Below are 100,064 nucleotides of genomic sequence, written 5' to 3' on the forward strand. Positions count from 1 at the left end.
GCACGCCGGCCAAGGACGTGAGGTCGAGGGTCACCGTGGAGGTCAGGGCGCCGGGCACCTCGGCGGCGATCCACCGGGCGGTCTGGCTCAGCGCGTCGAGATCGCGGGCGGCCAGGATCACGTGCGCGCTCGCCGCGGCCAGCGCGCGGGCCGACTCGCGGCCCAGCCCGGACGACGCACCCGTAATCACGCACACCCGGCCGGACAGGTCGATGCCTTCGACAACCTGCAGAGCGGTCGGATGTTCGGTCATGCCGGTACACGCTGCCACACCGCCGCCCGCTCCATCAGCCGCGGCGCCACGGCGCGGTGCAGCGGGCCGACGACGGCCCAGACCGCTCGGGCGGCGACCCGGCGGCGGCAGCGCACGCGGGTGGTGAGGCCGGCGTCGCGGCGATCGCCCGCGTCGGCCCCGGCCGTGCTACGGAGCTTTGGCGAAGGCCCGTAGCGAGTCCAGCTGGCCGGGATCCAGCGACGGGCGCACGGTTGCCCGCGCCCCCGCGAGGTCGGCCGCGGTCACGTCGGTGGCGTCGATGGACCGCCGCATCGCCGAGAGCGCGGCCTCCCGCAGCACGGCCACGCAGTCGGCCGCGCTGTAGCCGTCGAGCCCCGCGGCGATCTCGTCGAGGTCGACGTCGGCGCTCAAGGGAATGGATTTTGCTGCGGTGCGCAGGATTTCGCGGCGGGCCTCGGTGTCGGGGGGTTCGATGAACACCAGCCGCTCCAGCCGTCCGGGGCGCAGCAGGGCGGGGTCGATCAGGTCCGGCCGGTTGGTGGCGCCGAGCACCACGACGTCGCGCAGCGGGTTGACGCCGTCGAGCTCGGTCAGCAGGGCGGCCACCACCCGGTCGGTCACGCCCGAGTCGAAGCTCTGCCCCCGGCGCGGCGCCAGCGCGTCCACCTCGTCGAGGAAGATCAGCGACGGGGCGGAATCGCGGGCCCGGGTGAACAGCTCGCGGACCGCCTTCTCGGAGGCGCCGACCCACTTGTCCATCAGCTCGGAGCCCTTGACCGCGTGCACGGACAGCTGGCCCGTGCTGGCCAGAGCGCGCACCACGAACGTCTTGCCGCAGCCGGGCGGCCCGTAGAGCAGCACCCCGCGCGGCGGGTCGACGCCCAGCCGGGCGAAGGTGTCGGGATGCCGCAGCGGCCACAGCACCGCCTCGGTCAGCGCCTGCTTGGCCTCGGCCATGTCGCCGACGTCGTCGAGCGTGACCCCCCCAACCTGCCAGCCGACCGTCAACTCCTGGCTGCCGGAGCGCGACAGCGGCCGGATGACTGACAGCGCGCCGACGAGGTCATCCTGGCTCAGCTGCGGCGGCCGCCCGTCGGTGCTGGCCCGAGACGCCGCCCGCAGGGTCGCCTCGCGCAGCAGCGCGGCCAGGTCGGCGACCACGAAACCCGGTGTTCGGCCGGCGATTTCGTCGAGGTCGAGATCGCCGGCGGGCACGGGTTTGAGCAGCGCCTCCAGCAGCGCCTTGCGGGTGACGGTGTCGGGCAGCGGCAGGCTCAGCTCCCGGTCGCACAGGTCGGGTGCGCGCAGCCGGGCGTCGAGCTGGTCGGGTCGCGCGGAGGTGGCGATCAGGGCGACGCCGGCGGTGGCGACCGCGGCACGCAGCTCGGCCAGTATGAGGGAGGCCACCGGTTCGGGGTCCGCCGGCAACAGCGCGTCGACGTCGGCGATCAGCAGCACCCCGCCGCCGTCGCGGACCCGCTGCGCCGCGGAGATCACGGCCTTGAGCCGCTCGTCGGCGTTCAGCGCGCCGACCTCGGGGCCGTCCAGCTCGACCAGGCGGCGTCCGTCGCACACCGCCCGCACCAGCGTCACCTTGCCCACCCCGGGCGGGCCCGACACCAGCACCCCGAGGTTGGTGGCCGCGCCCAGCGTCTGCAGCAGGTGCGGCTCGTCGAGCGCCAGCTTGAGCCATTCGGCGAGCTTGGTGGCCTGCGGCTGCGAGCCCTTGAGCTCCTCGACCAGGATCTCCGGCGTCCCGGTGCTCAGCTGTTCGTGCCGTGACGTCGCGGTGCCGGCCGGGACCCCGGTGCCCCAGGTGACCAGGGAGTTGGGCTGCACGCTGACCGGACCCTCGGGGTCGACGTAGGTGACGGTCAACAGCTCCGAGGTCCAGCTGATGCCGACCGAGGCGGCCAGCGCCCGGGTGGCCGCGGAGGTGGACGTGCCGGGCCCCAGGTCGCGGGGGAGCAGCGACACCGCGTCACCGACGGTCATCACCTTGCCCAGCAGGGCCTGACGCAACGTGACCGGCGAGATCGACTGGGTGGCCAGGGTCGAGCCGCTCAGCGTCACCGACCGCGCGCCGTAGACGGTCACGGTGCCCACGATCACCGCGGTGTCCTCCCGCAGCCCGGCGTTGGACAGCGTGACGTCGTCGAGCAGCACGGTGCCGACGGGGGTGCCCGGGTCGGCCAGCGCCGCCACGGCCGCCGTGGTGCGCGACCCGGTCAGTGACACCGCATCCCACTCGCGAATGCCAAGGGCGGCAACGGCGCTGGGGTGCAGGCGGACGACACCGCGGCGGGAGTCCGCGGCGGAGGTGTTCAGCCGGGCGGTGAGGGTGAGCTGACGGTCGCCCGCCGCGCGGCGCGACGCTGCCTGGGCGCGTCGTTCCACGCCTCGGGATGGGCGGCGAGCCAGCGCTGGTTGCGCACCGCGAAGGGGACGTGGCACAGGTAGGCGACGATGATCACCCAGATCAACAGGTAGGGGGCCAGCACTGCGGCCGCCGCGCAGATCGCCAGCAGCGCCAGCAGCGGGGCCGCCCAGTTCGGGGGCACCGCAGCGGCGTGCATCTTTCGCATCGGGATCTTGCTGATCATCAGCATCGATGTCCCGGTGATCCAAATACACAGGAACGTACTCGACGTCCACCAGCCCGCACCGAACTGCAGTTTGAGCCCGATCAGCCCGATCATCGACACGGCGCCCGCCGGTGCGGGCATGCCGACGAAGAACTCGTGGGCGTAGGAGGGTTGCGTCCCGTCGTCCTGGAGCGCGTTGTACCGCGCCAGCCGCAAGACGACGCACACCGCGTAGAGCAGCACCGCCACCCAGCCCGCCGGCGAATTCGGCAGCAGGGTCATGTAGAGCACGATCGCGGGCGTCACGCCGAAGTTGACCGCGTCGGCCAGGGAGTCGATCTCTTCGCCCATGCGCGACTGCGCGTCCAGGATGCGCGCCACCCGGCCGTCCAGGCCGTCCAGGATGGCGGCCGCCGCGATGAGCGCCATCGCGGCCTTGGGCTGGTGTTCGAGCGCGAACTTGATCGCGGTCATGCCGGCGCAGATGGACAGCACGGTCATCGCGCTGGGCAGGATCTGCAGGTTGACCGCCCGCATCCCGTGCGGCCTGCCGATCATGACAGGGTGGCCAGCACGGTCTCGCCGGCGATCGCCCGCTGGCCGACCCGCACCACCGGCTCGGCACCCGCCGGCAGGTAGGTGTCCAGCCGGGAGCCGAACCGGATCAGGCCGTAGGTGTCGCCGATCGACAGCTTGTCGCCGACCCGCGCATCGCAGATGATGCGGCGCGCCAGCAGCCCCGCGATCTGCACGACCACCACCTCGGCGCCGGTGTCGGTCCGCAACCGCAGGCTGGTGCGTTCGTTGTCGGTGCTGGCCGCGGCGAGATCGGCCGACCCGAACCGGCCGGGGCGGTGCTGCACCGCGACCACCTCGCCGCCCACCGGGGCGCGCTGAACGTGGGCGTCCAGCAGCGACAGGAAGATGCTGACCCGCGGCAGGGGCGTGTCGCCCATGCCGAGCTCGGCGGGCGGGGCGGCGGCGTCGATCACGCAGACCTCCCCGTCGGCGGGGGCGACCACGACCCCGGGCCGCACCGGCGGCACGCGCGGCGGGTGGCGGAAGAACCCCGCGCAGCCGGCCGCGGCGAGCAGCCCGGCCCGGCGCACCCACCGGTGCCGGCGTCCGGCCAGTGCCAGCCCCAGGCCGGCGGCGACGAAGGGGCGACCCGCGGGATGCACCGGTGGAACCGCGGAGCGCACCAGCTCGAGCATGTGCAGCGGGCTGAAAGCGGGGTCCTCGGCGGTGGGACCGACCGTGCGGGGGCGTCGTGCCACGCGGCCATCTTACGGAGCGATTGCCTAACTGAGGTCCCACACCGCAAGCTCGGTCCCGGCGGGCATCTCGACGACGTCCTCGGGGATCTCCAGTAGTCCGTTGGCCGAGGCCAGCCAGCGCAAATGGTGCGACGCCGGCGGGCCGTAGCTAACGACCGTGCCGGCCTCGTGGTCGAGGATCGCGCGGCGGAACTGCCGCTTGCCGCGCGGCGAGGTCAGCGACTCGGCCAGCACGGCGGGCCGGTGCGGCCGCTCGGGATCGGGCAGGCCCATGGCCCTGCGCAGGGCGGGCCGCAGGAACACCTCGAAGGACACCAGCGCGCTGACCGGGTTGCCGGGCAGGGTCACGATCGTCGTGCCGGCCACCCGCCCGAGGCCCTGCGGCATCCCGGGTTGCATGGCCACCTTCACGAATTCCACGCCCTGGCCGCCGTCGCGGCCGAAGGCGTCCTTGACCACTTCGTAGGCGCCGGCGCTCACCCCGCCACTGGTGATGATGAGGTCGGCGTCCCCCGCGTAGCGGTCGAGCAGCGAGGTGAACTGCGCGACATCGTCTTCGGCGGTGGCGACCGCCACCACCTCGGCCCCGGCCTCGCGGACCGCGGCGGCCAGCATGACCGAGTTGGACTCGTAGATCTGGCCCGGCCGCAGTGCATCGCCCGGCGCCACCAGCTCCGAGCCGGTGGACAGCACCAGCACGCGCTGGCGGGGGATCACCGTCAGCCCGGTGATGCCCAGCGCCGACGCCAGGCCCAGCACCGCCGGCGTCACCACCTGGCCGTCGCGCAGGACGGTGGTGCCCGCGGCGACGTCCTCGCCCGCCCGGCGGATGTGCCGGCCGGGCGCCGGGGCCTGCCGGATCGCCACCGACTCCCCGCCGCCGTCGGTGTCCTCGACCGGCACCACGGCCGTCGCCCCGGCCGGCATCGGCGCGCCGGTCATGATGCGGTGGGCGGTGCCCGGTTGCAGCGTCAACTCGTCGGTGCGCCCGGCCGGTATGTCCTCGGCGACCGGTAGCACCACCGGGCGCTCGGGCGTCGCGGGCGCCGCGTCCTCGGCCCGCACCGCGTAGCCGTCCATCGCGGAGTTGTCGAAAACCGGCAGCGCCAGCCCCGCGACCACGTCACCGGCCAGGGCGAGGCCGAGGGCGTCGGGCAGCCCGACCGTCACGGCCGGGCGCGCGCGGATCATCGCCGCGACGGCACGCTGGTGTTCGGCTACGGAGCGCACCCAACCATTATCGGTGCCGGGCGGACCGACGTAGAGTCCACAACGTGATTACCGGGCTGGCACACACCGGTGTGTGCGTCCCCGACTGCGAGGCCGCGGTGGCGTTCTACCGGGACGTGCTGGGTCTGCGGGTGCTCTCGGAGCCCTACGTCATGACCGGTGACGCCATCCGCGACGACATGGGCGAGCTGGTCTCGGACCCCAGCATGAAGGCGGCCATCGTCGGGTTCGGCGACGACGGCGACGGGGTGCTCGAGGTGATCGAGTATCTGGGCGCGGACGCGACCGGCCGGCCGGCGGGGCGGGCGCTGACCGATCACGGGCTGTCGCACGTCGGCCTCGTCTGTGAGGATCTCGACGCCACCCGCGCGGACCTGGAGAGCAAAGGAGTGCGCTTCCTGGTCAGCGGCATCGCCGACGTCGCGCGGGTGCGCACCACCTGGTTCGCCGACCCCTGGGGTGTGGTGTTCATCCTCGTCGAAAAGAGCCGGCCCGAGCGGCCCTACTTCGCGCAGTGGGGCTGAATGGGTAGGCGGCCCACCGTCGGCATCATCGGCGCCGGGGCCGGGGGCATCGCGATGGCCATCCAACTCGCCGACGCCGCTTACGATTTCACGATCTTCGACCGGGCCGACGGGTTCGGCGGCACCTGGCGCCACAACACCTTCCCGGGCGCGGCCTGCGACGTGCCCTCACATCTGTACTCGTATTCGTTCGCGCCGAATCCGCGGTGGAGCAAGACCTACGCCAACCAGCCCGAGATCCTGGCCTATCTCGAGCGGGTGGCCGCCGAGCACGGGCTGGGCGCCCACCTGGTGCCCCACACCGCGATCACCACCGCACGCTGGTCCGACCATGACCGGCGCTGGACGCTGACCGGCGACGACGGCCGCGAGCACCACTTCGACTTTCTGGTCAGCGCGGTCGGGATGCTCGACGTGCCCCACGTCCCCGACATTCCCGGAGCGGCTCGCTTCAAGGGACGCCAATTCCATTCCGCGCGTTGGGATCACAGCAAGTCGACCGAGGGCGAGCGGGTCGCGTCCATCGGCACGGGCGCCAGCGCGATCCAGTACGTGCCGGCGATAGCGTCAAAGACCGCGCACCTGACGGTGTTTCAGCGCACGCCGATCTGGATCGCGCCGCGATTCGACTTCCCGTTCACGCCCGAACAGCAGGAACTGTTCGAACGCGACCCGGCCACGGCGCGGCAGCTGCGGGACGAGGCCTTCGACGCCTACGAGTCGGCCAGCTTCGGCGTCGACGACGCGCAGACCCGCGAGGCCACCGAGCTGGCCCGCGGCTACCTCCTGCGCAAGGTGTCCGACCCCGAACTGCGGGCCAAGCTGATGCCGGACTACCCCGCCGGCTGCAAGCGCCCGCTGATGTCCCGCGACTGGTACCCCACCTTCGCCCTGCCCCACGTCAGCCTGGAGACCACCGCGATCACCGAGATCACCGAACGCGGACTGCGCACCGCCGACGGCGTCGAGCACCCGGTCGACACCATCATCTACGGCACCGGCTTCACGGCTTCCGACTATCTGGCCAGCATCGACGTCTACGGCACCGGCGGCCGGCGCCTCCGCGACGACTGGAGCGACGGCGCGGAGGCCTACCTGGGCACCCTTGTCACCGGATATCCGAACTTCTTCACGCTCTACGGCCCGAACACCAACGGGGTCAACTCGATCATCTACATCCACGAGGTGCAGGCCGGCTTCGTCCGCCGCATCCTCGACGCGCTGGGCGGCCGCGGGGCGCGCACGGTCGAGGTCACGCCACAGGCCCAGCGCCGCTACAACGACGAGATTCAGGCCGCGATGGTCGGCAAGGTGTGGCTGGCGTGCGACAACTACTTCCGCCATGCCAGCGGCAAGGTCGTCACCCAGCTGCCCTACAGCGGCCGGACGTTCTACGAACGAACCCGCGAACTGGCTGACGGCGACTACCGCTTCGCGCGGTGACGCGCCGCGCCGCGATGCGCGTGGGCGACGGCGTGCGGAAGCGCGGCGACCTCGCCCGCCTCATCCGCGCGATGCGCTCGGCGGCCCGAACCGGGGTGCTGATCTCCCTCTCGGCCCTCATCCGCGCCGCGGTCGCGGCACGCTTGGACGGCCTCTTCGCCTGCATCAGCCAGACCCTACGCACGCGTAGGCGGCCGGCGGGTTACTGAACCCAGAAATTGTCGTGGCGAATGAACCACTCCCGGCGCTCGCCGTCGGTCATGTCGGCCAGCGCGCCGAATGACGCCGGCGGCCTCGTAGTCCGGCGGTTCACCCTTCAGTGTGACCCGTCAGTCGAACCGGTAGACCACCCCGGTGAGCTGCTCCGAGACCTCCCATAGCCGCCGCTGCAACTCGGCGTCATGCGACTTCCGGCTGGACGCGACGAGCTTCGGGTAGCCGCGGGTTTCGGCGAACCCGTCGGGGCCGTAGTACTGGCCGCCGAGCACCCCCGGGTCGGTGGCGGCGCGCAGCGTCGGGAGCGCGCCCATGGCCGCGTCCTGCGCGATCACCGAGAAGAACACGTTGACGAGCGGCCGCAACGCCGCGGGCGTGTAGCGGCCCAGTTCCGTGTTCGACCCGCCGGGGTGGGCGGCGGCGGCGATCGTCGTGCCGTGCGGGGCGAGCCGGCGCTGCAGCTCGTAGGTGAACAGCAGGTTGGCCAGCTTGGCCTGTCCGTAGGCCGCGACCCGGTTGTAGGAGCGCTCCCACTGCAGGTCGTCGAAGTGGATGTCGGCGAGGATGCGGTGGCCCATGCTGCTCACCGTCACGACCCGCGACCCGGGGACCGGCAGCAGCCGCTCCAGCAGCAGGCCGGTGAGTGCGAAGTGGCCCAGGTGGTTGGTGCCGAACTGCATCTCAAAGCCGTCTTTGGTGGTCTCCTTCGGGGTGTACATCACGCCCGCGTTGTTGATCAGCAGGTCGATGTGGTCGTAGTCGGACTTCAGCTGATCGGCCGCGGCGCGCACGGAGTCCAGGGACGTCAGGTCAAGCTCCTGCAGCACCACGTCGGAGCCGGGGCTCGTGGCGGCAATCCGCGCGGCGGCGTCCTTGCCCTTGTCGAGATTGCGCACCGCCAGCACGACGCGTGCGCCCTTGTCGGCGAGTGCGGCGGCGGTCTCGTAGCCGAGGCCGGTGTTGGCCCCCGTGACGACGGCGACGCGGCCGGTCTGATCCGGGATGTCGGCGGCGGTCCATGCGGCCATGACGGGCTCCTCAACTTGTAGACTAAACGGGGCGATCGCTCCGGTTCATGCCACTATATGGAACGCACGCCCCGCTTTGTCAACCGATGGGTGGTGAACAGATGGGTCAGCCCGCGCGGGCCCTGCGCGCCGACGCGGCGCGCAACCGTGCGCGCGTCCTTGACGTCGCGTACGCGACCTTCGCGGCCGACGGGCTTTCGGTGCCGATCGACGAGATCGCCCGGCGCGCCGGAGTGGGCGCCGGAACGGTCTACCGCCACTTCCCGACCAAGGAGGCGCTGTTCACGGCGGTCATCGAAAATCGCATGCAGCGCCTCGTCGACGACGGCAGGGCCCTGCTGGCCTCCGAGGGGCCCGGGGCGGCGCTGTTCGCCTTCCTGCGCTCGATGGTCCTGCAGTGGGGGGCCGCCGACCGCGGCCTGGTCGACGCCCTGGCCGGCTACGGCATCGACATCGCCTGTGCCGCTCCCGACGCCGAGGACGCCTTCAAGGCCATGCTCGGCGAGTTGCTGCGCGCCGCGCAGGGGGCCGGCACCGCGCGGCCGGACGTCGAGATGCGGGACCTGAAGGCGATCCTCGTCGGATGCCAGGCGATGCAGGCCTACGACTCGGCGCTGGCCGAGCGGGCCACCGACGTCGTGATCGACGGCCTTCGCGCTGGGCGATAACGCCGGAGTCTTCTTGCACTCGGCATAGGCGAGTGCTAAGAATGACGTTGGCACTCGCGACCAGCGAGTGCTAGGTCGGGACGGTGAGGCCAGGGCCGCGACAAGCGGAAGACAACCCTGCCGTCCGTCGCGGGCACTGCACCCGGCCAGAACGTGTCATCCCCAATCCGGAGGAATCACTTCGCAATGGCCAAGACAATTGCGTACGACGAAGAGGCCCGTCGCGGCCTCGAGCGCGGGCTCAACGCCCTCGCCGACGCGGTAAAGGTGACGCTGGGCCCCAAGGGCCGCAACGTCGTCCTGGAGAAGAAGTGGGGTGCCCCCACGATCACCAACGATGGCGTGTCCATCGCCAAGGAGATCGAGCTGGAGGACCCGTACGAGAAGATCGGCGCCGAGCTGGTCAAGGAAGTTGCCAAGAAGACCGACGACGTGGCCGGTGACGGCACGACGACGGCGACCGTGCTGGCCCAGGCGCTCGTCAAGGAGGGTCTGCGGAACGTCGCGGCCGGCGCCAACCCGCTGGCGCTCAAGCGTGGCATCGAGAAGGCCGTCGAGAAGGTCACCGAGACCCTGCTGAAGTCGGCCAAGGACGTCGAGACCAAGGAGCAGATCGCCGCCACCGCCGCGATCTCCGCGGGCGACCAGTCGATCGGCGACCTGATCGCCGAGGCGATGGACAAGGTCGGCAACGAGGGCGTCATCACCGTCGAGGAGTCCAACACCTTCGGCCTGCAGCTCGAGCTCACCGAGGGCATGCGGTTCGACAAGGGCTACATCTCGGGCTACTTCGTCACCGACGCCGAGCGTCAGGAAGCGGTCCTGGAGGACCCGTTCATCCTGCTGGTCAGCTCCAAGGTGTCGACCGTCAAGGATCTGCTGCCGCTGCTGGAGAAGGTCATCCAGGCCGGCAAGCCGCTGCTGATCATCGCCGAGGACGTCGAGGGCGAGGCGTTGAGCACCCTGGTCGTCAACAAGATCCGCGGCACGTTCAAGTCGGTGGCGGTCAAGGCCCCCGGCTTCGGCGACCGCCGCAAGGCGATGCTGCAGGACATGGCGATCCTCACCGGTGGTCAGGTGATCAGCGAGGAGGTCGGCTTGTCGCTGGAGAGCGCCGACGTCGCCCTGCTCGGCAAGGCCCGCAAGGTCGTCGTCACCAAGGACGAGACCACGATCGTCGAGGGTGCCGGTGACACCGACGCCATCGCCGGACGGGTGGCCCAGATCCGCCAGGAGATCGAGAACAGCGACTCCGACTACGACCGCGAGAAGCTGCAGGAGCGCCTGGCCAAGCTGGCCGGCGGTGTTGCGGTGATCAAGGCCGGGGCGGCCACCGAGGTGGAGCTCAAGGAGCGCAAGCACCGCATCGAGGACGCGGTGCGCAACGCCAAGGCCGCCGTCGAGGAGGGCATCGTCGCCGGTGGCGGCGTGGCCCTGCTGCAAGCGGCCCCGACGCTGGACGAGCTGAAGCTCACCGGCGACGAGGCCACCGGCGCCAACATCGTCAAGGTGGCGCTGGAGGCTCCGCTGAAGCAGATCGCCTTCAACTCCGGGCTGGAGCCCGGCGTGGTGGCCGAGAAGGTCCGCAATGCGAAAGCCGGCACCGGCCTGAACGCCGCCACCGGTGAGTACGAGGACCTGCTCAAGGCCGGCGTCGCCGACCCGGTGAAGGTGACCCGTTCGGCGCTGCAGAACGCGGCGTCCATCGCGGCGCTGTTCCTGACGACGGAGGCCGTCGTCGCCGACAAGCCGGAGAAGGCGACCGCTCCCGCGGGCGACCCGACCGGTGGCATGGGCGGCATGGACTTCTAAGTCCGCAGCAGTCCCAACTACGAAAAGCCCGGTCCCCTGGTGGGGCCGGGCTTTTCGCTGTCGCGGAGTGCGCGCACACTCGGCGGGGTAGGTTCGACCGCGTGGCCCTACCGACTCCCTCACCCACCAGCACCGCCGTCGTTACCGGGGCGTCGTCGGGCATCGGCGCCGACATCGCCCGCGAGCTGGCCGATCGCGGCCACGGCGTCACGCTTGTCGCCCGCCGCGAAGACCGGCTTCGCGAACTCGCCGAGGAGCTCGGCCGCCGCGTCCGCACCGAGGTGATCGCCTGCGACGTCGCGGATCCCGGGGCCCGCGCGGGTCTCCTCGACGAGGTCGGTCGTCGCGGACTGACGGCCGACATCCTGGTCAACAACGCCGGCATCGGGACCATCGGCTCGGTGACGAAAACGGCCGTCGCCGACGAGATCGCCCAGGTGCGGGTCAACGTCGAGGCCGTCATCGACCTGACCACCCGAGCGGTCCAGCAGATGGTGCCGCGCGGACGCGGCGCGATCCTCAACGTGGGATCCACCGCGGGCTTCCACCCAATCCCGGGCCAGTCCGGCTATTCCGCCACCAAGGCGTTCGTGAACACCTACACCGAAGGAGTGCGCTCCGAGCTCGCCGGCACCGGCGTCACGGTCGCGCTGCTGTGCCCGGGGCCGGTGCGCACCGAGTTCCTGCAGAACGCAGGCATGGACGAGCGGGACTTCGCCAGCGCGTTTCCGAAGTTCATGTGGATGCCGTCGCGGGACGTGGCGCGCGTGGGCGTCGACGCGCTCGAGCACGACCGCGGAACGGTGATCGCCGGGCTGCCGAGCCGGGTGAGCACCCGGGTTTTCCAGTTCATGCCGCGGCGGCTGCTCTTGCCGCTGCTCAAGAGCCAGCACCCCGGCCTCAAACGAGACGCGGACAGGTCACCGGCCTGAGGGCCACGGCCGCATCCAGCCCTCCACCGGGAGCGCCAGCGCGTTGCACAGCGTGCAGATCGTCCGGTACCACCCGACCGCGGTAAGCAATTCGATGCGTTGCTCGTCGTCGAGGTCGCGCCCCAGCGCGCTCCAGGTCGCCTCCGACCACGAGCCGGTGCGCTCCAGTTCGTCCACCGCCTCGATCAGGGTCCGCTCGCTCGCGCTCCACCGCGGGTCGGAGGCTCCGCCGGTCACCAGCGCGTCGCACTCGTCGTCGCTGACGCCCGCGATCGGGCCCCAGAACGCCGCCTGGCCGCCCCACTCGTACTCGCAGCCCACCAGCGCGCAGGTGCGAAGAATCGCGATCGTCCGCGTCCGCGGCGGCAAAAGCGCTGCGATGTAAAGGGATTCGCCGAGCTTGCGCAGCCGGTTGGCCAGCGCCGGGTGGCGCTGCAGGCAGCGCACGAGGAGCAACGGCTCGTAGGTGCGATCCGGGTGGCCCCAGCTGTTGATGCCCTCGGCGTCCTCCGCGCTCCACGGCGGGGCCAGCGGCGCGACGCGGCTCACGCCGGCTCGCTGAATACGACGCAGTCGTGCAGGCAGCCTTTGGCTGCGCTGGGGGAGTCGGCCTCGCGGTGCAGCAGCGCCCGCGTCGGCGCCACGCCCAATCGGACGGTGTCCTCGCCGGCCTCGGTGAGTTGGGCGACCCCGTCCACGATCAGCGAGTAGCCGCCCGGCTCGCGTGGGGGCCACAGCAGGGTGACCTCGCCGCGGCGGGCCAGGTTTTGCCGGGTCCGCCCCCCGATGGCACCGACATCGACGACGGCGCGGGGGCCGTCGGGACCCTCCGGCAGCGCGCGCAGCGTCGGCTCGACCGTCACCGTGTGCGGGCGGTACCCGTCGTCGACGGTGATCAGATAGGCGAACGGGAAGTCCGGCAGAGCCGCGGCGAGCCGCTTGAGGTCCACCTTCTTCTTGGCGCGCATGGCATCGAGGATAGGCGCCCGCGCAGGCTAGACCTGCAGCGCCGGCTCCCCGGTCCCCGGGGGGGAGTCGATGAGGCTGCGCGGGCCCTTGGGGAAGAACCCGGAGTTGGGGATGCCCGGCTCGCGGACGGGCGCACGCACGCCCGTGGCCGCGCTGGCCGCGCCGGCCGCGCTCATGCTCGCGCCGCTGGCTTCGAGCCTGCCTGCGACCATGCCCGCGTCGGCGGAGTTGCCGAACTCCATGGCGCCGGTGGTTGCGGGGCTGAGCAGCGTGGTGCTCGCCACGCCGGGGTTGAGGCCGCCGGTGGTGGCGGCGGCCGAGTTCAGCAGGCCCGAGCTGAGGTTGGCCGCGCCGAGGCCGCCCGTGAGGTAGCGGCCGGAGCTCAGGGGATCGGCGCTGGCCTGTCCTGTCAGCAGGTTGTCCTGGAAGATGCCGGCGTTGGCGGTGCCGGTATTGAAGAAGCCCGCGTTGACCGACCCCGAGTTCAACAGGCCGGCGTTCGACAAACCTGCGTTCCCGATGCCGAGGTTTCCGCTGCCGGAGTTGAAAAAGCCGATGTTGTTGCTGCCCGAGTTGAACAACCCGATGTTTCCGGTGCCGGAATTGAAGCCGCCGAAGCCTATCTGATTGTTGCCGCTAAGACCGATCCCGAAGTCGTTGTTACCACTGTTGCCAAAGCCAAAGTTGTTATTGCCGAAGTTGCCAAAACCGAAGTTGTTGTTACCGGAGTTTCCCGATCCGACATTGAGGCTGCCGCTGTTTCCATACCCGACATTTGAATTGCTCACCGACGTCAGACCGAGGGGACCGAAACTGATCTGGCCGCCGTTGAAGTTGAAGCCGAGCTTCTGCATGACCTGCTGCCACGGCGCCAACTGCGAGACGGCCGTCGACGCGTCGGCGTGGTAGCCGAACATAGCCGCCACGTCGGCGGCCCACATCGCCTCGTAGGCGGCCTCGGTGTCCATGATCGCCGGGGCGTTGAGCCCGAACCAATTCGTCGACGCCAGCGCCTGCACCAGGGCGCGATTGGCCGCGACCACCGCCGGCTGCACCGTGGCCACCACCGCGGACTCGAACGCCGCCGCGATGGACGCGGCCTGGGTGGATGCGGCCTCGGCCTGAGCCGCGGCGGCACCCAGCCAGCTCACGTATCGCGTCGCGACGGTCATCATGGTCATGGCCGACGCGCCCTGCCATGAGCCGTTGACCAGATCGGACGTCACCGAGAAGAACGACGAAGCCGCGGACGTCAGATTCTCGGCCAGCCCGTCCCACGCTTCGGCCGCAGCAAGCAGCGGTGCCGCACCAGGACCGGCGTAAATTAGAGCCGAGTTGATTTCTGGCGGCAACCACGCAAAATGCGGGCTCGTCACTGACCCAACTTAACCGGGATGGGCCGCCCTTCGTGGCGTTATTGGCCAGGTAGGGGCCCAGAACGGCGACCTCGAACCAACCTGCCGGGACGGGCGTCAGTGGGCGCACCATTTTCTGCGATTATTTGTCCGGAAACGACCGTTGTCACGTATCCTTCGGCGGTTTGGTCTAAGCGTCGCCCGCCGGCGGGCAGGTCGTAACGGATCACCGGCTTGTGGACGCGCAGGGCCGCGTGGTCGATGACATTCAGGTCGGCCTTGTATCCGACGGCGATGCGGCCGCGGTCGCCCAGCCCGGCGACCCGGGCCGGAACGGAGGTCAGTTCGCGGACCGCCTCGGACACCGTGAACCGGCCTGACTTCCGGTCGCGCGCCCAGTGTGCCAGAAAGTACGTCGTGTAGCTGGCGTCGCAGATCATCCCGTAGTGCGCGCCGCCGTCACCGAGGCCGAGCACCACGTCGTCGCGGTGGAGCAGGTCGCCGACCGTGCTCAGCGAGTTGTTCGCCAGGTTGCTGGTCGCGACCAGCAGCATCGCGTGGCCGTCGTCGTCGAGCAGGCGGTCGTAGGCCTCCTCCATCGGGCTCACCCCCCGCGCGCGGGCCCGGGCCGCGATCGACGTCGACGGGTCGGGCTCGTAGTCCGGGGTATCGCCCAGCGGGAAGATCCAGTCCCACATCTGCGCGACGTACAGGATCGGGTGCCCATGGCCGGGCTTGTCGGCCAGAATGCGCGCGCGGACGTCCGGCTTGCGCATCTCGGCGACCCGCTCGGCCAGCGGCAGATGCGCGATCTCGCGGTAGCTGGGGTACAGCACGAACGGGTTGGCGGACAGTTCCAGCCCGATGATCAGCCCGATCGGGCGCGGCAGCAGCTGCGCGGTGATGTCGCCCCCGGCAGCGTTGGCCTTCTCGATCATCGTGATGGCGTCCTCCCAGGTCGGATCGCCAGAATTGGCGACGATCAGGGTGAACGTGACCGGCAGGTGCAGGTCCTCGGCGACGTCGAACACCGTCTGCAGCACCGGCTGGTAGCCGCCGGCGGGAATGTCGGGCACGAACTGCAGCAGCCCGCCGCCGCCGTCGACCACGCCCTGTGCGATCGCCTCGATCTCCTCGCGCGCGGCGTCGTAACTCGGGATGGGCGAGCCGCTCTCGGTCTTGTGGATGGTGAACCGCGACGTCGCGAAGCCCAGCGCCCCGGCCTCGATCGCCTCGGTGGCCAACGCGCGCATTGTCGCCAGGTCGTCGGCGGTAGCGGGTTCCCGGTCCGCGCCGCGCCGGCCCATCACGTACACCCGCAGCGGCGAGTGCGGCAGATACGCGGCCACGTCGATGTCACGCCGCCGCGAGTCCAGGGCGTCGAGGTATTCGGGGAAGGTCTCCCAGGTCCACGGCAGCCCGTCGGTCATCACGACGCCGGGAATGTCCTCGACGCCGGCCATCACGTCCACGAGGACGGCGTGGTCTTCCTGCCGGCACGGCGCGAAGCCGACCCCGCAGTTGCCCATGACGACGGTGGTGACGCCGTTCGCCGACGACGGCGTCAGGCGATCCGACCAGATGGCCTGACCGTCGTAATGGGTGTGCAGGTCGACGAATCCCGGGGTCACCAGCAGCCCCGTCGCGTCGATCTCGCGCACCGCCGAGGAGCCGTTGACCGACCCCACCGCCGCGATGACGCCGTCGGCTACCGCCACGTCGCCGACGTACGGCTCGCCCCCCAGCCCGTCGACGATCGTGCCATTGCGGATGAGCAGGTCGTAGGTCATCTAAATAATCTCCTACTATAACTGTCTTACCAGGTCAAACACATTCGACGTGTCCGAGACTTCTGCGAAAGTGTCATAAGTGAACTGCGGAAATGGGTTTATACGTGTCCAATGGACACAGCACCCGTGTCCATCATCGGCGCTCACCATCAAAGCCTAACCCCGCGCACGTACCACCAGTCCTCAACCGTGGAACGCAACCCCGCAGGAAACCACTCGGTAAGTGGCTCAGTGTCCAGCGGCGCACTTGGCAAGCGCTCAGCGAGGAGCGGCGGCGGCGACTCCAGCAGCTGCCAGGCTGGACTCTAGACGCCCGTGGCCGATGGCGGGAGGAAGGCTTCAATCACCTTCAGCGGTATGTGGAGGCAAACGGGAACGCGAGGTTCCTCAGAGCGGCGTGGTCGACGGGTTCGTTCAACCTCGGCTTGTAGGTGGCTAAGGATGACCAAGTCGGAGAACCGCACAAATTAGCGCGGTTACCGTGAACGGTAGCGCCTGGGTGCAATATGTAATTTGGAGTAATATTCCGGGCTCAAGGTCTGTTCTCTACCGTTGCCAGGCCGAGGCCTTGAGCGGCCCGGCGCCGCACGAGTGTCAATCCGTTGTGCTGACGCCGTCGAATCGGCTGGGTTGTAAGCGTGGTCCTAGTTCGGCCAGCTGCTGTTGAGAATGATCCCGACGAAGTCGTCACGGACGAACGATTCGTCGAAGTGTTGCAGCACATCGGCATTGACTGTCCCGAATGTGCTGCGGGGTCGATGCTTCATGCCATCGGTGAACGCCCGCAGGATCTGATTCTTGAAATCGGGCCGAGGATGTGCAGCCGTGACCGCCCGAAATGCTGCTGCGGATAGATCGTCACGGCCTATGCCCAACACGTCAATCTCGACACCCGCTGTGACAAGAGCTATTTCGGGTTCCAGGAACTCGGGCACGCCCGGCGTCGTATGCAGCGCAATGGAAAGCCATACGGTACGCGCGGCGGCTTCATCAACGCCGCGCTCCAGCAGGAATTTCCGCGCCGCGTCGGCGCCGTCGACCTCGAACCGACGCATCGACGTCCGGTAGCTTTCGGTGAGACCAATGTCGTGAAACATCGCGCCGGCATAAAGCAATTCGGGGTCTGCCCGCAGACCACGCCGCTGCCCTTGTAGGGCACCGAAGAAGAACACTCGGCGGGAGTGGTTGAACAACAGCTCGTCTTCGGTGTCGCGGATGTACTCGGTGATGTCACGCACGAGCGGGGTGTCGGGGACGGCGATGCCAGCGACCTGTTGGGCGGATGCGGCGGTCATGGTGGATCCTTTCGTTTTGCCTACGGTCAATGCAACACCGTCGGTCAATTGCTGGGTGTCTGCTATGCCATCTTTCCCACAGAAATGCCATGATCACGGCACGCCCGCCGCCGGCGCGATGCGCCGCGTTGTCGTGATCCTCGTGTTCGAAGGCGTGAAGTTGTTGGACGCGGCCGGACCGGCGGAGGCGTTCTCGGAGGCCACCGAACTGAACACCACCCCCGGCTCTCTTTGTCGAACCTTGTTGTGCCCTTAGATATTCGGCGCTGTTCAGCGTTGTTTCAGAAGACGTCGAACTTGATGAGCCAATACCGCAGCGCACGGCGCTCTTCCGTCGGCGGAAACGCTACATGCGCAGCCGCTGGCGTAGGTGCTTCATCGCGGCCGGTTAGTCGGCGCCGGCAGTCCCGGCAGTGATGCAGCGAGGCCTTCGCGGAGCCCTCGGTCTATTGCCTGCCGAGCCGGGCCTTCGGTCGGTGCCGGTTGGCAGTCACAATGCAGGCCACTGAACGGGCTGGTGTCCGTCGTGTTTGCATCGGCGATCGCCGGTGCTGCTCCCATAACCCACGAGCCGAGAACGATAGCTCCGCTGATTAGCGTTTTGGTGATCAGATTCGTGATTGACATTATGACTCTCCTTTTATTTCCTGGTGAATCTTCTGAGAAGGGTTGAGCACTGCCCATCTGGGCAAAGGCGACCCACACTGTGATTCATGCTTGTGATGGTTTGCCGTCCCGCGCACGGCCTGGCACAGCCAGCGTGTGTCAGAGGTGTTGTCGTGCAACACCCACCCCGAGTAGAGCGGGCCGAGGTTGCCACCGTCTCAGGCTTTAGCGCTTTCCGACTTCACCATCCACGCCTGCTTCTCCAAATCGGCAATGATCGAGTGGAGTAGATCGGCGGTCGACGGGTCGGCGGCGTCGACGTCATCGTGGACCGCCCGCACAGTGTCCACTGTGGCGTAGAGCAGCGTAGTGATCGCATCGACGACTTCGATGGTGCTAAGCAGACCCGGTGCGATGGTAGGGACGGACGTGGTCGCTGCCACCGTGTCGGAGCGTCCATCGGGAATCGCGTCAAGGGCCCGCATGCGTTCAGCGATCGTGTCTGCGGCTTCGCGCGCGATGTCGACGATTTCGTCGAGCTGTAGGTGCAGGTCTCGGAAGTTGGTCCCCACCAGGTTCCAGTGCGCTTGCTTGCCCTGCAGGTGCAATTCGATCAAGTCAACGAGTACTTTCTGCAGGCTCCGCGCCAAGCGGTCCGATGCTCGGAAAGTCTGCACCTCGTCGGCGTCACGACGGTGGTTCGGCAGCAAGGTTGTCATGGCTGCTTCCTTTCGGTGATGTAACCCGGTGCGCGTCTCGCGCGTCCCGGGATTAGTTGCTTGCGTGAGCAAGTTTATAGTTGCTTGCGCGCTCAAGCAATGTGAAAGAAGACACAAACCGTATAGTTGCTCGCGCGAACATGCACTGCGTATCTTTGGCTCATGGCGGCTAGCAAGGCGGGGAAGAAGCCGTCGTCCACGATGGCGGACGGGGGCACCCCGATTAACGTGGGCGAGTTCAAGGTGATTCGCGCGCTTCACCCTGCGTTTGTGGCCATGATGAGGCGGATCGATACCGACCTGCAACGCGAGCATCACATGTCGCACGCGGAATATATCGCGCTGATGTTCTTATCCGAGGCGCCCAACCGCACCTTGGGGCTAAGCGAATTGGCGCGCCGCTGCCAGCAATCGTTGAGCGCGATCAGTCGCACAGTCGGTCGGATGGAGGCTCAAGGTTTGGTCCGGCGCGAGCAGTCAGACCAAGACGCGCGGGCTTACAACGCCACCCTCACCGATGCCGGGCTCACCCGGCTGCAGCAAGCCACTCCCGGCCACGTCGCCAGCCTGCGCCGCCATCTATTCGACCACCTCGACGGCGTTGACCTCGACGCGCTTGCTGATGCATTCGAACGCATCGCGGTCGCTGCCAGCGGCGACGCTCATGTGGTGCCCGGTCGCCCATCCTCAGACACGCCGATAGGGAAGCTCATCAGCAATTGAGGACACCAGCAAGTTGCGCGAATAATCGTCACGACGCAGCTTCATCTGGGAAACGCTTGCTGGGTTTGGGTGCAATGGACGCCATGACCAGGGACGATACCGCGGTTCCCGTGTCCAGTGATGCGTCCAGTTCTCCTGCACCGCTGGTCAGACGGCATCGAAGTACTCCTAAACGATCTACGACCGCGCCGGTGGCCATGCCAGGCCCCCGCGCCCCCCGTAGTGTCGGATTTATGCCCAACCCCGACGACAGCGTCCGGGAACTGCTCCGGGACGCCTTCACCCGCTTGATCGAACACGTCGACGACCTCACCGACGGGCTGACCGAGGAGGTGTCCCGCTACCGGCCGACCCCGGACGCCAACAGCATCGCGTGGTTGCTGTGGCACAGCGCGCGGGTGCAGGACATCCAGCTCGCCGACGTGGCCGGCGTCGAACAGGTGTGGTCCCGCGACGGGTGGGTCGACCGGTTCGGCCTGGACCTGCCGCGCAACGACACCGGCTACGGGCACGGGCCCGGCGAGGTCGCCAAGGTGTACGCGCCCGCCGAACTGCTCTCCGGCTACTACCACGCCGTGCACAAGCTCACCCTCGAGTACGTCGCCGGGGTCACCGCCGACGAGCTGGCCCGCGTCGTCGACACCAACTGGGACCCGCCGGTGACAGCGAGCGCGCGGCTGGTCAGCATCATCGACGACTGCGCCCAGCACCTCGGGCAGGCCGCTTACCTGCGGGGGATTCAGTAGAGTCGGCGCCCGTGCGATTCGCGCTCACGGTGCTGCTGTGGCTGGCCACCACGGTCGCCGTGGCGGTGGCGGTCCCGGGGGTGTGGATCCAGCTGCACGTCGTCGACGCCGACGGCTACGTCGCGCTGGCCCGCTCGGCGGCCGGCGACCCGGCCGTGCAATCCGCGATGGCTTCGGAGCTCACCACCCGGGCGATGGCGCTCATCGCCGCGCGCGGCGGAGGCCGCTACGCGGTCGACGGAGCCCAGGTGCACGAGGCGGCCGCCGCGTTCACCGCCGGCCCGGAGTTCCCGCCGCTGTTCGCCCGGGTCAACCAGGCGGCGCATGGCTGGCTGTTCGACCCCCCGGGGCGCGACGGCGGGCAGTGGGCCGTCGACGTGGCCCCGATGCTGCGGAACGGCGCCATCGCGGCCCTGCTCAGCCGCCACAACGTCACGGTGCCCGCCACGCTCACGGTCCCGATCACCGAGTCGATGCCCCGGTCGTTGCGGCAGGGGCAGCTGAGCCGGCTCACGACGTGGGGACCCGGGGCGGCCTTCGGTGCGGCGGCCCTGGGCATCTGTTGTGCCGTGCTGACGCTGGCCGCCGCGCGCCGCCGCGGGAAAGCGCTGAGCGCGCTGGGCATCTCGGCGCTGCTCGTCGGCGCGCTCGGATACGGCGGGATCGAGATGGGCCGCCAGCACCTCAACGAGGCGCTGAACCGCACCACCGGCCCCGTCCGGGACATCGCCGACGCGCTGGTCGTCCGCGCCGAATCCGGGCTGCACCAGTGGCTTAACCTGACGCTGCTCGCCGGGGCCGCCCTGGCCGGGCTCGGCGTCCTCGTCGCGATAACGGGCGCGCTGCTGAAGAAGGGCTAGCCGAATGGCGGCGACCCGCCGCGCCCGGCTTCGCCGCGCTTGCGATCGCCGCTAGCCGAACGTGAACGAGAACACCTGCAAACCCGGAGTCACCTGCAGGTCGAGTTGATCGCTGCCCGCGGCGGGGTCGGCGACGATCTGGTGCAGGGTGGGCGGACCGCCGATCGGCAGCGTGGTGGTCCGCCCACCGCGGGTCACCGTGACGGTCCCGGTGCCGCCGACGAGGACGTAGACGTCCTTGGCCGTGTAGTTGAGCCGGAGGCCGGCGTCGGCGCCGTCGGCGGTGGCCCCCTGGTCGTCCAGCGTCCAGTGGCCGCGCAACGCGAATCTGTCCCCGGCCAGGGTAGGCGGGTAGCTGAAGGTGGTTGCGCCCGAACGGTATTCGCCGCCACCACCGTAGTAGCTGGCCTTGCCGGCGCCCAGGTACATCTCGGGGCTGAGCCGGGTGTGTGGCGTGGTGTCGGGCGACTGCGCCGCTGCGGGCAGCCGGGCATCGGGCGCCCGCGCGGCCAGCAATTGGCGGATCAGCCCCTCGGTGCCGTCGTAGTCGCCCTCGCCGAACTTGGTGTGCCGGACCGTCCCGTTGGCGTCGATGAGGTATTCGGCCGGCCAGTAAAGGTTTTGGTAGCTGTTCCACGTCGCGTAGTCGTTGTCGAGCGCGATCGGATACGTGATGTGCAGCGCGGCGGCACCGCTGGCGACGTTGCCCGGGACGCGCTCGAACGCGTATTCCGGGGTATGCACGCCGATCACGACGAAGCCGTGATCGCGGTAACGGTTGTACCACTCGACGACGTGCGGGATCGCACGCTGGCAGTTGATGCACGAATACGCCCAGAAGTCGATCAGCACCACCTTGCCCCGCAGGGATGCCAGGTCGATCGGCGCGCCGCCAGGGGTGTTGAGCCACTGGGTAATTCCGGTGATGGCGGGGGCGGGGCCGCACTGCTGTAGCTGGTCGGCGCCGTCGGTGCAGTCGGCCAGCTGACCCTTGGGCCCGGGGCTGAGCTGCTGACGGAGCTTGTTGGCGCCGATCCGCGCCTGCATGGCGCTGGTGTAGTCGGGAACCGCGCGCTGCAGCACCGCCGGCAGGTTGAACACCAGCGCCACGGCCAGCACGATCATCGCCACCCCGCCGGCGATTTGGATCGCGCGTTGCCGGCGGCGGAACGCCGCGACGCGCTCGGTGATGCGCCGCCCGGCCAGCGCGAAGGCCAGCAGGGGGATGGCGGTGCCGACCGCGAACGTCGCGGTCAGGACGAGGATCGGCACACCGATCGACGCGGTCCCGCCCGCGACCACGATGGCGGCCAATACGGGTCCCGCGCACGGCACGTACAGCGCGCCCAGGGTCAGGCCGAGACCGAAACCGCTTCTGCCGGAATCGGTCTCACGCATCGGGATGCGGGCGAAGGGTCGTTCGATCAGGTGCTGCAGCGGCGGGAAGATCAACCCCAGCCCGATCAGCGTGAGCACCACCAGCGCCGCCCACCGGATCGCGTCCTGCGGCAGGTGCAGCGCCGACAGCAGGGCGGAGCCGCCCAGCGTCACCAGGCTGAAGCTGCACACCAGGCCGGCGATCACCAGGTAGGGGCGGGCGGCGGAAGTGGTGTCCCGGTCGCTGCCCAGACCGGAGACGAAGATGACCGGGAGCACCGGCAGGATGCACGGCGAGATCCCGGTGATCAGGCCCCCGAGGAAGCCGATCAGGGCGATGGTCTGCATCCGGGCTAGTCGCTGTAGACGAGCGAACGGTCTGCCGGCGCAGGTTCGACCGTCGGAGCCGGAACCCGCGGCGGCCGCGACCGCACCCGCAGCGGCCACCAGAACCAGCGCCCCAGCAGCGCGGCGATGGCCGGGGTCATGAACGCGCGCACGATCAGCGTGTCGAACATCAGGCCCAGCCCGATCGTGGTGCCCACCTGCCCGACCATCCGCACATCGCTGACGACCATGGCGGCCATGGTGAAAGCGAAGATAAGCCCCGCGTTGGTGACGACCTTGCCGGTGCCGCCCATCGACCGGATGATGCCGGTGTTGAGGCCGGCATGGATTTCCTGCTTGAACCGCGAGACCAGCAGCAGGTTGTAGTCCGAGCCCACGGCCAGCAGCACGATGACCGACATCGCCAGCACCAGCCAGTGCAGCGGGATGCCCAGGATGTGTTGCCAGAACAGCACCGACAGCCCGAACGAGGCACCCAGGGACAGCGCCACCGTGCCCACGATGACTGCTGCGGCCCCGAAGGCCCGGGTGATGATCAGCATGATGATGAAGATCAGGCACAGCGAGGAGATGCCCGCGATCACCAGGTCCCACTTGGCGCCGTCGGAGATGTCCTTGAACACCGCTCCCGTGCCGGCCAGGTAGATCTTCGCGTCCTCTAGTGGCGTGCCCTTGAGCGCTTCCTCGGCGGCCGTCTGGAGCTTGTCGATGCTGGCGATCCCGGCCGCCGACGCCGGATCCCCGCGGTGCAAGATGATGAACCGCGCCGCGTGCCCGTCGGCGGACAGGAAGCTTTTCATGGCGCGCTTGAAGTCGGCGTTTTTGAACACCTGGGGCGGCAGGTAGAACGAGTCGTCGTTCTTGGCGGCGTCAAACGCGTGCCCCATGGCCATCGCGTCGTCGCTCATCTCGTCCATCTGGTCGAAGATCCCCGACATGGTGCTGTGCATGCTCAGGATCATCGTGCGCATGTTGACCATGGTGTCGATCATGATCGGGAACTGCGCGACCATCTGCGGCATCAGCCGGTCGAGCTCCTTGATGTCACCGACCAGGGTGTCCAGCTTGTCGTCGATCTGGTCGACGCCGTCGAGCGCGTCGAAGATCGAGCGCAGCGACCAGCACATCGGGATGTCGAAACAGTGTTTCTCCCAATAGAAGTAGCTGCGGATCGGCCGGAAGAAGTCATCGAAGTTGGCGATCTGGTCACGCAGCTGGTTGGTGATCTGCTGCATCTCTTCGGTGTCGCCGACCATCTTGTGGGTGACCCCGACCAGCCGGTTCATCAGGTCATACATCCGCTGCATCGTCGCGATGGTCGTGGTCATCTCATCGGCCTGTTTGAGCAGGTTGTTCATCTGGTTGCGCTGGTATTTCATCGCCTGCATCTGGCCCGCGTTCTGGATGCTCATCTGGAACGGGATCGAGGTGTGGTCCATCGGCGTGCCGTCGGGCCGGGTGATCGCCTGCACCCGCGAGATCCCCGGCACCCGGAACAGCCCCTTGGCCAGCTTGTCGAGCACCAGGAAGTCCGTCGGGTTGCGCATGTCGTGATCGGACTCGATCATCAAGATCTCCGGCTTCATCCGGGCCTGGGAGAAGTGCCGGTCCGCCGCGGCGAACCCCTCGTTGGCGGGGATGAACGCCGGCAGGTACTGCCGGTCGTTGTAGTTGGCCTTGTAGCCGGGCAGGGTCAGCAGACCCACGAGGGCCACGGCCAGCGTGACGGCCAGGATCGGCAGCGGCCAGCGGACCACGGCGGTGCCGACGCGGCGCCAGCCGCGCACCTTCAGCATGCGCTTGGGATCGAACAGCCCGAACCGGCTGCCCACGGTCAGCACCGCGGGCCCCAGCGTCAGCGCGACCGCCACCGCGGCCAGCATCCCCACCGCACACGGGACGCCGAGGGTCTGGAAGTACGTCATCCGAGCGAAGCTCAGGCAGAAGGTGGCCCCGGCGATCGTCAGGCCCGAGCCCAGGATGACGTGCGCCGTCCCCCGGTACATGGTGTAGAAGGCCGTTTCCCTGTCCTCGCCGGCCTGACGGGCCTCCTGGTAACGGCCGATGATGAATATCCCGTAATCGGTGCCCGCCGCGATCGCCAGGGACGTGAGCAGGCTGACCGCGAAGGTGGTCAGCCCGATCAGCCCCGTGTGGCCGAGCACCGCGACGGCGCCGCGAGCGGCAGTCACCTCGAAACCGACCGTGATCAGCAGCACGACGACGGTGCGGATCGATCGGTAGACGAAGAGCAGCATCACCAGGATGACCACGACCGTGGTGCCGGTGATCTTGACCATGGACTTGTCACCGCTGCGGTGCAGGTCGGCCTGGAGTGCCGAGGCCCCGGTGACATACGCCTTGACCCCCGGCGGCGCCGGCGTGCCGTCCACGATCTTGCGGACGGCCTGCACCGACTCCGTTGCCAGCGGCTCGCCCTGGTTGCCCGCAAGGTTCACCTGGACCGTCACGGCCTTGCCGTCGTTGCTCTGCGCGCCGGCCGCCGTGAGCGGATCACCCCAGAAGTCCTGGACGCTCAGGACGTGCTTTTTGTCCGCGCGCAACTGCCGGATCATGCTGTCGTAGTAGCGGTGCGCATCGTCGCCGAGCCGCTGGTTGCCCTCCAGCACGATCATCGCTGAACTGTCGGTGTTGCCCTCGTCGAAGGCTTGGCCGATGCGCTTCATCGCGATGTAGGACGGCGCGTCGGCCGGGCTCAGCGACACCGAGTGTGCCTGCCCAACGTCTTCCAGCGAGGGGACGAACACGCTCAGGAGGGCGGCGACGGCGAGCCAGAAGAAGATGATGGGCCATGCCCATTTGTGGATCAGGCGCGCGATGAGTGGCCGCTCGGGGTGTGCGGGGGCATCGGTGACAAGCTGCCCGCTCATGCGGATTTCACCACGCAGAAGGTGAACGCGTCGACCCCGTTGGAGATCCGCTCGGCCTTGACCACGTCGTCCACCGTGATCCGGCACCCGATGCTGTCGCCGTTGCCCTGTGCGAGAAGGTTTCCCATCATCGCCGCCTTGTCGGTCGTGACACGCAGCGACCAGGGCAACTGCGCCCCGTCCACCCGCTTCGGGTCGGCGTTGACGTCGAAATAGCTGATGTCGGCGACGGTCCCGGGTGGCCCGAACACCTCATAGGTGATCCGCTTGGGGTTGAACGGCTTGGGGTTCTGCAGGTTGCTGTCGGCATACGATTCGCGCTTGCCGGAGCCGAAGTAGCCGTGCACCCGGTCCACGATGAACCCCCCGACGGCCACCACCGCCAGGATCATCAGCGGAATCCAGTACCGCGACAGAAACTTGAAAATCTCCCAGCCCTTCCACCGTCGGCGTTTCGGCCGGCGGACAGTCCACCTCGACGCGGCACTATCCGAATAAGGATAACGAAGCCTAACCTAAGTCGGTCATGGCCGACTGCGGCCCCGTCCTAGCGTTGGCTCCTTCCCCTCGAAGGGAAAAGTGTAACGCATATCACGTGCGTAACGGCGCTTTCGGTAGGCGGATTACCGACCGGTTCCGGGCGGACGGACAGCACTATTGACCGACGGCGGCTGCGAGGTCAATCCCCGAGTTCAGGGGTGGTTGACGCAGAACGCCACGCAGATCGCCGAGACGGGAATGGGCACCCACTGCAGCTGCCCACCCGCGTTGCGCTGGCAGTAGATCGGGCCGGGGTCCCCCCACAGCTTCGCGCCCTCTTGTGAACACGGCGCCCCGAGATCGCCATCGGCGTGTGCCGGGCCGGCGCCCAGAACGACCGCGACCGGTGCGGCCAGCGTCAGCATCGCCGCCGCGACGAATCTCCGTGCGCCCATGACCCCCACCCGAAAAGTCCTATGCCCAGTTCCAGACCGACATGTCGCCGGCCGGGTATTGGTTGCACACGTCGGTGGCCTTGGCGACGACGCCCTTGTTGTTGAAGAAGATCTTCATGTGATTGACCCAGGCGAAGGTCAACGGGTCGCCGTTGTAGAAGTTCTCGGAGTAGTCCCGGCGCTCGGCCGGTGACAGCGAGAAGAACCAGTGCGCCTTGTTGATCACGGCCGGCTGAAGGTTCGCGTGGTTGTTGAAGTCGATCATGTACCGCTGGTAGTACACGGGGCTGGTATCCCGCACCGCCGCCATGTACTGCTCGGCGTCGCAGGTGGTCGCAATCATCCTGCGCGGGATCGGGAAGTCTTCCGTGGAATCCGCCGCGGCGGTCTTGGGAAAGCCCGCGGCGGCGACGCCGAGGGCGAGGAGGACGGCGCCTGCACGCAGGCTGCTACTCAGCCGAGACATAGTCGTTACCGTAACACTTTCTGGGGCCGCGGGTAGAGCCTTGAGTCAACTTCGTAGTCTAGCTCACTATCCATCCTGATCAGGCCGGATGACGTGGGTGGGGTCGGGCCGTAGCTCCGGTGGGGCCTGGCTGTAGTCGCCGAACGGACCGTCGCGGCGCTCGACGGCCGCGCGCACGCCCTCGGTCTCGGCGATCCGGATGAATTCCAGCGCGTCGGGGGTGTTGCGCATCAGCCCGTCCAGGATCCCGCCGAGCATCTGCGTGGAGGCCAGGCCCATGTTCTCGTAGGCCTGGTTCACGATCAGCTTCTGGGCGCGCAACTGCGACAACGGGATTCGGGCCAGCTCGGCGGCAACCTCGGCGACGCGGGCCTCGAGGCGCTCGAACGGCACCGCCTCGTTGATCAGCTCGACCTCGGCCGCCTGCACCCCGGTCAGTGGCCGGCCGGTCAGCGAGTGCCACTTGACCTTGGCCAGGCTCAGCCGATAGAGCCACATGCCGGTCAGGTAGGCGCCCCACATCCTGCTGTAGGGCGTGCCGATCACCGCGTCCTCGCTCGCGATCACCAGGTCCGCGCACAGCGCGTAGTCGCTGGCGCCCCCGACGCACCAGCCGTGCACCTGGGCGATCACCGGCTTGGACGCCCGCCAGATCGCCATGAACTTCTGCGTGGGTCCGGTCTCGCGCGCGGTGACCATCGCGAAGTCCTTGCCGGGATCCCAGCGGCCGTCGGACATCATGCCCTCGCTCCAGTGCTGAAAGCCGCCGCCGAAGTCGTAGCCGCCGGAGAACGCCCGCCCGGCGCCGCGCAGCACGATGACCTTGACGGCCGGGTCGCGCTCGGCCAGGCCCACGGCGGCCTCGATCTCATCGGGCATCGGCGGGACGATCGTGTTCAGCTGCTCGGGCCGGTTGAGGGTGATGGTGGCCACCGGGCCGGCCGCCGCGTACAGCAGGGTCTCGAACTTCTGAGTGGGCATACCCCAACTTAAGGATCGGGGCCCCGACTCAGGGATCGGGCAGGCGATTCTCCGGGGATGCCGCGTAGATGCGCCCCCCGATCTTGAGGTAGGGCGTGGTGAGGTACGCGGACAGCACGATGATGCCGGTGAAGATCAGCGCCGAAACCACGCCATTGGGCCAGATCTTGCCCACGCCGATGATGAAGCAGACGATGCCGATGGCCGAGGTGGCCCAGTAGTAGCGCCGGCCCGCGCGCCGGTCCTTGATGTAGCGGAAGCGCGCCTGGGTGGCTCCGGCCGCGATGAGGATCAACCCGGTGGCCAACATGGTGACCTCAATGCGCTCGATCGCCGACACGCCAAGGATCCTAGGCGTGACCGGGGTTCGGCGCGTCGGGGTCCACCACCTGCACCACCCCCGCGGTGACGCCGGCGACGAACAATCGCCCGGTGCGGGGGTCCACGCCCACGGTGTAGGGGTCCTGCACGGTGGGGATGCGGCGGATTTCCCGCGGCGCCGGCTGGCTCATGTCGTAGCCGACCAGCTCGTTGCCGCCGGAGGAGGCCACCCACAGCTGGTCGCGCGCGGGATCGTAGGCGATGCCGTAGGGCCCGCCGGGTTGCGCGACGGTCGCGACCTGTTTCGGCGTGGGCAGCGGGTCGAACACCCGGATGGTGTCGCCGCGGGTGTCGGCGGCGATCAGGCGGCCGTGCTTGTCGGCGACCAGGTGGGTGGGGCCGGCCCCGGCCGGTGCGGAACCGGGGACGGCCAGGTTGGTCGCGTCGTAGACCGTCAGCGTGTTCGCCCGCGCGTCCAGCATGCCGACGGCGTTTCCGGCGGCCGCGAGGCCGGCGGGTTGCACGCTGCCGGTGAACACCTTGACGATCGCGCCGTCGCGCAGGGCGCTCACCGTGCCGCCGTGTTCGTTGCCGACGAAGATAGTGCCGTTGGCGGCCGCCGCCGCGTCGTGGGGCGAGGTGCCGGTGACGATGGGTGGCCCCGCGGGCCCGCGCGGGAGTTGCACCGTCACAAGGGCATTCGCGCTTTCGACGGGCACCAGCACCGGGCCGCCCGGCGCCGCCAGTTCGAGGTGGCGGGCGGAGCCGGGCAGCGGGATCCGCGCGGTGACGGCGAGCGAGTCGGCGTCGAGCAGCACCAGTTGGTCGGGGTCGCGGGTGGCGACCGCGACGACGCGGGTCACGGCGTCGACGGCGACACCTTCCGGGCCCTGGCCGACCGGGACGATGCGCCCGGGCGGCCGTCGGCGGGCGGCCCGCCGTGGTGGGCGCATCCCAGCAACACCGCGCCGACGAGTGCGACCGCCGCGCGGCGGTTCATGCCGGGCTGGTCAGCATTCGCCACAGGAACGAGTACGTCAGTGCCGACTTGAACGCGACTTGTTCGTTGTCGGCGGCGCCGGCGTGGCCACCCTCGATGTTCTCGTAGTAGAACACCCGGTGGCCGGCGGCCTCCAGCGCCGCCGCCATCTTGCGAGCGTGGCCGGGATGCACCCGGTCGTCACGGGTGGAGGTGGTGAACAGCACCGGCGGGTAGCGGCGCGACGCCGAAATATTGTGGTAGGGCGAGTATTCGGATATGAACGCCCAGTCGTCGGGATTGTCCGGATCGCCGTACTCGGCCATCCACGAGGCGCCGGCCAGCAGCAGGTGGTAGCGCTTCATGTCCAGCAGCGGAACGCTGCACACCAGCGCTCCGAACTTCTCCGGGTACTGGGTCAGCATGATGCCCATCAGCAGACCGCCGTTGCTGCCGCCCTGCGCGCCGAGCTGCGCGACGTCTGTAATGCCGCGTTCCACCAGATCGGTTGCGACGGCGGCGAAGTCCTCGGCCACCTTGTGCCGGCCCGCGCGCATCGCCTGGGTGTGCCAGCCGGGCCCGTACTCGCCGCCGCCACGGATGTTGGCCAGCGCGTAGGTGCCCCCGCGGGCCAGCCACAGCCGGCCCAGCACGCCGCCGTAGGCCGGAGTGTTCGCCGTCTCGAACCCGCCGTAGCCGTACAGCATGGTGGGGCCCGGGCCGGTCGCGTCCGCCGGCCGCACCAGGAAGTAGGGGACGGCGGTGCCGTCGTCGGAGGTGGCGAAATGCTGTGCCACGGTGATGTTTTCGGCATCGAAGAATGCGGGCGCGGACTTGACCGGCTCAAGGGGGCCGTCACCGGTGCCGCGCATCAGCCGGGACGGTGTGAGGAAGCTACTGGAGTCCAGGAAGAACTCGTCGCCCGTTTCGTCGGCGGTGATGATGAGGGTGTTGGTTGCGGCCGGGATGCCCGGCACGGGCCGGCGCTCCCAGTCGCCCCGTGACGATCGCAAGCGCGGCGAAGCCGGGCGCAGCGGGTCGTCACGCGACGGCGGGGTGACGATCTCCACCCGGCTGGCCACGTCGGCGAGCGTGACCATCAGCAGCCGGTCGCGGGTCCAGGCGTAGTGGTTCAGCGCCGTGTGCTCGTCGGGCTCGAAGACTACCGCCAATTGTGCCGTGCCGGCGAGGAATTCGTCGTAGTTCGCGGCCAGCAGCGAGCCGGCGGTATAGGTGGCGGAGCCCAGGTGCCAGTCGGTGCGCAACTCGATCAGCAGCCATTCGCGGTGTATCGACAGGCTGGCGTCGGTGGGTGCGTCGATCCGGATCAGTTCCTGGTTTTCCGGGGAACCGCGCAGCTCGTACACCTCGTCGTTCCAGAAGTCGAGCGCCCGTCCCAGGATGGTGCGCTCGAAGCCGGGTGTTCGGTCCACCGACACCGACACGCGAACGTCGGAACGTGCGCCCTCGAACACGGTTTCGGCCTCGGCCAGCGGGGTGCCCCGGCGCCACCGCTTGATGACGCGGGGGTATCCGGATTCGGTGAGCGACTCGGCGCCGAAGTCGGTGCCCACCAGGACGGTGTCGGGGTCGGCCCAGGTGATCTGCGACTTGGCCTCGGCCAGCTCGAACCCGTCGGCAACGAATTCCCTGGTCTGCATGTCGAATTCGCGCGCGATGGCGGCGTCCGAGCCGCCGCGGGACAGGCCGACCAGCGCCCGCGTGTACTCGGGGTAGATGACGCCGGCGCCGGCCCAGACCCACTTCTCGTCGTCGGCGCGGCCCAACTCGTCGACGTCGATCAGCACGTCCCACTCGGGGGAGTCGGTGCGATAGCTGTCCAGGGTGGTGCGCCGCCACAGGCCGCGCGGGTTCGCCGCGTCGCGCCAGAAGTTGTACAGGTACTCGCCCCGACGGACGACATACGGGATGCGGGCGTCGGTGTCGAGTACCTCGAGCGCCTCGGCGCGCATCCGCTCGAATTCCGCCCCGCCGAATTCCGCCAGCGTCGGTTCGTTGTGCGCCCGCACCCACGCCAGGGCTTCGTCACCGGCGATGTCCTCGAGCAATAGGTAGGGGTCGTCGCTCATGACGCCATTCTGACGGCCGGGCCGGGGGCCGCCACCTCGCCCTGGTGACAACCCCGGAGCCGATGCAGGTCGGGCGGGGCGGCCGCGGCGTAGTGTGAGCCTTGTCACGCGAAAGAGCAAGGAGCCGAGCAGATGACTGTTTTCGCACGTCCCGGCGCCGACGGTGCACTGATGTCGTACGAGTCGCGGTACGGGAACTTCATCGGTGGCGAATGGGTCGCGCCGGCGAGCGGCCGCTACTTCGAGAACCCGACGCCGGTCACCGGCCAGCCGTTCTGCGAGATCCCGCGGTCCGACGAGGCCGACATCGACAAGGCGCTCGACGCCGCCCACGCCGCCGCGCCCGCGTGGGGCAAGATGGCCCCGGCCCAGCGGGCGGCGATCCTGAACAAGGTCGCCGACCGGATCGAGGAGAACAAGGCGCCCCTGGCCGTGGCCGAGGTCTGGGACAACGGCAAACCGGTCCGCGAGGCGCTGGCCGCCGACATCCCCCTGGCCGCCGACCACTTCCGCTACTTCGCCGCGGCGCTGCGCGCGCAGGAGGGCTCGCTGTCACAGATCGACGACAACACCGTCGCCTACCACTTCCACGAGCCGCTGGGCGTGGTGGGGCAGATCATCCCGTGGAACTTCCCGATCCTGATGGCCGCCTGGAAGCTGGCGCCGGCGCTGGCGGCCGGCAACGCGGTGGTGCTCAAGCCCGCCGAGCAGACCCCGGCGTCGGTGCTCTACCTGATGTCGCTGATCGGCGACCTGCTGCCGCCCGGCGTGGTCAATGTCGTCAACGGGTTCGGCGCCGAGGCCGGCAAGCCGCTGGCCTCGAGCAACCGGATCGCCAAGGTCGCGTTCACCGGGGAGACCACGACCGGGCGCCTGATCATGCAGTACGCCTCGCAGAACCTGATCCCGGTCACCCTCGAACTCGGCGGCAAGAGCCCCAACATCTTCTTCAACGACGTGCTGGCCGCCCACGACGACTTCCAGGACAAGGCGCTGGAGGGGTTCACCCTGTTCGCCCTCAACCAGGGCGAGGTGTGCACCTGCCCGTCGCGCAGCCTGGTGCAGGCCGAAATCCACGACGAATTCCTCGAGCTGGCCGCGATCAGGACGAAGGCGGTCCGGCAGGGCGACCCGCTGGACAGCGAGACGATGCTGGGGTCGCAGGCCTCCAACGACCAGCTGGAAAAGATCCTGTCCTACATCGCGATCGGCAAGGAGGAGGGCGCCAAGCTGATCACCGGCGGCGAGCGCGCCGAGCTCGGCGGCGACCTGTCCGGCGGCTACTACATGCAGCCGACGATCTTCTCCGGCCACAACAAGATGCGGATCTTCCAAGAGGAGATCTTCGGCCCGGTGGTGGCGGTCACGTCGTTTCGCGACTACGACGACGCGATCTCGATGGCCAACGACACCCTCTACGGCCTGGGCGCAGGGGTGTGGAGCCGCGACGGCAACACCGCCTACCGGGCCGGCCGTGACATCCAGGCGGGCCGGGTGTGGGTGAACTGCTACCACGTCTACCCACCGCACGCGGCGTTCGGCGGCTACAAGCTGTCCGGCTTCGGTCGCGAATGCCACAAAATGGCGCTCGAGCACTATCAGCAGACCAAGAACATGCTGGTGTCGTACTCGGACAAGGCGCTCGGCCTCTTCTGATGGTGTCCGGTGCCGTCATCACCGTCGCAGCCGCCGAGTTGCTCGTGCGGCTGCAGGAGCGGCACGGCCCGGTGATGTTCCATCAGTCCGGCGGCTGCTGCGACGGGTCGTCGCCGATGTGCTACCCGCGCGGCGACTTCATCGTGGGCGACCGCGACGTGCTGCTGGGCGTCTTGGACGTGGGCCCCGAGGGCGTGCCGGTGTGGATCTCGGGTCCGCAATACCAGGTGTGGAAACACACCCAGCTGGTCATCGACGTGGTGCCCGGCCGCGGCGGCGGGTTCAGCCTGGAGGCCCCGGAGGGGATGCGTTTCCTCAGCCGGGGAAGGGTTTTCAGCGACGAGGAGCAGGCCCGGCTGTGCGCCGAACCGGTCATCACCGGCGCCGGCTACGAGCGCGGCGAGCGCCCGGCGGAGCGCGGTCGGGTGGTGTCAGACGCGGGAACCCGGCCGGGAATGTGCAGCCTCGACCCGCGGTAGCGGCAGTACAGTCGTCACCGTGATCCCCCTTCCGCGACCGTGGATTCTCGCCGGGGCGATGCTGATCGGCGCCGCGGTCGGGCTGCTGGCGGGGGTGGGTTGCACCGCGGTGCACGTCAGGGTTCGCCCGGAGCTGGCCATCGCGCTGGTGGCGGGGATTCCGACCGTCACCGGGTTGGTCGCCATCCTGTTCTCCGGGCGGCGCTGGGTGACGATGGTGGGCGCGTTCGTCCTGGCGTTGGCGCCCGGCTGGTTCGGCGTGCTCATCGCCGCGCGGGTGGCCTCCGGTGGCTGACGACCGCGACCCCGAGTCCAACCCCGGGACCGCGCCGTTCGTCCCGGATTTCTCCGACGACGAGGACACCGGGACCCAGTCGTGGGTGCCCGACTTCTCGGATTCCGACGACTCCGGCCCGCTGCCCGCCATCGAGGAGCCGACGCCCGCCGCCGAGGAGGAGGCCGCCGAGGGACACGCGGCGACCGAGTCGGCCGGCGTGCCCGTGCCGGTCGCCGTCCCGGGCCGCTATGTCTTCGTGAAGTGGTGGAAGCTGCTGCTGGTGATCCTCGGCGTGTGGTTCGTGGCGACCGAGATCGGGCTGGGCCTGCTCTATTGGTGGTATCACTCCGCCGACGCGCGGGCGCCGCTGTTCGTGGTCCTCGCCTACGTCGTCGCCTGCGTCGTCGCCGCCATCATGCTGGCGATGGCGCAGGGTAGGCCGCTCGTGTCGGCGCTGTCGATCGCGGTGATGTCGGCGCCGTTCGCCTCCGTCGCCGCCGCGGCGCCGCTCTACGGCTACTACCACTGCGCCCGGGTGGGCCACTGCCTGCTAGGGGTCATTCCGTATTGACGCCTGCCATTAGGGTAGGGGCCGTGACTCATTACGACGTCGTCGTCCTCGGGGCCGGTCCCGGCGGATACGTCGCGGCCATCCGCGCCGCCCAGCTGGGACTGAACACCGCCATCGTCGAACCGAAGTACTGGGGTGGGGTCTGCCTCAACGTCGGCTGCATCCCGTCGAAGGCGTTGCTGCGCAACGCCGAGCTCGTCCACACCTTCACCAAGGACGCCAAGACCTTCGGCATCAGCGGGGAGGCGACGTTCGATTACGGCGCCGCCTTCGATCGCAGCCGCAAAGTCGCCGACGGCCGCGTCGCCGGCGTGCATTTCCTGATGAAGAAGAACAAGATCACCGAGGTCCACGGCTACGGCCGGTTCACCGACGCCCACACGTTGTCGGTCGAGCTCAACGACGGTGGCACCGAAGAGATCACGTTCGACAGCGCGATCATCGCCACCGGCAGCAGCACCCGCCTGGTGCCCGGCACGTCGCTGTCGGCCAACGTCGTGACCTACGAGGAGCAGATCCTGTCCCGGGAGCTGCCCGGGTCGGTCATCATCGCCGGCGCCGGGGCCATCGGCATGGAGTTCGGCTATGTCATGAAGAACTACGGCGTCGACGTGACCATCGTGGAGTTCCTGCCGCGCGCGCTGCCCAACGAGGACGCCGAGGTGTCCAAGGAGATCGAGAAGCAGTTCAAGAAGCTGGGCGTCAAGATCCTGACCGCAACCAAGGTCGAGTCCATCTCCGATGACGGCTCGCAGGTCACCGTGGTGGTCAGCAAGGACGGCAACTCCGAGGAACTCAAGGCCGATAAAGTGTTGCAGGCCATCGGGTTCGCGCCCAACGTCGAGGGCTACGGCCTGGAGAAGGCCGGCGTCGCGCTCACCGACCGCAAGGCGATCGGCATCAACGACTACATGGTCACCTCCGTCCCGCACATCTACGCCATCGGCGACGTCACGGGCAAGCTGATGCTGGCCCATGTCGCCGAGGCCATGGGCGTGGTTGCGGCCGAAACCATCGCGGGCGCAGAGACTTTGGCGCTCGGCGACTACCGCATGCTGCCGCGGGCGACGTTCTGCCAGCCGCAGGTCGCCAGCTTCGGGCTGACCGAGCAGCAGGCCCGCGACGAAGGCTACGACGTCGTGGTGGCCAAGTTCCCGTTCACCGCCAACGGCAAGGCGCACGGCCTGGGCGACCCCACCGGCTTCGTCAAGCTGATCGCCGACGCCAAGCACCTCGAGTTACTGGGCGGCCACCTGATCGGTCCCGACGTGTCGGAGCTGCTGCCCGAGCTGACGCTGGCCCAGAAGTGGGACCTGACGGCCACCGAGCTGGCCCGCAACGTGCACACCCACCCGACGCTGTCCGAGGCGCTGCAGGAGTGCTTCCACGGCCTGACCGGCCACATGATCAATTTCTGAGCATGATTCGCACCGACACGGTCGTGGGGGTCATCGCGGGGGCCGCCGCGGGTTATGTCCTGTGGCTGGCCGCCTTTTCGATCGCCGACGACAACGCCGCCGTGGGGCGCTGGGCCCCGACGGTGCTGCTCGTGTCGGTGGCGCTGGCGCTCGCCGCCGTGCTGTGGGGCTCGGTGCTGCGCAGGCGCAGGAACTATCTGTGGTCGGGCTTCGGGTTCGGCCTGCCGATCCTGCCGCTGGCGCTCACGCTGGCCGTGCTGGCCGACGTCTACCTGTAGCTAACGCGGATTGTCCAGCGGGATGTCCAGTGCCGACATCGTCGCGGCGAGCCCGTCGTATTGCGTTGTCAGCAAGCAGAATTCGATGAGCTCTCGGCGGTCGAGGTGGCCGGCGAGCTCGCGCCAGGTGCCGGTGGTGACGGTGCGGTCCTTGACGAGTTCGTCCGTCGCGCGCAGCAGCGCGACCTGGCGGGCGCTCAGCATCCCCGAGAGCCCGTTCGAGGAGTCGGGCCAGGAGAAGATGGCGGCCTGCTTCTGCGCGTCCAGCCCCTGCCTGCGGGCCATCCGGCGGTGGTGCTGCAGCTCGTATTCGCACGCCCGCAGGTGCCCGACCCGCAGGATCACCAGCTCGCTGTCGGTCGCGGGCAGCCGGCCGCGCAGCAGCCGGCCGCTGTAGACGCTCCACGCCAGGAACAACAGCCGGTGCTGACCCAGCGTGGTGAACAGGTGCATCTCGGGCGCGCCGACCGTGCGCGCGGCCATCTTGGCCATCACCCAGTTGACCGGCCCCAGCTCGCGAAAGCGCCCGGAGGGGATGCGGCCGACGGTGCTCACGGTTGCTTCACCAGATACGGCGACACGGTGCTGCGGTGCTCGTCGAGGTCCAGCGCGCGGCCCAGCGCCGGGAACGCCCGCTGGGGGCAGTTGTCGCGTTCGCAGACCCGGCAGCCCGCGCCGATCGGTGTGGCCACTGTTCCTGATTCCCCCGAGACGTCGAGTCCTTCCGAGTACACGAGCCGGTGGGCGTGGCGAAGTTCGCAGCCCAGGCCGATCGCGAAGGTCTTACCGGGCTGACCATACCGGGCGGCGCGGCGCTCCACGGTGCGTGCCACCCACATGTAGTTGCGGCCGTCGGGCATCTGGGCGATCTGCACCAGGATCTTGCCCGGGTTGGCGAACGTCTCGTAGACGTTCCACAGCGGGCAGGTGCCGCCACTGGAGGAGAAGTGAAAGCCCGTGGCGGACTGGCGTTTTGACATGTTTCCGGCCCGGTCCACCCGGATGAACGAAAACGGCACACCGCGCATCGAGGGCCGCTGCAGCGTGGAGAGCCGGTGCGCGATCGTCTCGTAGCTCACCGAGTAGAAGGACGACAACCGCTCGACGTCGTAGCGGAAGTTCTCGGCCACGTCGTGGAATTGGCGGTAGGGCAACACCGCCGCGGCGGCGAAGTAGTTGGCCAGGCCCAGCCGCGCGAGTGTGTGCGACTCGTCGCTGGTGAACTTTCCCTCCTCGACCAACGTGTCGATCAGGTCGCCGTACTCGAGGTAGGCCAGCTCGGCGGCCAGCTTGAAGACCTGCTGACCCGACGACAGGTGATTGCTGATCTCGAGCGTCTTGGTGCGCGGGTCGTAGCGGTGCAGCACGGTGTCACCGAGGTCGATCCGCCGGGTGATGTGCACCCCGTGCACCTCGGTGAGCCGGCGGGTCAGCTCGCGGGCCAGGTCCCCGTGGTGCAGGCGCATCTTGATGGTGAGCTCCTCGGCGGCGGTGTCGAGCTCGTGCAGGTAGTTCTGCCGCTGGTAGAAGTAGTCGCGCACCTCCTCGTGGGGCATGGTGATCGACCCGGTGCCGCTGCCGTCGGAAAAGCGCTCCTCGGTGGCGGCGGCCAGCTGCGCGGTGGTGATGCGGTAGCGGCGGTGCAGGTTGACGACGGCGCGGGCGAAGTCGGGGTGGGCGCCGACCACCTCGGCGACCTCCGTCGCGTCGACGTCCATGTCGAGGTCGCGGTCCATGGTGACCTCGCGCAGCTCGGCGACCAGCCGGGTGTCGTCCTGGGAGGCGAAGAAGGTCGCGTCCACCCCGAAGACCTCGGTGATGCGCAGCAACACGGCCACCGTCAGGGGGCGCACGTCGTGCTCGATCTGGTTGAGGTAGCTCGGGGAGATGTCGAGCATCTGGGCCAGGGCGGCCTGGCTGAACCCGCGCTCGCTGCGGAGTTGGCGCACACGGGCGCCGACGAAGGTCTTGGCCATGACCGCCCCAGCGTACCGGCCGCTGCAAAGTTGTGCTTAGCAGAGTTCACAGCGGCCTGGGTCGAGTCGCAATTGGTATTTGACTGGCGTGGTTGGCATGATTCGCATCGGGGCTCCGCGAGACGACTGGGGGCCGCGGGTGGAATGTGAACTGGAGCGATGCCGTGAGCCTGGACAAAACACTGATGCCGGTGCCCGACGGCCACCCGGACGTGTTCGGACGCGAATGGCCGCTCCGCGTCGGCGACATCGACCGCGCCGGCCGGCTGCGGCTGGACGCGGCGGCCCGGCACATCCAGGACATCGGCCAGGACCAGCTGCGCGAGATGGGCTTCGAGGAGACCCACCCGCTGTGGATCGTGCGTCGCACCATGGTCGACCTGATCCGGCCGATCGAGTTCCAGGACATGCTCCGCCTGCGCAGGTGGTGTTCGGGGACCTCCAACCGGTGGTGTGAGATGCGCGTTCGGATCGACGGCCGCAAGGGCGGCCTGATCGAGTCCGAGGCCTTCTGGATCAACATCAACCGGGACACCCAGATGCCGTCGCGCATCGCCGACGACTTCCTGGCGGGCCTGCACAAGACCACGGACGTCACCCGCCTGCGCTGGAAGGGGTACCTCAAGCCGGGCGGGCGCGACGACGCGGCCGAGATCCACGAATTCCCCGTGCGGGTGACCGACATCGACCTGTTCGACCACATGAACAACTCGGTCTACTGGAGCGTCATCGAGGACTACCTGGCGTCGCATCCCGAGCTGATGAGCTGGCCGCTGCGCACCACCATCGAGCACGAGGCGCCGGTCGCGCTGGGCGACAAGCTGGAGATCATCTCCCACGTCCACCCGGCCGGCTCCACCGAGCAATTCGGCCCCGGCCTGGCCGATCGCACTGTTACAACGCTCACATACGCGGTCGGCGACGAGACGAAAGCCGTCGCGGCGCTGTTCGCCCTCTGATTGCCGCCGCCCGGCGCCGATTGCCCGAATGACCTGCGGATTTAGGTTACCGGCCGGTAGCTTCTGAAACGGTTAAGTCCTTGGCCGCCTTCGCAAGGTTTGCAAACCGGGGCCGCGGTGTGGCTGAAATTCGCAACTGAAACGGGTGGACCTGCGACGATGCGCTGTGCCATGGTCGAGTTAGCACACCAGTGAAGTTGAGCCGCCAGCTACCGCCGGTGAGGCCTCAGCTAAGCCAAACAGTGAAGATCGTTAAGGAGCAATGCCACATGTCTGTCGTTGGCCAACCGAAGAGCGCCGAGCAGATCCAGCAGGACTGGGACACCAACCCGCGCTGGAAGGACATCACCCGCACCTACACCGCCGAGGACGTCGTCGCGCTCCAGGGCAGCGTGGTCGAGGAGTACACCCTGGCCCGCCGCGGCGCCGAGGTGCTGTGGGACGAACTGCACGACCTGGAGTGGGTCAACGCGCTGGGCGCGCTGACCGGCAACCAGGCCGTCCAGCAGGTCCGCGCCGGCCTCAAGGCCATCTACCTGTCGGGCTGGCAGGTCGCCGGTGACGCGAACCTGTCCGGCCACACCTACCCCGACCAGAGCCTGTACCCGGCCAACTCGGTGCCGCAGGTGGTGCGCCGCATCAACAACGCGCTGTTGCGCGCCGACCAGATCGCCACGCTCGAGGGCGACACCTCGGTGGAGAACTGGCTGGCCCCGATCGTCGCCGACGGCGAGGCCGGTTTCGGTGGCGCGCTCAACGTGTTCGAGCTGCAGAAGGCCATGATCGCCGCCGGTGTCGCGGGGACCCACTGGGAGGACCAGCTGGCGTCGGAGAAGAAGTGCGGCCACCTGGGTGGCAAGGTGCTGATCCCGACCCAGCAGCACATCCGCACCCTGACCTCGGCCCGGCTGGCCGCCGACGTGTGCGACGTCCCGACCCTGGTGATCGCCCGCACAGACGCCGAGGCGGCCACGCTGATCACCTCGGACGTCGACGAGGCCGACCGGCCGTTCATCACCGGCGAGCGGACCCGCGAGGGTTTCTACCGGACCCGCAACGGCGTCGACCCCTGCATCGCGCGGGCCAAGGCCTACGCCCCGTACGCCGACCTGATCTGGATGGAGACCGGCACCCCGGACCTCGAGCTGGCGCGCACGTTCGCCGAGGCGGTCAAGGCGGAATACCCCGACCAGATGCTGGCCTACAACTGCTCGCCGTCGTTCAACTGGCGCAAGCACCTGGACGACAGCACCATCGCGAAGTTCCAGAAGGAGCTTGCCGCAATGGGATTCAAGTTCCAGTTCATCACGCTGGCCGGCTTCCACGCGCTGAACTACTCGATGTTCGACCTGGCCTACGGCTACGCCCGCAACCAGATGAGCGCGTACGTCGAGCTGCAGGAGCGCGAGTTCGCCGCCGAGGAGCGGGGCTACACCGCGACCAAGCACCAGCGCGAGGTCGGCGCGGGGTACTTCGACCGCATCGCCACCACGGTCGACCCCAACTCCTCGACCACGGCGCTGACCGGCTCCACCGAGGAGGGCCAGTTCCACTGAGTTAGTCTGCCGACCAGACGCAGAATCGCACTCCTGGACCCCAGGAGATGCGATTCTGCGTCTGCTCGCGGGTTTGAGAGGAGTGGTGCATGGCGATCGACCGCGTAGGCGTCGTGGGGGCCGGGCAGATGGGATCCGGCATCGCCGAGGTCTCGATCCGCGCCGGCGTCGCGGTGACGGTGTTCGAGCCCACCGAGGCGCTGATCACCGCCGGCCGCAACCGCGTGACCAAGTCGCTGGAGCGCGGCGTGAGCGCCGGCAAGGTGACCGAGCGGGAGCGCGACCGCGCGCTGGACCTGCTCAGCTTCACCACCGACATCGCTGACCTGGCCGACCGCCAGCTGGTCATCGAGGCGATCGTCGAGGACGAGGCCGTCAAGGCGGAGATCTTCGCCGAACTGGACCGGGTCGTCACGGACCCCGACGCCGTGCTGGCGTCGAACACGTCGAGCATCCCGATCATGAAGATCGCCGCGGCGACCAAGAACCCGCAGCGCGTGCTGGGGCTGCACTTCTTCAACCCGGTCCCGGTGCTGCCGCTGGTCGAATTGGTCTGCACGCTGGTGACCGACGAAGCCGCCGCCGCCCGCACCGAGGAGTTCGCGGGCGCGGTCCTGGGCAAACAGGTGGTGCGGTGCTCCGACAGGTCCGGCTTCGTGGTGAACGCCCTGCTGGTGCCCTACCTGCTCTCGGCGATCCGGATGGTCGAGGCGGGTATCGCCACCGTTGAGGACGTCGACAAGGCCGTCGTCGCGGGCCTCTCGCACCCCATGGGCCCGCTGCGGCTGTCCGACCTCGTCGGCCTCGACACCCTCAAACTGATCGCGGACAAGATGTTCGAGGAATTCAAGGAGCCGCACTACGGCCCGCCGCCGTTGCTGCTGCGCATGGTGGAGGCGGGCCGGCTGGGCAAAAAGTCGGGTCAGGGCTTTTACAAGTACTGACACGCGCCGACGGCGGCCCTGCGGGACTGCGAATTAGTGTGATCTAGTCGAGCGGACTTTTCCGCGCATAACTGCGCGGCGCCCGGTTACTATACTCGCGTCAAACAGACGAAGGGTATTTGCCGAGCATGGCCACAATGAGGCCGTTTTATGAAGAGTCACAATCCATTTACGACGTTTCCGACGAGTTTTTCGCTCTATTTTTAGATTCGACGATGGGTTACACCTGCGCCTACTTCGAGCGCGACGACATGACGCTCGAGGAAGCGCAGAATGCGAAGTTCGACCTGGCGTTGGGCAGGCTGAATCTCGAGCCGGGAATGACCGTGCTCGACATCGGTTGCGGCTGGGGCGGCGCGCTGAAGCGGGCGGTCGAAGTCCACGATGTGAACGTCATCGGAATCACGTTGAGCCGCAACCAATTCGAATACAGCAAGGCCCTGTTGGCGGCGACCCCGACCCGGCGCCACGTCGAGGTGCGCCTGCAGGGCTGGGAAGAGTTCGAGGACCGAGTCGACCGGATCGTCACCATCGGCGCCTTCGAGGCGTTCAAGCAAGAGCGCTACGCCGCCTTCTTCGAGCGCGCCCACGACGTGCTTCCCGAAGGCGGACGCATGCTGCTGCACACGATTCTGGGCTATCCGCAAAAGCAGATGCGTGACCGCGGCGTCTCATTGACCATGAATGACATTCGCTTCATCAAGTTCATTTACACCGAGATTTTCCCGGGCGGGCAGCTGCCCGCGATAGAAAACATTCTGGATTTGGCGGGCAAGGCCCGGTTCTCGGTGGAGAACGTCCAATTGCTCGGGCCGCACTACGAACGAACGCTCAACATGTGGGCGGCCAACCTCGCGGCGAACCGGGACAAGGCCGTAGCCATCCAGTCACAAGAGGTCTATGACCGCTACATGCACTATCTGACCGGGTGCGAAAACTTCTTCCGCAAAGGCATCAGCAATGTGGGGCAATTCACGTTGTTCAAGTAGCCGGCCGCGGGTGCCGAGGGCGCGGGCCGCCGCTCACTTCTCGCAGGTGAACTGGCAGACGTCGGTGTAGCCCTGGCGGAACAGCTTCGCGCAGCCGGTCAGGTACTTCATGTAGCGGTCGTAGACAACTTGTGACTGGATGGCGATGGCCTGCTCTTTGTTCGCCTCCAGCGCGGCGGCCCAGATTTCCAGCGTCCGGGCGTAGTGCAGCTGCAGCGACTGGGTCCGGGTCACGGTGAAGCCGGCGGTTTCGGCGTGCTCTTCGACCGACGGAATCGTCGGCAGCCAGCCACCCGGGAAGATCTCGGCCAGGATGAACTGGGTGAAGTGAACGATCTCGTGGGTCAGCGTATTGCCCTGCGCCCTGGCGTCTTTGAACGTGGGACGGCAGATCGTGTGCAGCAGCATGACCCCGTCGGCCGGCAGCACCCGGTGGGCCATGTCGAAGAAGTGGCCCCAGCGCTGGCGACCGAAGTGCTCGAAGGCGCCGATCGAGACGATGCGGTCGACGGGCTCGTCGAACTTCTCCCAGCCCTCCAACAGCACCCGGCGGGAGCGGGGGGTGTCCATCTCGGTGAACATGGTCTGGACGTGCTTGGCCTGGTTCTCGGACAGCGTCAGCCCGACGACGTTGACGTCGTATTTCTCGATCGCGCGCCGCACGGTGGCGCCCCAACCGCAGCCCACGTCCAGCAGCGTCATGCCCGGCTCGAGGTGCAATTTGCCCAGTGCCAGGTCGATCTTGGCGATCTGCGCCTCTTCCAGGGTCATGTCGTCCCGCTCGAAGTACGCGCAGCTGTAGGTCTGCGTGGGGTCGAGGAACAACCGGAAGAAGTCGTCGGACAGATCGTAGTGGGCCTGCACATTCCCGAAATGCGGCGTGAGTTGCACGGACATAACCAAGTGGGCCTTTCTGTATGCGGACGTGGTGAAGGGGTGCGCCGCCGGCACAACCCGCCTACCCCCGATGCATCCCCTGCATGCTAGCGGTTCGGGCGGCCGAAGTCGCATCCACAAAGCCGGACATGCGTCACATTTCGGCGACGGGCGTCAACCCATTCCCGCCCGTCAGGGGCTTATCCGGGCCTGTTCGAGGCCTATTCCGGTTCGTGCTCTCGCGGCGGCACGATCGGGGACGGGTGCGGCTGCTCGCGGAACTTCTCCAGCGACCCGCCCGCCTCGACGATCCCGCACAGCGCGCTCCAGCTCAGCATGGTCAGGTAGTCGATCAGCTCGTCGGCGGTCATCCGGGGATCGGAAATCCAGGAGTGGGTCGCCAGCTGCACGCCGCCGACGATCATGTAGGCCCACGGCTCCACGCCGCCGGTGTCCATCCCCGCCTGCTGCATGCGGCGGCGCAACAGCATCGAGAGCATCCGGGCGATGATGCGCTCGGAGTCGGCGATCACCTTGCTCTTGGTGGGTGAGCTGTTGGCCATCACGAACCGATACGGCTCGGGTTCGTCGGCCACGGTTTCCACGTAGACGCGGATGACCTCGCGGGTCAGGTCGAAACCGTCGAGGCTCGACGTCAGGGCACCCGCCATGTTGGGGATCAGGGTCGACTGCGCGAACCGCATCAGCACGGCGGTCGTGAGGTCGTTCTTGTCGACGAAGTAGCGGTACAGCACGGTCTTGGAGACGCCGATCGCGGCGGCTATCTCGTCCATGCTCAGGAAGCGGCCGTGCTCCCGGATGGCGACGATCGTGCCGTCAACCAACTCATTGCGGCGCTCCACCTTGTGCTGATGCCAGCGCCGTTTGCGACCATCCATCTTCACGGTCACGCCGAGATTTGCTCTGCCACTGTCGCCGATTCCATTCACTAGACGACCTTGATAGTACGGCTTGTCGGGCCTTGCCCACCGCATGGCCGCGCGCGTGCAGTGGCCCGCTCAGCGGTGTCTTCACATCAAATCGTCGCGGCGATACATGATGGACACGTGGCACACAGAGCCCTGGACGGCTTCTCACCCGCGGCCGAACCGTCGCCCCCACGGGCGCACGCGTCCCTCGCGGAGTCCTTTGCCGGCGCCGACCCCCAGGCCGACGCGCAGCGCCGGACGGCGCTGCGGCGGATGAAGGTCGTGGCGCTGGGCTTCCTGATCGGTGCCACCGGTGTGTTCCTGGCCTGCCGGTGGGCGCAGGCCCAGGGCGGCGCCGACGCCTGGGTCGGCTATGTGGGAGCGGCCGCGGAGGCGGGGATGGTGGGCGCCCTCGCGGACTGGTTCGCGGTCACCGCGCTGTTCAAACACCCGCTGGGCATCCCGATCCCGCACACCGCGATCATCAAACGCAAGAAAGACCAGCTCGGAGAGGGCCTGGGCACCTTCGTCCGGGAGAACTTCCTCCCCCCGCCGGTGGTCGAGACCAAGTTGCGCGACGCCGAGGTGCCCGGGCGGCTCGGCAAGTGGCTGTCGGACACCGCGCACGCCCAACGGGTGGCGGCGGAGGCCGCGACGGTGCTGCGGGTGCTGGTGGAACTGCTGCGGGACGACGACGTCCAGCACGTGATCGATCGGATGATCGTGCGGCGCATCGCCGAGCCGCAGTGGGGCCCCCCGGTCGGGCGGGTGCTGGCGACCCTGCTGGCCGAGAACCGGCAGGAGGCCCTGATCCAATTGCTGGCCGACCGGGCGTTCCAATGGTCGCTGAACGCGGGGGAGATCATCCAGCGCGTCGTCGAGCGTGACTCGCCCAGCTGGTCGCCGCGGTTCGTCGACCACCTCGTCGGCGACCGCATCCACCGCGAGTTGATGGACTTCACCGACAAGGTCCGGCGCAACCCCGACCACGAACTGCGGCGCTCGGCCACCCGCTTCCTGTTCGAGTTCGCCGACGACCTGCAGCACGACACGGCGACGATCGCGCGCGCCGACGAGATCAAAGATCAGCTGATGGCCCGCGACGAGATCGCCAACGCCGCCGCGACGGCGTGGAAGACCCTCAAGAGGCTGGTGCTCGAAGGGGTCGACGACCCGTCCAGCGCGCTGCGCAGCCGGATCACGGACACGGTCGTCCAAATCGGCGAATCGCTGCGCGACGACGCCGAACTGCGCGACAAGGTCGACAACTGGCTGGTGCGCGCGGCCCAGCACCTGGTCTCCCAGTACGGGGTCGAGATCACCGCCATCATCACCGACACGATCGAGCGCTGGGACGCCGGCGAAGCCAGCCGGCGCATCGAGCTGCACGTCGGACGCGACCTGCAGTTCATCCGGATCAATGGCACCGTGGTGGGGTCGCTGGCGGGCCTGGTCATCTACACCGTCGGGCAGCTGCTCTTCTAGGGGTGCTAACAAGTGCTTGCAAAAGCAAGCACTTGTGATTAGTCTGACGAGGTCTTGATCACCCGTCCGGCCCAGGAGTACGCAATGGCACCCGAGGAGAAGCTCTCGGCGAAGGTGTCCACGGCCGCCTCCGACATGGCGTCCGACCTGGGCAGCTTCATCCGCGATCTGCGTGAGAACGCCCAGGTTTCGGTGCGGCAACTCGCTGAGCGATCCGGGGTCAGCAACCCGTATCTGAGCCAGGTCGAGCGCGGGCTGCGCAAACCGTCCGCGGACGTCCTCAACCAGATCGCCAAGGCCCTGCGCATTTCCGCCGAGGTGCTCTACGTACGCGCCGGGATCCTCGAGCCGAGCGAGAAGAGTCAGGTGCGTGACGCCATCGTCACCGACCTCGCGATCACGGAGCGCCAAAAGCAGGTCCTGCTCGACATTTACGCCTCGTTCGTGCAGCAAAACGAGTCCGCCGACGCGGTGGATCCCACGGGCGACGACGACGACGAGCACGACGCGCGGTCGGTGTAGGTCAGCGGCCGCCCCGGTGACCGGAAAGGAAGAGATCAAGTCCCCTAGCTTCCACAACAGACAAGTAGTAACGCTGATAACAGAACAAACCGTGAAAGGGAAAAACCATGGCTGACAACGCAAACATCGAGGACCTGAAGGCCCCCCTACTGGCGGCGCTGGGCGCGGCCGACCTGGCGCTGGCCACCGTCAACGAGTTGATCGCGAACCTTCGTGACCGCGCCGAAGAGACCCGCACCGACACCCGCAGCCGGGTCGAGGAAAGCCGCGCGCGGCTGTCCAAGCTGCAGGAGGAGCTGCCCGAGCAGTTCACCGAGCTGCGGGAGAAGTTCACCAGCGAGGAGCTGCGCAAGGCCGCCGAGGGCTACCTCGAGGCGGCGACCAGCCGGTACAACGAGCTGGTCGAGCGCGGCGAGGCCGCGCTGGAGCGGCTGCGCAGCCAGCGCGCCATCGAGGACGCGTCGGCCCGCGCCGAAGGTTATGTGGACCAGGCCGTGGAGCTGACTCAGGAAGCGCTCGGCACCGTCGCGTCGCAGACCCGCGCCGTCGGTGAGCGTGCGGCCAAGCTGGTCGGCATCGAGCTGCCCAAGAAGGCCGAGGCCCCCAAGAAGGTCGTGGCCAAGAAGGCGCCGGAGAAGAAGCCCGTCGCCAAGAAGGCTCCCGCCAAGAAGGCGACCGCCAAGAAGGTCACCCAGAAGTAAGGCAGAAGCCGCCCGGGCCTGCCCGGACAAACAACACCGACTCGGAGTCGCCGCCACGGCGACTCCGAGTCGACGTTTTGGACGGCGGCCGCATACCCTTGATGTGTGCCTCACCTCGTGGATAACGTCATGTTCGTTCTGCTCGTCGCCGTCTTGGTGACGACGGTGTACGCATTTGTCCACGCCGCGCTGCAACGAGGCGATGCCTACACGGCGGCCGATAAGCTGACCAAGCCGGTCTGGCTGGTGATCCTTGGCGTGGCCGTCGCCATGACGTCCCTCCTCTATCCCGTTTTCGGCGTGCTGGGAATGGTGATCGCCGCCTGCGCCGCCGGCGTGTACTTGGTCGACGTGCGACCCAAACTCCTCGAGATACAAGGGAAGTCACGCTAGCGGGAATGAAAGCCCTGCTGACGGCGCCGCTCGCGGCGCTGGTGGCCCTGCCGGGCGTCGTCCCGCCGGCCGCCGGGGCCGACCCCGGGGCGGGCGACGGCACCCCGAGTGCGGCCGCCGCGCCCCCCTACGTCGACCACGTCCAGTGGGCCCAGTGGCGTGGCCTGCCCAGCCTGCGCGTATATCCGACTCCGTCCGGCCGGGCGGCCGCCCGGCAGCCGGCGGCTGAGGCGTCGGCGAACGAAGCCTGGGCCGAGGTGCTCGCGCTGTCGCCCGACGCCGATACCCCCGGCATGCGCGCGCAGTTCCTCTGCCACTGGCAGTTCGCCGAATTCGCGCAGCCGGGCAAAGCCAGCTGGAACCTCGAGCCGTGGCGGCCGGTGGTCGACGACGCACAGATGGCGGCCTCCGGGTGCAATCCCGGCGGCCCGGAGGAGGCGTTCTAGTGGCGGGCCGACCGACGCGGGAGCAGGTGGCGGCGCTCGTCGACCACACGCTGCTCAAGCCCGAGGCCACCGGCGCCGACGTGGCCGCGCTCGTCGCCGAAGCGGCCGACCTCGGCGTCTACGCGGTCTGCGTCTCGCCGTCGATGGTCCCGGTCGCCGTGCACGCCGGCTGTGGCGGCGTGCGGGTGGCCGCCGTGGCCGGGTTTCCCTCGGGCAAGCACGTGTCGTCGGTCAAGGCGCGCGAGGCGGGGATCGCCGTGGAATCCGGGGCGAGCGAGATCGACATGGTCATCGACGTCGGCGCCGCGCTGGCCGGACAACTCGCGGCGGTGCGGTCCGACATCGAGACGGTGCGCGCTGCGTGCCCGGCGGCCGTGCTCAAGGTGATCGTGGAGTCGGCGGTGTTATTGGACCGGGCCGGTGAGGCCGCGCTGGCGGCCGCGTGCGTCGCCGCCGAGGATGCCGGCGCCGATTTCGTCAAGACCTCCACCGGTTTTCATCCCGCGGGCGGCGCGTCGGTGCGCGCCGTCTCGGTGATGGCGCGCGCCGTCGGCGGGCGGCTTGGGGTCAAGGCCAGCGGCGGCATCCGCACCGCCGACGACGCGTTGGCGATGCTGGATGCCGGCGCCACCAGGCTGGGCTTGTCGGGTACCCGGGCCGTGCTCGACGGGCTGGGTTAGGCGCGACCGCCACCGAAGCCGTCAGATGTTGGCGAAGCAGGGGTCGGTGGTGTTGCTCGTCGGGATCGTCGCGTTCTGGGTGGAGAAGTGGGCGACCACTCCGCCGGAGGTCACCTGCACGCTGTCCGCGTGAATCCCCAACGGGAAGTTCTTCGTCAGGTTGGAGGTGAAGTCGTCCAGCGTCGACTGCACGGACTCCTTCGGCATCGTGAAGCCGAGCGCGTTGAACGTCTCGATCTGCAGCTCGATGCCGTTGCCGGACACCACGGGCTTGGCCGTGATGTTGTCCAGCATCCCCTTCAACTCGATGGTGCCGTCGGCGGGATGGGTCGTGACGCTGTTGGTGACGAAGGGACCGAGAACCGGGATCGCGTTTTGCACCGACTCCTTGATCCCGTCGCTGGTCCAGTTGATGGTCGCATCCAGCGAGCCGATGGTGCCCTTGGAGTTGGACGTGCTCTTCAACTGGACGTCGCGGATGTTGAGGTCGAGCTTCATGCCCTTGGCGTCGCGGAGCTGGTTGCCGGCCGTCTGCACGGAGATGTTGGTGTAGTGCTTGGTGGCCTGCTGCCAGAGCATCAGCGGGGTGACGCCGAAGGACGCGGTGGCCTGGTCCTTGACCTCGCAGGCGACCGCCTGGGCGACCTTGCTGTCGGCCACGTGGCGGGCGTACAGCTCGAGCCCGACGAGCCCGGCGATGACCAGCGCGACCACGATGATGCACACCAGCAGGATGGACAGCGGGTCGCGAAGGAAGCGTCGTTTCTTCTTGCCCGCTGCCGGCCCTTCCTCGGGAGTGGGCAACTTCTCCGTCGGCGGAGCGGGGGGCGTGGGCGGCGGCGGATAGGCGGGCGCGTTGGCGTTCGGGTGCGGCGCGGCGATCCGTTCGGTCTGCCCGGGCATCTGAACGGGCGCGGGCGGCGGTGACTGGGCCGGGCCGCCCGTGTTGATGCGCTCAGTGGGGCGCTCGGTGGGAGGCTGGCCGAACGGGCCTTGGGCGCCGGGACGGGTCGGCGGGCCCTGGTTCGGAGGTCCTTGTGGGTTCGTCACCCAGTCGATTGTGCCCTATCGATCTGAGCAAACTCTGAGTGGTTTCGCAGCACCGCGATGCTCTCGCGGGCCTTCCGCACCTGATCGACGTCGATGTCGGCGACCACCAGTTGCGGGCTCGGGCCGGCGGATGCGAGCACTTCGCCGAACGGCGAGGCGATCAGGCTGCCTCCCACGCCCGTCGGCGCTCCCGAGCCGGTCAGGGCTTCGCCGGGGTTGGCCTGACCGACCGCCGCGACGTAGCTCATGGAGTCCAGCGCGCGGGCCCGGGCCAGCAACGTCCACTGCTCGAGTTTGCCGGGTCCGGCCCCCCAGGAGGCGCACACCACCATCACCTGGGCCCCGCGCCGCGCGAGCTCGGTGTAGAGGCCGGGGAATCGGACGTCATAGCAAATCGACAGGCCGACCCCGATGCCGTCGACCGTCAGCACCACCGGCTCGCGGCCGGGGGCGACGGTGCGCGACTCGGTGAACCCGAACGCGTCGTAGAGGTGAATCTTGTCGTAGTGCCCGTCCGGCTGGTCGATCCCGGCCGCGATCAGCGTGTTGGTGACCCGACCGTCGTCGGCGGGGGCGAACATGCCGGCGATCACGGCGATGCCCGCGTCCGCGGCGATGCGGCGCACCCCGTTGGCCCACGGCCCGTCGACAGGCTCGGCGATCGGGCGCAACGGGACGCCGAACCGGCACATGGCCGCCTCCGGGAACACCACGAGTTGCGCGCCCGCGTCGGCCGCCCGGTTGGTGTACTCGCGGACCACCTGCAGATTCGCCGCGGGATCGGTGCCGCTGAGGATCTGGGCCAGGGCGATTCGCATGTGCGCCAGCCTAGGCGGGCGATTAGGGCTAGGCCCGGCGTCAGCCGTTGTTCGCGATCCAGGCGGTGGTGAACTCTTGTTCCCTGCTCACCAATTGCGCCAGGTGGGTGCCGATCAGCCGCTCCACCTTGCCGCCGATGAGCGGCACCCGCACGTGAACGTCGACCTGGAACGCGAGCCGGGCGCCGCCGGACTCCGCGATCGGCGCCAGCTCTGCCGTGCCCGACACCTGGACCGGGGTGTCGACGATCGAACCCGCGATCGACGCGGTCGCGACGCCGTCGACGACCGGTCCCCAGGTTTCGGCGCGCCGGACGCACAGGTCGCCGCGGTGCAGCTGCTTGACGATGGCGTGCAGGTTGTGGCTGCGCACCATTTGCAGCGTGACGACCTCGACGCTGCCTTTAACGCCATCGAACCCGTCGTCGGACTCGCCGACGCGCATCAACTCCAGCCGCGCCTCGTCGACGGGGATGTCGGCCAGCCTCTCCTGCCAGTACCGCTCCTCGAGGAAGGCCCGGTGCACCGTTTCGACGCTTTGCTCGTATTCGGCCGTCAACTCGAATGAACGCGGCATAGCTGGCCAGGCTACCGTTACGGCCCATGAAATCGAGCGGTGCCGGTTCGCTCTTCGCCGGTGCGCGCGTCGCCGAGCGGGTGCCGCTGGCGCCGCTGACGACGCTGCGGATCGGGCCGGTGGCGCGGCGCCTGATCACCTGCCTCACCACCGAGCAGGTGATCGCCGTGGTGCGGCAGCTTGACTGCGATGCCGCCCCTGGCGCTGCGAATCACCCCGTGCTCCTCTTCGCCGGCGGCTCCAACCTGGTGATCGCCGAGGCCCTCGCCGACGTGACCGCCGTGCGGCTGGCCAACCACGGCATCACCGTCGACGGCGACCTGCTGCGCGCGGAGGCGGGCGCCGTGTGGGACGACGTGGTGGTGGCCGCGATCGACCACGGTCTGGGCGGACTGGAATGCCTGTCCGGCATCCCCGGATCCGCCGGCGCCACGCCCGTACAGAACGTCGGCGCCTACGGAACCGAGGTGTCCGACACGATCACCCGGGTCAGGGTCCTCGAACGCGGCAGCGGTGAGGTGCGCTGGGTGCCGGGCGCCGAGCTCGGCTTCGGGTATCGCACCAGTGCCTTGAAGCGAGCGAACCCAACCGGTCTCGAAATCCCTTGGGTGGTACTGGAAGTCGAGTTCGCGCTGGACGCGTCGGGCCGCAGCGCACCGCTGCGTTACGGCGAGTTGGCCGCCGAGCTCGATGTCGGCCCCGGCGAGCGCGCGGACCCGAACGCCGTCCGCCAGGCGGTGTTGCGGCTGCGGGCCCGCAAGGGGATGGTGCTCGACCCGGCCGACCACGACACCTGGAGCGTGGGCTCCTTCTTCACCAACCCCGTCGTCGCACCGGACGTCTACGAGCGGGTGGCCCGGGGGGCGGCCGGCCCGGTTCCGCACTACCCGGCCCCGGACGGGGTCAAAATGGCCGCCGGCTGGCTGGTGGAACACGCCGGCTTCGGCAAGGGCTACCCCGACGAGGCGACGGCGCGCTGCCGGCTGTCCACCAAGCACGCGCTCGCCCTGACCAACAGGGGGGGCGCCACCGCCGAGGACGTGATCGCCCTGGCGCGCATCGTCCGCGACGGCGTCCGCGATGTGTTTGGTATCACACTGCAACCCGAGCCGGTCCTGCTCGGGTGCGGACTCTAGCTCCCATTTCCAGAGGCTTCGCGCCCCGACCTCGAATTGTCGTGGCGGGCGGGACCCGTTTGTGCCGGTATCTTTGGTGGATGTGAGCCCGCCCCGCACCCCCCTGCCGGTCAACCGCCGCATGGCGTTGGCGGCCCTGGGACTTGGTGTGCTGGCTCCCGGCACGCTGGCCGCGTGCGCCGGAACGGCGGCCAAGCAGGCGGAGAAGAAGGAGCCGCCCGCGGCGACGCTGAAGTTCCAGCCCGCCGACGCGACCGAGAACGTGGTGCCGATCGCCCCGATCAGCGTCGAGGTCCACGACGGCTGGTTCCAGCGCGTCGCGTTGACGAACTCGGCGGGCAAGGCGGTCGCGGGCGTGTTCAACCAGGACCGGACCGTCTTCACCACCACCGAGCCGCTGGGCTACGACTCCGTCTACACCTGGAGCGGCTCGGCGGTCGGGCACAACGGCAAGGCCGTTCCCATCGCCGGCAAGTTCACCACCGTCAGCCCGACCAAGAAGGTCGGCGGGGCGTTCCAGCTGGCCGACGGCCAGACCGTGGGCATCGCGGCGCCGATCATCATCCAGTTCGACGCCCCGATCAGCGACAAGGCCGCCGTCGAGCGGGCGCTGACCGTCACCACCAACCCGCCCGTGGAGGGCAGTTGGGCCTGGCTGCCCGACGAGCGCCAGGGCGCCCGGGTGCACTACCGCACCCGCGAGTACTACCCCGCGGGCACCACCGTGAACGTCGACGCCAAGCTCTACGGGGTGCCGTACGGCGACGGCGCCTACGGCGCCGACGACATCTCGCTGAACATCAGCATCGGGCGCCGGCAGGTGGTCAAGGCCGAGGTGACCTCGCACCGCATCCAGGTCGTCACCGACGCGGGCGTGATCATGGACTTCCCGTGCAGCTACGGCGAGGCGGACAAGGCGCGCAACGTCACCCGCAACGGCATCCACGTCGTCACCGAGAAGTACTCGGACTTCTACATGTCCAACCCCGCCGCCGGCTACACCAACGCCCACGAACGCTGGGCGGTGCGCATCTCCAACAACGGCGAGTTCATCCACGCCAACCCGTCGAGCGCGGGCGCGCAGGGCAACAGCAACGTCACCAACGGCTGCATCAACCTCTCGACCGGCGACGCCGAGCAGTACTACCAGACAGCGATCTACGGCGACCCCGTCGAGGTGACCGGCAGCTCGATCCAGCTGTCCTACTCCGACGGCGACATCTGGGACTGGGCCGTGGACTGGGACACCTGGGTGTCGATGTCGGCCCTGCCGCCCCCGTCGGCGCATCCGCCGTCGACGCAGATCCCGGTGACCGCGCCGGTCACGCCGTCTACCGCGCCCAGCTTGTCGGGCACGCCCACGACGACAACGACGACGACTTCGACGACGACGACTTCGACTACTCCGACTACGACGACGTCGAGCCCGGGTCCCGGCGGTTGAACCGCGTGGCGCTCGCCTGGTCGCGGGGCTTCATGACGATCAGGTCCAGGTCGACGTGCGAGGGCCGGGAGGCGACGAACCCGATCACCTCGGCGACGTCGGCCGCCACCAACGGTGTGATGCCGGTATAGACCGAGTCCGCCCGCTGCTGGTCGCCGCCGAAACGCAGCACAGAGAACTCGGTTTCGACCGCTCCGGGCGCAATCTCTGTGAGCCGCACCGGTTTTCCCAACAGCTCGCCGCGCAGGGTGCGGTGTAGCGCCCCCTGCGCGTGCTTGGCCGCCGTGTAGCCGGAGCCGCCGTCGTAAACCTCAAGCGCCGCAACCGAAGTGACGGTGACGATCAGGCCGTCACCGGACTCTATCAGCTTGGGCAGCAGGGCGCGGGTGACGCGCAGCGTGCCCAGCACGTTGGTTTCCCACATCCACCGCCAGTGCTCGAGGTCGGCGTCGGCGACCGGCTCCAGGCCACGGGCGCCGCCGGCGTTGTTGACCAGGACGTCGACCCGCGTCAATTTGTCGGCCAGCGCGGTGACGGCGGCGTCGTCGGTGACGTCCGCCGCAATCGCGGTGCCGCCGATCTCACGGGCCAGGGCCTCGATCCGGTCGGCCCGGCGGGCCACCGCGACGACGTGGAACCCCTGAGCAGCGAGGTTGCGGGCGGTCGCCTCGCCGATGCCGGAGCTGGCGCCGGTCACGACCGCGACGCGTTCATTCCTGATATTTCCAGCCATCGAAACAACCTTAGTCAACGTGCTAAATTTGCCGGGTGCACCTCAGCGCCCTGTCCAGCACCACCACCGCGTGTCTTTGCGCGGCGGGTGCGTGTTGTTGCCGCGCACTTCGCCGCTCCTGACTTTCAGGTGTGGCCAAGCCGGCCATCGAAACTCGGACAAAAGGACGCTCGTGCGCACGAATACCCTCACCCACAGCTTTCCCACCCATTATCGGCGGTCGCACCGCCAAATCCTGCCGCCGGCGCTGCACATCGCCGACTCCGCGGCGGCATCGGTCTTCCGCGCGGTCCGGTTGCGCGGCCCGGTGGGCCGTGACGTCATCGCCGGGGTGACCTCGCTGAGCATCGCGACGGTCAACCGCCAGGTGATCGCGCTGCTCGATGCAGGCCTGCTCCGCGAGCGCGCCGACCTGGCCGTTTCCGGCGCCATCGGGCGCCCGCGGGTGCCCGTCGAGATCAACCACGAGCCGTTCGTGACCCTGGGCATCCACATCGGCGCGCGCACCACCAGCATCGTGGCCACCGACCTGTTCGGCCGCACGCTGGACACCGTCGAGACCCCGACGCCCCGCAGTCCCGCGGGGGCGGCGCTGGCGTCGCTGGCCGAAAGCGCCGGCCGATACCTGCGGCGCTGGCACCGGCGCCGCCCGCTGTGGGTCGGGGTGGCGACGGGCGGCACGGTCGACGGCGCCACCGGTCACGTCGACCACCCGCGGCTGGGGTGGCGTCAGGCGCCGGTCGGGCCGGTGCTGGCCGACGCCCTGCGGCTGCCGGTCTCGGTGGCCTCCCACGTGGACGCCATGGCCGGCGCCGAGCTGTTGCTGGGAATGCGGCGATTCGCGCCGAGCTCACCGACGAGCCTGTACGTCTACGCCCGCGAGACCGTGGGGTACGCGTTGGTGATCGGCGGGCGGGTGCACTGCCCGGCCAGCGGTCCGGGCACCATCGCCGGGCTGCCCGCGCACTCCGAGTTGCTCGGCGGCACCGGTCAATTGGAGTCCACGGTCAGCGACGAAGCCGTCCTGGCCGCGGCGCGCCGGCTCAAGGTCGTCCCGCCCGCCCCCGCCGGCGGGGGCAACGGGTCGGCATCGGCCATCACCGACCTGCTCAGGTTCGCCCGCGCCGGGAACCCCCAGGCCAAGGATTTGCTGGACGAGCGCGCCCGGGTGCTCGGCGAGGCGGTCGCGCTGATGCGCGACATGCTCAACCCGGACGATCTGGTGGTCGGCGGCCAAGCCTTCACCGAATACCCCGAGGGGATGGAGCACGTGGTGGCGGCGTTCGCCGCCCGCTCGATCCTGCCGCCGCGGGACATCCGCGTCACGGTGTTCGGCAACCGGGTGCAGGAGGCCGGGGCCGGCACGGTGTCGCTGGCCGGGTTGTATGCCGACCCGCTCGGCGCGATGCGGCGCGCCGGGGTCATCAACTCCCCGCTGGCCCAGGTCGCCGTCGACGAAGCGCCCGCCTGAGGCGGGACGGGTTCAGCCGCGGCTGCGCGCCTGAACCCGTGCGGCCACCGTGCTGTAAAGATGAGAGTGTGCGGCACGACGACGTCCTCCGGCGCGACGACCCGCGCCGCGTAGCGGTGCTGGCGGTGCACACCTCTCCTTTGGCCCAACCCGGCACCGGCGACGCCGGCGGAATGAACGTCTATGTGCTGCAAACCGCGCTGCATCTGGCCCGCCGGGGCGTCGAGGTGGAGATCTTCACCCGGGCGACCGCGTCCACCGCCCCGCCGGTGGAGCGAGTGGCGCCCGGGGTGCTGGTGCGCAACGTGGTGGCGGGCCCGTTCGAGGGCCTGGACAAGTACGACCTGCCCACCCAGTTGTGTGCCTTCGCGGCCGGGGTGTTGCGCGCCGAGGCGTCCCACGAGCCCGGGTATTACGACATCGTGCACTCGCATTACTGGCTGTCCGGGCAGGTCGGGTGGCTGGCCCGCGACCGCTGGGCCGTCCCGCTGGTGCATACCGCGCACACGCTGGCCGCGGTCAAGAACGCCGCGCTGGCCGACGGCGATGCCCCCGAGCCGCCGCTGCGCACCGTCGGGGAGCAGCAGGTCGTCGACGAGGCCGACCGGCTGATCGTCAACACCGAGGACGAGGCGAAACAGCTGATCACGATCCATCGCGCCGATCCGGCGCGGATCGACGTCGTCCATCCCGGAGTGGACCTGCAGGTGTTCCGCCCCGGCGACCGGCGCGCCGCGCGCGCCGCGCTCGATCGGCTGTTGCGGCTGGGCGCGCCGCAGGCCGAGGCGATGCGTCACGCGGCCGCCGCGCACGCGGCGACGTTCTCCTGGGACAACACCACCGACGCCCTGCTCGCCAGCTATCGCCGCGCGATCGGGGACTTTCCCGCCGAGCGCCAGCGCCGGGTCCGCCACCGGGCGGCCATGCGCAGGCCCCGCCACTGGGCGCCGCGTCGCGGCGTCGGCGCATGAGCGTGCAGCGCGTCATCGAGGACGCGCTGCGGGCCAGCGGGCTGACCTACTCCGAATTCGCCGGTGCCCATGGCGGATCGCCCGGCCTGGTCGTGGAGTTGCCCGGCGAGCGCAAGCTCAAGACGAACACCATCCTGGGCATCGGCGAGCACTCGGTGCGCGTCGAGGCGTTCGTGTGCCGCAGACCCGACGAGAACCACGAGGGCGTCTACCGGTTTCTGCTCAGGCGCAATCGGCGGCTCTACGGGGTGGCCTACACACTGGACAACGTCGGCGACATCTACCTGGTGGGCCGCATGTCGCTGGCCTCGGTGGACGCCGACGAGATCGACCGGGTGCTCGGGCAGGTGCTCGAAGCCGTGGATTCCGACTTCAACACGTTGCTGGAGCTGGGTTTTCGCTCGTCCATCCAGAAGGAGTGGGAGTGGCGGGTGTCGCGCGGCGAGTCGCTGAAGAACCTGCAGGCGTTCGCGCACCTGATCGAGGACGAAGACGACGATGCGGAGCGCGACGGCGAACTCCGTCCGTGAAATGCTAGGCCGATGCAACGCAACGACACCGCCACGCTGGTGCTGCTGCGCCACGGCGAAAGCGACTGGAACGCCCTCAACCTGTTCACCGGCTGGGTGGACGTCGGGCTGACGGAAAAGGGCCGCGTCGAGGCGGTGCGCAGCGGCGAGCTGATGGCCGAACAGGGTCTCTTGCCGGACGTCCTGTACACGTCGTTGCTGCGGCGCGCGATCACCACGGCACACCTGGCCCTCGACCGCGCCGATCGGCTGTGGATCCCGGTGCGGCGCAGCTGGCGGCTCAACGAACGCCACTACGGGGCGCTGCAGGGCCTGAACAAGTCGGAGACCAAAGAGCGCTACGGCGAAGAGCAGTTCATGACGTGGCGGCGCAGCTATGACACGCCGCCGCCGCCCATCGAGCGGGGCAGCGAATTCAGCCAGGACGCCGATCCGCGGTACGCCGACATCGGCGGCGGCCCGCTGACCGAGTGCCTCGCCGACGTGGTGGCCCGGTTCCTGCCGTATTTCACCGACGTGATCGTCCCGGACCTGCGGTCGGGCAAGACCGTCCTGGTCGTCGCGCACGGCAACTCCCTGCGCGCCCTGGTCAAGTACCTGGACGGGATGTCCGACGAGGAGGTCGTCGGGCTCAACATCCCAACCGGTATCCCGCTGCGCTACGACCTCGACGCAGACCTTCGTCCGGTGCTCGCCGGTGGCACGTATCTGGACCCGGAGGCGGCCGCCGCGGGCGCCGCGGCGGTTGCCGGCCAGGGTCGCGGCTGAGTTGCCCGTTGCCACCGACCGGGCGTCCAAAAGGCCTGGTTGCCAAACATCGTGTAAACGGAAGCCGAACACCTGTGGCGCAAGATGTGACTTGTCCGATTTTGGCCGCGCTCCGCTAGGGTGTTGTTTCCGAAGATTTGTAGGATTTGCTATGTGACTGTGTTCTCGGCGCTGTTGCTGGCCGGGGTTTTGTCCTTGCTGGCGCTGGCCGCGGGTGGCGCGGTAGGGGTCCGCTTGTCCGCACGGTCGCGGGAACGCAGCCGGCCGGCGACCAGGGCGCCCAGCCAGTGGTCCGGAATCACAGTCGCGCAGATGCTGCAACGCATCGGCGCGCTGATGCCGCTGGGGGTCGCGGTGGTGGATGCCCACCGCGACGTTGTCTACCTCAACGACCGGGCCAAGGAGCTGGGCCTGGTGCGCGACCGCCAGCTCGAAGACCAGGCGTGGCACGCCGCCCAGCAGGCGCTCGACGGCACCGACGTCGAATTCGATCTGAGGCCCGCCAAACGTCCGGCCGGGCGCTCCGGGGTCTCGGTGCACTGTCACGCCCGGCTGCTGAGCGAGGAAGACCGGCGGTTCGCCGTGGTGTTCGCCCACGACCAGTCCGACTACGCACGCATGGAGGCGACGCGGCGCGACTTCGTGGCCAATGTGAGCCACGAGCTCAAGACCCCGGTGGGTGCGATGGCGCTGCTCGCCGAGGCGCTGCTGGCATCGGCGGATGACTCCGAAACCGTTCGCCGGTTCGCCGAGAAGGTGCTCGTCGAGGCCAACCGGCTGGGGGACATGGTCGCCGAGCTGATCGAGCTGTCCCGGCTCCAAGGCGCCGAGCGGCTGCCGAATGTCACCGAGGTCGAAGTCGATACCGTTGTGTCCGAGGCGATTTCGCGTCACAAGGTGGCCGCCGACAACGCCGACATCGAGGTGCGCACCGACGCGCCGAGCGGATTGAAGGTGCTGGGTGACGAGACGCTGCTGGTGACCGCGCTGGCGAACCTGGTCTCCAACGCCATCGCCTATTCGCCGCGGGGTTCGCTGGTGTCGATCAGCCGCCGCCGCCGCGGGGACAACGTGGAAATCGCGGTCACCGACCGGGGCATCGGCATCGCCCTGGAAGACCAGGAGCGTGTCTTCGAGCGATTCTTCCGGGGGGACAAGGCGCGGTCCCGCGCCACGGGGGGGAGCGGGCTGGGCCTGGCCATCGTCAAGCATGTCGCGGCCAATCACAACGGCAGCATCGGCGTGTGGAGCAAGCCGGGCACCGGGTCGACCTTCACGCTTTCGATTCCCGCTTATCAGGACACTGATGAGCAGCCCGAGCAACTGCGGGCCCGCGACGTGCGGTCCGGCAGGTCTGAAAGAGAGGAAGAGCTAAGTCGATGACCAGTGTGTTGATCGTGGAGGACGAGGAGTCCCTGGCCGATCCGCTGGCCTTTCTCCTGCGCAAGGAGGGCTTCGAGGCCACCGTGGTGACCGACGGGCCGGCCGCCCTGGCCGAGTTCGACCGCACCGGCGCGGACATCGTGCTGCTGGACCTGATGCTTCCGGGGATGTCGGGCACCGACGTGTGCAAGCAGCTGCGTGCCCGTTCGGGCGTCCCGGTGATCATGGTGACCGCCCGCGACAGCGAGATCGACAAGGTCGTCGGCCTGGAGCTGGGCGCCGACGACTATGTGACCAAGCCGTATTCGGCGCGGGAGTTGATCGCCCGCATCCGCGCGGTGCTGCGCCGCGGCGGTGACGACGACTCCGAGATCAGTGATGGTGTGCTGGAGTCCGGGCCGGTGCGGATGGACGTCGAGCGCCACGTCGTGTCCGTCAACGGTGACCCGATCACGTTGCCGCTCAAGGAGTTCGACCTGCTCGAATACCTGATGCGCAACAGCGGACGGGTGCTGACCCGCGGTCAGCTGATCGATCGGGTGTGGGGCGCGGATTACGTCGGCGACACCAAGACACTCGACGTGCACGTCAAGCGCCTGCGCTCGAAGATCGAAGCCGACCCGGCCAACCCGGTGCACCTGGTGACCGTGCGAGGGCTGGGGTACAAGCTGGAAGGCTAACGGGCGGGGTCGGTAGGCGGAAAACCGTTGGTGTCAAACACGGTTCGGTCGCCGTCGCCGACGCTCAATTCGATGCGCCGGCGCATGTTCTCGGTCATCGGCGGCAGCGCGTCGAGGTCGAACCACGCGGCGGCGGTGCTCTCGTCATCGGCCGGGAACGGTTCGCCGGAGATCCACCGCATCCGGAACACGTGATCGAGGTACTGGGCGTGGTCGCCGTTGGCGTGCACCGTCGGCCGGGTCACGTGCACCCATGCGAGTCTGGTGGCCCGGGCGATGACGCCGGTCTCTTCGCACACCTCGCGGGCGGCGCAGTCCGCCGGATTTTCCCCGGGCTCGACGATGCCGGTTACCGCCGTCCAGGCGCCGTTGTCGGAACGCTTGACCAGCAACACTTTTCGATCGTGGATGGTGACGGCCGTAGCGGCGGGCAGCCACAGCGGCGCGGTGCCGATAGCGCGCCGAAGCTCGACGATGAAGTCCGGGGTCGGCATCACCGTTTCTAACACACCGGCGGCCGCGCCACAGGGAGTGAACAGGGGGCGGGCCGCGCCGGCGTGTCGTCGCCCTGGCTTCACCCGGAATGCCCCGGGTGCGCACTCGATCAGCGGGCGGCCACCACTTCGTCGGCCACACCCAGCGCCAGGGCCATGATCGACACCTGTGGGTTCACCTCGGGGCAGCTGGGCAGGATCGACGCGTCGGCCACCCACACCCCCTGTGCCCCGCGCAGCCGGCCGGTCTCGTCCACCGGGCAGCGCTGCGCGTCGACCCCCGCGGCCGCCGTCCCGGTCGGGTGAAAGGCGGCCAGGTGAAGGGTTTTCGGGTCGCATCGACCCAGCGCGTCCTGCAGGGCGGGCATCGACGTCACGGTCGTGGCCCCCGGAAATCCGGTGAGCACCTCCACCGCGCCGGCGGCGAACAGCAGCCGGCCCATGGCCTCGATCGCCACCACCAGCTTGGCGGCGTCCTCGCGGGCGATGTTGTAGCGGATCACCGTCTCGCCGCGCACCGAGGACACCGAGCCGGCGCCGCGATCGGCCACCATGGCGCCGAACGTGGCGACGTGAGTCGCCCGGTCGAGCCAGCCCAGCAGCTCGGCGCCGTAGCCGGGATAGACCATCGACCCCATCCCCGGCGGCGTGGAGGTGGCCTCGATCAGCACCCCGTGCGACGCGTGCAGCTCGTCGACGGCGGCGCTTTGCAGCACGCCGTGCCAGGCGATGACGTCCTCGTCGAAGCGCCCGGCGAGCATCGTCGCCGGGTGCAGCGCGAGGTTGCGGCCCAGGCGCGGGTGTGCCCCAAATCCGCTGCGCCGCAACAGCCCCGGGGTCTCGGTGGCGCCGGCGGCCACGATCACCGTGTCGGCCAGGACGTCGAGCGCGGTGCCGTCGGGCGCGGAACGGGCGCCACAGCGGCCCGAGTCCGGGCACGTTGTTGTACAGGCCGAACGACCCGCCGAAGAACACACCCAGGGTGGCGGCCTCGGCGACGTCGCGGCGGTCCGACGGCAGGCGGCGCTCGATCAGCACACCGGCGGCGAACAGCAGCGGGGGGTCGAGGAGAAAGCTCATGCCGTTGTCCTCTCGTTGGGCTCGGGCGCCGCGCCGCCGCGCAGGCCGACCTCGGCGTGCCCGGTGCCCAGCACCGACCAGTGCCGGTCGTCGACGTCGATGTGAACGTCAGCCTGCTCGGTGTTCGTGCACACCGCGGTGCCGCCGTCGGGATCGGTGTATTGCAGGCTGACGCACTTCTCCGCGGGCTGGTCGACGCGGATCAGCACCTTGTGACCGCCGATGCGCCCCTCCAGCTGCCAATGCCGCAGGCCGAGCGTGGTGCGTAGCCGCAGCGACGGCAAAGGGCTTGCGGGCCAATCCCTCCCGCCGATGCGGAAGCGGACGAAGGCCATCGGCGCCAGCCGCCGCAGGCCCGGCTTGTGGGAGACGGCGGTGACGGCCTCCACCACGTCGCCGCCGCCGAGGTCGGCGTGGATCCAGCCCCAGCGTTTGGCGTTGCCGTGCCCGTAGATGTGGGCGAGGCCGCCGCGCCAGCCGTCGACGCGCCGCACCTCGTCGCCGACGGTCAGGGTACCGGCGAAGTCGGCGGTGGGGGCGAGCACCACCTGGGCGCCCGGCAGCAACTCGCGCTCCCAGGCGGCGCGCGGGAAGGTCCACAGTGGTGGGCCGCCGTCCTTCCAGGACAGGTCCCAGGCGAGCGGCCCCACCCGCCCGGTCAACCGCTCCGGGCCGACAAGGGCCCCCGCGGAGTCGAACCACGCGGCGCCGTTCGCGGGTTCGACGGGTTGGGGGCCGAACCGTTCGGTGCGGGGCGGGCCGTCCGCGGCGAACCGGGTCGCCCAGCCGTGCGCGTAGGGCTCCCCCTGCAGCGGCGCCACGGTCTCGCAGTGGATCCACAGCCCGGCGCGGGTGACGGGGTCGGACAGGGTGGCGTACCAGACCTCCAGGCGACCGGCCGTGCCCCGCCAGCGGGGGACTGCCGCCGACCGCAGCTCCTCGTCCATGTGCTCACCTCCGGGTGCCCGTCCACTATATTGGTTGAGCCAATGAACCAGTCAAGCCCGCTGCAGCCGCCCGACCGCCAGCGCGTCGACGAACAGATCGCCGCGTCGATCGCCGACGCCATCCTCGACGGCGTCTTCCCGCCGGGCTCGGCCCTGCCGCCCGAGCGTGAGCTGGCCGAACAGCTCGAGGTCAACCGGACGTCGCTGCGACAGGGGCTGGCGCGACTGCAGCAGATGGGCCTGATCGAGACGCGGCACGGCAGCGGCAACGTGGTGCGCGACCCGCAGGGCCTCACCCATCCCGCGGTGGTCGAGGCGCTGGTTCGCAAGCTGGGCCCGGAGTTTTTGGTCGAGTTGCTGGAAGTCCGGGCGGGGCTGGGGCCGCTGATCGGCCGCCTGGCCGCACAGCGGGCCGGGCCCGCGGACGTCGACGCGCTGCGCACCGCGCTGGCCGCCGTAGGGGACGCCGACGGGGCCGCCGCCCGCCAGGCCGCCGACCTCGCCTACTTCCGGGTGCTCATCCACGCCGGACGCAACCGCGCGCTGGGGCTGCTGTACCGCTGGGTGGAGCAGGCCTTCGGCGGCCGGGAGCACGAACTGACCGCGGCCTACGATGACGCCGCCCCCGTGGTCGCCGACCTGCGGGCGATCACCGAGGCGGTGTCCGCCCACGACGCCGACGCGGCCGCCGCGGCGGTCGAGGCCTACCTGCTCGCCAGCGCGCAGCGAATGGTGTTGTGCTACTTGGCGATCGGCGAGAACTAGCCGGGGCTACTCGGCGATCCGGGTCGCCGGGTGCACCGCGACGAGCCCTAAGCCGCTGCGACGCTTGCACATTGCCGCCAGCTCCGCGTACGCCTTGGCCCCGAGCAACTCGGTGAGCTCGTCGGCGAGGCTCTCCCACACCTGCTTGGCGCCGACGTGGGCGCCGGGATCGCCGGTGCAGTACCAATACAGGTCGGCCCCGCCCGAGCCCCAGCCGCGCCGGTCGTATTCGGTGACCGTGGTCTTGAGGATCTCGGAGCCGTCGGGCCGCGTCACCCACTCCTGGCTGCGCCTGATCGGCAACTGCCAGCACACGTCGGGCTTCATCGTCAGCGGCGCCACGCCGAGCTTGAGGGCCTTGCTGTGCAGGGCGCATCCGGGGCCGGCGGGGAACCCGGGCCGGTTGAGGAAGATGCACGCGTCCTTGTGCTTGCGGGTGCGATACATGTCCTGGCCGTCGTGCTCGTCGAGTTCGAGGTAGCCCTTGCGGCCCAGGCCCTTCTCGCGGAACTGCCAGTCGTCGTCGGTCAGCTGCGCCACCGCGTCGTCCAGGCGGGCGCGGTCGTCGTCGTCGGACAGGAACGCGCCGTGCGAGCAACACCCGTCGTCCGGGCGGCCTGCGACCGTGCCATGGCAGGCCGGCGTGCCGAAAACGCAGGTCCAGCGCGACAGCAGCCAGGTGAAGTCGGCCGCGATCAGGTGTTCGGGGTTGTCCGGGTCGTAGAACTCCACCCACTCCCGGGCAAAGTCCAGCTCGACCTCCCGTCCCGGCTCCGACTGCGAATTCGCCACGCTCTCAACGTTAGACCACGATTCCGGCGCATCGCCCCGCTGACACCCGACCCCGCCACGGCGGGCCGCACCCCGGGCCGCATCCTCACACGACTAGGTTGTGTGCGTGCGATTGGGTGTGCTCGACGTGGGCAGCAACACGGTTCATCTGCTGGTGGTTGATGCCCACCGCGGCGGGCACCCCACGCCCATGAGTTCGACGAAGGCCACGCTGCGGCTGGCCGAGTCGATCGACAGCTCGGGCAAGATCACCAAGCGCGGTGCCGAGAAGCTGATCTCCACGATCGACGAGTTCGCCAAGATCGCCGACAGCTCCGGCTGCTCCGAGCTGATGGCCTTCGCCACCTCCGCGGTGCGCGACGCCGAGAATTCCGACGACGTGCTCGCGCGGGTGCGCAAGGAGACCGGCGTCGAGCTCAAGGTGCTGCGTGGCGTCGACGAGTCGCGGCTGACCTTCCTGGCCGTGCGCCGCTGGTACGGGTGGAGCGCCGGGCGCATCATCAACCTCGACATCGGCGGCGGCTCGCTCGAGCTGTCCAACGGCGTCGACGAGGAGCCCGAGGTCGCGCTCTCGCTGCCCCTGGGCGGACGACCCCCCGGGCCGGCGCCGGGTGGCGATGCTGCGCGACTGGCTCGACGCCGAGCTGGCCGAGGCCGCCGTGATGGTGCTCGACGCCGGCGCGCCGGACCTTGCGGTGGCGACGTCGAAGACGTTCCGCTCGCTGGCCCGGCTGACCGGCGCGGCCCCCTCGGCCGCCGGGCCGCGGGTGAAACGCACGCTCACAGCAAACGGGCTCAGACAACTCATATCTTTCATATCTAGGATGACGACCGCTGACCGCGCGGAGTTGGAGGGAGTGAGCGCCGAGCGGGCACCGCAGATCGTCGCGGGTGCCCTGGTGGCGGAGGCAAGCATGCGAGCGCTGTCGATCGAGACCGTGGATATCTGCCCGTGGGCATTACGGGAAGGTCTCATTCTGCGCAAACTCGACAGCGAAGCCGACGGAACCGCCCTCATGGAGACTTCGGTGCGCGATGCTGGAGGCCGGACAGTTGATCGGGACGCGAACCGATCGAGAGGCGACAAACCATGACCGGACCACATTCCGAGGCCGACGGTCCCGGGACCCGGCCGATCTCGGTGGCTGAACTGCTGGCCAGGAACGGGACCATCGGCGCCCCGGCCGTCACCCGTCGGCGCCGCCGCCGCCGCGGCGACACCGACGCCGTCACGGTCGCCGAGCTGACCGGCGAGATCCCGATCGTCCGCGACGAAGACCACCGCGACCAGGCACGGGACCAGGACCGGGACCACGATGCCGACGGCACCGTGCGGGTCGCCGAGTCGCCCGCCGACGCCGCGACGGACACAGCTACCGCCACCGAAGAGTGGCCCGGGGCACCGTACTGGTCGGAACCCGAGCCGCGCTGGCCCAAGTCGGAGCTGCTGGCGGAACCGGCATCGGGCCCGCTGCGCAGCGAATACCCGCGGCCGCCGCGGCGCGCCGACGAAACCGAGCAGGCCAAGTCCGGGCAATCCGGTGCCGAGGACATGAGCCCGGACCCGGTCGACCACTACGCCAGCACACCGGTCGAGGTGATGGACGCCGAGGTCCGCGGGGCGGACGTCGAGGATTCCGCGTACGTGCGCTCCTACCTGCGCGATTCGGACTCGACCCTGTTCGGCGGGCAGACCCTGGCCGACGAGCTCGCGCGGCGCAGCGGCGCGGAGAAGGCCGCGGCCGCGGAGGCGGCGGAAGCCGACGCCGCCGAAGCGCTCGACGAGGTCCGCGCGGACGAGTCCACCGGCGCCCACGGAATTCGCGACCGGCTCCAGGCGGCGTGGCGCGCCGCCGCGGTCGTGTTCCAGTCGGTGTTGGCGGTGCTGTTCGGGGCCGGGCTGTTCGTGGCGTTCGACCAGCTGTGGCGCTGGAACAGCATCGTGGCGCTGGTGCTCTCGGTGCTGGTCATCCTCGGTCTGGTGGTCGGGGTCCGGGTGGTCCGCAAGACCGAGGACATCGCCAGCACGCTGATCGCGGTCGCGGTGGGGGCGCTGATCACCCTGGGCCCGCTGGCGTTGTCGTTGCAGTCGGGCTAGGCATCACCAGTCGAGACCGTGCGCCCAGCGATCAAAGTCGGACTGTCGACGGCCTCGGTGTACCCCCTGCGGGCCGAGGCCGCGTTCGAGTATGCGGCCCGGCTCGGCTACGACGGCGTCGAGCTCATGGTGTGGAGCGAGTCGGTCAGCCAGGACATCGACGCCGTCCAGCGGCTGTCCCGGCGCTACCGCGTGCCGGTGCTGTCGGTGCACGCGCCCTGCCTGCTGATCTCCCAGCGGGTGTGGGGCGCCAACCCGATCGCCAAGCTGGAGCGCAGCGTGCGGGCCGCCGAGCAGCTCGGCGCGCAGACCGTCGTCGTGCATCCCCCGTTCCGCTGGCAACGCCGCTACGCCGAGGGGTTCAGCGAGCAGGTGGCGGCACTCGAGTCGTCCAGCGACGTCCTGGTGGCCGTGGAGAACATGTTCCCGTTCCGCGCGGACCGGTTCTTTCCCGGGCAGTCGCGGGAACGGATGCGCCGGCGCGGCGGCGGGCCCGGGCCGGCGATCTCGGCCTTCGCGCCGTCGTATGATCCGCTGGACGGCAACCACGCGCACTACACCCTCGACCTCTCCCACACCGCGACCGCGGGCACCGACTCCCTGGACATGGCGCAGCGCATGGGGGAGGGCCTGGTCCACCTGCACCTGTGCGACGGCAGCGGCGCGCCCGCCGACGAGCATCTGATACCCGGCCGCGGCACGCAACCGGCCGCCGAGGTCTGCCAGATGCTGGCCGGGGGCAACTTTGCCGGGCACGTCATCCTGGAGGTGTCCACCTCCAGCGCGCGTTCGGCCGGCGAGCGCGAGGACATGCTCGCCGAGTCGCTGCAGTTCGCCCGCACCCACCTGCTGCGCTGACAACTTCCGGGAGACACGTGAACGCGTTATTCACCTCGGCGATGGCGTTGCGGGCGCTCGGGGAGGGCCTCTTCGAGGGCGAGCTGGACCGTCACTGGACCATCGGACCCAAGGTGCACGGCGGCGCGATGATGGCGCTGTGCGCCAACGCCGCCCGCAGCGCGCACGACGGCCATGCGGGCGGCCTGGAACCGGTCGCCGTGTCGGCCAGCTTCCTCTCGGCGCCCGACCCGGGGCCGATGCGGCTGGCGACGTCGATCCGCAAGCGGGGGCGCCGGATCAGCGTGGTCGACGTCGAGCTGACCCAGGGTGAGCGCACCGCGGTGCATGCCGTGGTCAACCTCGGCGAGCCGGAGCACTTTCCGCCCGGCGGCAACACCGCGCCCCTGCTGTCGGCCAACCCCGTCCTCGAGCTGATGGCGCCGGAACCGCCCGACGACATCGACCCGATCGGGCCCGGCCACCCGCTGGCCGGCCTGGTTCACCTGGGCGAGGGTTGCGACGTGCGACCGCTGCTGTCGACGATGCGGGTCAGCGACGACGGGCGCCCGCCGATGATCCAGATGTGGGCCCGCCCCCGCGGGGTGGCGCCGGACCCGCTGTTCGCGCTCATGTGCGGCGACCTGTCGGCGCCCGTGACCTTCGCCGTCGGCCGCACCGGCTGGGCGCCGACGGTCCAGCTCACCGCCTACCTGCGGGCCCTTCCCGCCGACGGCTGGCTGCGCATCATCGCCACCTGCATGGAGATCGGCCACGACTGGTTCGACGAGGACCACATCGTCGTCGATCAGCTCGGCCGGCTGGTGGTCCAGGCGCGCCAGCTCGCGATGGTCCCTGCCGCTCGGCAGTAGCCGAGGTCTGCGATGCTGTCCGGCATGGCAAGAATCGCGATCATCGGTGGCGGCAGCATCGGGGAGGCATTGCTGTCGGGTCTGTTGCGCGCGGGCCGGCAGGTCAAGGACCTGGTCGTGGCCGAACGGGTGCCCGAGCGCGCCAAGTACCTCGCCGACACCTACTCGGTGCGCGTCTCCTCCGTCGCCGACGCCGTGGACAACGCGTCGTTCGTCGTCGTCGCGGTCAAGCCCGGTGACGTCGGGCCGGTGCTGGCCGAGGTCGCCCGGGTGGCCGCGACGGCCGACAGCGACAGCGCCGAGCAGGTGTTCGTCACCGTCGCGGCGGGCATCACGATCGCGTACTTCGAGTCCAAGTTGCCGGCGGGAACGCCCGTGGTGCGGGCGATGCCGAACGCGGCGGCGCTGGTGGGGGCCGGGGTCACGGCGCTGGCCAGCGGCCGGTTCGTTACCGCTCCGCAGCTGGAGGAGGTCTCGGCGCTGTTCGACTCCGTCGGCGAGGTGCTCAGCGTGCCCGAGTCCCAGATGGACGCGGTCACCGCCCTCTCGGGGTCGGGGCCGGCGTACTTCTTCCTGATGGCCGAGGCCCTGGTGGACGCGGGCGTCGCGGCGGGCCTGAGCCGCCAGGTGGCCACGTCCCTGACCGCGCAGACGATGGCCGGAGCCGCGGCCATGATGCTGGAGCGGATGGATTCCGGCGGCCCCGCGACCCCGGGGCTCGACGGGTCGTCGCCCGACGCCACGGCCACGCAGCTGAGGGCCACGGTCACCTCCCCCGGCGGCACGACCGCCGCTGCGCTGCGGGAACTCGAGCGGGGCGGGTTGCGGGTGGCCGTCGACGCCGCGGTTCAGGCCGCAAAAACCCGCTCTGAGCAGCTAAGAATTACATCGGAATAATTAAGGTTTTTTCGAGAGATTGTCCCTCACCAGTACCAGTAACCCCATTAGTCCCGCTATTCTCCTCTCTGTAAGCGCGCGTGGGTGCCGGCGGAGGGGAAGCCGCTGGCATTGCGTGTGCCCGACACGATTGGGTTGCGATGACGTCTACGAACGGGCCATCGGCGCGAGATTCTGCAGGCAAGCGGGACACCGGTTCCGTCGACGCCCAGCAGGCCAGGACACAATTCCTCACCGTCGCCGAGGTGGCGGCCCTGATGCGGGTGTCCAAGATGACGGTCTACCGGCTGGTCCACAACGGAGAGTTGCCCGCCGTTCGGGTCGGGCGGTCCTTCCGCGTCCACGCCAAGGCCGTCCACGACATGCTGGAGACGTCCTACTTCGACGCGGGCTGACCCGCTCGCTGCGCACGTCCGACGTGTGACGTGCCCGCCATCCGGCGGCCGGCCAGCACCGGTTTGGTGTTCGGCGGGACCGGCCGGGTAAAGTGGCGAGGTCATTCTCAAGTCCTGGAAAGTCGCGGGAAGCGTCACGGGTCAGATAGCGGAGTCAGCCGAGTCAATGGGTTCTCAGGGTTTTAAATGGGTTCAGTAATCAAGAAGCGGCGCAAGCGCATGTCGAAGAAGAAGCACCGCAAGCTGCTGCGTCGTACACGGGTGCAGCGCAGAAAACTCGGCAAGTAGGGCCCCGCCCGCCTCACCGCACGCGCCGCACTCGGCCGTTAGGCTGTTCGGGTGGACTCGTCGAGCGGGGAAGGCGCCGGAACCGGCGGCGCCGGACGTGACACCGTGCACTACCCCAAGGTGGTGCTGGTCACCGGCGCGTGCCGGTTTCTGGGCGGTTACCTGACGGCCCGGCTCGCGCAGAACCCGTTGATCAACACGGTGATCGCGGTGGACGCGATCGCGCCCAGCAAGGACATGCTGCGGCGCATGGGCCGCGCCGAGTTCGTCCGAGCGGACATTCGAAACCCCTTCATCGCCAAGGTGATTCGCAACGGCGACGTCGACACCGTGGTGCACGCCGCGGCCGCGTCCTACGCGCCGCGCTCCGGCGGCACCGCGGCGCTGAAGGAAATCAACGTGATGGGTGCGATGCAGCTGTTCGCCGCGTGCCAGAAGGCCCCTTCGGTGCGTCGCGTCGTGCTGAAGTCGACGTCGGAGGTGTACGGCTCCAGCCCGCACGATCCGGTGATGTTCACCGAGGACAGCACCAGCCGCAGGCCCTTCCGGGGCGGCTTCGCCAAGGACAGCCTCGACATCGAGGGCTACGCCCGCGGACTCGGCCGGCGCCGGCCCGACATCGCCGTCACCATCCTGCGGCTGGCCAACATGATCGGGCCGGCGATGGACACCACGCTGTCGCGGTACCTGGCCGGGCCCCTGGTGCCGACCATGTTCGGCCGCGACGCCCGATTGCAGCTGCTGCACGAGCAGGACGCGCTCGGCGCGCTCGAGCGGGCGGCGATGGCGGGCAAGGCCGGCACCTTCAACATCGGCGCCGACGGCATCATCATGCTGTCGCAGGCGATCCGGCGAGCCGGCCGGATCCCGTTGCCCGTGCCGGGTTTCGGGGTGTGGGCGCTCGACTCGCTGAGGCGGGCCAACCGCTACAACGAGATCAGTCGCGATCAGTTCGATTATTTGAGCTACGGCCGCGTCATGGACACCACACGGATGCGCTCTGAGCTCGGTTATCAGCCCAAATGGACGACCGCGGAGGCCTTCGACGACTACGTCCGCGGCCGCGGCCTGACTCCCATAGTCGGCCCCGATCGGGTACGCTCCTGGGAAGATCGCGCGATATCCCTGGCGCAGCGCTGGGGTAGCCGAAATCCAATTCCGTGGGGCGGGGTCAGGTAGTACATCGTGGCGGGTGAAACCAGAGCCAACGTCATTCCTCTGCACACCAATCGCGGTCGGGTAGCGGCGCGCCGCAGAGCGGATCAACGCGCGGAGTCATCCCGTCAACACCCCTCCCTGCTTTCGGATTCGCGCGAGAACGCGTCGGCCGATCAGATCGCCGCGGTCGTCCGGGAAATCGACGACCACCGCAGAGCCGCCGGTGCGGCCGGCCTGCCCGGGGGCGCCGATGCGCCGCTGAACGACCTCGCCCAGCGGGTCGCGGCCGTGGCCGGGTTCCTGCGCCGCCGGATCACCGGTGACTACGCCGTCGACGAGTTCGGCTTCGATCCGCACTTCAACAGCGCGGTCGTCCGGCCGTTGCTGAGGTTCTTCTTCCGGTCGTGGTTCCGGGTCGAGGTCAGCGGGATCGAGAACCTGCCCGCCGACGGTGCCGCGCTGCTGGTGGCCAACCACGCCGGGGTCCTGCCGTTCGACGGCCTGATGTTGTCGGTGGCGGTGCACGACGAGCACCCGGCCCACCGCGACCTGCGGCTGCTGGCCGCCGACATGGTGTTCGACCTGCCCATGGTGGGGGAGGCGGCCCGCAAGGCCGGCCACACCATGGCCTGCACGACCGACGCGCACCGCTTGCTCGCCGCCGGCGAACTGACCGCCGTCTTCCCGGAGGGCTACAAGGGGCTGGGAAAACGTTTCGAGGACCGCTACCGGTTGCAACGCTTCGGCCGCGGCGGATTCGTGACCGCGGCGCTGCGCACCAAGGCGCCCATCATCCCGTGCTCGATCGTCGGTTCGGAAGAGATTTATCCGATGCTGACCGACGTCAAGCTGCTGGCGCGGCTGTTCGGGCTGCCGTACTTCCCCATCACGCCGTTGTTCCCGCTGGCGGGCCCCGCCGGCCTGGTGCCGCTGCCGTCGAAGTGGCGCATCGCATTCGGCGAGCCGATCCATACCGACGACTACGCCGCGAGCGACGCCGACGACCCGATGGTGACCTTCGAGCTCACCGACCAGGTCCGCGAGACGATCCAGCAGACGCTGTACCGGCTGCTGGCCGGGCGCCGCAACATCTTCTTCGGCTGAGCCCTCCGCGTCGTTCGGGCCAACGACGCGGCGTTCGCGCCACCCAGGGCGCAAAAGGCAAGTGCCCCGGCGCCTTTGGCGCCGGGGCACTTTGCGTGCAAGCTACTTGACGAGCGTGAACTGGCAAACGTTGGTGTAGCCGTCGCGGAACAGGTCCGAGCAACCCCGCAGGTAGTGCAGGTAGATGTCGTAGGTCTCCTGCCCCTTGAGGGCGATCGCCTCGTCCTTGTGCGCCTCGAGCGCATCCGCCCAGGCCGTCAACGTCGGAACGTAGTTCTTGCCGATGAAGTGATGGCGTTCGATCTTGAAACCGGCCTCGGTCGAGTACCTGTCGACCTGTTCCACCTGGGGCAACCTACCGCCGGGGTAGATCTCCTTCAGGATGAAGCTGATGAACCGAAGCAGGGTCATCGTCGTCTTCAGACCCATCTGCTTGCCCTCCTCGGCGCTGGGCACCACGATGCTGTGCAGCAGCATCCGGCCGTCGTCGGGCAGCAAGTTGTAGAACTTCTTGAAGAAGACGCCGTAACGCTCGTACCCGGCGTCGCCGGCTCCGTCGGCGAAGTGCTCGAACGCGCCCAGCGACACGATCCGGTCGATCGGTTCGTCGGGGAATTCCTCCCAGCCCTGGATCCGCACTTCTTTGCGGCGGGGGCTGTCCATTTTGTCGAACTCAGCCACACAATGGGCGTACTGGTTCTCGCTCAGCGTCAGACCGATGACGTTGACGTCGTACTCCTGCACGGCGTGCCGCATGGTCGAGCCCCAGCCGCTCCCGATGTCGAGCAGGGTCATGCCGGGCTCGAGGTTGAGCTTGTCCAACGCGAGCTTGCGTTTGGCGTACTGCGCCTCTTCGAGCGTCGCCGCGCCCTCTTCCCAGTAGCCGCAGCTGTAGGTCATCGACGGGTCGAGCCAGAGCTTGAAGAACTCGTTCGACTTGTCGTAGTGGGACCGGACCGCTTCCACCGGGGGCTTCAGCTGGGTGTCCCCCATTTCACCCTGTGACGTCATTGAAATCACCCTACTTTCCGGCTGATATCGATGCAATCGCGGCGACTGTTTCCTCAGTGCTCGCGTCCTGGTTGGCGGCCTCACCCAGCATCGTGACGATGCCGGTGACGACCGGGTTGCCGTCGGCGTCTGTGATCTCGCTGCGAATTTCAGCGAGGACGGTGCCGTGCGACTCAATGACCGAGTCTAGATAAGTATCGAAGTAGAGCCGGTCGTGGGCAAGGATCGGGCGGTGGAAGCGCAACTTCTGGTCGCGGTGCATCACCCGTGCGATGTTGATCGGGATGCTGAACTTGGTGAAGATCTCCAGCTGCACCCGGCGCCCGGCGATCGCGGCGAAAGTCAGCGGCGCGACGAGTTCGGGGTAGCCGGCTTCGGCCGCGGCCGCCTCGTCGTGGTGCGCGGGATGATCGTCCTTGACCGCTTCCGCGAACTCCCGGATCTTCTCGCGTCCGACCTCGAAATAGTCCGATCCCCGGTAATTGCTGCCGATGATCCCCTGGGCCGATTCGGAAACTGTCATGCCCTGCGCTCCCCGCTCGAATGGTTGCTAGCGGCGCAGCTTATCAGCGCGATTGGCGCCGGGACGCCAGTGCCGCCAGCGCGCCGCCGGCCGCGCCGAGGGCCAGCGCCGACGGCACCCCGATCCGGGCGGCCTTGCGCGCGGTGCGGAAATCGCGGATCTCCCAGCCGCGTTCCCGCGCCAGCGCCCGCAGCCGCGCGTCCGGGTTGATGGCGACCGCGGTGCCGACCAGCGAGAGCATCGGCACGTCGTTGTAGCTGTCCGAGTAGGCGGTGCAGCGCTTGAGCTTGAGGCCCTCGCGGATGGCCAGCGACCGCACGGCGTGCGCCTTGCCGGTGCCGTGCAGGATGTCGCCGACCAGCCGGCCGGTGAACACGCCGTCGACCGACTCCGCGACCGTTCCCAGGGCGCCGGTCAGGCCGAGCCGGCGCGCGATCGTCGCGGCCAGCTCGTAGGGCGTGGCGGTGATCAGCCACACCTGCTGCCCGGCGTCGAGGTGCATCTGGGTGAGCTCGCGGGTGCCGGGCCAGATCTTGTCGGCGATGATCTCGTCGTAGATCTCCTCGCCGAGCCGCACCAGCTCCTCGACGGACCGGCCTTCGATGAAGGCGAGCGCCTTGCGCCGCCCGGCGGCGACGTCGTCGCTGTTCTCCGTGCCCAGCAGCTGAAACTTGGCCTGGGCGTAGACGAATCCGAGCACGTCGCGGTACGTGAAGTAGTGCCGGGCCGCCAGGCCGCGGCCGAAATGGACCGCCGAGGATCCCTGCACCAGCGTGTTGTCCACGTCGAAGAACGCGGCCGCGGTCAGGTCGACCGGCGGCTGCGGGCGACCGGGGGGACCCTGCTCGGCGGCCGCCTCCTTCAGGCCCTCCAGGGCGCGGGCGGCGCTGGCATCTGCGGCCAGGAACTCCAGGTCGACGGGACCGACGTCCGCGCCGCCCGGGCCCGAGGAACCCGAGGAAGTCACTGCCAACCCTCTCCGATCGCTGTGCCGCCCGGTGACCCGTGGGCGGCAGATCAACCCTATCGGGCTTGTTCCCGGCGCGTTCCCTCCCGGCGATCAGCTCACGACCACAGGGTCAGATTCGTGGCCATCGCGCCGGTGTAGTTGGCGTGTGCGGTTTCACCGGCGCTCTTCAACGCGGCCAGCGCCTCGCGCATCATCGCCTCGCCACGGGTCCAGCGCTGATGCGCCTCGGCGTGGGCCGCCGCGCCCGCACCCGTCCACGTCGCGTGCAGTTGCGTTGCGCGAGAGTCGATCTCGTTGATCAAGTCCTCGGCATGGCGCTGGAATTCGGCCATCCGGCGCACCGCGTCGGCCAGCGCCCGGGGATCGACCCCGAACGCCTCAGCCATGGCGCACCGCCCGCATCGCCCGAGCGGACCCCGCCTCGTTGGCCGCGTAGGCCGCACCGGCCTCGGCGACCAGACGCGCCAAGAGCGCCAAGCCCTGCTGGACCTGCCGGGCGCCGTGATGCCAGAGCTCCCACGCCGATGCGTACGCGCTTCCCGAGTTCCCGCGCCAGCCGGCCAGCAGCAGGCCCACCCGATCGTCGAGTTCGGCCAACCGGGCCGCCAGGTGCTCGGCCGCACCCCCGAGGGAGGCGGCAAAATCCTGCATCTCCCGTTGGTCGGCCCGCAGCGCGTCCTCGCCAGCCATAGCGGCAACGTAAGCAATCGCGCGCGACGGCACAATTCAGCGGTGCCAGACTGGTGGCCATGAGTGGGCACCGGGTGGAGTTGCTGACCCGCGACGGGTGCGCCGTCTGCGATCGCATGCGCGCCAGGCTGGCCGAGCTGGCCGGCGAGCTGGGCTTCGACCTGTCGACCACCGACGTCGACGAGGCGGGCAACGCCGCGCTGCGGGCGGAGTTCGGCGACCGGCTGCCGGTGCTCCTGCTCGACGGCCGCGAGCACAGCTACTGGGAGATCGACGAGGCCCGGCTGCGCGCCGACCTGGCCCGGTGACCCGATGACGCGGCGGTCGGCCGGGTGTGACGCTCGGCAATTATTTGGTAGCCCACCTCATCAACGATTACCGTGGACAGCAGTTCAGTCACTGGAGGAAGCAAGGGAGCTGGCCAGGTGATGCTGCCGTGAGCGTCTTGCTCTTCGGGGTTTCGCACCGTAGTGCGCCGGTTTCGGTCCTGGAACAGCTCAGCATCGACGAGTCCGATCAAGGCAAGATCGTCGACCGCGTGATGCAGTCGCCGCTCGTGACCGAGGCCATGGTCTTGTCGACGTGCAACCGCGTCGAGGTGTACGCGGTGGTGGACGCCTTCCACGGCGGCCTGGCGGTGATCGGGCAGGTGCTCTCCGAATACTCCGGCATGTCGATGGGCGACCTGACCCAATTCGCCTACGTGCGCTACAGCGAGGCCGCCGTCGAGCATCTGTTCGCCGTGGCCAGCGGCCTGGACTCGGCCGTGGTCGGCGAGCAGCAGGTGCTCGGTCAGGTGCGCCGCGCCTACGCTGCGGCCGAGGCCAACCAGACCGTCGGCCGGGTGCTGCACGAGCTGGCCCAGCGGGCCTTGTCGGTGGGCAAGCGGGTGCACTCCGAAACCGCCATCGACGCCGCGGGGGCCTCCGTGGTGTCGGTCGCCCTGAGCATGGCCGAGCGCCGGCTGGGCGGCTTGGAGGGCAAGACGGCCGCGGTCGTCGGCGCCGGAGCGATGGGCGCACTGGCCGCAGCGCACCTGACCCGCGCCGGCATCGGCCACGTGCACGTGCTGAACCGGTCGTTGTCCCGCGCGCAGCGGCTGGCCCGCAAGATCCGCGAAGCCGGGGTCGGGGCCCACGCCCGGACCATCGACGCCGTGGCCGACGCCCTGGCCGACGCCGACGTCGTGGTCAGCTGCACCGGCGCGGTGAGCCCGGTGGTGTCGCTGGCCGACGTGCACCACGCGCTGGCCACTTCCCGCCGCTCGGACGTTGACGAGGCCACCCGCCCGCTGGTCATCTGCGACCTGGGCATGCCGCGCGACGTCGACCCGGCGGTGGCCGGCCTCCCCGGCGTGTGGGTGGTCGATGTGGACCGCGTGCAAAGCGAACCGTCGGCGCACGCCGCGGCCTCGGACGTCGAGGCGGCCCGCCACATCGTCGCGGCCGAAGTCGCCGCCTACCTGGCCGGCCAGCGGATGGCCGAGGTCACCCCGACGGTGACCGCCCTGCGTCAGCGCGCCGCCGACGTGGTCGAGGCGGAACTGCTGCGCCTGGACAACCGGCTGCCCGGGCTCGGCGGCACCGAGCGCGAAGAGGTGGCCCGCACGGTGCGCCGGGTGGTGGACAAGCTGCTGCACGCCCCGACCGTGCGGATCAAGCAACTCGCCAGCGCCCCCGGCGGCGACAGCTACGCCGAGGCGTTGCGCGAACTGTTCGAACTCGACCAGACCGCCATAGACTCGGTCGCCGCCGTCGGCGCCGGCGAATTGCCCGTGCTGCCAAGCGGATTCGACGCCGGCACACCCAAACGGACCACCGAGTAGCCGATTGGCACACGTGATCCGGATAGGCACCCGGGGCAGTCTGTTGGCCACCACCCAGGCCGGCGTCGTCAGGGACGCGTTGATCGCCAACGGCCACGCCGCGGAATTGGTGACCATCAGCACAGCCGGCGACCGATCCTCGGCCCCGATCCAGACCCTTGGCGTGGGGGTGTTCACGACCGCGCTGCGCGAGGCCATCGAGGACGGCCGGGTGGACGCCGCGGTGCACTCCCACAAGGATTTGCCGACCGCCGACGACCCGAGGTTCACGATCGCGGCGATACCCCCGCGCAACGACCCCCGCGACGCCGTGGTGGCCCGCGACGGGCTGGTGCTGGGGGAGTTGCCGGCGGGTTCGCTGGTGGGCACGTCGTCCCCCCGGCGGGCCGCGCAGCTTAGAGCATTGGGTCTCGGTTTGGAAATCCGCCCCCTACGAGGCAACCTAGATACCAGGTTGAACAGGGTAAGCAGTGGTGATCTTGACGCGATCGTGGTGGCCCGCGCCGGTCTGGCCCGGCTGGGTCGCCTCGACGATGTCACCGAGACGTTAGAGCCGGTGCAGATGTTGCCAGCACCGGCTCAGGGCGCGCTCGCCGTGGAATGCCGCGCCGGTGACGACCGGCTGGCGGCAGTGCTGGCGGAGTTGGACGACGCCGACACGCGCGCGGCGGTCACCGCGGAGCGAGCCCTGTTGGCCGAACTGGAGGCCGGTTGCTCTGCACCGGTGGGCGCGATCGCCGAGGTGGTCGAGTCCATCGATGACGACGGTCGCGTCTTCGAAGAGCTGTCGCTGCGCGGTTGCGTGGCGGCACTGGACGGGTCCGATGTGATCCGGGCGTCCGGCATCGGCGCTCCCGGTCGGGCACGAGAGCTCGGGCTCTCGGTGGCCGCGGAGTTGTTCGAGCTTGGCGCCCGCGAGCTGATGCGGGCGGCGCGGCAAGAAGAACCCGCGCGAGAAGATTGAGACAGGACGTGAGAGCGACGTGGGAGCGACAATGACGCGCCAATCACCCATGCGAGGACGCAAGCCGAGGCCGGGCCACATCACCTACGTGGGTTCGGGGCCGGGCGACCCGGGATTGCTGACCACACGGGCCGCCACGGTGCTGGCCAACGCCGCCCTGGTGTTCATCGACCCCGACGTGCCCGAACCGGTGCTGGCGCTGATCGGCCGGGACCTGCCGCCGGTGTCCGGTCCCGCGCCGGCCGCCCCGGCCCCCTCGAACGCCGAAGCCGCAGCCGACGCCCACCAGGACGCGACGGCATCCGCGGTGATCACCGGCGGCCCCGACGTCCGCCCGGCGGTGGGTGAACCCGCGGAGTTGGCCAAAACGCTGGTCGCGGAGGCCCGTTCGGGGGTCGACGTGGTCCGGCTGGTGGCCGGTGACCCGCTGACGGTCGACGCGGTCGTCGCCGAGGTCAACGCCGTCGCGCGCAGCCACCTGCAGATCGAGATCGTCCCCGGCCTGGCCCCGGCCAGCTCGGTCCCGACCTATGCGGGGCTGCCGCTGGGCTCCTCGCACACCGTCGCCGACGTCACCGGCGACGCGGCGGGCATCGACTGGGAGGCGCTGGCCGCCGCGCCCGGGCCGCTGATCCTGCAGGCGACCGTTTCGAACCTGGCCGCCACGGCGCGCACCCTGATCGAGCACGAGCTGGCCGAGACGACCCCGTGCGTGGTGACCGCGCACGGGACCACCTGCCAGCAGCGGTCGGTGGAGACCACGCTGCACGGGCTCACCGACTCCGGGGTGCTGGGCGCCGCGGACCCGGCCGGCCCGCTGACCGGACCGCTGGTGGTGACCATCGGCAAGACCGTGGCCGCCCGCGCCAAGCTCAACTGGTGGGAGAGCCGCGCGCTGTACGGCTGGACCGTGCTGGTGCCCCGCACCAAGGACCAGGCCGGCGAGATGAGCGAGCGGCTGACGTCCTACGGCGCCCTGCCCATCGAGGTGCCCACCATCGCCGTCGAGCCGCCGCGCAGCCCGGCGCAGATGGAGCGGGCGGTCAAGGGGCTGGTCGACGGCCGGTTCCAGTGGGTCGTGTTCACCTCCACCAACGCGGTGCGCGCGGTGTGGGAGAAGTTCGGCGAATTCGGCCTGGACGCGCGCGCGTTCTCCGGTGTGAAGATCGCCTGTGTGGGCGAGCAGACGGCCGACCGGGTCCGCGCGTTCGGCATCAGCCCCGAGCTGGTGCCGGCCGGCGAGCAGTCCTCGCTCGGACTGCTCGACGACTTCCCGCCCTACGACAGCATTTTCGACCCGGTGAACCGGGTCCTGTTGCCGCGCGCCGACATCGCCACCGAGACGCTGGCCGAGGGGCTGCGCGAGCGTGGCTGGGAGATCGAGGACGTCACCGCCTACCGGACGGTGCGCGCCGCGCCGCCGCCGGCGGCCACCCGCGAGATGATCAAGACCGGCGGCTTCGACGCGGTCTGCTTCACGTCCAGCTCGACGGTGCGCAACCTGGTCGGCATCGCCGGTAAGCCGCACGCGCGGACGATCATCGCCTGCATCGGTCCCAAGACCGCCGAGACCGCCGCCGAGTTCGGGTTGCGGGTCGACGTCCAGCCGGACACGGCCGCGGTCGGTCCGTTGGTGGACGCCCTGGCCGAGCACGCCGCGCGGTTGCGGGCCGAGGGGGCGCTGCCACCGCCGCGTAAGAAGAGCCGCAGGCGCTAGTGGCGACCGCAAGCGCGGCGAAGCCGGGCGCAGCGGGTCGCCACGGAGGACCCTAGTGGCCTACCCGCGGCAGCGGCCGCGTCGGCTCCGCTCGACCCCCGCGTTGCGGCGCTTGGTGGCGCAAACATCCTTGGAGCCAAGGCATTTGGTGCTGCCGATGTTCGTCGCCGACGGCATCGACGAACCGCGGTCGATCTCGTCCATGCCCGGCGTCGTGCAGCACACGAGGGATTCGCTGCGCGCCGCCGCCGCCGACGCCGTCGCCGCCGGGGTGGGCGGGCTGATGCTGTTCGGCGTTCCCCGTGACGACGACAAGGATCCGGTCGGCTCGGCCGGCACCGACCCCGACGGCGTCCTCAACGTCGCCCTGCGGGACCTGGCCAAGGATCTCGGCGAGGCCACCGTTTTGATGGCCGACACCTGCCTGGACGAGTTCACCAACCACGGGCACTGCGGCGTCCTCGACGACCGGGGGCGTGTCGACAACGACGCCACGCTGGCGCGTTACGTGAAACTGGCTGTCGCCCAAGCGGAGTCGGGCGCCCACGTGGTCGGGCCGAGCGGGATGATGGACGGCCAGGTGGGCGCGATCCGCGACGGCCTGGACGCCGCGGGCTACACCGACGTGGCGATCCTGGCGTACGCCGCCAAGTTCGCCTCGGCCTTCTACGGCCCGTTCCGCGAGGCGGTGAGCTCGAGCCTGTCCGGGGATCGGCGCACCTATCAGCAGGAGCCGGGCAACGCGCGCGAGGCGCTGCGCGAGATCGAGCTGGATCTGGGCGAGGGCGCCGACATCGTCATGGTCAAACCCGCGCTCGGCTACCTCGACGTGGTGTCCGCGGCGGCGTCGATCTCGCCGGTGCCGGTCGCGGCCTACCAGGTGTCGGGGGAGTACGCGATGATCTGCGCCGCGGCCGCCAACGGTTGGGTCGACGAGCGGGCCGCCGCGCTGGAGTCACTTGGCTGCATCCGGCGGGCCGGGGCCGATATCGTGCTCACCTACTGGGCCGCGGCCGCCGCGGCCTGGCTTTCGTGAGATGGGGCGCGCGTTGCAACCACCGACATCACCGACACCGGAGGCACCGGCCGGGGACACCGAGCCCAAGCCGTTGTTCTACGAGCCCGGCGCCAGCTGGTTGTGGGTGCTGTTGGGGCCGATCTCGGCGGCGTCGATGGTGCTGATCGAGGTGTGGAGCGGCGCGGGGGTCGGGCTGGTGGTCCCCGCGATCTTTCTGGTGATGGTGTCGGCGTTCGTGGCGTTGCAGGTGAAAGCGGCGCGGATCCACGTGTCGGTCGAGTTGACCGCGGACGCCCTGCGGGAGGGCACGGAGACGATCCTGGTCCGCGAGATCGTCAGGGTCTATCCGGAACCCGAGAACCACGAGGCGTCGGGCAAGGAATTGGCCAAGTGGCAGTCGGCGCGGGCGCTCGGCGAACTGGTCGGGGTGCCTCGCGGCCGAACCGGCATCGGGCTCAAGCTCACCGGGGGCCGCACCGCGCAGGCCTGGGCGCGCAATCACCGCGGCCTGCGGGCGGCGCTGGCCCCGCTGGTGCAGGAGCGGGTGGACCGTGCCGCCTCCGATCTCATCGCCGACATCGACCACGATTTCGACCACGAAGACGAGCCGGGGTCAGAGCTGTGATCACACGCTACCGCGCGCTGCTCGAACTCGCGCTGGCCTGCGCGGCGTTGGCCGGAGCCGGGGTGGGCTGGGTGCATGCGCGCCACCCGGTCGCGGTGGCGCCCGTCGCCGAGGGGCAGCCCGCCACCTCGTCGCTGGTCTACGACCCCCAGCTGCTGCTGTTGACGATGATGCTGATCACGACCGCCGGCGTGCTGGCGGTGGTGGGAATCGCCCGCCTGAGGCGGGTTTCGCGGCGGCTTAGGCCGTCTTCTTGATGAGCGGCAGCACCAGCTGACGCCGGCTGACGATCGCGTCGGCCAGGTTTCGCAGCGCCTCGTGCACCGAACGGGCGGTGGGGAACGCGTCCTCGGCGCGGGCGTCGTTCAGTAGCTCGGTGACCGCGGGACCCACGACCAACGTCCACTCCGCCCCGGCGGCGCTGCAGTCGTCGTCGAATGTCAGCAACAGGGACATGCCGGCACCGGTGAAGCGGCGGACCTCGCTGAGGTCGAGCACCACCGGGCCGCCGCCCAACAGGAAGCGGCGGAGGTACTGGGCGACCTGCTCGACGTTGGTGGCATCGATTTCGCCCTGGATCGTGACGACGGTCGCCAGGTGGCGACCGTGTGCCCGAATCCGCGCGCCACCACAGTCGACGATCGTGGTTCTGCCAGCCATGAGCAACCTCCTGCGCGGTGTTGAACTCAACGCTAAGCGGCAAAGATAAGGGGACCGACAACCGGCTCTAACTCTTTGCTAAGAGGCGAATTCGGGTGTACCCGCGGGTAACCGGGCAAAGACCGGGCGCCGTCGGGTCGCCTCGCGGGGCGCGGCCACGCCGAAACCCCTCACTCCGCGCGCCTCGCCGCGCTGTTAGGCTGCCTTGGCTGCCGGTTGCGAGGCGGGGGGACCGGTGATCGCAACCTGGCCTCGACGGGGCCGGCCAGTTCGATCACGTGGCGACCGAAACAGCACAGTCGAGACGGAAAGAGCATCGTGCGCACCGGAGAGATCAGGGCCCTGACCGGGCTCCGCATCGTCGCCGCGCTCTGGGTCGTGCTGTTCCACTTCCGGCCGATGCTGGCCGACGCATCACCCGACCTGCGCGACGCCCTCGCGCCCGTGCTCAACTGCGGGGCCCAGGGCGTCGACCTCTTCTTCATCCTCAGCGGGTTCGTGCTGACCTACAACTACCTCGACCGCATGGGCCGGTCCTTCTCGGCGCGGGCCACCCTGCGCTTCTTGTGGCTGAGGCTTGCCCGGGTCTGGCCGGTGTACCTGGTGACCCTGCACCTCGCGGCCGTGTGGGTGATCTTCACCCTGCATGTCGGGCACGTGCCGTCGCCGGACGCCGCCCGGCTCACCGCGATCAGCTACGTGCGCCAGATCCTGCTGGTGCAGCTGTGGTTCCAGCCCTACTTCGACGATTCCAGCTGGGACGGGCCGGCCTGGTCGATCAGCGCCGAATGGCTCGCCTACCTGATGTTCGGGGCGCTCATCCTGGTGATCTTCCGGATGCAGCACGCGACGCGGGCGCGGGGCCTGATGTGGTTGGCCTTCGCCGCGTCGCTGCCGCCGGTGGCGCTGTTGCTGACCAGCGGCCAGTTCTACACGCCGTGGAGCTGGCTGCCGCGCATTGTCACGCAGTTCGTCGCCGGCGCCCTGGCCTGTGCGGCGGTGCGCAGGTTGCGGCTGACCGATCGCGCCCGCCGAATCGCCGGGTACGTCTCGGTGCTCATCCTCGCCGCCGTCGTGGGTGTCCTGTATTTCCTGGACGCCCACCCGATCAGCGGTGTGGTGGACAGCGGCGGGGTGGTCGACCTGCTGTTCGTTCCGCTCGTGATGGCGCTGGCGATCGGGGCCGGCAGCCTGCCCAGAGTGCTCTCGACGCGGGTGCTGGTCTACGGCGGGGAGATCTCGTTCTGCCTGTACATGGTTCACGAGCTGGTGCATACGGCCTGGGGCTGGGCCGTCGAACAATTCGAGCTGGTCCCGCAGGACAATCCGTGGAAGTGGAACATCGTCGCCCTGCTGCTGGTGGCGGTGGTCATCTCGGTCCTGCTGTACCACTTCGTCGAAGAGCCCGCGCGCCACTGGATGCGCAGGATGGTCGACGTGAGGGCCGTGACCATGGGTCCCGACGGGTCGGGGAGCGCCAAGGTTCGTCAGATCGACAGTGCGCGGGAGGCGGTTTCGGCTCGCGCGGTGTGACAATTGTCGAGTCGGGTGTCGGGGTGGGTGCTCGGGCTGGCCGCCGAGAAATCGCAGGGGAGGAAGTGAGTGAGTCGTCTGGCGACCTGTGTCGTGGCGCTGGCTCTGATGGTCGGGCTGTTCGTCCATCCGGGGCGGGTGCGGGCCTACGGCATGCTGACTCAGGATTACCGCCTGAATCACGTTGCCGTGGTGAGTGATTCGTACACCACTGGAACCAACGAGGGTGGCGAGGGTCCGCGCTCGTGGCCAGCCCGCGCCTGGAAGTTGCTGGCCCAGGGCGGTGAGCGCGTCGCACCGGACGTGGCGGCCGAGGGCAGGGCCGGCTACGTCGTGCGCGGGGACCACGGCAGCGTTTTCGAGGATCTGACGGCGCGCGCGGTCAAGCCCGACGATGCGCTGGTGGTGTTCTTCGGCTCCCGCAACGACGAGGGCGTCGACCCGGGCGTGCTGGCCCAAAACATCCGCAAGACTTTCGATCTCGCGCGCCGGGCCGCGCCCTCGGCGAAGTTTCTGGTGATCGGGCCGCCCTGGCCGACCGCCGATGTCCCGCCGGCCATGTTCGCCGTGCGCGACGCGCTGGGCGCCGGGGCCGCGGCCGCGGGCGCGGCGTTCGTCGACCCGATCGCCGAACGCTGGTTCGTCGACCGGCCCGACCTCATCGGCGCCGACGGCGTACACCCGACCGACGCGGGACATGAATACCTGGCGGACATGATCGCGCCGCTGATCCGAATGCAACTGGCGCCGGCCTAGATCAGGCGTGCCGGGCGGTTTCCCGGGCTCCCGCAGCGTACCGAGTGTGCCTGTTACGCAATGATTTCGAGTGATTCATGTGCATGTCACCCACAGTCGGCGATTTTCTCGGCACCCTCGTCGGCGGGCAGCTCGTGATGGCGCAGCGTCGGCATGTGTGCGGCGTATCCACGCTTCTCGAATGCGATGCGGGCCTCAAGCCCAATTGCTCGCCGCGAGTTGCCGTGGATCAACACGACAGTCTGGCCTCGGCCATGACGCTCGCCGGCGGTTCAGTCGTCGGCGTGCCGCTCGTAATCCCAGCGCTCCAGGCGCGTCTGCAACTGCATCAGGCCCATCCCCGCGACCGGGGCGACCACGGCTATACAAGCCAGCAGCAGCGGACTCATCTCACAACCTCCAAATACCTTTTGTCAGTATGACGTTCGTGTGCATCGATTTGGTTCATTTCGGATTATTTGTTGGCCACGGCGTGGTCGGTCAGAGCTCCCATCACCGGCGTCATCAGTTGGGCGTACTCGGTCGTCACGTGGTTGTCGTCCCGGAACACCAGCGTGTTGCCGACGATCACCGGGCAGCGGTCCGGGACGCAGAACAGGTCGGTCAGATCGGCGTACTGCCCGCCCGCCGCGACGGTCGCGCCCTGCTCGGCGGCCACGGCCGCCACGCCCAGGCTGGCGGTCACCGACCGGCGCAGCGTCGCGGCGAACCGGCCGGGGTTCTCGACCAGGTGGAGGGTGAGCACGGCGAGCCCCGCCGACACCAGGGTCGCCGACAACCGGACGGCCGGGCCCGCGGGCACGCCCAGCAACGAGGGCATCAGCAACAGCAGCGGCCAGTGCCACAGGTACCACGAGTAGGACACGCGGCCGATCGAGCGCATCGCCGGCCGGCACAGCACCCGGCCCACCCCCAGTCCCTTGGTCGCGCAACCGGCGCCGATCACCAGCGCCGTGCCCAGCACCGGCAGCAGCGCCGCGGTCCCCGGGTAGGGGGTGTGGGGCCCCAGTTGCGTGCAGGTCGCCAGGATCAGCACCAGGCCGCCCCATCCGGCGATCGCCGCCGGCAGCAGCGGCAGCCGGCGCCACTGCGGGATCGACAGCGCCACCAGACCGCCGGCGGCCAGCTCCCAGGCGCGGGTGGGAAGCGAGAAGAACGCCCACGACGGCGACGTGCGGGTCCACCACACGGCGGCCGTCAGCGACGCCGCCCCGACCACTCCGAGCGCGACCGCGTACGGCATCGCCCGCGCCGCCGCGCCGGTTCGCCCGAGCCGTCCGAGCAACCACGCGGTGCCGATGATCAACACCGGCCACACCAGATAGAACTGCTCCTCGACGCCCAGTGACCAGTAGTGCTGGAACGGTGACGGCATCCCCGGCGCCAGGTAGTCCGTGCCCTGCGTCGCGAACCGGTAGTTGCCGACATACAGCGCGCTGGCGATGCCGTCCACGAAGACGCTGCGCGCCTGCAGCGGCGGGAGCGCGACGGCCGCCAGGAGGGCGGTGGCGGCACCCACCACGGCCGCGGCGGGCAGCAGCCGTCGCGCCCGCGCGGCGTAGAAACGTCCCACCGCAACGGAATTGGTGGCGGCGACCTCCTGCCACAACAACCGGGTGATGAGGAAGCCGGAGATGACGAAGAAGACGTCGACGCCGACGTAGCCGCCGGTGATGCCCGGGATGCCGGCGTGGTAGAGCACGACTGCGATCACCGCGATCGCCCGCAGCCCTTCGATATCGGGCCGGAATCCCTTGCGGCGGGGCCGCTCCACTCGGCGTGGGCTGCCGGCGACCGCTTCCTGGGGGAGTGTCATCTGCGTGGCTTAGGTAGCCATCCAGGCCAGCTCGCCGGGAAGTTGGACGCGCCAGTACACGACGTCGTGCCCGCCTATCGAGAAGCTGCCCGCCGCGGGAGTCTTCAGTTGGGACACGAATTGTCTGGTGGCCGGGTAGAAGCGGTCGAAGAGCCCGCAGTCCACCCGCAGCGGAATCGAGTTCAGCGTGGGCAGACCGAACACGCTGTTCTGCGCCCAGTCGTCGGCACTGTCGAAAGCGCCGGGGGTGGCGTCGGCGAACGAGCTGAACAGGGCCGGGCTGATCGCGCAGATGCCGGCGGTGCGCGACGGACCCAGCTTGGCGCCCAGGTGCAGCGCCCCGTAGCCGCCCATCGACCATCCCATGAAGCCCACCCGCGAGGTGTCGAAACCCATGGTGGACAGCATCGGCAGCAACTCGTCGAGCACCATCGCGCCGGAGTCCTCGCCGGAAGCCCTCTTGTGCCAGTAGGTGTTGCCGCCGTCGACGCTGACCACCGCGAACGGCGGCTTGCCCGCTTTGGCCAGTCGTGCCAGGCCCTCGGGGACGCCCATGTCCAGCATCTGGTTCGCGTCGCCGTCCATGCCGTGCAGCGCGATCACCGGACGCAACGCCCCGGTCTGGCCGGGCGGCATGGCGATCACGTAGTTGGTCTTGATCCCCCCGCGGGCCGCCGACACGAACGAACCGGTCACCTTGGTCGGCAGAGTGGTGCCCGCGGTCGGCGGCTCGAACGGGGCCGGACCCGGCGCCGCCTGTGACCTCACCGGGTCCAGCAGCCCGCTGAACGCCAGCACACCGGCGGCTCCCAGGCCGGCGCCGGCGCCCATGCGCAGCACCGCCCGGCGGGTGAGGTCAGGCATGATCGCAATGATGCCGCGTGGGCCGGGTAATACCGGCCGAGCCACGCCGAATTGGAAGCATCGCGTGATCTCGCGTGATGCGGCGTTGATCAACGGGTGACTTCGGCGGATTCGGCGGATTCGGCGGATTCGGCTACAGGCGCCGGCCGGTTCGCGTTGATACGCTGCTTACCCGATGCGCGCCCACCGACGATCGAGAACTGGTATACCTCCGCGCCATGGCCTGGCAACGTTTTAGTGTCTGCATTGCGGTCCTGGGTCTGGTCGCCGCCTGCGGTCACCGGCCCGCGACGCCGGGTGCGCAACGGGCGACCGCCACACCGATCCACCACCTCGTGGTGGTCTTCCAAGAGAACGTTTCGTTCGACCACTACTTCGGGACCTATCCCCATGCGGCCAACACCGATGGGCAACCGTTCACGGCGAAACCGGATACTCCTGCGGTCGACGGCCTCACGCCGGAGTTGTTGGCCCACAACCCGAATGCGGCGGCGCCGATTCGCCTGGGTGGGCCGGCTCAGCAGGTGACCTGCGATCAGGACCATGCCTACCAGGCCGAACAAGCGGCCTTCGACGGTGGCGCGATGGATCGATTCGTCGAACACACCGAGGGTGACCCGTGTGCACCACCGTCGTTCAACACCCCCGGATTGGTGATGGGCTACTACGACGGCAACACGGTGACCGCGCTGTGGAACTACGCCCAGCACTACGCGTTGAGCGACAATTTCTACAACACCACGTTCGGTCCCTCGTCACCGGGACACATCAACCTTGTCTCGGGCCAAACCCATGGCATCACAACCAAATTCATGCCGGGCGGCCGCCCGTTCCCGCCGCTTGCGGTCATCGACGACACCGGTGGCGGGCTGGGTACGCTCATCGACGACTCCCAGCCGTTCGGCGACGACTGCTCCAACCGGGACCAGGTGCAGTTCGCCGCCGGCAACAAGAACATCGGTGACCTGCTCAACGCCGAGGACATCGCCTGGGGGTGGTTTCAGGGTGGTTTCAAACCCACCGCCCGAGCGGACGGCGAGGCCGAGTGCGGCGCCCAGCACAACATCGGCGCGGCCCTCGGCGGCACCGGTGCGGCCGGCGCCCTGGCCTTCGGTACCAAGGCCGACTACGTCCCCCATCACGAGCCGTTCCAGTACTACCCGTCCACGGCCAACCCGCACCACCTGCCGCCGAGCGCGATCGACAAGATCGGCAGCAGCGACCAGGCCAACCATCAATACGACCTGTCCGATTTCTGGGCCGCCGCCGACGCGGGGCACCTTCCCTCGGTGAGCTTCCTGAAACCGCCGGCCTATGAAAACGGTCACGCCGGTTACTCCGATCCACTCGACGAGCAGCGGTTCGTCGTCGACACCATCAACCACCTGCAACGGCTGCCCGAATGGCGCGATATGGCGATCGTCATCGCCTATGACGATTCGGACGGCTGGTATGACCACAAACCTTCGCCGATCGTGTCGCCGTCCGCCACGCCCCAGGACGCGCTGAACGGCCCGGGCCGATGCGGTGACGCCGCTACCGCTCCCGTCGCCTATCAGGGGCGATGCGGCTACGGACCGCGACTGCCGCTGCTGGTGATATCTCCTTACGCCAGAGCGAATTTCGTCGACCACACCCTGACCGACCAGACCTCGATCCTGCGGTTCATCGAGGACAACTGGAGCACCGGCCGCATCGGTGACCACTCGTTGGACGAACGAGCCGGCGCACTGGGTGCGATGTTTGATTTCACCGGGCCGCTGCAACCGGGCTTGTCGCTGGATGCCGGCACCGGCAATCCGCGCTAGCGCGCCCGGGATGCAATCTCCGGGGTTCTAACCCTCCCGCGCCCCGCCAAACCTGTGCACGATGGGACCTTCGTGTGTGAAAACGGAGGGGTGCAATGAGTCTGGCGTTTCACTGGTTTCTGCCGACCTACGGCGACTCGAGGAACCTGGTTGCCGGCGGGCACGGGACGCCGATGTCCGGCGACCGGCCCGCGACGCTGCGCTACCTGCACCAGATCTGCGCGGCCGCCGAGGACAACGGCTTCGAGGCGGTGCTGACCCCGACCGGGCTGTGGTGTGAGGACGCCTGGCTGACGACTGCGATGCTGATCGAGAACACCGAGGTGCTGAAATTCCTGGTCGCCTTCCGGCCCGGCCTGCTCAGCCCGACGCTGGCCGCCCAGATGGCCGGGACCTTCCAGCGGCATTCGGGCGGCCGGCTGCTGCTCAACGTCGTCACAGGCGGCGAGCCCCACGAGCAGCGGGCCTACGGCGACTTTCTCGACAAGGAGTCCCGCTACGCCCGCACCGCCGAATTCCTGCATGTGGTCCGCCAACTGTGGGCCTCGAACGAGCCGGTGAACTTCGCCGGGGACCACATTCGCGTCGAGGGCGCGCAACTGAACAACCCACCCGACCCGATACCCCAGGTATTCTTCGGCGGATCTTCGGCGGCGGCCGGCCCGGTCGCGGCCAACTACTCCGATGTCTACCTCACCTGGGGCGAACCGCGGACTGCGGTCGCGGAAAAGCTGGATTGGATCAGGGGTTTGGCCGCCGACGCGGGCCGGGACCTGAAGTTCGGCTTGCGGATCCACGTGATCACCCGCGACACCGCCGCGCAAGCCTGGGCCGAGGCCGACCGACTGTTGGCGGCTGTCGACCCCGCCGACGTCGAACGAGTGCAGGCGAGCCTCGCGCGCAGCGAATCCGAGGGTCAGCGCCGCATGCTCGACTTGCACGGCGGCAACAGCAGCCGGCTCCTCGTCGCACCCAATCTCTGGGCGGGCGTGGGCCTGGTCCGCGGCGGGGCGGGCACGGCGCTGGTCGGGTCGCACGCCGAGGTCGCCGAAAGGCTGACCGAGTACGCGGACCTGGGAATCGACCACTTCATTCTGTCCGGTTATCCGCATCTGGAAGAGGCGTACTGGTTCGGTGAGGGCGTCCTGCCGTTGCTCGAGCGCCGGGGCGTGTGGCAGCACCCCAACCGGCAGTCGCATCCGGCGCCGGCGACGCCGTTCGCTATCGCCTCCGCGCACTGACTGCGGCAACCCTGGCCGACGCCGCGATTCGCTTCGCGGGCCGCGCCAATCACCCGTTGGTCAGCGCCGAGCCTGCGTACGGGGTGTGCTTTTGAACGAGTCACGCATCGTGGGGGCAGGCTCGGCGCAGCCTGTTCAGGCTGGGTTGCCTACCGCAGAATGAACTGTCGGTCCCAACGAATCGCGCGGAAGCGAGCAGACCATGGCAGTTGACCCGAACGTCTCGGCCTGCGGTGGGCGGGGCGAGATTCTGCGGCGGAGGCGGCCGCTCGCGCATCGGCTCAGCGTCAGCGACCCGCTGCCGGAAGACCACCGAGGGCGCCTTCCGGTCTGGTCGGTGGTCGCCACCGGCCTGGACTGAACACCCCCTATGCCCGGCACTCCGCAACTGCGGCAAGGACTTTCGCAGCGTCAGCTGAGCATGATCGCCATCGGCGGCGTGATCGGCGCCGGCCTTTTCGTGGGGTCCGGCGTGGTGATCCGCGATACCGGGCCGGCCGCGTTCCTGACGTACGCCCTGTGCGGCCTGCTGATCGTGCTGGTGATGCGGATGCTGGGCGAGATGGCCGCCGCCAACCCGTCGACCGGCTCGTTCGCCGATTACGCCGCGCGGGCGTTGGGTGGCTGGGCGGGCTTTTCGGTGGCCTGGCTGTATTGGTACTTCTGGGTGATCGTCGTCGGCTTCGAGGCCGTCGCCGGCGGCAAGGTCCTCAACTACTGGTTCCACGCGCCGCTGTGGCTGCTGTCGTTGTGCCTGATGGTGTTGATGACGGCGACGAACCTGTTCTCGGTGACCTCGTTCGGTGAATTCGAATTCTGGTTCGCCGGAATCAAAGTCGCCACCATCGTGGCCTTCCTGGCCGTCGGCACGGCCTTGCTGCTGGGTTGGGTGCCCGGCCATCACACCGACTTCTCCAACCTGACGGCGCACGGCGGCTTCTTCCCGAAGGGCGTCGGGGCGGTGTTCGCCGCCATCGTGGTGGTGATCTTCTCCATGGTGGGCGCCGAGATCGTCACCGTCGCCGCCGCCGAGAGCCGCGACCCCGAGCTCGCCGTCCAGCGGGCGACCAGGTCGGTGGTCGCGCGCATCGGCATCTTCTTCGTCGGTTCGGTCTTCCTGCTCGTCGTCATCCTGCCGTGGAACTCCGTCGAGCTGGGGGCATCGCCATACGTGGCCGCGCTCAAGCACATCGGGCTGCGCGGCGCGGACCAGGTGATGAACGCCGTCGTGCTCACCGCGGTACTGTCCTGCCTGAACTCGGGCCTGTACACCGCGTCGCGCATGCTGTTCGTGCTGGCCGATCGGCGGGAGGCGCCGGCGCGGCTGGTCACACTCAGCCGGCGCGGCGTTCCGCACTTGGCCATCCTGAGTTCGTCGGCGGTCGGTTTCCTGTGCGTCATCATGGCGTGGCTCGCGCCCGGGACGGTGTTCCTGTTCCTGCTCAACTCGTCGGGGGCCATCATCTTGTTCGTCTACTGGCTGATCGCGCTGTCGCAGATCGTGTTGCGCCGCAGGACTCCCGACGAGAGGCTGCGGGTGAAGATGTGGTTCTTCCCGGTGCTGTCCGTCCTGACCCTGGCCGGGATCACCGCCGTGCTGGTACAGATGGCGTTCGACCGCTCGGCGCGCAGCCAGCTGTGGCTCAGCCTGCTGTCCTGGGCGGTGGTGATAGGGCTCTACTTCGCCGCGCGGGCCCGTGGCCGGATCGGCACTAGCGATGCGGTCCCCTGAACGAGTCACGCAGCCGACGTCGGCGCTCCGGGCGGCCGCGGCCGATGACCTAATGTTCTGCAACATGGGGTGTGGGCCGCCGGTCGGTGCGTCATGACGGCCGATGAGCGGCGCGCCGGTGTCGACCTGACCAACCTGGACCAACCGCTGAGCCCGGACGCCGGAGCCACCAAGCGCGACCTGGCCGACTACCTGGACGCGGTGGCCGACCGGATGTTGTCCGCGCTGGCCGGCCGTGCGCTGACGGTGCTGCGCGTGCTGCGCGGCCAGGCGCCGTTCATGCAGAAGAACGCGCCGAAATACACCCCGGCCTGGGTGCGGACCGTCCCACTGTGGGCCGAGGCATCGAAGCGCGAGGTGCACTACATCGTCTGCGATGATCGGCCGACGCTGTTGTGGCTGGCCAATCAGCGTGCCGTCGAATACCACCCGTCGCTAGCGCTGGCCGACGACCCACGCAGGCCCACCCATTTGATCCTCGACCTCGACCCGCCGGACGACGGGGACTTCGCCGCCGTGGTCGCCGTCGCCCGTCTGGTCCGTCAGGCGCTGGCCGACTGCGGCCTGGCCGGCGCGGTGAAAACCAGCGGCGCCAAGGGAATTCACGTCTTCGTACCCCTCGACGGCGCCGCCGCGGTGGATGACGTCGCGGCCGCGACCCGGGCGCTGGCCGCCCGCGCCGAGGCGCTCGACCCGCGAAGGGCGACAACCGCTTTCATCGTCGCCGACCGCGCCGGCAAGGTGTTCATCGACTCCACCCGCGCGGGCGGCGCGACCGTCGTCGCCGCCTACAGCCCGCGCCTGCGCCCGGGCATTCCGGTGTCGTTCCCCCTGTCCTGGTCGGACCTCGATTCCGTACGCCCCGGCGACTTCACCGTCCGCACCGCGGTCGACGCGCTTGCCGGGCGCGACCTGTGGGCCGAGCACATGCCCAATCCCCAGCACCTTCCCGACGACCTAATCGAGCAGGGCCGCGCCATACCGGTCGCCCGGGTGGCCGCGATGCATGAGGGCAAGCGTCGCGCGCGGGCCCGACGCGACCAACGCTGAGACTTACGACGCCGCCGAGGGCTCAAGTCACCCGGTTTTGGTCAGCAACACGGCTTGTTCGAACGGCAGCCGTGCGATCACCGCTCCGCCGCGTGCCAGGTACCGCGCCACTTCGTCTTTGCTGACCACCTTCGGGTCGGCGATGCCGAAGGTCTTGCCGTTGTGGCGCATCCGACCGCCTCCCGCGGCCGTCAAATTCTTCAGCCAGTCCCGGTCCGGGCCGTAGGTCAGCACGATCGCAAAGCCGGGTTTGCCGTCGATGATGGTGTTGAAGACGTTCACCGGCGTGCGGTATGCCTTGCCGGAGCGCCGGCCCACGTGCTCGATGATCGCGAACGGGGGCAGCCACCCGGCCCAGAGACGCTGGACGGGGTTGGTGACGTAGCGGTTGAACCGGGCGAGTCCCTGCGGCATCTTCATGTGACCATCCAACGCGCGGCCGCATCCCCCAGCAAGCCCCGCGGCCCCAACCCGTCCTGCTACACCCTGTAGTTGAAGCGGCCGCGGGGGCTGGGACACTGGTTCTCATGGCAAGCAGTGACCAGGCGACCGCCCGGGTGCAGGAGTCGGCCCGGCTGTTCGCGGGCGCGTGCGCGGTCATCCCCGGCGGGGTGAACTCCCCGGTCCGTGCGTTCACCGCGGTCGGCGGCACCCCGCGCTTCATCACCGAGGCCCGCGGCTGCCGGCTCACCGACGCTGACGGCAACGACTACGTCGACCTGGTCTGCTCCTGGGGGCCGATGATCCTTGGGCACGCGCACCCGGCCGTCGTCGACGCCGTCGTTCGCGCGGCGTCGCGAGGCCTGTCGTTCGGGGCGCCGACGCCGGCCGAAAGCGAGCTGGCCGCCGAGATCATCGGGCGGGTCGCGCCGGTCGAGCGGATCCGGCTGGTGAACTCCGGCACCGAGGCCACCATGAGCGCCGTCCGGCTGGCCCGCGGGTTCACCGGTCGCGCCAAGATCGTCAAGTTCTCCGGCTGCTACCACGGCCACGTCGACGCCCTGCTCGCCGACGCCGGATCGGGGGTGGCGACGCTGGGGCTGCCGTCCTCGCCGGGTGTCACCGGCGCGGCCGCGGCCGACACGATCGTGTTGCCCTACAACGACATTGACGCCGTGCGGGAGACGTTCGCGCGATTCGGCGACCAGATCGCCGCGGTGATCACCGAGGCCAGCCCCGGCAACATGGGCGTCGTGCCGCCCGCGCCCGGCTACAACGCGGCGCTGCGCGCGATCACCGGCGACCACGGTTCGTTGCTGATCGTCGACGAGGTGATGACGGGCTTCCGGATCAGCCGAAGCGGTTGGTACGGAATCGATCCGGTGGCCGCCGACCTTTTCACCTTCGGCAAGGTGATGAGCGGCGGCCTGCCGGCGGCCGCGTTCGGTGGTCGGGTGGAGGTGATGGAGCGCCTGGCGCCGCTGGGCCCGGTGTATCAGGCGGGCACGCTGTCGGGGAATCCGGTGGCGGTGGCCGCCGGCCTGGCCACACTGCGCGCCGCCGACGACGCGGTGTACGCCACGCTGGACGCCAACGCCGACCGGCTGGCGCGCCTGCTCTCCGAGGCGCTCACGGAAGCGGCTGTGGCACATCAGATTTCGCGCGCCGGCAACATGCTCAGTGTGTTCTTCGGCGAAGCGCCGGTGACCGACTTCGCGTCCGCGCGGGCCAGCGAAACCTGGCGGTCCCCGCCGTTCTTCCATGCCCTGCTCGAGGCCGGGGTGTACCCGCCGTGCAGCGCCTTCGAGGCCTGGTTCGTCTCCGCGGCGCTGGACGACGCCGCGTTCGACCGGATCGCCGGCGCCCTGCCTTCGGCGGCCCGCGCGGCCGCCGCCGCCGAGGAGGACCGCCCCCGATGACGGAGCAGACCCGGGTGCACGTGGTCCGCCACGGCGAGGTGCACAACCCCGACGGCATCCTGTACGGCCGGCTGCCCGGCTTCCGGTTGTCCGACACGGGCAGGGCGCAGGCGGCCGCGGTGGCCGACGAGCTGGCCGACCGGGACATCGTCGCCGTCGTCGCCTCCCCGCTGCAACGTGCCCAGGAGACCGCCACGCCGATCGCGGCCAAGCACGGCCTGACCGTCGACACCGACCCGGACCTGATCGAATCGGCCAACTTCTTCGAGGGCCGCCGCGTCGGCCCCGGCGACGGGGCCTGGCGGGACCCGCGGTTCTGGTGGCAACTGCGCAACCCGTTCATGCCGTCGTGGGGCGAACCGTACGCCGAGATCGCGGCCCGGATGAGCGCCGCGGTGGACAAGGCCCGCGCCCGGGCGGCCGGCCAGGAGGTGGTGTGCGTCAGCCACCAGTTGCCGGTCTGGACGCTGCGGCTGCACCTGACCGGCCGGCGGTTGTGGCACGACCCGCGTCGGCGGGAGTGCGGGCTGGCATCGGTGACCACCCTGGTGTACGAGGGCGACCGACTGGTCGACGTCGAATACCGCCAACCGGCGGCGCCGTGACCGTGCGGCGATTGGCGGTGGCCGGGGTCGCGTTCGCGGCCCTGCTCGCCGGCTGTTCGTCGGGTCGCGACGCGGTGGCCCAGGGCGGCACGTTCGAATTCGTCTCGCCCGGCGGCAAAACCGACATCTTCTACGACCCGCCGTCCAGCCGAGGGCGGCCCGGGCCGCTGTCCGGGCCCGACCTGGCCGACCCCGCGCACACCCTGTCGCTGGACGACCCGATCTTCGCCGGCCGCGTCGTCGTCATCAACATCTGGGGCCAGTGGTGCGGCCCCTGCCGGGCCGAGGTGAGCCAGCTGCAGCGGGTGTATGACGCCACCCGCGGCACCGGGGTGTCCTTCCTGGGCATCGACGTTCGCGACACCAACCGCCAGGCGGCGCTGGACTTCGTCGACGACCGGCACGTGAGCTTCCCGTCCCTCTACGACCCGGCCATGCGCACGCTGATCGCGTTCGGCGGCAGGTACCCCACCACCGTCATCCCCTCCACGCTGGTGCTGGACCGTCAGCACCGCGTCGCGGCGGTCTTTCTGCGCCCGGTGCTGGCCGAGGACCTGCAGCCGGTGGTGCAGCGGCTGGCGGCGGAATCGGCGGCGACGGGGGCGCCCGCGGCATGACCGGATTCACCCAAATCGCCGCCGCCGGTCCGCTGCTGGTGGCCCTGGGGGTCTGCCTGCTCGCGGGCCTGGTGTCGTTCGCCTCGCCGTGCGTGGTGCCGCTGGTGCCGGGCTATCTGTCCTACCTGGCGGCGGTGGTCGGCGTCGAGGAAGAGCCACTACCCGGCTCGCTCAAGGCCCCGCCGGCCGCGCGGTGGCGGGTCGCGGGGTCCGCGGCGCTGTTCGTCGCCGGCTTCACCACCGTGTTCGTGCTCGGGACCGTCGCCGTGCTCGGCATGACCACCACGCTGATCACCAACCAGCTGCTGCTGCAACGGGCCGGGGGAGTGCTGACCATCGTCATGGGCCTGGTGTTCGTGGGCCTCATCCCCGCCCTGCAGCGCCAGGCCCGGTTCAGCCCGCGCCAGTGGAGCACGGTCGCGGGGGCGCCGCTGCTGGGCGCGGTTTTCGCGCTGGGCTGGACGCCGTGCCTGGGGCCGACGCTGGCCGGGGTGGTCACCGTCGCGTCGGCCACCGACGGCGCGAGCGTGGCCCGCGGGATCGTCCTGGTGATCGCCTACTGCCTGGGGCTGGGCATCCCGTTCGTGCTGCTGGCGTTCGGCTCGGCCGGGGCGGTCGCGGGCCTGAGCTGGCTGCGCCGGCACACCCGGGCCATCCAGATCTTCGGCGGCGTGCTGCTGATCACCGTCGGGGCCCTGCTGGTCACCGGGGTGTGGAACGACTTCGTGTCCTGGCTGCGCGACGCGTTCGTCTCCGACGTGAGGCTGCCGATATGAGCGCTCCGGTAGACGCGCGAGCAGACGCAGAATCGCACGGAGACTCCCGCCGGAGTGCGATTCTGCGTCTGCTCGCGGCCCTGGGTGCCAGGGCGCGCAACACCTGGCGCGCGCTGACCTCGATGGGCACCGCGCTGGTGCTGCTGTTCCTGCTGGCTCTGGGCGCCATACCCGGCGCCCTGCTGCCGCAGCGCAACCTCAACGCCGGCAAGGTCAGCGACTACCTGGCCGCCCACCCGGTGATCGGGCCCTGGCTGGACAGGCTGCAGGCGTTCGACGTGTTCTCCAGCTTCTGGTTCACCGCCATCTACGTCCTGCTGTTCGTGTCGCTGGTCGGCTGCCTGACGCCCCGCATGCTCGAACACGCCCGCAGCCTGCGCGCCACGCCCGTCGCCGCCCCGCGCAACCTGGCCCGGCTGCCCAAGCACGCCGGCGCCCAGCTGGCCGCCGCCCCCGAGCAGGTGAACGCCCTGGCGAACGCGGTCACCGAGCGGCTCCGCGGCTGGCGCACGACCGTCCGCCACCGGGACGACGGCGTCGAAGTGTCCGCCGAGAAGGGCTACCTACGAGAGTTCGGCAACATCGTCTTCCACTTCTCGCTGCTGGGGCTGCTCGTCGCCGTCGCCGTCGGCAAGCTGTTCGGCTACGAGGGCAACGTGATCGTCATCGCCGACGGCGGACCGGGCTTCTGCTCGGCCTCGCCGGCGGCGTTCGACTCCTTCCGCGCCGGCAACACCGTCGACGGCACGTCGCTGCACCCGATCTGCGTCCGCGTCAACGACTTCCAGGCCCACTACCTGCCGTCGGGCCAGGCCACCTCGTTCGCCGCCGATATCGACTACCAGTCCGGCGGCGACCTGAGCGCCAACACCTGGCGGCACTACCTGCTGGAGGTCAACCACCCGCTGCGGGTCGGCGGTGACCGGGTGTACCTGCAGGGCCACGGCTACGCGCCCACCTTCACCGTGACGTTCCCGGACGGGCAGACCCGCTCGTCGACCGTGCAGTGGCGGCCCGACAACCCCCAGACCCTGCTGTCGTCGGGGGTGGTGCGCATCGACCCGCCCGCGGGCAGCTACGCAAGCGCGAGCGAGCGCCGCCAGCACGAGATCGCGATCCAGGGCCTGCTGGCGCCGACCGAGCAGCTCGACGGCGCCCTGCTGTCGTCGCGGTTCCCGGCCCTGGTCGCGCCGGCGGTGGCCGTCGACATCTACCGCGGCGACACCGGCCTGGACACCGGCCGGCCGCAGTCGCTGTTCAGCCTCGATCCCCGGCTCATCCAGCAGGGCCGGCTGATCAAGGAGAAGCGGGTCAACCTGCGCGCCGGCCAGGAGGTCCGGATCGACCAGGGCCCGGCGGCCGGCACCGTCGTGCGCTTCGACGGCGCCGTGCCGTTCGTCAACCTGCAGGTCTCCCACGACCCCGGCCAGGCCTGGGTGCTCGTGTTCGCGATCACGATGATGGCGGGGCTGCTCGTCTCGCTGCTGGTGCGCCGCCGGCGGGTGTGGGTCAGGCTGAACCCCGAGGGGGCCGGTACCGTGAATGTCGAATTGGGCGGCCTGGCCCGCACCGACAACTCGGGCTGGGGCGACGAGTTCGAGCGGCTGACCGAACGGCTGCTCGACGGACTCGAAAGCGCCGCCGAGCCGCCCCCCGGGTCCCCAAAGTCCCCGGTGTCCCAAAGGAGTTCTCAGGTGGACGTGACATGAACACCCTGCACGTCGACATCGGCCTCGCCCGCTACTCCGACTGGGCGTTCACCTCGGCGGTCGTGGCGCTGGTGGTGGCCCTGCTGCTGCTGGCCTTCGAGCTCGCCTACGTCGGCGGCCGCCGGGCCGAGCAGCGCGAACGCGTCCTGGCCGGCCCGGTCGCCGTCGACAGCACCACCCCGGGCATCGTCGACGACGTGCCGGCCCGGCCGTTCGACGAGCGCGTCGGGCGGGCCGGCCTCGCGGTGCTCTACCTCGGCATCGGCCTGCTGGTCGCCTGCGTCGTGCTGCGCGGCCTGGCCACGCTGCGGGTGCCGTGGGGCAACATGTACGAGTTCATCAATTTGACCTGCCTGTGCGGCTTGATCGCCGGCGCGCTTGTGCTGCGCCGCCCGCAGTACCGCCCGCTGTGGGTGTTCCTGCTGCTCCCGGTGCTCATCCTGCTCACGGTGTCCGGCCGCTGGCTCTACACGAATGCCGCGCCCGTGATGCCCGCCCTGCAGTCCTACTGGCTGCCCATCCATGTGTCGGTGGTCAGCCTGGGGTCCGGCGTGTTCATGGTGGCCGGTATCGCCAGCATCTTGTTCCTGCTGCGCACGTCGCGGCTGGGGGAGCCCGACGCCGAGGGCGCGCTGGCCCGGATCGTCCAGCGGTTCCCCGACGCGCAGACCCTGGATCGGCTGGCCTACCGCACCACGATCTTCGCGTTCCCGGTGTTCGGTTTCGGGGTGATCTTCGGCGCCATCTGGGCCGAGGAGGCGTGGGGCAGGTACTGGGGCTGGGACCCCAAGGAGACGGTCTCGTTCGTCGCCTGGGTGATCTACGCCGCCTACCTGCACGCCAGGTCAACCGCGGGATGGCGGGACCGCAAGGCGGCCTGGATCAACGTCGCCGGGTTCGTGGCCATGGTCTTCAACCTTTTCTTCGTTAACCTGGTGACCGTGGGCCTGCATTCATATGCGGGCGTGGGCTGACAGCCGGCAACCGACCCAAGGAACTCGACGCAGGGGGGAGTGCACGTGTCCGACCATTCAGGCGTAGGGGCGCCCGAGCCACCGACCACCCAGCTGCCGCCTCGGCAGCCCGCCGACCCGCTGGCGGATTCCGGCGACTCGCCGACCCGGAGCTTCGCCGGCTTCGCGGGGGATCAGCGCGCCCCGGGGCTCGCCTAGGGCGGGTTACTTGTCCCCGTGGCTTAGCCGCCGTAAGAAATCCGGATCGTCGTCGGGACCGATGACACGCGTCGTCGCCCGATGGGTCTGCGACCGCGCGGCGCGCCAGCCGACGTAGACCAGGGTCCCCAGAACGAGGACGAGCAGCAGGTAGAGCACTCAACACCTCCTTGGAGGGAATATACCTGGGCCGTAGGCTCGGCCTGTGCCGAAAGAGCCGGGACCCAAGCCGGGACCAGCCCTGCCTGGGGATAACGCGGACGGCGACGGGAATCGCGTCGTGGTCGACGTCGTGCTGTACGCGGGGGCGCGCCTGCTGCTGGCGGCGCTGCTGACCGCCGTCATCTACGGGATCGCGCGGCTGCTGGGGGTCGCGCAGTTCCCGATCGTCGTCGCCGCCTTGTTCGCGCTGATCATCGCGATGCCGCTGGGCATCTGGGTGTTCAGCCCGCTGCGCCGGCGGGCCACCGCGTCGCTGGCCGCCGCCGGCGGGCGTCGCCGCCGCGAGCGCGAACAGCTGCGGGCCCGGTTGCACGGCGAGGCCCCGGCCGATCCCGAGCCTGAGCCCCGCCCCGAACCCGACGCGTAGAGCTCAGCGCCGCAGGGCCAGCGCCGCCGACACCGCGATCGCCCACACCACCATCGCCAGCCCGGTGTCGCGCAGCACCGGGATCAACGCCGGGCCGCCGCGCCCCGACC

General features: G+C 69.4%; 107 protein-coding genes and 7 pseudogenes (1 of these 114 cut by a window edge). 67 read left to right on the top strand and 47 right to left on the bottom strand.

Features of this window, described 5'->3' with window-relative positions; genetic code table 11:
- The 5 genes and pseudogenes from BN971_RS14705 to moeA form a co-directional block, all read right to left on the bottom strand.
- Window positions 1–253, bottom strand: partial view of an SDR family NAD(P)-dependent oxidoreductase gene (locus tag BN971_RS14705; protein WP_085179410.1) — the beginning only. Its footprint begins 656 nt before the window's first position; the window shows 253 of its 909 coding nt (coding positions 1–253); it begins with the start codon at window positions 251–253; the stop codon falls past the left edge of the window.
- A 168-nt stretch (window positions 254–421) separates the two neighbouring features.
- Window positions 422–2,563 (bottom strand): AAA family ATPase, encoded by a 2,142-nt coding sequence (locus tag BN971_RS14710; RefSeq protein ID WP_249262743.1) that lies wholly within the window; start codon window positions 2,561–2,563, stop codon window positions 422–424.
- Window positions 2,562–3,378, bottom strand: a pseudogene (pssA, locus tag BN971_RS14715) (CDP-diacylglycerol--serine O-phosphatidyltransferase); the annotation flags it as partial. The gene BN971_RS14710 and the pseudogene pssA, both read right to left, overlap by 2 nt.
- Window positions 3,375–4,097, bottom strand: a complete 723-nt coding sequence (locus tag BN971_RS14720) for a phosphatidylserine decarboxylase (protein ID WP_085179407.1) — start codon at window positions 4,095–4,097, stop codon at window positions 3,375–3,377. The pseudogene pssA and the gene BN971_RS14720, both read right to left, overlap by 4 nt.
- Before the next feature lie 24 nt (window positions 4,098–4,121).
- Window positions 4,122–5,327 carry a molybdopterin molybdotransferase MoeA gene (gene moeA, locus BN971_RS14725; protein ID WP_085179406.1) on the bottom strand — a complete coding sequence of 402 codons (1,206 nt, stop codon included), beginning with the start codon at window positions 5,325–5,327 and terminating at the stop codon, window positions 4,122–4,124.
- Between the two features lie 44 nt (window positions 5,328–5,371).
- Between moeA and BN971_RS14730 the strand changes: the two genes are divergently transcribed.
- The 3 genes from BN971_RS14730 to BN971_RS25090 are packed head-to-tail and all read left to right on the top strand — an operon-like array spanning window position 5,372 to window position 7,503.
- Window positions 5,372–5,851 (top strand): VOC family protein, encoded by a 480-nt coding sequence (locus BN971_RS14730; RefSeq protein ID WP_085179405.1) that lies wholly within the window; start codon window positions 5,372–5,374, stop codon window positions 5,849–5,851.
- Window positions 5,852–7,294 (top strand): flavin-containing monooxygenase, encoded by a 1,443-nt coding sequence (locus tag BN971_RS14735; RefSeq protein ID WP_085179404.1) that lies wholly within the window; start codon window positions 5,852–5,854, stop codon window positions 7,292–7,294. It begins immediately after the preceding gene.
- Window positions 7,291–7,503 (top strand): hypothetical protein, encoded by a 213-nt coding sequence (locus BN971_RS25090; RefSeq protein WP_085179403.1) that lies wholly within the window; start codon window positions 7,291–7,293, stop codon window positions 7,501–7,503. Before BN971_RS14735 ends, BN971_RS25090 begins: the two co-directional genes overlap by 4 nt.
- On the opposite strand, the pseudogene BN971_RS24675 reads toward BN971_RS25090, so the two are convergent.
- Window positions 7,497–7,574: pseudogene (locus BN971_RS24675) on the bottom strand (cupin domain-containing protein); the annotation flags it as partial. The gene BN971_RS25090 and the pseudogene BN971_RS24675 sit on opposite strands and share 7 nt — an antisense overlap.
- A 49-nt stretch (window positions 7,575–7,623) precedes the next feature.
- Window positions 7,624–8,538 (bottom strand): SDR family NAD(P)-dependent oxidoreductase, encoded by a 915-nt coding sequence (locus tag BN971_RS14745; RefSeq protein ID WP_085179402.1) that lies wholly within the window; start codon window positions 8,536–8,538, stop codon window positions 7,624–7,626.
- A gap of 101 nt (window positions 8,539–8,639) precedes the next feature.
- Between BN971_RS14745 and BN971_RS14750 the strand changes: the two genes are divergently transcribed.
- From BN971_RS14750 to BN971_RS14760, 3 genes are all read left to right on the top strand, one after another.
- Entirely contained in the window at window positions 8,640–9,206 is a 567-nt protein-coding gene (locus BN971_RS14750; protein ID WP_085179401.1) for a TetR/AcrR family transcriptional regulator, read from the top strand.
- A 186-nt stretch (window positions 9,207–9,392) separates the two neighbouring features.
- Window positions 9,393–11,018 carry a chaperonin GroEL gene (gene groL / locus BN971_RS14755; protein WP_085179400.1) on the top strand — a complete coding sequence of 542 codons (1,626 nt, stop codon included), beginning with the start codon at window positions 9,393–9,395 and terminating at the stop codon, window positions 11,016–11,018.
- Between the two features lie 101 nt (window positions 11,019–11,119).
- Window positions 11,120–11,950 carry an SDR family NAD(P)-dependent oxidoreductase gene (locus BN971_RS14760; RefSeq protein ID WP_085179399.1) on the top strand — a complete coding sequence of 277 codons (831 nt, stop codon included), beginning with the start codon at window positions 11,120–11,122 and terminating at the stop codon, window positions 11,948–11,950.
- On the opposite strand, the gene BN971_RS14765 is transcribed toward BN971_RS14760, so the two are convergent.
- Genes BN971_RS14765 through BN971_RS14780 form a run of 4 tightly spaced genes read right to left on the bottom strand, consistent with a single transcriptional unit; the run spans window position 11,939 to window position 16,064 of the window.
- Window positions 11,939–12,499, bottom strand: coding sequence for a carboxymuconolactone decarboxylase family protein (locus BN971_RS14765; RefSeq protein ID WP_085179398.1), 561 nt, complete (start codon window positions 12,497–12,499; stop codon window positions 11,939–11,941). The genes BN971_RS14760 and BN971_RS14765 overlap by 12 nt on opposite strands.
- Window positions 12,496–12,918, bottom strand: coding sequence for a pyridoxamine 5'-phosphate oxidase family protein (locus tag BN971_RS14770; protein ID WP_085179397.1), 423 nt, complete (start codon window positions 12,916–12,918; stop codon window positions 12,496–12,498). The genes BN971_RS14765 and BN971_RS14770 overlap by 4 nt, the downstream gene beginning before the upstream one ends.
- Before the next feature lie 27 nt (window positions 12,919–12,945).
- Window positions 12,946–14,295 (bottom strand): PPE family protein, encoded by a 1,350-nt coding sequence (locus BN971_RS14775; protein ID WP_090350249.1) that lies wholly within the window; start codon window positions 14,293–14,295, stop codon window positions 12,946–12,948.
- 38 nt (window positions 14,296–14,333) lie between these two features.
- Entirely contained in the window at window positions 14,334–16,064 is a 1,731-nt protein-coding gene (locus BN971_RS14780; RefSeq protein WP_085179395.1) for an N-acyl-D-amino-acid deacylase family protein, read from the bottom strand.
- A 92-nt stretch (window positions 16,065–16,156) separates the two neighbouring features.
- Between BN971_RS14780 and BN971_RS26690 the strand changes: the two genes are divergently transcribed.
- The gene (locus tag BN971_RS26690; protein WP_372512099.1) at window positions 16,157–16,495 is read left to right on the top strand and encodes a helicase associated domain-containing protein; all 339 of its coding nucleotides are present in this window, start codon (window positions 16,157–16,159) and stop codon (window positions 16,493–16,495) included.
- A 213-nt stretch (window positions 16,496–16,708) separates the two neighbouring features.
- On the opposite strand, the gene BN971_RS14785 is transcribed toward BN971_RS26690, so the two are convergent.
- Window positions 16,709–17,359: an HD domain-containing protein gene (locus tag BN971_RS14785; protein WP_085179394.1), complete on the bottom strand. Its 651-nt coding sequence runs from the start codon at window positions 17,357–17,359 to the stop codon at window positions 16,709–16,711.
- Between BN971_RS14785 and BN971_RS24685 the strand changes: the two genes are divergently transcribed.
- Complete coding sequence (locus tag BN971_RS24685; protein WP_139027111.1) at window positions 17,358–17,615, top strand: hypothetical protein; 258 nt, start codon at window positions 17,358–17,360, stop codon at window positions 17,613–17,615. The genes BN971_RS14785 and BN971_RS24685 overlap by 2 nt on opposite strands.
- A gap of 568 nt (window positions 17,616–18,183) precedes the next feature.
- Here the strand turns inward: BN971_RS24685 and BN971_RS14790 are convergent.
- Complete coding sequence (locus BN971_RS14790) at window positions 18,184–18,684, bottom strand: Dps family protein (protein ID WP_085179393.1); 501 nt, start codon at window positions 18,682–18,684, stop codon at window positions 18,184–18,186.
- Window positions 18,685–18,846: 162 nt separating this feature from the next.
- Between BN971_RS14790 and BN971_RS14795 the strand changes: the two genes are divergently transcribed.
- The 3 genes from BN971_RS14795 (at window position 18,847) to BN971_RS14805 (ending at window position 21,013) form a co-directional block, all read left to right on the top strand.
- Window positions 18,847–19,407, top strand: a complete 561-nt coding sequence (locus tag BN971_RS14795) for a MarR family winged helix-turn-helix transcriptional regulator (RefSeq protein ID WP_245836510.1) — start codon at window positions 18,847–18,849, stop codon at window positions 19,405–19,407.
- 233 nt (window positions 19,408–19,640) lie between these two features.
- Window positions 19,641–20,153, top strand: a complete 513-nt coding sequence (locus tag BN971_RS14800) for a mycothiol transferase (RefSeq protein WP_085179392.1) — start codon at window positions 19,641–19,643, stop codon at window positions 20,151–20,153.
- Window positions 20,154–20,164: 11 nt separating this feature from the next.
- Window positions 20,165–21,013: a hypothetical protein gene (locus BN971_RS14805; RefSeq protein WP_085179391.1), complete on the top strand. Its 849-nt coding sequence runs from the start codon at window positions 20,165–20,167 to the stop codon at window positions 21,011–21,013.
- A gap of 51 nt (window positions 21,014–21,064) precedes the next feature.
- Here BN971_RS14805 and BN971_RS14810 read toward each other — a convergent pair whose 3' ends face one another.
- The 9 genes from BN971_RS14810 to BN971_RS14850 all read right to left on the bottom strand — a co-directional run bounded on the left by BN971_RS14810 (window position 21,065) and on the right by BN971_RS14850 (window position 31,401).
- On the bottom strand, window positions 21,065–22,738 hold the full coding sequence (locus tag BN971_RS14810) for a cytochrome c biogenesis protein DipZ (protein WP_085179390.1): 1,674 nt from the start codon (window positions 22,736–22,738) through the stop codon (window positions 21,065–21,067).
- Window positions 22,739–22,743: 5 nt separating this feature from the next.
- The gene (locus tag BN971_RS14815) at window positions 22,744–25,629 is read right to left on the bottom strand and encodes an MMPL/RND family transporter (protein WP_085179389.1); all 2,886 of its coding nucleotides are present in this window, start codon (window positions 25,627–25,629) and stop codon (window positions 22,744–22,746) included.
- Window positions 25,626–26,021 carry an MmpS family transport accessory protein gene (locus tag BN971_RS14820; protein ID WP_085179388.1) on the bottom strand — a complete coding sequence of 132 codons (396 nt, stop codon included), beginning with the start codon at window positions 26,019–26,021 and terminating at the stop codon, window positions 25,626–25,628. The genes BN971_RS14815 and BN971_RS14820 overlap by 4 nt, the downstream gene beginning before the upstream one ends.
- A 300-nt stretch (window positions 26,022–26,321) precedes the next feature.
- Window positions 26,322–26,564, bottom strand: coding sequence for a hypothetical protein (locus BN971_RS14825; RefSeq protein WP_085179505.1), 243 nt, complete (start codon window positions 26,562–26,564; stop codon window positions 26,322–26,324).
- Window positions 26,565–26,583: 19 nt separating this feature from the next.
- Window positions 26,584–27,030, bottom strand: a complete 447-nt coding sequence (locus BN971_RS14830) for a DUF5078 domain-containing protein (protein ID WP_085179387.1) — start codon at window positions 27,028–27,030, stop codon at window positions 26,584–26,586.
- Between the two features lie 66 nt (window positions 27,031–27,096).
- Window positions 27,097–28,011, bottom strand: a complete 915-nt coding sequence (locus BN971_RS14835) for a crotonase/enoyl-CoA hydratase family protein (RefSeq protein WP_085179386.1) — start codon at window positions 28,009–28,011, stop codon at window positions 27,097–27,099.
- Between the two features lie 28 nt (window positions 28,012–28,039).
- Window positions 28,040–28,321, bottom strand: coding sequence for a hypothetical protein (locus BN971_RS14840; RefSeq protein ID WP_170322183.1), 282 nt, complete (start codon window positions 28,319–28,321; stop codon window positions 28,040–28,042).
- 40 nt (window positions 28,322–28,361) lie between these two features.
- Entirely contained in the window at window positions 28,362–29,285 is a 924-nt protein-coding gene (locus BN971_RS14845) for a YncE family protein (protein WP_139027112.1), read from the bottom strand.
- Window positions 29,286–29,328: 43 nt separating this feature from the next.
- Window positions 29,329–31,401: a prolyl oligopeptidase family serine peptidase gene (locus BN971_RS14850; RefSeq protein ID WP_085179383.1), complete on the bottom strand. Its 2,073-nt coding sequence runs from the start codon at window positions 31,399–31,401 to the stop codon at window positions 29,329–29,331.
- Window positions 31,402–31,533: 132 nt separating this feature from the next.
- Between BN971_RS14850 and exaC the strand changes: the two genes are divergently transcribed.
- Genes exaC through BN971_RS14880 form a run of 6 tightly spaced genes read left to right on the top strand, consistent with a single transcriptional unit; the run spans window position 31,534 to window position 36,080 of the window.
- Window positions 31,534–33,057 (top strand): acetaldehyde dehydrogenase ExaC, encoded by a 1,524-nt coding sequence (exaC, locus tag BN971_RS14855; protein WP_085179382.1) that lies wholly within the window; start codon window positions 31,534–31,536, stop codon window positions 33,055–33,057.
- A complete protein-coding gene (locus tag BN971_RS14860) occupies window positions 33,057–33,536 on the top strand; it encodes a DUF779 domain-containing protein (RefSeq protein WP_085179381.1) in 480 nt (159 codons plus the stop codon). Before exaC ends, BN971_RS14860 begins: the two co-directional genes overlap by 1 nt.
- Window positions 33,537–33,555: 19 nt before the next feature.
- The gene (locus tag BN971_RS14865) at window positions 33,556–33,831 is read left to right on the top strand and encodes a putative holin (RefSeq protein ID WP_085179380.1); all 276 of its coding nucleotides are present in this window, start codon (window positions 33,556–33,558) and stop codon (window positions 33,829–33,831) included.
- Window positions 33,824–34,384, top strand: coding sequence for a hypothetical protein (locus BN971_RS14870; protein WP_085179379.1), 561 nt, complete (start codon window positions 33,824–33,826; stop codon window positions 34,382–34,384). Before BN971_RS14865 ends, BN971_RS14870 begins: the two co-directional genes overlap by 8 nt.
- Before the next feature lie 23 nt (window positions 34,385–34,407).
- Window positions 34,408–35,802: a dihydrolipoyl dehydrogenase gene (lpdA, locus tag BN971_RS14875; RefSeq protein ID WP_085179378.1), complete on the top strand. Its 1,395-nt coding sequence runs from the start codon at window positions 34,408–34,410 to the stop codon at window positions 35,800–35,802.
- Window positions 35,803–35,804: 2 nt separating this feature from the next.
- Window positions 35,805–36,080, top strand: a complete 276-nt coding sequence (locus tag BN971_RS14880; protein ID WP_085179377.1) for a hypothetical protein — start codon at window positions 35,805–35,807, stop codon at window positions 36,078–36,080.
- Here the strand turns inward: BN971_RS14880 and BN971_RS14885 are convergent, their stop codons facing one another.
- Window positions 36,081–36,572, bottom strand: a complete 492-nt coding sequence (locus BN971_RS14885) for a carboxymuconolactone decarboxylase family protein (RefSeq protein ID WP_085179504.1) — start codon at window positions 36,570–36,572, stop codon at window positions 36,081–36,083.
- Between the two features lie 59 nt (window positions 36,573–36,631).
- Window positions 36,632–38,056, bottom strand: coding sequence for an acetate metabolism transcriptional regulator RamB (ramB, locus tag BN971_RS14890; RefSeq protein WP_085179376.1), 1,425 nt, complete (start codon window positions 38,054–38,056; stop codon window positions 36,632–36,634).
- Between the two features lie 164 nt (window positions 38,057–38,220).
- Here ramB and BN971_RS14895 point away from each other — a divergent pair, with 164 nt between their 5' ends.
- The 4 genes from BN971_RS14895 to BN971_RS14910 all read left to right on the top strand — a co-directional run bounded on the left by BN971_RS14895 (window position 38,221) and on the right by BN971_RS14910 (window position 42,504).
- Window positions 38,221–39,015, top strand: a complete 795-nt coding sequence (locus BN971_RS14895; RefSeq protein WP_085179375.1) for an acyl-[acyl-carrier-protein] thioesterase — start codon at window positions 38,221–38,223, stop codon at window positions 39,013–39,015.
- A gap of 269 nt (window positions 39,016–39,284) precedes the next feature.
- Window positions 39,285–40,571, top strand: a complete 1,287-nt coding sequence (aceA, locus tag BN971_RS14900) for an isocitrate lyase (protein WP_085179374.1) — start codon at window positions 39,285–39,287, stop codon at window positions 40,569–40,571.
- Between the two features lie 89 nt (window positions 40,572–40,660).
- The gene (locus BN971_RS14905) at window positions 40,661–41,515 is read left to right on the top strand and encodes a 3-hydroxybutyryl-CoA dehydrogenase (RefSeq protein ID WP_085179373.1); all 855 of its coding nucleotides are present in this window, start codon (window positions 40,661–40,663) and stop codon (window positions 41,513–41,515) included.
- A 128-nt stretch (window positions 41,516–41,643) separates the two neighbouring features.
- Window positions 41,644–42,504 carry a cyclopropane mycolic acid synthase family methyltransferase gene (locus BN971_RS14910; RefSeq protein WP_085179372.1) on the top strand — a complete coding sequence of 287 codons (861 nt, stop codon included), beginning with the start codon at window positions 41,644–41,646 and terminating at the stop codon, window positions 42,502–42,504.
- 33 nt (window positions 42,505–42,537) lie between these two features.
- On the opposite strand, the gene pcaA is transcribed toward BN971_RS14910, so the two are convergent.
- Together pcaA and BN971_RS14920 are read right to left on the bottom strand one after the other, a co-directional pair.
- Window positions 42,538–43,401, bottom strand: a complete 864-nt coding sequence (gene pcaA / locus BN971_RS14915; RefSeq protein ID WP_085179371.1) for a cyclopropane mycolic acid synthase PcaA — start codon at window positions 43,399–43,401, stop codon at window positions 42,538–42,540.
- A gap of 200 nt (window positions 43,402–43,601) precedes the next feature.
- On the bottom strand, window positions 43,602–44,279 hold the full coding sequence (locus tag BN971_RS14920; RefSeq protein WP_245836531.1) for a TetR/AcrR family transcriptional regulator: 678 nt from the start codon (window positions 44,277–44,279) through the stop codon (window positions 43,602–43,604).
- 168 nt (window positions 44,280–44,447) lie between these two features.
- On the opposite strand from BN971_RS14920, the gene BN971_RS14925 reads away from it, so the two are divergent.
- From BN971_RS14925 to deoC, 6 genes are all read left to right on the top strand, one after another.
- On the top strand, window positions 44,448–45,794 hold the full coding sequence (locus BN971_RS14925; RefSeq protein WP_428978061.1) for a DUF445 domain-containing protein: 1,347 nt from the start codon (window positions 44,448–44,450) through the stop codon (window positions 45,792–45,794).
- Between the two features lie 84 nt (window positions 45,795–45,878).
- On the top strand, window positions 45,879–46,316 hold the full coding sequence (locus BN971_RS14930; RefSeq protein ID WP_085179369.1) for a helix-turn-helix domain-containing protein: 438 nt from the start codon (window positions 45,879–45,881) through the stop codon (window positions 46,314–46,316).
- Between the two features lie 107 nt (window positions 46,317–46,423).
- A complete protein-coding gene (gene hbhA, locus BN971_RS14935; protein ID WP_085179368.1) occupies window positions 46,424–47,017 on the top strand; it encodes a heparin-binding hemagglutinin HbhA in 594 nt (197 codons plus the stop codon).
- A gap of 105 nt (window positions 47,018–47,122) precedes the next feature.
- Entirely contained in the window at window positions 47,123–47,410 is a 288-nt protein-coding gene (locus BN971_RS14940; protein ID WP_211279773.1) for a DUF2516 family protein, read from the top strand.
- A gap of 5 nt (window positions 47,411–47,415) precedes the next feature.
- Window positions 47,416–47,856, top strand: a complete 441-nt coding sequence (locus tag BN971_RS14945; RefSeq protein ID WP_085179366.1) for a DUF2599 domain-containing protein — start codon at window positions 47,416–47,418, stop codon at window positions 47,854–47,856.
- Entirely contained in the window at window positions 47,856–48,536 is a 681-nt protein-coding gene (deoC, locus tag BN971_RS14950) for a deoxyribose-phosphate aldolase (RefSeq protein ID WP_085179365.1), read from the top strand. The genes BN971_RS14945 and deoC overlap by 1 nt, the downstream gene beginning before the upstream one ends.
- 21 nt (window positions 48,537–48,557) lie before the next feature.
- Here the strand turns inward: deoC and BN971_RS14955 are convergent, their stop codons facing one another.
- Genes BN971_RS14955 through BN971_RS14965 form a run of 3 tightly spaced genes read right to left on the bottom strand, consistent with a single transcriptional unit; the run spans window position 48,558 to window position 50,981 of the window.
- A complete protein-coding gene (locus BN971_RS14955; RefSeq protein ID WP_170322168.1) occupies window positions 48,558–49,586 on the bottom strand; it encodes an LmeA family phospholipid-binding protein in 1,029 nt (342 codons plus the stop codon).
- Window positions 49,583–50,404: a carbon-nitrogen hydrolase family protein gene (locus tag BN971_RS14960; protein WP_085179363.1), complete on the bottom strand. Its 822-nt coding sequence runs from the start codon at window positions 50,402–50,404 to the stop codon at window positions 49,583–49,585. The genes BN971_RS14955 and BN971_RS14960 overlap by 4 nt, the downstream gene beginning before the upstream one ends.
- Window positions 50,405–50,444: 40 nt before the next feature.
- Window positions 50,445–50,981: a DUF2505 domain-containing protein gene (locus BN971_RS14965; protein ID WP_085179362.1), complete on the bottom strand. Its 537-nt coding sequence runs from the start codon at window positions 50,979–50,981 to the stop codon at window positions 50,445–50,447.
- 26 nt (window positions 50,982–51,007) lie between these two features.
- Here BN971_RS14965 and BN971_RS14970 point away from each other — a divergent pair, with 26 nt between their 5' ends.
- Together BN971_RS14970 and BN971_RS14975 are read left to right on the top strand one after the other, a co-directional pair.
- On the top strand, window positions 51,008–52,117 hold the full coding sequence (locus BN971_RS14970) for a UDP-N-acetylmuramate dehydrogenase (RefSeq protein ID WP_085179361.1): 1,110 nt from the start codon (window positions 51,008–51,010) through the stop codon (window positions 52,115–52,117).
- 121 nt (window positions 52,118–52,238) lie between these two features.
- Window positions 52,239–53,561 carry a L,D-transpeptidase gene (locus tag BN971_RS14975; RefSeq protein ID WP_372512063.1) on the top strand — a complete coding sequence of 441 codons (1,323 nt, stop codon included), beginning with the start codon at window positions 52,239–52,241 and terminating at the stop codon, window positions 53,559–53,561.
- Here BN971_RS14975 and BN971_RS14980 read toward each other — a convergent pair.
- The gene (locus tag BN971_RS14980; RefSeq protein WP_085179359.1) at window positions 53,527–54,294 is read right to left on the bottom strand and encodes an SDR family NAD(P)-dependent oxidoreductase; all 768 of its coding nucleotides are present in this window, start codon (window positions 54,292–54,294) and stop codon (window positions 53,527–53,529) included. The genes BN971_RS14975 and BN971_RS14980 overlap by 35 nt on opposite strands.
- A 172-nt stretch (window positions 54,295–54,466) precedes the next feature.
- Between BN971_RS14980 and BN971_RS14990 the strand changes: the two genes are divergently transcribed.
- The 6 genes from BN971_RS14990 to regX all read left to right on the top strand — a co-directional run bounded on the left by BN971_RS14990 (window position 54,467) and on the right by regX (window position 60,097).
- Window positions 54,467–55,765: an ROK family transcriptional regulator gene (locus BN971_RS14990; RefSeq protein WP_090350254.1), complete on the top strand. Its 1,299-nt coding sequence runs from the start codon at window positions 54,467–54,469 to the stop codon at window positions 55,763–55,765.
- A 38-nt stretch (window positions 55,766–55,803) separates the two neighbouring features.
- Entirely contained in the window at window positions 55,804–56,736 is a 933-nt protein-coding gene (locus BN971_RS14995; RefSeq protein WP_249262734.1) for a glycosyltransferase, read from the top strand.
- The gene (locus BN971_RS15000) at window positions 56,733–57,266 is read left to right on the top strand and encodes a type III secretion system chaperone family protein (protein ID WP_085179357.1); all 534 of its coding nucleotides are present in this window, start codon (window positions 56,733–56,735) and stop codon (window positions 57,264–57,266) included. Before BN971_RS14995 ends, BN971_RS15000 begins: the two co-directional genes overlap by 4 nt.
- A 12-nt stretch (window positions 57,267–57,278) precedes the next feature.
- Window positions 57,279–58,034 carry a phosphoglyceromutase gene (locus BN971_RS15005; RefSeq protein ID WP_085179356.1) on the top strand — a complete coding sequence of 252 codons (756 nt, stop codon included), beginning with the start codon at window positions 57,279–57,281 and terminating at the stop codon, window positions 58,032–58,034.
- A gap of 153 nt (window positions 58,035–58,187) precedes the next feature.
- Window positions 58,188–59,417, top strand: a complete 1,230-nt coding sequence (locus BN971_RS15010) for a sensor histidine kinase (RefSeq protein WP_090350256.1) — start codon at window positions 58,188–58,190, stop codon at window positions 59,415–59,417.
- Entirely contained in the window at window positions 59,414–60,097 is a 684-nt protein-coding gene (gene regX, locus BN971_RS15015) for a two-component sensory transduction protein RegX (RefSeq protein ID WP_085179354.1), read from the top strand. Before BN971_RS15010 ends, regX begins: the two co-directional genes overlap by 4 nt.
- On the opposite strand, the gene BN971_RS15020 is transcribed toward regX, so the two are convergent.
- From BN971_RS15020 to BN971_RS15030, 4 genes and pseudogenes are all read right to left on the bottom strand, one after another.
- On the bottom strand, window positions 60,094–60,591 hold the full coding sequence (locus BN971_RS15020) for an NUDIX hydrolase (protein ID WP_169718544.1): 498 nt from the start codon (window positions 60,589–60,591) through the stop codon (window positions 60,094–60,096). The two genes, regX and BN971_RS15020, sit on opposite strands and share 4 nt — an antisense overlap.
- A 110-nt stretch (window positions 60,592–60,701) precedes the next feature.
- A pseudogene (locus tag BN971_RS15025) lies at window positions 60,702–61,493 on the bottom strand (GMC oxidoreductase); the annotation flags it as partial.
- Window positions 61,480–61,671: pseudogene (locus BN971_RS25095) on the bottom strand (hypothetical protein); the annotation flags it as partial. The pseudogenes BN971_RS25095 and BN971_RS15025, both read right to left, overlap by 14 nt.
- Entirely contained in the window at window positions 61,668–62,618 is a 951-nt protein-coding gene (locus BN971_RS15030; RefSeq protein ID WP_085179350.1) for a tocopherol cyclase family protein, read from the bottom strand. The gene BN971_RS15030 and the pseudogene BN971_RS25095, both read right to left, overlap by 4 nt.
- Before the next feature lie 42 nt (window positions 62,619–62,660).
- Here BN971_RS15030 and BN971_RS15035 point away from each other — a divergent pair, with 42 nt between their 5' ends.
- Complete coding sequence (locus tag BN971_RS15035) at window positions 62,661–63,383, top strand: FadR/GntR family transcriptional regulator (protein WP_085179349.1); 723 nt, start codon at window positions 62,661–62,663, stop codon at window positions 63,381–63,383.
- A 6-nt stretch (window positions 63,384–63,389) separates the two neighbouring features.
- Here the strand turns inward: BN971_RS15035 and BN971_RS15040 are convergent, their stop codons facing one another.
- Window positions 63,390–64,175: a DUF3109 family protein gene (locus tag BN971_RS15040; RefSeq protein ID WP_085179348.1), complete on the bottom strand. Its 786-nt coding sequence runs from the start codon at window positions 64,173–64,175 to the stop codon at window positions 63,390–63,392.
- Between the two features lie 106 nt (window positions 64,176–64,281).
- Between BN971_RS15040 and BN971_RS15045 the strand changes: the two are divergent.
- The 9 genes and pseudogenes from BN971_RS15045 to BN971_RS15085 all read left to right on the top strand — a co-directional run bounded on the left by BN971_RS15045 (window position 64,282) and on the right by BN971_RS15085 (window position 71,824).
- Window positions 64,282–65,269, top strand: a pseudogene (locus tag BN971_RS15045) (Ppx/GppA family phosphatase).
- On the top strand, window positions 65,266–66,273 hold the full coding sequence (locus tag BN971_RS15050) for a hypothetical protein (RefSeq protein WP_085179346.1): 1,008 nt from the start codon (window positions 65,266–65,268) through the stop codon (window positions 66,271–66,273). The pseudogene BN971_RS15045 and the gene BN971_RS15050 overlap by 4 nt, the downstream one beginning before the upstream one ends.
- 18 nt (window positions 66,274–66,291) lie before the next feature.
- On the top strand, window positions 66,292–67,131 hold the full coding sequence (locus tag BN971_RS15055; protein ID WP_085179345.1) for a sugar phosphate isomerase/epimerase family protein: 840 nt from the start codon (window positions 66,292–66,294) through the stop codon (window positions 67,129–67,131).
- 17 nt (window positions 67,132–67,148) lie between these two features.
- Entirely contained in the window at window positions 67,149–67,982 is an 834-nt protein-coding gene (locus BN971_RS15060) for a thioesterase family protein (protein ID WP_085179344.1), read from the top strand.
- Window positions 67,983–68,006: 24 nt separating this feature from the next.
- On the top strand, window positions 68,007–68,879 hold the full coding sequence (gene proC / locus BN971_RS15065; RefSeq protein WP_211279772.1) for a pyrroline-5-carboxylate reductase: 873 nt from the start codon (window positions 68,007–68,009) through the stop codon (window positions 68,877–68,879).
- Window positions 68,880–69,019: 140 nt separating this feature from the next.
- Window positions 69,020–69,274 (top strand): cell division/environmental response transcriptional regulator, encoded by a 255-nt coding sequence (locus tag BN971_RS15070; RefSeq protein ID WP_085179342.1) that lies wholly within the window; start codon window positions 69,020–69,022, stop codon window positions 69,272–69,274.
- 186 nt (window positions 69,275–69,460) lie between these two features.
- On the top strand, window positions 69,461–69,562 hold the full coding sequence (locus BN971_RS15075) for a 30S ribosomal protein bS22 (RefSeq protein ID WP_003402602.1): 102 nt from the start codon (window positions 69,461–69,463) through the stop codon (window positions 69,560–69,562).
- A 51-nt stretch (window positions 69,563–69,613) separates the two neighbouring features.
- A complete protein-coding gene (locus BN971_RS15080) occupies window positions 69,614–70,741 on the top strand; it encodes an SDR family oxidoreductase (RefSeq protein WP_085179341.1) in 1,128 nt (375 codons plus the stop codon).
- Window positions 70,742–70,747: 6 nt separating this feature from the next.
- Window positions 70,748–71,824 carry a lysophospholipid acyltransferase family protein gene (locus BN971_RS15085; RefSeq protein ID WP_085179340.1) on the top strand — a complete coding sequence of 359 codons (1,077 nt, stop codon included), beginning with the start codon at window positions 70,748–70,750 and terminating at the stop codon, window positions 71,822–71,824.
- 102 nt (window positions 71,825–71,926) lie between these two features.
- On the opposite strand, the gene cmaA2 is transcribed toward BN971_RS15085, so the two are convergent.
- The 5 genes from cmaA2 to BN971_RS15110 form a co-directional block, all read right to left on the bottom strand.
- Window positions 71,927–72,835, bottom strand: coding sequence for a cyclopropane mycolic acid synthase CmaA2 (gene cmaA2, locus BN971_RS15090; protein WP_085179339.1), 909 nt, complete (start codon window positions 72,833–72,835; stop codon window positions 71,927–71,929).
- Window positions 72,836–72,845: 10 nt separating this feature from the next.
- The gene (locus BN971_RS15095) at window positions 72,846–73,358 is read right to left on the bottom strand and encodes an FAS1-like dehydratase domain-containing protein (RefSeq protein WP_085179338.1); all 513 of its coding nucleotides are present in this window, start codon (window positions 73,356–73,358) and stop codon (window positions 72,846–72,848) included.
- A 43-nt stretch (window positions 73,359–73,401) separates the two neighbouring features.
- Complete coding sequence (locus tag BN971_RS15100) at window positions 73,402–74,325, bottom strand: HAD family hydrolase (RefSeq protein ID WP_085179337.1); 924 nt, start codon at window positions 74,323–74,325, stop codon at window positions 73,402–73,404.
- A 98-nt stretch (window positions 74,326–74,423) separates the two neighbouring features.
- Window positions 74,424–74,714, bottom strand: coding sequence for a WXG100 family type VII secretion target (locus BN971_RS15105; RefSeq protein ID WP_085179336.1), 291 nt, complete (start codon window positions 74,712–74,714; stop codon window positions 74,424–74,426).
- Window positions 74,707–75,018 carry a WXG100 family type VII secretion target gene (locus tag BN971_RS15110; RefSeq protein WP_085179335.1) on the bottom strand — a complete coding sequence of 104 codons (312 nt, stop codon included), beginning with the start codon at window positions 75,016–75,018 and terminating at the stop codon, window positions 74,707–74,709. Before BN971_RS15110 ends, BN971_RS15105 begins: the two co-directional genes overlap by 8 nt.
- Before the next feature lie 59 nt (window positions 75,019–75,077).
- On the opposite strand from BN971_RS15110, the gene BN971_RS15115 reads away from it, so the two are divergent.
- The 7 genes from BN971_RS15115 (at window position 75,078) to BN971_RS15145 (ending at window position 81,424) form a co-directional block, all read left to right on the top strand.
- On the top strand, window positions 75,078–75,326 hold the full coding sequence (locus BN971_RS15115) for a glutaredoxin family protein (RefSeq protein ID WP_090350260.1): 249 nt from the start codon (window positions 75,078–75,080) through the stop codon (window positions 75,324–75,326).
- Between the two features lie 128 nt (window positions 75,327–75,454).
- Window positions 75,455–76,843: a glutamyl-tRNA reductase gene (locus BN971_RS15120; RefSeq protein WP_085179333.1), complete on the top strand. Its 1,389-nt coding sequence runs from the start codon at window positions 75,455–75,457 to the stop codon at window positions 76,841–76,843.
- A gap of 13 nt (window positions 76,844–76,856) precedes the next feature.
- Complete coding sequence (gene hemC, locus BN971_RS15125; protein ID WP_085179332.1) at window positions 76,857–77,807, top strand: hydroxymethylbilane synthase; 951 nt, start codon at window positions 76,857–76,859, stop codon at window positions 77,805–77,807.
- A gap of 31 nt (window positions 77,808–77,838) precedes the next feature.
- On the top strand, window positions 77,839–79,524 hold the full coding sequence (locus tag BN971_RS15130) for a bifunctional uroporphyrinogen-III C-methyltransferase/uroporphyrinogen-III synthase (protein WP_090350262.1): 1,686 nt from the start codon (window positions 77,839–77,841) through the stop codon (window positions 79,522–79,524).
- Between the two features lie 55 nt (window positions 79,525–79,579).
- Window positions 79,580–80,560 carry a porphobilinogen synthase gene (hemB, locus tag BN971_RS15135; protein WP_085179330.1) on the top strand — a complete coding sequence of 327 codons (981 nt, stop codon included), beginning with the start codon at window positions 79,580–79,582 and terminating at the stop codon, window positions 80,558–80,560.
- A 1-nt stretch (window position 80,561) separates the two neighbouring features.
- The gene (locus BN971_RS15140; RefSeq protein ID WP_245836506.1) at window positions 80,562–81,167 is read left to right on the top strand and encodes a DUF3093 domain-containing protein; all 606 of its coding nucleotides are present in this window, start codon (window positions 80,562–80,564) and stop codon (window positions 81,165–81,167) included.
- The gene (locus tag BN971_RS15145) at window positions 81,164–81,424 is read left to right on the top strand and encodes a hypothetical protein (protein WP_085179329.1); all 261 of its coding nucleotides are present in this window, start codon (window positions 81,164–81,166) and stop codon (window positions 81,422–81,424) included. Before BN971_RS15140 ends, BN971_RS15145 begins: the two co-directional genes overlap by 4 nt.
- On the opposite strand, the gene BN971_RS15150 is transcribed toward BN971_RS15145, so the two are convergent.
- On the bottom strand, window positions 81,408–81,827 hold the full coding sequence (locus BN971_RS15150) for an STAS domain-containing protein (RefSeq protein ID WP_085179328.1): 420 nt from the start codon (window positions 81,825–81,827) through the stop codon (window positions 81,408–81,410). The genes BN971_RS15145 and BN971_RS15150 overlap by 17 nt on opposite strands.
- 318 nt (window positions 81,828–82,145) lie before the next feature.
- Between BN971_RS15150 and BN971_RS15155 the strand changes: the two genes are divergently transcribed.
- Window positions 82,146–83,360, top strand: a complete 1,215-nt coding sequence (locus BN971_RS15155) for an acyltransferase family protein (RefSeq protein WP_211279771.1) — start codon at window positions 82,146–82,148, stop codon at window positions 83,358–83,360.
- A gap of 69 nt (window positions 83,361–83,429) precedes the next feature.
- Window positions 83,430–84,116: an Rv0518 family GDSL lipase gene (locus tag BN971_RS15160; RefSeq protein ID WP_090350263.1), complete on the top strand. Its 687-nt coding sequence runs from the start codon at window positions 83,430–83,432 to the stop codon at window positions 84,114–84,116.
- A gap of 454 nt (window positions 84,117–84,570) precedes the next feature.
- On the opposite strand, the gene BN971_RS26695 is transcribed toward BN971_RS15160, so the two are convergent.
- The 3 genes and pseudogenes from BN971_RS26695 to BN971_RS15170 form a co-directional block, all read right to left on the bottom strand.
- Window positions 84,571–84,783, bottom strand: a complete 213-nt coding sequence (locus BN971_RS26695; RefSeq protein WP_428978064.1) for an SGNH hydrolase domain-containing protein — start codon at window positions 84,781–84,783, stop codon at window positions 84,571–84,573.
- Window positions 84,766–85,932, bottom strand: a pseudogene (locus tag BN971_RS15165) (acyltransferase family protein); the annotation flags it as partial. The pseudogene BN971_RS15165 and the gene BN971_RS26695, both read right to left, overlap by 18 nt.
- 9 nt (window positions 85,933–85,941) lie before the next feature.
- Window positions 85,942–86,805, bottom strand: a complete 864-nt coding sequence (locus tag BN971_RS15170) for an alpha/beta hydrolase (RefSeq protein ID WP_211279775.1) — start codon at window positions 86,803–86,805, stop codon at window positions 85,942–85,944.
- 209 nt (window positions 86,806–87,014) lie between these two features.
- Between BN971_RS15170 and BN971_RS15175 the strand changes: the two genes are divergently transcribed.
- From BN971_RS15175 to ligD, 5 genes are all read left to right on the top strand, one after another.
- Window positions 87,015–88,604, top strand: coding sequence for a phospholipase C (locus BN971_RS15175; RefSeq protein ID WP_085179326.1), 1,590 nt, complete (start codon window positions 87,015–87,017; stop codon window positions 88,602–88,604).
- Window positions 88,605–88,699: 95 nt separating this feature from the next.
- Complete coding sequence (locus BN971_RS15180) at window positions 88,700–89,845, top strand: LLM class flavin-dependent oxidoreductase (protein WP_085179325.1); 1,146 nt, start codon at window positions 88,700–88,702, stop codon at window positions 89,843–89,845.
- Between the two features lie 202 nt (window positions 89,846–90,047).
- Window positions 90,048–90,206, top strand: a complete 159-nt coding sequence (locus BN971_RS24690) for a hypothetical protein (protein WP_211279770.1) — start codon at window positions 90,048–90,050, stop codon at window positions 90,204–90,206.
- Between the two features lie 9 nt (window positions 90,207–90,215).
- Window positions 90,216–91,577, top strand: a complete 1,362-nt coding sequence (locus tag BN971_RS15185) for an amino acid permease (protein ID WP_085179324.1) — start codon at window positions 90,216–90,218, stop codon at window positions 91,575–91,577.
- Between the two features lie 93 nt (window positions 91,578–91,670).
- On the top strand, window positions 91,671–92,627 hold the full coding sequence (gene ligD, locus BN971_RS15190) for a non-homologous end-joining DNA ligase (RefSeq protein ID WP_085179497.1): 957 nt from the start codon (window positions 91,671–91,673) through the stop codon (window positions 92,625–92,627).
- 27 nt (window positions 92,628–92,654) lie between these two features.
- On the opposite strand, the gene BN971_RS15195 is transcribed toward ligD, so the two are convergent.
- Complete coding sequence (locus tag BN971_RS15195) at window positions 92,655–93,047, bottom strand: nitroreductase family deazaflavin-dependent oxidoreductase (RefSeq protein ID WP_085179323.1); 393 nt, start codon at window positions 93,045–93,047, stop codon at window positions 92,655–92,657.
- 107 nt (window positions 93,048–93,154) lie between these two features.
- Here BN971_RS15195 and hemL point away from each other — a divergent pair, with 107 nt between their 5' ends.
- The 7 genes from hemL (at window position 93,155) to BN971_RS25100 (ending at window position 99,365) form a co-directional block, all read left to right on the top strand.
- On the top strand, window positions 93,155–94,486 hold the full coding sequence (gene hemL / locus BN971_RS15200) for a glutamate-1-semialdehyde 2,1-aminomutase (RefSeq protein WP_090350266.1): 1,332 nt from the start codon (window positions 93,155–93,157) through the stop codon (window positions 94,484–94,486).
- Entirely contained in the window at window positions 94,483–95,091 is a 609-nt protein-coding gene (locus BN971_RS15205) for a histidine phosphatase family protein (protein WP_085179321.1), read from the top strand. Before hemL ends, BN971_RS15205 begins: the two co-directional genes overlap by 4 nt.
- A complete protein-coding gene (locus tag BN971_RS15210) occupies window positions 95,088–95,708 on the top strand; it encodes a TlpA disulfide reductase family protein (RefSeq protein WP_085179320.1) in 621 nt (206 codons plus the stop codon). The genes BN971_RS15205 and BN971_RS15210 overlap by 4 nt, the downstream gene beginning before the upstream one ends.
- On the top strand, window positions 95,705–96,484 hold the full coding sequence (locus BN971_RS15215) for a cytochrome c biogenesis CcdA family protein (protein ID WP_085179319.1): 780 nt from the start codon (window positions 95,705–95,707) through the stop codon (window positions 96,482–96,484). Before BN971_RS15210 ends, BN971_RS15215 begins: the two co-directional genes overlap by 4 nt.
- A 122-nt stretch (window positions 96,485–96,606) precedes the next feature.
- Complete coding sequence (locus BN971_RS15220; RefSeq protein WP_170322184.1) at window positions 96,607–98,193, top strand: cytochrome c biogenesis protein ResB; 1,587 nt, start codon at window positions 96,607–96,609, stop codon at window positions 98,191–98,193.
- Window positions 98,190–99,167 (top strand): c-type cytochrome biogenesis protein CcsB, encoded by a 978-nt coding sequence (gene ccsB / locus BN971_RS15225; protein WP_085179317.1) that lies wholly within the window; start codon window positions 98,190–98,192, stop codon window positions 99,165–99,167. The genes BN971_RS15220 and ccsB overlap by 4 nt, the downstream gene beginning before the upstream one ends.
- Window positions 99,168–99,212: 45 nt before the next feature.
- Window positions 99,213–99,365, top strand: coding sequence for a hypothetical protein (locus BN971_RS25100; RefSeq protein ID WP_170322169.1), 153 nt, complete (start codon window positions 99,213–99,215; stop codon window positions 99,363–99,365).
- A 6-nt stretch (window positions 99,366–99,371) separates the two neighbouring features.
- On the opposite strand, the gene BN971_RS15230 is transcribed toward BN971_RS25100, so the two are convergent.
- A complete protein-coding gene (locus BN971_RS15230; protein ID WP_090350268.1) occupies window positions 99,372–99,524 on the bottom strand; it encodes a hypothetical protein in 153 nt (50 codons plus the stop codon).
- An 82-nt stretch (window positions 99,525–99,606) separates the two neighbouring features.
- Here BN971_RS15230 and BN971_RS15235 point away from each other — a divergent pair, with 82 nt between their 5' ends.
- Window positions 99,607–99,954, top strand: a complete 348-nt coding sequence (locus tag BN971_RS15235; protein WP_090350369.1) for a DUF4229 domain-containing protein — start codon at window positions 99,607–99,609, stop codon at window positions 99,952–99,954.
- A gap of 3 nt (window positions 99,955–99,957) precedes the next feature.
- Here the strand turns inward: BN971_RS15235 and BN971_RS24695 are convergent.
- Window positions 99,958–100,064: pseudogene (locus BN971_RS24695) on the bottom strand (1,4-dihydroxy-2-naphthoate polyprenyltransferase); the annotation flags it as partial.

Origin of the sequence: Mycobacterium bohemicum DSM 44277 (assembly GCF_001053185.1) — a bacterium.
GTDB lineage: Bacteria > Actinomycetota > Actinomycetes > Mycobacteriales > Mycobacteriaceae > Mycobacterium > Mycobacterium bohemicum.

What these genes read in the sequence shown, in the direction of transcription:
- BN971_RS14830 (WP_085179387.1), bottom strand. Translation starts at nt 27,030, where the DNA reads ATGTCTCGGCTGAGTAGCAGCCTGCGTGCAGGCGCCGTCCTCCTCGCC.
- BN971_RS14825 (WP_085179505.1), bottom strand. Translation starts at nt 26,564, where the DNA reads ATGGGCGCACGGAGATTCGTCGCGGCGGCGATGCTGACGCTGGCCGCA.
- BN971_RS14820 (WP_085179388.1), bottom strand. Translation starts at nt 26,021, where the DNA reads ATGATCCTGGCGGTGGTGGCCGTCGGGGGGTTCATCGTGGACCGGGTG.
- BN971_RS14780 (WP_085179395.1), bottom strand. Translation starts at nt 16,064, where the DNA reads ATGACCTACGACCTGCTCATCCGCAATGGCACGATCGTCGACGGGCTG.
- BN971_RS15140 (WP_245836506.1), top strand. Translation starts at nt 80,562, where the DNA reads ATGGGGCGCGCGTTGCAACCACCGACATCACCGACACCGGAGGCACCG.
- BN971_RS14980 (WP_085179359.1), bottom strand. Translation starts at nt 54,294, where the DNA reads ATGGCTGGAAATATCAGGAATGAACGCGTCGCGGTCGTGACCGGCGCC.
- cmaA2 (WP_085179339.1), bottom strand. Translation starts at nt 72,835, where the DNA reads ATGACGTCACAGGGTGAAATGGGGGACACCCAGCTGAAGCCCCCGGTG.
- BN971_RS14840 (WP_170322183.1), bottom strand. Translation starts at nt 28,321, where the DNA reads ATGTTGGCCACCGGGTTGATCCTCATCGCGGCCGGAGCCACCCAGGCG.
- BN971_RS15205 (WP_085179321.1), top strand. Translation starts at nt 94,483, where the DNA reads ATGACGGAGCAGACCCGGGTGCACGTGGTCCGCCACGGCGAGGTGCAC.
- BN971_RS14810 (WP_085179390.1), bottom strand. Translation starts at nt 22,738, where the DNA reads ATGCAGACCATCGCCCTGATCGGCTTCCTCGGGGGCCTGATCACCGGG.
- BN971_RS15180 (WP_085179325.1), top strand. Translation starts at nt 88,700, where the DNA reads ATGAGTCTGGCGTTTCACTGGTTTCTGCCGACCTACGGCGACTCGAGG.
- BN971_RS14770 (WP_085179397.1), bottom strand. Translation starts at nt 12,918, where the DNA reads ATGCGCGCCAAGAAGAAGGTGGACCTCAAGCGGCTCGCCGCGGCTCTG.
- BN971_RS14735 (WP_085179404.1), top strand. Translation starts at nt 5,852, where the DNA reads ATGGGTAGGCGGCCCACCGTCGGCATCATCGGCGCCGGGGCCGGGGGC.
- BN971_RS15110 (WP_085179335.1), bottom strand. Translation starts at nt 75,018, where the DNA reads ATGGCTGGCGAGGACGCGCTGCGGGCCGACCAACGGGAGATGCAGGAT.
- BN971_RS14910 (WP_085179372.1), top strand. Translation starts at nt 41,644, where the DNA reads ATGGCCACAATGAGGCCGTTTTATGAAGAGTCACAATCCATTTACGAC.
- BN971_RS15220 (WP_170322184.1), top strand. Translation starts at nt 96,607, where the DNA reads ATGGGCACCGCGCTGGTGCTGCTGTTCCTGCTGGCTCTGGGCGCCATA.
- hbhA (WP_085179368.1), top strand. Translation starts at nt 46,424, where the DNA reads ATGGCTGACAACGCAAACATCGAGGACCTGAAGGCCCCCCTACTGGCG.
- BN971_RS15185 (WP_085179324.1), top strand. Translation starts at nt 90,216, where the DNA reads ATGCCCGGCACTCCGCAACTGCGGCAAGGACTTTCGCAGCGTCAGCTG.
- BN971_RS14790 (WP_085179393.1), bottom strand. Translation starts at nt 18,684, where the DNA reads ATGACAACCTTGCTGCCGAACCACCGTCGTGACGCCGACGAGGTGCAG.
- BN971_RS15000 (WP_085179357.1), top strand. Translation starts at nt 56,733, where the DNA reads ATGAGCGTGCAGCGCGTCATCGAGGACGCGCTGCGGGCCAGCGGGCTG.
- BN971_RS14845 (WP_139027112.1), bottom strand. Translation starts at nt 29,285, where the DNA reads ATGCGCCCACCACGGCGGGCCGCCCGCCGACGGCCGCCCGGGCGCATC.
- ligD (WP_085179497.1), top strand. Translation starts at nt 91,671, where the DNA reads ATGACGGCCGATGAGCGGCGCGCCGGTGTCGACCTGACCAACCTGGAC.
- ramB (WP_085179376.1), bottom strand. Translation starts at nt 38,056, where the DNA reads ATGGCCAAGACCTTCGTCGGCGCCCGTGTGCGCCAACTCCGCAGCGAG.
- BN971_RS15070 (WP_085179342.1), top strand. Translation starts at nt 69,020, where the DNA reads ATGACGTCTACGAACGGGCCATCGGCGCGAGATTCTGCAGGCAAGCGG.
- BN971_RS15035 (WP_085179349.1), top strand. Translation starts at nt 62,661, where the DNA reads ATGAACCAGTCAAGCCCGCTGCAGCCGCCCGACCGCCAGCGCGTCGAC.
- BN971_RS15130 (WP_090350262.1), top strand. Translation starts at nt 77,839, where the DNA reads ATGACGCGCCAATCACCCATGCGAGGACGCAAGCCGAGGCCGGGCCAC.
- BN971_RS15195 (WP_085179323.1), bottom strand. Translation starts at nt 93,047, where the DNA reads ATGAAGATGCCGCAGGGACTCGCCCGGTTCAACCGCTACGTCACCAAC.
- BN971_RS15030 (WP_085179350.1), bottom strand. Translation starts at nt 62,618, where the DNA reads ATGGACGAGGAGCTGCGGTCGGCGGCAGTCCCCCGCTGGCGGGGCACG.
- BN971_RS24690 (WP_211279770.1), top strand. Translation starts at nt 90,048, where the DNA reads ATGGCAGTTGACCCGAACGTCTCGGCCTGCGGTGGGCGGGGCGAGATT.
- BN971_RS14815 (WP_085179389.1), bottom strand. Translation starts at nt 25,629, where the DNA reads ATGAGCGGGCAGCTTGTCACCGATGCCCCCGCACACCCCGAGCGGCCA.
- BN971_RS15115 (WP_090350260.1), top strand. Translation starts at nt 75,078, where the DNA reads ATGAGTGGGCACCGGGTGGAGTTGCTGACCCGCGACGGGTGCGCCGTC.
- BN971_RS14860 (WP_085179381.1), top strand. Translation starts at nt 33,057, where the DNA reads ATGGTGTCCGGTGCCGTCATCACCGTCGCAGCCGCCGAGTTGCTCGTG.
- BN971_RS14885 (WP_085179504.1), bottom strand. Translation starts at nt 36,572, where the DNA reads ATGGCCAAGATGGCCGCGCGCACGGTCGGCGCGCCCGAGATGCACCTG.
- BN971_RS14920 (WP_245836531.1), bottom strand. Translation starts at nt 44,279, where the DNA reads ATGGATGGTCGCAAACGGCGCTGGCATCAGCACAAGGTGGAGCGCCGC.
- BN971_RS14800 (WP_085179392.1), top strand. Translation starts at nt 19,641, where the DNA reads ATGCCCAACCCCGACGACAGCGTCCGGGAACTGCTCCGGGACGCCTTC.
- BN971_RS26690 (WP_372512099.1), top strand. Translation starts at nt 16,157, where the DNA reads ATGGGTTTATACGTGTCCAATGGACACAGCACCCGTGTCCATCATCGG.
- BN971_RS14905 (WP_085179373.1), top strand. Translation starts at nt 40,661, where the DNA reads ATGGCGATCGACCGCGTAGGCGTCGTGGGGGCCGGGCAGATGGGATCC.
- hemL (WP_090350266.1), top strand. Translation starts at nt 93,155, where the DNA reads ATGGCAAGCAGTGACCAGGCGACCGCCCGGGTGCAGGAGTCGGCCCGG.
- BN971_RS14835 (WP_085179386.1), bottom strand. Translation starts at nt 28,011, where the DNA reads ATGCCCACTCAGAAGTTCGAGACCCTGCTGTACGCGGCGGCCGGCCCG.
- BN971_RS14785 (WP_085179394.1), bottom strand. Translation starts at nt 17,359, where the DNA reads ATGACCGCCGCATCCGCCCAACAGGTCGCTGGCATCGCCGTCCCCGAC.
- BN971_RS14795 (WP_245836510.1), top strand. Translation starts at nt 18,847, where the DNA reads ATGGCGGCTAGCAAGGCGGGGAAGAAGCCGTCGTCCACGATGGCGGAC.
- BN971_RS14965 (WP_085179362.1), bottom strand. Translation starts at nt 50,981, where the DNA reads ATGCCGCGTTCATTCGAGTTGACGGCCGAATACGAGCAAAGCGTCGAA.
- exaC (WP_085179382.1), top strand. Translation starts at nt 31,534, where the DNA reads ATGACTGTTTTCGCACGTCCCGGCGCCGACGGTGCACTGATGTCGTAC.
- BN971_RS14930 (WP_085179369.1), top strand. Translation starts at nt 45,879, where the DNA reads ATGGCACCCGAGGAGAAGCTCTCGGCGAAGGTGTCCACGGCCGCCTCC.
- BN971_RS15020 (WP_169718544.1), bottom strand. Translation starts at nt 60,591, where the DNA reads ATGCCGACCCCGGACTTCATCGTCGAGCTTCGGCGCGCTATCGGCACC.
- BN971_RS15075 (WP_003402602.1), top strand. Translation starts at nt 69,461, where the DNA reads ATGGGTTCAGTAATCAAGAAGCGGCGCAAGCGCATGTCGAAGAAGAAG.
- proC (WP_211279772.1), top strand. Translation starts at nt 68,007, where the DNA reads ATGGCAAGAATCGCGATCATCGGTGGCGGCAGCATCGGGGAGGCATTG.
- BN971_RS14850 (WP_085179383.1), bottom strand. Translation starts at nt 31,401, where the DNA reads ATGAGCGACGACCCCTACCTATTGCTCGAGGACATCGCCGGTGACGAA.
- BN971_RS14960 (WP_085179363.1), bottom strand. Translation starts at nt 50,404, where the DNA reads ATGCGAATCGCCCTGGCCCAGATCCTCAGCGGCACCGATCCCGCGGCG.
- BN971_RS14745 (WP_085179402.1), bottom strand. Translation starts at nt 8,538, where the DNA reads ATGGCCGCATGGACCGCCGCCGACATCCCGGATCAGACCGGCCGCGTC.
- BN971_RS14970 (WP_085179361.1), top strand. Translation starts at nt 51,008, where the DNA reads ATGAAATCGAGCGGTGCCGGTTCGCTCTTCGCCGGTGCGCGCGTCGCC.
- groL (WP_085179400.1), top strand. Translation starts at nt 9,393, where the DNA reads ATGGCCAAGACAATTGCGTACGACGAAGAGGCCCGTCGCGGCCTCGAG.
- ccsB (WP_085179317.1), top strand. Translation starts at nt 98,190, where the DNA reads ATGAACACCCTGCACGTCGACATCGGCCTCGCCCGCTACTCCGACTGG.
- aceA (WP_085179374.1), top strand. Translation starts at nt 39,285, where the DNA reads ATGTCTGTCGTTGGCCAACCGAAGAGCGCCGAGCAGATCCAGCAGGAC.
- BN971_RS14880 (WP_085179377.1), top strand. Translation starts at nt 35,805, where the DNA reads ATGATTCGCACCGACACGGTCGTGGGGGTCATCGCGGGGGCCGCCGCG.
- BN971_RS15105 (WP_085179336.1), bottom strand. Translation starts at nt 74,714, where the DNA reads ATGGCTGAGGCGTTCGGGGTCGATCCCCGGGCGCTGGCCGACGCGGTG.
- BN971_RS14975 (WP_372512063.1), top strand. Translation starts at nt 52,239, where the DNA reads ATGGCGTTGGCGGCCCTGGGACTTGGTGTGCTGGCTCCCGGCACGCTG.
- BN971_RS15150 (WP_085179328.1), bottom strand. Translation starts at nt 81,827, where the DNA reads ATGGCTGGCAGAACCACGATCGTCGACTGTGGTGGCGCGCGGATTCGG.
- BN971_RS14945 (WP_085179366.1), top strand. Translation starts at nt 47,416, where the DNA reads ATGAAAGCCCTGCTGACGGCGCCGCTCGCGGCGCTGGTGGCCCTGCCG.
- pcaA (WP_085179371.1), bottom strand. Translation starts at nt 43,401, where the DNA reads ATGTCCGTGCAACTCACGCCGCATTTCGGGAATGTGCAGGCCCACTAC.
- regX (WP_085179354.1), top strand. Translation starts at nt 59,414, where the DNA reads ATGACCAGTGTGTTGATCGTGGAGGACGAGGAGTCCCTGGCCGATCCG.
- BN971_RS15095 (WP_085179338.1), bottom strand. Translation starts at nt 73,358, where the DNA reads ATGACAGTTTCCGAATCGGCCCAGGGGATCATCGGCAGCAATTACCGG.
- BN971_RS15175 (WP_085179326.1), top strand. Translation starts at nt 87,015, where the DNA reads ATGGCCTGGCAACGTTTTAGTGTCTGCATTGCGGTCCTGGGTCTGGTC.
- BN971_RS15050 (WP_085179346.1), top strand. Translation starts at nt 65,266, where the DNA reads ATGACCGGACCACATTCCGAGGCCGACGGTCCCGGGACCCGGCCGATC.
- BN971_RS15215 (WP_085179319.1), top strand. Translation starts at nt 95,705, where the DNA reads ATGACCGGATTCACCCAAATCGCCGCCGCCGGTCCGCTGCTGGTGGCC.
- BN971_RS24685 (WP_139027111.1), top strand. Translation starts at nt 17,358, where the DNA reads ATGGTGGATCCTTTCGTTTTGCCTACGGTCAATGCAACACCGTCGGTC.
- BN971_RS14750 (WP_085179401.1), top strand. Translation starts at nt 8,640, where the DNA reads ATGGGTCAGCCCGCGCGGGCCCTGCGCGCCGACGCGGCGCGCAACCGT.
- BN971_RS15005 (WP_085179356.1), top strand. Translation starts at nt 57,279, where the DNA reads ATGCAACGCAACGACACCGCCACGCTGGTGCTGCTGCGCCACGGCGAA.